Annotated in this window: 104 protein-coding genes and 1 tRNA gene (1 of these 105 running past the window's edge); 41 read left to right on the top strand and 64 right to left on the bottom strand. The window is 32.6% G+C overall.

Annotated features, from left to right (window positions below):
• The 4 genes in view from hemE to hemA are tightly spaced (at most 51 nt apart) and all read right to left on the bottom strand, a layout consistent with a single transcriptional unit that may run on beyond the window.
• A protein-coding gene (hemE, locus tag ABWO08_RS02490) for a uroporphyrinogen decarboxylase (protein WP_353083470.1) crosses the window boundary here: on the bottom strand, nucleotides 1-6 show its beginning. Its footprint begins 1,020 nt before the window's first position; 6 of the gene's 1,026 nt are visible here — the first part of the coding sequence; the start codon lies at nucleotides 4-6; its stop codon lies beyond the left edge, outside the window.
• Between the two features lie 43 nt (nucleotides 7-49).
• Nucleotides 50-715 (bottom strand): uroporphyrinogen-III synthase, encoded by a 666-nt coding sequence (locus tag ABWO08_RS02485; protein ID WP_353083469.1) that lies wholly within the window; start codon nucleotides 713-715, stop codon nucleotides 50-52.
• Nucleotides 716-753: 38 nt separating this feature from the next.
• Nucleotides 754-1,680 (bottom strand): hydroxymethylbilane synthase, encoded by a 927-nt coding sequence (hemC, locus tag ABWO08_RS02480; RefSeq protein WP_353083468.1) that lies wholly within the window; start codon nucleotides 1,678-1,680, stop codon nucleotides 754-756.
• A 51-nt stretch (nucleotides 1,681-1,731) separates the two neighbouring features.
• Complete coding sequence (gene hemA / locus ABWO08_RS02475) at nucleotides 1,732-2,991, bottom strand: glutamyl-tRNA reductase (RefSeq protein WP_353083467.1); 1,260 nt, start codon at nucleotides 2,989-2,991, stop codon at nucleotides 1,732-1,734.
• Between the two features lie 223 nt (nucleotides 2,992-3,214).
• Here hemA and ABWO08_RS02470 point away from each other — a divergent pair, with 223 nt between their 5' ends.
• From ABWO08_RS02470 to ABWO08_RS02450, 5 genes are all read left to right on the top strand, one after another.
• Nucleotides 3,215-4,087: a helix-turn-helix transcriptional regulator gene (locus tag ABWO08_RS02470; protein ID WP_353083466.1), complete on the top strand. Its 873-nt coding sequence runs from the start codon at nucleotides 3,215-3,217 to the stop codon at nucleotides 4,085-4,087.
• Nucleotides 4,088-4,099: 12 nt separating this feature from the next.
• Nucleotides 4,100-5,113, top strand: a complete 1,014-nt coding sequence (gene hemH, locus ABWO08_RS02465) for a ferrochelatase (RefSeq protein WP_353083465.1) — start codon at nucleotides 4,100-4,102, stop codon at nucleotides 5,111-5,113.
• A 4-nt stretch (nucleotides 5,114-5,117) separates the two neighbouring features.
• A complete protein-coding gene (locus ABWO08_RS02460; RefSeq protein WP_353083533.1) occupies nucleotides 5,118-5,669 on the top strand; it encodes a CopD family protein in 552 nt (183 codons plus the stop codon).
• 62 nt (nucleotides 5,670-5,731) lie between these two features.
• A complete protein-coding gene (locus tag ABWO08_RS02455; protein ID WP_353083532.1) occupies nucleotides 5,732-7,141 on the top strand; it encodes a sensor histidine kinase in 1,410 nt (469 codons plus the stop codon).
• A 9-nt stretch (nucleotides 7,142-7,150) separates the two neighbouring features.
• Nucleotides 7,151-7,933: an enoyl-CoA hydratase/isomerase family protein gene (locus tag ABWO08_RS02450; protein ID WP_353083464.1), complete on the top strand. Its 783-nt coding sequence runs from the start codon at nucleotides 7,151-7,153 to the stop codon at nucleotides 7,931-7,933.
• Between the two features lie 8 nt (nucleotides 7,934-7,941).
• On the opposite strand, the gene ABWO08_RS02445 is transcribed toward ABWO08_RS02450, so the two are convergent.
• From ABWO08_RS02445 to ABWO08_RS02435, 3 genes are read right to left on the bottom strand one after another with little or no spacing between them, the layout of a single operon-like run.
• Complete coding sequence (locus tag ABWO08_RS02445) at nucleotides 7,942-8,586, bottom strand: HD domain-containing protein (protein ID WP_353083463.1); 645 nt, start codon at nucleotides 8,584-8,586, stop codon at nucleotides 7,942-7,944.
• A gap of 52 nt (nucleotides 8,587-8,638) precedes the next feature.
• The gene (locus ABWO08_RS02440) at nucleotides 8,639-9,619 is read right to left on the bottom strand and encodes an acyl-ACP desaturase (RefSeq protein WP_353083462.1); all 981 of its coding nucleotides are present in this window, start codon (nucleotides 9,617-9,619) and stop codon (nucleotides 8,639-8,641) included.
• 39 nt (nucleotides 9,620-9,658) lie between these two features.
• Nucleotides 9,659-10,390 (bottom strand): lysophospholipid acyltransferase family protein, encoded by a 732-nt coding sequence (locus ABWO08_RS02435; RefSeq protein ID WP_353083461.1) that lies wholly within the window; start codon nucleotides 10,388-10,390, stop codon nucleotides 9,659-9,661.
• A gap of 136 nt (nucleotides 10,391-10,526) precedes the next feature.
• On the opposite strand from ABWO08_RS02435, the gene recA reads away from it, so the two are divergent.
• Together recA and ABWO08_RS02425 are read left to right on the top strand one after the other, a co-directional pair.
• The gene (recA, locus tag ABWO08_RS02430) at nucleotides 10,527-11,531 is read left to right on the top strand and encodes a recombinase RecA (RefSeq protein ID WP_353083460.1); all 1,005 of its coding nucleotides are present in this window, start codon (nucleotides 10,527-10,529) and stop codon (nucleotides 11,529-11,531) included.
• 84 nt (nucleotides 11,532-11,615) lie between these two features.
• Nucleotides 11,616-12,026 (top strand): hypothetical protein, encoded by a 411-nt coding sequence (locus ABWO08_RS02425; RefSeq protein WP_353083459.1) that lies wholly within the window; start codon nucleotides 11,616-11,618, stop codon nucleotides 12,024-12,026.
• A 44-nt stretch (nucleotides 12,027-12,070) separates the two neighbouring features.
• Here the strand turns inward: ABWO08_RS02425 and ABWO08_RS02420 are convergent, their stop codons facing one another.
• The gene (locus ABWO08_RS02420; protein ID WP_353083458.1) at nucleotides 12,071-12,808 is read right to left on the bottom strand and encodes a lysophospholipid acyltransferase family protein; all 738 of its coding nucleotides are present in this window, start codon (nucleotides 12,806-12,808) and stop codon (nucleotides 12,071-12,073) included.
• Nucleotides 12,809-12,878: 70 nt separating this feature from the next.
• Between ABWO08_RS02420 and trpS the strand changes: the two genes are divergently transcribed.
• The gene (gene trpS / locus ABWO08_RS02415) at nucleotides 12,879-13,856 is read left to right on the top strand and encodes a tryptophan--tRNA ligase (protein ID WP_353083457.1); all 978 of its coding nucleotides are present in this window, start codon (nucleotides 12,879-12,881) and stop codon (nucleotides 13,854-13,856) included.
• Nucleotides 13,857-13,859: 3 nt separating this feature from the next.
• Here trpS and dprA read toward each other — a convergent pair whose 3' ends face one another.
• The gene (dprA, locus tag ABWO08_RS02410) at nucleotides 13,860-14,963 is read right to left on the bottom strand and encodes a DNA-processing protein DprA (RefSeq protein ID WP_353083456.1); all 1,104 of its coding nucleotides are present in this window, start codon (nucleotides 14,961-14,963) and stop codon (nucleotides 13,860-13,862) included.
• Between the two features lie 104 nt (nucleotides 14,964-15,067).
• Here dprA and ABWO08_RS02405 point away from each other — a divergent pair, with 104 nt between their 5' ends.
• Both ABWO08_RS02405 and ABWO08_RS02400 read left to right on the top strand, forming a co-directional pair.
• Complete coding sequence (locus ABWO08_RS02405; protein ID WP_353083455.1) at nucleotides 15,068-16,009, top strand: HU domain-containing protein; 942 nt, start codon at nucleotides 15,068-15,070, stop codon at nucleotides 16,007-16,009.
• Nucleotides 16,010-16,086: 77 nt separating this feature from the next.
• Complete coding sequence (locus ABWO08_RS02400) at nucleotides 16,087-16,596, top strand: acyl-CoA thioesterase (protein WP_353083454.1); 510 nt, start codon at nucleotides 16,087-16,089, stop codon at nucleotides 16,594-16,596.
• A 54-nt stretch (nucleotides 16,597-16,650) separates the two neighbouring features.
• Here the strand turns inward: ABWO08_RS02400 and ABWO08_RS02395 are convergent, their stop codons facing one another.
• From ABWO08_RS02395 to porW, 16 genes are all read right to left on the bottom strand, one after another.
• A complete protein-coding gene (locus ABWO08_RS02395; RefSeq protein ID WP_353083453.1) occupies nucleotides 16,651-17,904 on the bottom strand; it encodes a murein hydrolase activator EnvC family protein in 1,254 nt (417 codons plus the stop codon).
• Between the two features lie 5 nt (nucleotides 17,905-17,909).
• Nucleotides 17,910-18,683, bottom strand: a complete 774-nt coding sequence (gene lolB1 / locus ABWO08_RS02390) for a lipoprotein insertase outer membrane protein LolB1 (RefSeq protein ID WP_353083452.1) — start codon at nucleotides 18,681-18,683, stop codon at nucleotides 17,910-17,912.
• Between the two features lie 4 nt (nucleotides 18,684-18,687).
• Entirely contained in the window at nucleotides 18,688-20,049 is a 1,362-nt protein-coding gene (locus tag ABWO08_RS02385; RefSeq protein WP_353083451.1) for a tetratricopeptide repeat protein, read from the bottom strand.
• Entirely contained in the window at nucleotides 20,050-21,060 is a 1,011-nt protein-coding gene (locus ABWO08_RS02380) for a sugar phosphate nucleotidyltransferase (RefSeq protein WP_353083450.1), read from the bottom strand.
• 52 nt (nucleotides 21,061-21,112) lie between these two features.
• On the bottom strand, nucleotides 21,113-21,547 hold the full coding sequence (dut, locus tag ABWO08_RS02375) for a dUTP diphosphatase (protein ID WP_298395731.1): 435 nt from the start codon (nucleotides 21,545-21,547) through the stop codon (nucleotides 21,113-21,115).
• Nucleotides 21,547-23,034 carry a lipopolysaccharide biosynthesis protein gene (locus ABWO08_RS02370; protein WP_353083449.1) on the bottom strand — a complete coding sequence of 496 codons (1,488 nt, stop codon included), beginning with the start codon at nucleotides 23,032-23,034 and terminating at the stop codon, nucleotides 21,547-21,549. Before ABWO08_RS02370 ends, dut begins: the two co-directional genes overlap by 1 nt.
• A gap of 102 nt (nucleotides 23,035-23,136) precedes the next feature.
• The gene (gene atpG / locus ABWO08_RS02365) at nucleotides 23,137-23,997 is read right to left on the bottom strand and encodes an ATP synthase F1 subunit gamma (RefSeq protein WP_353083448.1); all 861 of its coding nucleotides are present in this window, start codon (nucleotides 23,995-23,997) and stop codon (nucleotides 23,137-23,139) included.
• Between the two features lie 70 nt (nucleotides 23,998-24,067).
• A complete protein-coding gene (gene atpA / locus ABWO08_RS02360; RefSeq protein ID WP_353083447.1) occupies nucleotides 24,068-25,645 on the bottom strand; it encodes a F0F1 ATP synthase subunit alpha in 1,578 nt (525 codons plus the stop codon).
• Between the two features lie 23 nt (nucleotides 25,646-25,668).
• Nucleotides 25,669-26,202 carry an ATP synthase F1 subunit delta gene (gene atpH / locus ABWO08_RS02355; protein WP_353083531.1) on the bottom strand — a complete coding sequence of 178 codons (534 nt, stop codon included), beginning with the start codon at nucleotides 26,200-26,202 and terminating at the stop codon, nucleotides 25,669-25,671.
• Nucleotides 26,202-26,702: a F0F1 ATP synthase subunit B gene (locus tag ABWO08_RS02350; RefSeq protein ID WP_353083446.1), complete on the bottom strand. Its 501-nt coding sequence runs from the start codon at nucleotides 26,700-26,702 to the stop codon at nucleotides 26,202-26,204. Before ABWO08_RS02350 ends, atpH begins: the two co-directional genes overlap by 1 nt.
• A gap of 78 nt (nucleotides 26,703-26,780) precedes the next feature.
• Nucleotides 26,781-26,972 carry an ATP synthase F0 subunit C gene (gene atpE, locus ABWO08_RS02345; RefSeq protein ID WP_108369812.1) on the bottom strand — a complete coding sequence of 64 codons (192 nt, stop codon included), beginning with the start codon at nucleotides 26,970-26,972 and terminating at the stop codon, nucleotides 26,781-26,783.
• A 35-nt stretch (nucleotides 26,973-27,007) separates the two neighbouring features.
• Nucleotides 27,008-28,165, bottom strand: a complete 1,158-nt coding sequence (gene atpB / locus ABWO08_RS02340) for a F0F1 ATP synthase subunit A (protein WP_353083445.1) — start codon at nucleotides 28,163-28,165, stop codon at nucleotides 27,008-27,010.
• 115 nt (nucleotides 28,166-28,280) lie between these two features.
• Nucleotides 28,281-28,490, bottom strand: a complete 210-nt coding sequence (locus ABWO08_RS02335) for a hypothetical protein (protein ID WP_353083444.1) — start codon at nucleotides 28,488-28,490, stop codon at nucleotides 28,281-28,283.
• Between the two features lie 175 nt (nucleotides 28,491-28,665).
• Nucleotides 28,666-28,908, bottom strand: coding sequence for an AtpZ/AtpI family protein (locus tag ABWO08_RS02330; protein WP_353083443.1), 243 nt, complete (start codon nucleotides 28,906-28,908; stop codon nucleotides 28,666-28,668).
• Nucleotides 28,877-29,281 carry a bactofilin family protein gene (locus ABWO08_RS02325; RefSeq protein ID WP_353083442.1) on the bottom strand — a complete coding sequence of 135 codons (405 nt, stop codon included), beginning with the start codon at nucleotides 29,279-29,281 and terminating at the stop codon, nucleotides 28,877-28,879. The genes ABWO08_RS02330 and ABWO08_RS02325 overlap by 32 nt, the downstream gene beginning before the upstream one ends.
• 3 nt (nucleotides 29,282-29,284) lie before the next feature.
• Complete coding sequence (gene porW / locus ABWO08_RS02320) at nucleotides 29,285-32,110, bottom strand: type IX secretion system periplasmic lipoprotein PorW/SprE (protein ID WP_353083441.1); 2,826 nt, start codon at nucleotides 32,108-32,110, stop codon at nucleotides 29,285-29,287.
• 200 nt (nucleotides 32,111-32,310) lie between these two features.
• Between porW and ABWO08_RS02315 the strand changes: the two genes are divergently transcribed.
• Nucleotides 32,311-33,363: a 2Fe-2S iron-sulfur cluster-binding protein gene (locus tag ABWO08_RS02315; protein ID WP_353083440.1), complete on the top strand. Its 1,053-nt coding sequence runs from the start codon at nucleotides 32,311-32,313 to the stop codon at nucleotides 33,361-33,363.
• Here the strand turns inward: ABWO08_RS02315 and ABWO08_RS02310 are convergent.
• Together ABWO08_RS02310 and ABWO08_RS02305 are read right to left on the bottom strand one after the other, a co-directional pair.
• Nucleotides 33,360-34,397, bottom strand: a complete 1,038-nt coding sequence (locus tag ABWO08_RS02310) for a glycosyltransferase family 9 protein (protein WP_353083439.1) — start codon at nucleotides 34,395-34,397, stop codon at nucleotides 33,360-33,362. The genes ABWO08_RS02315 and ABWO08_RS02310 overlap by 4 nt on opposite strands.
• 5 nt (nucleotides 34,398-34,402) lie before the next feature.
• Nucleotides 34,403-35,008, bottom strand: a complete 606-nt coding sequence (locus ABWO08_RS02305) for a DUF4254 domain-containing protein (RefSeq protein WP_353083438.1) — start codon at nucleotides 35,006-35,008, stop codon at nucleotides 34,403-34,405.
• A gap of 100 nt (nucleotides 35,009-35,108) precedes the next feature.
• Between ABWO08_RS02305 and upp the strand changes: the two genes are divergently transcribed.
• Nucleotides 35,109-35,762 (top strand): uracil phosphoribosyltransferase, encoded by a 654-nt coding sequence (upp, locus tag ABWO08_RS02300; protein WP_353083437.1) that lies wholly within the window; start codon nucleotides 35,109-35,111, stop codon nucleotides 35,760-35,762.
• Here upp and ABWO08_RS02295 read toward each other — a convergent pair.
• The gene (locus ABWO08_RS02295) at nucleotides 35,757-36,686 is read right to left on the bottom strand and encodes a DUF6427 family protein (protein ID WP_353083436.1); all 930 of its coding nucleotides are present in this window, start codon (nucleotides 36,684-36,686) and stop codon (nucleotides 35,757-35,759) included. The genes upp and ABWO08_RS02295 overlap by 6 nt on opposite strands.
• Before the next feature lie 73 nt (nucleotides 36,687-36,759).
• Here ABWO08_RS02295 and ABWO08_RS02290 point away from each other — a divergent pair, with 73 nt between their 5' ends.
• Nucleotides 36,760-36,990, top strand: coding sequence for a DUF6341 family protein (locus tag ABWO08_RS02290; RefSeq protein WP_353083435.1), 231 nt, complete (start codon nucleotides 36,760-36,762; stop codon nucleotides 36,988-36,990).
• Here ABWO08_RS02290 and purD read toward each other — a convergent pair.
• The gene (gene purD / locus ABWO08_RS02285; protein WP_353083434.1) at nucleotides 36,982-38,256 is read right to left on the bottom strand and encodes a phosphoribosylamine--glycine ligase; all 1,275 of its coding nucleotides are present in this window, start codon (nucleotides 38,254-38,256) and stop codon (nucleotides 36,982-36,984) included. The genes ABWO08_RS02290 and purD overlap by 9 nt on opposite strands.
• 117 nt (nucleotides 38,257-38,373) lie before the next feature.
• Between purD and ABWO08_RS02280 the strand changes: the two genes are divergently transcribed.
• Nucleotides 38,374-39,711 (top strand): T9SS type A sorting domain-containing protein, encoded by a 1,338-nt coding sequence (locus ABWO08_RS02280; RefSeq protein WP_353083433.1) that lies wholly within the window; start codon nucleotides 38,374-38,376, stop codon nucleotides 39,709-39,711.
• A 194-nt stretch (nucleotides 39,712-39,905) separates the two neighbouring features.
• On the opposite strand, the gene ABWO08_RS02275 is transcribed toward ABWO08_RS02280, so the two are convergent.
• The 3 genes from ABWO08_RS02275 to ABWO08_RS02265 are packed head-to-tail and all read right to left on the bottom strand — an operon-like array spanning nucleotide 39,906 to nucleotide 43,561.
• Nucleotides 39,906-41,258, bottom strand: a complete 1,353-nt coding sequence (locus ABWO08_RS02275) for an undecaprenyl-phosphate glucose phosphotransferase (protein WP_353083432.1) — start codon at nucleotides 41,256-41,258, stop codon at nucleotides 39,906-39,908.
• On the bottom strand, nucleotides 41,259-42,242 hold the full coding sequence (locus tag ABWO08_RS02270) for a UDP-glucuronic acid decarboxylase family protein (RefSeq protein WP_353083431.1): 984 nt from the start codon (nucleotides 42,240-42,242) through the stop codon (nucleotides 41,259-41,261).
• A 2-nt stretch (nucleotides 42,243-42,244) separates the two neighbouring features.
• Nucleotides 42,245-43,561: an O-antigen ligase family protein gene (locus ABWO08_RS02265; RefSeq protein WP_353083430.1), complete on the bottom strand. Its 1,317-nt coding sequence runs from the start codon at nucleotides 43,559-43,561 to the stop codon at nucleotides 42,245-42,247.
• A 189-nt stretch (nucleotides 43,562-43,750) separates the two neighbouring features.
• Here ABWO08_RS02265 and gmd point away from each other — a divergent pair, with 189 nt between their 5' ends.
• Both gmd and ABWO08_RS02255 read left to right on the top strand, forming a co-directional pair.
• The gene (gmd, locus tag ABWO08_RS02260; protein WP_353083429.1) at nucleotides 43,751-44,806 is read left to right on the top strand and encodes a GDP-mannose 4,6-dehydratase; all 1,056 of its coding nucleotides are present in this window, start codon (nucleotides 43,751-43,753) and stop codon (nucleotides 44,804-44,806) included.
• Nucleotide 44,807: 1 nt separating this feature from the next.
• Nucleotides 44,808-45,851 (top strand): GDP-L-fucose synthase family protein, encoded by a 1,044-nt coding sequence (locus ABWO08_RS02255; RefSeq protein WP_353083428.1) that lies wholly within the window; start codon nucleotides 44,808-44,810, stop codon nucleotides 45,849-45,851.
• Between the two features lie 11 nt (nucleotides 45,852-45,862).
• On the opposite strand, the gene ABWO08_RS02250 is transcribed toward ABWO08_RS02255, so the two are convergent.
• The 15 genes from ABWO08_RS02250 to ABWO08_RS02180 all read right to left on the bottom strand — a co-directional run bounded on the left by ABWO08_RS02250 (nucleotide 45,863) and on the right by ABWO08_RS02180 (nucleotide 62,526).
• Nucleotides 45,863-47,062 carry a WcaI family glycosyltransferase gene (locus ABWO08_RS02250; protein WP_353083427.1) on the bottom strand — a complete coding sequence of 400 codons (1,200 nt, stop codon included), beginning with the start codon at nucleotides 47,060-47,062 and terminating at the stop codon, nucleotides 45,863-45,865.
• 12 nt (nucleotides 47,063-47,074) lie between these two features.
• Nucleotides 47,075-47,605: a WcaF family extracellular polysaccharide biosynthesis acetyltransferase gene (locus ABWO08_RS02245; RefSeq protein ID WP_353083426.1), complete on the bottom strand. Its 531-nt coding sequence runs from the start codon at nucleotides 47,603-47,605 to the stop codon at nucleotides 47,075-47,077.
• A complete protein-coding gene (locus ABWO08_RS02240; RefSeq protein WP_353083425.1) occupies nucleotides 47,593-48,684 on the bottom strand; it encodes a glycosyltransferase family 4 protein in 1,092 nt (363 codons plus the stop codon). Before ABWO08_RS02240 ends, ABWO08_RS02245 begins: the two co-directional genes overlap by 13 nt.
• Nucleotides 48,685-48,704: 20 nt before the next feature.
• Complete coding sequence (locus ABWO08_RS02235; protein ID WP_353083530.1) at nucleotides 48,705-49,652, bottom strand: O-antigen ligase family protein; 948 nt, start codon at nucleotides 49,650-49,652, stop codon at nucleotides 48,705-48,707.
• 244 nt (nucleotides 49,653-49,896) lie between these two features.
• On the bottom strand, nucleotides 49,897-51,159 hold the full coding sequence (locus ABWO08_RS02230) for an O-antigen polymerase (protein ID WP_353083424.1): 1,263 nt from the start codon (nucleotides 51,157-51,159) through the stop codon (nucleotides 49,897-49,899).
• A gap of 7 nt (nucleotides 51,160-51,166) precedes the next feature.
• Nucleotides 51,167-52,390, bottom strand: coding sequence for an oligosaccharide flippase family protein (locus ABWO08_RS02225; RefSeq protein ID WP_353083423.1), 1,224 nt, complete (start codon nucleotides 52,388-52,390; stop codon nucleotides 51,167-51,169).
• A gap of 62 nt (nucleotides 52,391-52,452) precedes the next feature.
• The gene (locus tag ABWO08_RS02220) at nucleotides 52,453-54,591 is read right to left on the bottom strand and encodes an OstA-like protein (RefSeq protein WP_502902942.1); all 2,139 of its coding nucleotides are present in this window, start codon (nucleotides 54,589-54,591) and stop codon (nucleotides 52,453-52,455) included.
• Between the two features lie 28 nt (nucleotides 54,592-54,619).
• A complete protein-coding gene (gene rfbD / locus ABWO08_RS02215) occupies nucleotides 54,620-55,471 on the bottom strand; it encodes a dTDP-4-dehydrorhamnose reductase (protein WP_353083421.1) in 852 nt (283 codons plus the stop codon).
• Nucleotides 55,465-56,016 carry a dTDP-4-dehydrorhamnose 3,5-epimerase gene (gene rfbC, locus ABWO08_RS02210; protein WP_353083420.1) on the bottom strand — a complete coding sequence of 184 codons (552 nt, stop codon included), beginning with the start codon at nucleotides 56,014-56,016 and terminating at the stop codon, nucleotides 55,465-55,467. Before rfbC ends, rfbD begins: the two co-directional genes overlap by 7 nt.
• A 15-nt stretch (nucleotides 56,017-56,031) precedes the next feature.
• On the bottom strand, nucleotides 56,032-56,895 hold the full coding sequence (rfbA, locus tag ABWO08_RS02205) for a glucose-1-phosphate thymidylyltransferase RfbA (RefSeq protein ID WP_353083419.1): 864 nt from the start codon (nucleotides 56,893-56,895) through the stop codon (nucleotides 56,032-56,034).
• The gene (locus ABWO08_RS02200) at nucleotides 56,895-57,905 is read right to left on the bottom strand and encodes a hypothetical protein (RefSeq protein WP_353083418.1); all 1,011 of its coding nucleotides are present in this window, start codon (nucleotides 57,903-57,905) and stop codon (nucleotides 56,895-56,897) included. The genes rfbA and ABWO08_RS02200 overlap by 1 nt, the downstream gene beginning before the upstream one ends.
• 7 nt (nucleotides 57,906-57,912) lie before the next feature.
• Nucleotides 57,913-59,601 (bottom strand): DUF6909 family protein, encoded by a 1,689-nt coding sequence (locus ABWO08_RS02195; RefSeq protein WP_353083417.1) that lies wholly within the window; start codon nucleotides 59,599-59,601, stop codon nucleotides 57,913-57,915.
• A 42-nt stretch (nucleotides 59,602-59,643) separates the two neighbouring features.
• Complete coding sequence (locus ABWO08_RS02190; RefSeq protein WP_353083416.1) at nucleotides 59,644-60,522, bottom strand: carboxypeptidase-like regulatory domain-containing protein; 879 nt, start codon at nucleotides 60,520-60,522, stop codon at nucleotides 59,644-59,646.
• Nucleotides 60,523-60,529: 7 nt separating this feature from the next.
• Nucleotides 60,530-62,017: a GH3 auxin-responsive promoter family protein gene (locus ABWO08_RS02185; RefSeq protein WP_353083415.1), complete on the bottom strand. Its 1,488-nt coding sequence runs from the start codon at nucleotides 62,015-62,017 to the stop codon at nucleotides 60,530-60,532.
• Entirely contained in the window at nucleotides 62,017-62,526 is a 510-nt protein-coding gene (locus tag ABWO08_RS02180) for a peptidase (RefSeq protein ID WP_353083414.1), read from the bottom strand. Before ABWO08_RS02180 ends, ABWO08_RS02185 begins: the two co-directional genes overlap by 1 nt.
• 138 nt (nucleotides 62,527-62,664) lie before the next feature.
• Here ABWO08_RS02180 and ABWO08_RS02175 point away from each other — a divergent pair, with 138 nt between their 5' ends.
• Nucleotides 62,665-62,862 carry a Sec-independent protein translocase subunit TatA/TatB gene (locus tag ABWO08_RS02175; RefSeq protein ID WP_353083413.1) on the top strand — a complete coding sequence of 66 codons (198 nt, stop codon included), beginning with the start codon at nucleotides 62,665-62,667 and terminating at the stop codon, nucleotides 62,860-62,862.
• Nucleotides 62,863-62,943: 81 nt separating this feature from the next.
• Here the strand turns inward: ABWO08_RS02175 and ABWO08_RS02170 are convergent, their stop codons facing one another.
• From ABWO08_RS02170 to rpiB, 3 genes are read right to left on the bottom strand one after another with little or no spacing between them, the layout of a single operon-like run.
• Nucleotides 62,944-65,070, bottom strand: coding sequence for a Tex family protein (locus tag ABWO08_RS02170; protein WP_353083412.1), 2,127 nt, complete (start codon nucleotides 65,068-65,070; stop codon nucleotides 62,944-62,946).
• Nucleotides 65,071-65,081: 11 nt separating this feature from the next.
• Entirely contained in the window at nucleotides 65,082-65,996 is a 915-nt protein-coding gene (locus ABWO08_RS02165) for a cation diffusion facilitator family transporter (protein WP_353083411.1), read from the bottom strand.
• The gene (gene rpiB, locus ABWO08_RS02160) at nucleotides 65,997-66,428 is read right to left on the bottom strand and encodes a ribose 5-phosphate isomerase B (RefSeq protein ID WP_353083410.1); all 432 of its coding nucleotides are present in this window, start codon (nucleotides 66,426-66,428) and stop codon (nucleotides 65,997-65,999) included.
• Between the two features lie 711 nt (nucleotides 66,429-67,139).
• Between rpiB and rnr the strand changes: the two genes are divergently transcribed.
• The 3 genes from rnr (at nucleotide 67,140) to ABWO08_RS02145 (ending at nucleotide 70,757) form a co-directional block, all read left to right on the top strand.
• Entirely contained in the window at nucleotides 67,140-69,320 is a 2,181-nt protein-coding gene (rnr, locus tag ABWO08_RS02155) for a ribonuclease R (protein ID WP_353083409.1), read from the top strand.
• Between the two features lie 23 nt (nucleotides 69,321-69,343).
• Nucleotides 69,344-70,009, top strand: a complete 666-nt coding sequence (locus ABWO08_RS02150) for a head GIN domain-containing protein (RefSeq protein ID WP_353083408.1) — start codon at nucleotides 69,344-69,346, stop codon at nucleotides 70,007-70,009.
• 61 nt (nucleotides 70,010-70,070) lie between these two features.
• Nucleotides 70,071-70,757 carry a LysE family translocator gene (locus tag ABWO08_RS02145; RefSeq protein ID WP_353083407.1) on the top strand — a complete coding sequence of 229 codons (687 nt, stop codon included), beginning with the start codon at nucleotides 70,071-70,073 and terminating at the stop codon, nucleotides 70,755-70,757.
• Between the two features lie 211 nt (nucleotides 70,758-70,968).
• Here the strand turns inward: ABWO08_RS02145 and ABWO08_RS02140 are convergent.
• Both ABWO08_RS02140 and folB read right to left on the bottom strand, forming a co-directional pair.
• Nucleotides 70,969-71,039: transfer RNA gene (locus ABWO08_RS02140), tRNA-Cys, on the bottom strand.
• An 83-nt stretch (nucleotides 71,040-71,122) separates the two neighbouring features.
• Nucleotides 71,123-71,482, bottom strand: a complete 360-nt coding sequence (gene folB / locus ABWO08_RS02135; protein WP_353083406.1) for a dihydroneopterin aldolase — start codon at nucleotides 71,480-71,482, stop codon at nucleotides 71,123-71,125.
• Between the two features lie 103 nt (nucleotides 71,483-71,585).
• Here folB and ABWO08_RS02130 point away from each other — a divergent pair, with 103 nt between their 5' ends.
• Nucleotides 71,586-73,271 (top strand): glutamine--tRNA ligase/YqeY domain fusion protein, encoded by a 1,686-nt coding sequence (locus ABWO08_RS02130; protein ID WP_353083405.1) that lies wholly within the window; start codon nucleotides 71,586-71,588, stop codon nucleotides 73,269-73,271.
• Between the two features lie 30 nt (nucleotides 73,272-73,301).
• On the opposite strand, the gene gltX is transcribed toward ABWO08_RS02130, so the two are convergent.
• Entirely contained in the window at nucleotides 73,302-74,810 is a 1,509-nt protein-coding gene (gene gltX / locus ABWO08_RS02125) for a glutamate--tRNA ligase (protein WP_353083404.1), read from the bottom strand.
• 179 nt (nucleotides 74,811-74,989) lie between these two features.
• Between gltX and ABWO08_RS02120 the strand changes: the two genes are divergently transcribed.
• The 5 genes from ABWO08_RS02120 (at nucleotide 74,990) to ABWO08_RS02100 (ending at nucleotide 82,469) form a co-directional block, all read left to right on the top strand.
• Entirely contained in the window at nucleotides 74,990-78,376 is a 3,387-nt protein-coding gene (locus tag ABWO08_RS02120; RefSeq protein WP_353083403.1) for a DUF4175 family protein, read from the top strand.
• Nucleotides 78,373-78,792 carry an rRNA maturation RNase YbeY gene (gene ybeY / locus ABWO08_RS02115; RefSeq protein ID WP_353083402.1) on the top strand — a complete coding sequence of 140 codons (420 nt, stop codon included), beginning with the start codon at nucleotides 78,373-78,375 and terminating at the stop codon, nucleotides 78,790-78,792. Before ABWO08_RS02120 ends, ybeY begins: the two co-directional genes overlap by 4 nt.
• Nucleotides 78,793-78,899: 107 nt before the next feature.
• A complete protein-coding gene (gene mnmG, locus ABWO08_RS02110) occupies nucleotides 78,900-80,768 on the top strand; it encodes a tRNA uridine-5-carboxymethylaminomethyl(34) synthesis enzyme MnmG (protein WP_353083401.1) in 1,869 nt (622 codons plus the stop codon).
• Nucleotides 80,769-80,819: 51 nt separating this feature from the next.
• The gene (locus ABWO08_RS02105) at nucleotides 80,820-81,671 is read left to right on the top strand and encodes a class I SAM-dependent methyltransferase (RefSeq protein WP_353083400.1); all 852 of its coding nucleotides are present in this window, start codon (nucleotides 80,820-80,822) and stop codon (nucleotides 81,669-81,671) included.
• Between the two features lie 234 nt (nucleotides 81,672-81,905).
• Complete coding sequence (locus tag ABWO08_RS02100; protein ID WP_353083399.1) at nucleotides 81,906-82,469, top strand: OmpH/Skp family outer membrane protein; 564 nt, start codon at nucleotides 81,906-81,908, stop codon at nucleotides 82,467-82,469.
• Nucleotides 82,470-82,540: 71 nt separating this feature from the next.
• On the opposite strand, the gene ABWO08_RS02095 is transcribed toward ABWO08_RS02100, so the two are convergent.
• Both ABWO08_RS02095 and ABWO08_RS02090 read right to left on the bottom strand, forming a co-directional pair.
• Entirely contained in the window at nucleotides 82,541-82,924 is a 384-nt protein-coding gene (locus ABWO08_RS02095; RefSeq protein ID WP_353083398.1) for a DoxX family protein, read from the bottom strand.
• A 4-nt stretch (nucleotides 82,925-82,928) separates the two neighbouring features.
• Complete coding sequence (locus tag ABWO08_RS02090) at nucleotides 82,929-84,077, bottom strand: DNA polymerase III subunit (protein ID WP_353083397.1); 1,149 nt, start codon at nucleotides 84,075-84,077, stop codon at nucleotides 82,929-82,931.
• Nucleotides 84,078-84,201: 124 nt separating this feature from the next.
• Between ABWO08_RS02090 and ABWO08_RS02085 the strand changes: the two genes are divergently transcribed.
• The 4 genes from ABWO08_RS02085 to ABWO08_RS02070 all read left to right on the top strand — a co-directional run bounded on the left by ABWO08_RS02085 (nucleotide 84,202) and on the right by ABWO08_RS02070 (nucleotide 89,259).
• Entirely contained in the window at nucleotides 84,202-85,389 is a 1,188-nt protein-coding gene (locus tag ABWO08_RS02085) for a phosphoglycerate kinase (RefSeq protein WP_353083396.1), read from the top strand.
• A gap of 101 nt (nucleotides 85,390-85,490) precedes the next feature.
• Nucleotides 85,491-87,776, top strand: coding sequence for a LysM peptidoglycan-binding domain-containing protein (locus ABWO08_RS02080; RefSeq protein ID WP_353083395.1), 2,286 nt, complete (start codon nucleotides 85,491-85,493; stop codon nucleotides 87,774-87,776).
• Nucleotides 87,777-87,815: 39 nt separating this feature from the next.
• A complete protein-coding gene (locus tag ABWO08_RS02075; RefSeq protein WP_353083394.1) occupies nucleotides 87,816-88,799 on the top strand; it encodes a DUF4837 family protein in 984 nt (327 codons plus the stop codon).
• A gap of 7 nt (nucleotides 88,800-88,806) precedes the next feature.
• Entirely contained in the window at nucleotides 88,807-89,259 is a 453-nt protein-coding gene (locus ABWO08_RS02070) for a GNAT family N-acetyltransferase (protein WP_353083393.1), read from the top strand.
• On the opposite strand, the gene ABWO08_RS02065 is transcribed toward ABWO08_RS02070, so the two are convergent.
• From ABWO08_RS02065 to ABWO08_RS02035, 7 genes are all read right to left on the bottom strand, one after another.
• A complete protein-coding gene (locus ABWO08_RS02065; RefSeq protein WP_353083392.1) occupies nucleotides 89,260-90,075 on the bottom strand; it encodes an OmpA family protein in 816 nt (271 codons plus the stop codon).
• Entirely contained in the window at nucleotides 90,075-91,709 is a 1,635-nt protein-coding gene (locus ABWO08_RS02060) for a S41 family peptidase (protein ID WP_353083391.1), read from the bottom strand. Before ABWO08_RS02060 ends, ABWO08_RS02065 begins: the two co-directional genes overlap by 1 nt.
• A gap of 35 nt (nucleotides 91,710-91,744) precedes the next feature.
• The gene (rnpA, locus tag ABWO08_RS02055; RefSeq protein WP_353083529.1) at nucleotides 91,745-92,125 is read right to left on the bottom strand and encodes a ribonuclease P protein component; all 381 of its coding nucleotides are present in this window, start codon (nucleotides 92,123-92,125) and stop codon (nucleotides 91,745-91,747) included.
• A gap of 5 nt (nucleotides 92,126-92,130) precedes the next feature.
• Complete coding sequence (locus tag ABWO08_RS02050; RefSeq protein ID WP_353083390.1) at nucleotides 92,131-92,544, bottom strand: hypothetical protein; 414 nt, start codon at nucleotides 92,542-92,544, stop codon at nucleotides 92,131-92,133.
• 76 nt (nucleotides 92,545-92,620) lie between these two features.
• Entirely contained in the window at nucleotides 92,621-94,495 is a 1,875-nt protein-coding gene (locus ABWO08_RS02045) for a M1 family metallopeptidase (protein ID WP_353083389.1), read from the bottom strand.
• Nucleotides 94,496-94,541: 46 nt separating this feature from the next.
• A complete protein-coding gene (locus ABWO08_RS02040) occupies nucleotides 94,542-96,131 on the bottom strand; it encodes a S8 family peptidase (RefSeq protein WP_353083388.1) in 1,590 nt (529 codons plus the stop codon).
• 69 nt (nucleotides 96,132-96,200) lie between these two features.
• Nucleotides 96,201-97,061 carry an MBL fold metallo-hydrolase gene (locus ABWO08_RS02035; RefSeq protein WP_353083387.1) on the bottom strand — a complete coding sequence of 287 codons (861 nt, stop codon included), beginning with the start codon at nucleotides 97,059-97,061 and terminating at the stop codon, nucleotides 96,201-96,203.
• A 207-nt stretch (nucleotides 97,062-97,268) separates the two neighbouring features.
• On the opposite strand from ABWO08_RS02035, the gene ABWO08_RS02030 reads away from it, so the two are divergent.
• Genes ABWO08_RS02030 through sufD form a run of 4 tightly spaced genes read left to right on the top strand, consistent with a single transcriptional unit; the run spans nucleotide 97,269 to nucleotide 101,140 of the window.
• Complete coding sequence (locus tag ABWO08_RS02030) at nucleotides 97,269-97,598, top strand: HesB/IscA family protein (protein ID WP_353083386.1); 330 nt, start codon at nucleotides 97,269-97,271, stop codon at nucleotides 97,596-97,598.
• 8 nt (nucleotides 97,599-97,606) lie between these two features.
• Nucleotides 97,607-99,055 carry a Fe-S cluster assembly protein SufB gene (gene sufB, locus ABWO08_RS02025; protein WP_353083385.1) on the top strand — a complete coding sequence of 483 codons (1,449 nt, stop codon included), beginning with the start codon at nucleotides 97,607-97,609 and terminating at the stop codon, nucleotides 99,053-99,055.
• A 17-nt stretch (nucleotides 99,056-99,072) separates the two neighbouring features.
• A complete protein-coding gene (gene sufC / locus ABWO08_RS02020; protein ID WP_353083384.1) occupies nucleotides 99,073-99,822 on the top strand; it encodes a Fe-S cluster assembly ATPase SufC in 750 nt (249 codons plus the stop codon).
• Between the two features lies 1 nt (nucleotide 99,823).
• The gene (sufD, locus tag ABWO08_RS02015; protein WP_353083383.1) at nucleotides 99,824-101,140 is read left to right on the top strand and encodes a Fe-S cluster assembly protein SufD; all 1,317 of its coding nucleotides are present in this window, start codon (nucleotides 99,824-99,826) and stop codon (nucleotides 101,138-101,140) included.
• Here the strand turns inward: sufD and ABWO08_RS02010 are convergent, their stop codons facing one another.
• Complete coding sequence (locus ABWO08_RS02010; RefSeq protein ID WP_353083382.1) at nucleotides 101,141-102,478, bottom strand: serine hydrolase domain-containing protein; 1,338 nt, start codon at nucleotides 102,476-102,478, stop codon at nucleotides 101,141-101,143.
• Nucleotides 102,479-102,609: 131 nt separating this feature from the next.
• On the opposite strand from ABWO08_RS02010, the gene ABWO08_RS02005 reads away from it, so the two are divergent.
• From ABWO08_RS02005 to ABWO08_RS01980, 6 genes are all read left to right on the top strand, one after another.
• The gene (locus tag ABWO08_RS02005) at nucleotides 102,610-103,824 is read left to right on the top strand and encodes an aminotransferase class V-fold PLP-dependent enzyme (protein WP_353083381.1); all 1,215 of its coding nucleotides are present in this window, start codon (nucleotides 102,610-102,612) and stop codon (nucleotides 103,822-103,824) included.
• A 9-nt stretch (nucleotides 103,825-103,833) separates the two neighbouring features.
• The gene (locus ABWO08_RS02000; RefSeq protein WP_353083380.1) at nucleotides 103,834-104,268 is read left to right on the top strand and encodes a hypothetical protein; all 435 of its coding nucleotides are present in this window, start codon (nucleotides 103,834-103,836) and stop codon (nucleotides 104,266-104,268) included.
• Nucleotides 104,269-104,685: a SufE family protein gene (locus ABWO08_RS01995; RefSeq protein WP_353083379.1), complete on the top strand. Its 417-nt coding sequence runs from the start codon at nucleotides 104,269-104,271 to the stop codon at nucleotides 104,683-104,685. It abuts the gene before it with no gap.
• Nucleotides 104,686-104,726: 41 nt separating this feature from the next.
• Complete coding sequence (locus ABWO08_RS01990; protein ID WP_353083378.1) at nucleotides 104,727-105,050, top strand: SUF system Fe-S cluster assembly protein; 324 nt, start codon at nucleotides 104,727-104,729, stop codon at nucleotides 105,048-105,050.
• A 4-nt stretch (nucleotides 105,051-105,054) separates the two neighbouring features.
• Nucleotides 105,055-105,558 carry a DUF2480 family protein gene (locus ABWO08_RS01985; RefSeq protein ID WP_353083377.1) on the top strand — a complete coding sequence of 168 codons (504 nt, stop codon included), beginning with the start codon at nucleotides 105,055-105,057 and terminating at the stop codon, nucleotides 105,556-105,558.
• 275 nt (nucleotides 105,559-105,833) lie between these two features.
• Nucleotides 105,834-106,739 (top strand): DUF3078 domain-containing protein, encoded by a 906-nt coding sequence (locus ABWO08_RS01980; protein ID WP_353083376.1) that lies wholly within the window; start codon nucleotides 105,834-105,836, stop codon nucleotides 106,737-106,739.
• A gap of 45 nt (nucleotides 106,740-106,784) precedes the next feature.
• Here ABWO08_RS01980 and hflX read toward each other — a convergent pair whose 3' ends face one another.
• Nucleotides 106,785-108,011, bottom strand: coding sequence for a GTPase HflX (gene hflX, locus ABWO08_RS01975; protein WP_353083375.1), 1,227 nt, complete (start codon nucleotides 108,009-108,011; stop codon nucleotides 106,785-106,787).
• A 190-nt stretch (nucleotides 108,012-108,201) separates the two neighbouring features.
• Here hflX and ABWO08_RS01970 point away from each other — a divergent pair.
• A partial coding sequence (locus tag ABWO08_RS01970; RefSeq protein WP_353083374.1) for a fibronectin type III domain-containing protein occupies nucleotides 108,202-115,343 on the top strand: 7,142 nt, incomplete at its 3' end.

Raw genomic sequence — 115,343 nt, 5'->3', positions numbered from 1 at the left:
TAACATTGTTTATAATTTATAGTTTTAAGTTGCATCAACTCAAACTGTTTTAATAATATTCTATAACTTGTGTAATCACACTTTCAACCGAAGGTTTTTCTGCGATGATTATGTTTTTTGCTTTTTTATTTTCTAATGCTTCTGCGGTGGTTTCGCCAATACAGAAACAGGTTTCGTCTTTTATCGAATTCAATTTGAAATAACTATCCACTCCCGATGGGCTGAAAAATAGAATACCATCTTTTTTTGAAGTCATTTTCTTTGAAGTAATATTGGTTTCATAAACCTCAATTTCGTTGAATGTGATTCCGTTTTCATTTAAGGTATTTGGTAATACATCGCGACGTAAATTTCCACATAAGAAAGTAAACGAATCGGTAGCATAAACTAAAGAAATGATCTCAGCCAAATCCGAAGCATAGCCGGTATAGGCAACTACATCAAATCCGTTTTCGGTAAGCAATTCCTTGGTTTTCATACCAACAGAAAATACACTTTTCCCTTTTAATTCGTCGCATTTTGGGTGTTGTAAAATACTTTGAACCGCATTTTGACTCGTGAAAATAAGATTTTCATTCACTTTTGAAAGTTCAAAATTTTTAATTTTAGTTTCTATAAAATCTTCCTCCAATACCGAAATGCCTGCATCTGACAAAAGTTGCCTTTGTATAGGTTGGAGTTTTTTAGTAGATACTATGTTTATTTGTTTTGACATTTTTTGTTCCTAATGGATGGAAAATTTACCCTATTAATTTATTTTTTTAATTGCTGTTTTATTTCTTCCATTAATTGGGCGCCACCATTGTTAAGAATTTCTTGTGCGGCATGAAAACCTAATTTCTTCCATTCTGAAATAGCAACTACTTTTTCAATTTCTAATTTTTGTTTGCCATCAATAGATAACAATTCTCCTATAAAATGGATGGTGTCTTCTTTTTCATCATACTTTGCAAGGGCAGCAATTGGCGCGGTGCATCCGCCTTCCAATGTCTTTAGAAATTGTCTTTCGATATAAGTACAAATTTCAGTTTCTATATGATTTAATTGTGATAAAGCGTCCAATGTGAATTCGTCATTTGCCATTGCAACCACCACCATAGCACCTTGAGCTGGAGCTGGAGTCATCCAATCTAAACTGATGTGGTTCTCTGGTTTTAAATTAATTCGCTCCAATCCTGCTGCTGCAAAAACGGCGCCGTCCCAATCATTATCATGCAACTTTTGCAATCTGGTATTTACATTTCCGCGTAAATCTACCAAAGAGTGATTTGGATATTTATTCCACCATTGCGCTTTGCGACGCAAACTTCCTGTGGCAATTGTAGCTTCCGATTCTAAAAAACTAGTGTTGCCTTTATGTACTAAAATATCTAAATAATTGGCTCTTTCTAAAACCGCTGCTTGAACAATTCCTTCTGGTAAAGCGGTAGGCACGTCTTTCATAGAATGCACCGCAATATCTACTTGGCCATTTATCATGGCAATGTCTAAAGTTTTAGTAAAAATTCCGGTAATTCCTAGTTCATAAAGAGGCTTGTCTAAAAGGATGTCGCCTTGCGATTTTACGGCAATAATTTCGGTTTGATACCCTAAATCGTTCAATTGTTTTTGAACGGTGTGTGCTTGCCAAAGTGCTAATTCACTGTCTCTGGTGCCAATTCTAATAGTTTTTTTAGACATTTTATGCTTTTTGGAATCCTATAAAAGGCTTCAGATTGGGGTTTGATAGAACTAAAAAAAATCTTTTTCTTGTTCTAATTGAAATACTTTTTCTATCCATTCAATACCTTCCTCCATTGATTCGCCTTCTTTTAAATGATTTACAAAATGGTTAGTTATTTTTTGGATAATTCTATTGCTTATTAATTCGGCTTGATCTTCATCAAAATTAGATAATTTTTTTCTTTGAAAATTTAACTCTCCGTCTTTAATAGAATTGAACTTTTCTTTAAGCGCATGAATTGTAGGTGCAAATTTTCGGTTTTTATTCCAAGCCAAAAACTCGTCTTGAATTTCAGCTATTATTGCTTCGGCAGCCGGAATGTGTAATTTTCTTTTTTCTAAAGTTTCGTCTGTAATTTGAGATAAATGATCCAGGTGAATTAAGGTAACTCCAGGAACCTCGTTTACATTTTCATTTACATTTTTTGGGATAGACAAATCTAAAATAAGAAGTGGTTTTTTTAAACTCAGGATGGTTTTATCAATGGTAGGATTTTGAGCGCTCGTTGCCACCACAATCACATCCGATTTTTGAATTTCTAGCTGTAAATCAGCGTAATCTTTTACAATTACATTTAGTTTTTGAGCTAATTTTTCTGCTTTATCTTTAGTTCTGTTGATTAGTGTAATTTGCTCGTGTTTGGTATGTTTAACCAAATTTTCGCAGGTATTTCTTCCGATTTTCCCGGTTCCAAAAAGCAAAATATTTTTATTTGAAATGTCTTCAACATTTTTAAAAATATATTGAACAGAGGCAAAAGATACTGATGTCGCTCCCGAAGAAATCTCGGTTTCAGTTTTAATTTTTTTACTTGCTTGAATTACGGCATTCACTAACCGCTCCATAAAAGCATTAGCTAGATTCTTGGATTTACTTTCGGTGAAAGCCATTTTTAATTGGCTAATAATTTCAAAATCACCAAGAATCTGACTGTCTAAACCTGTTCCAACGCGAAACATATGATTGATAGCTTCTTGTTTTTTGTATACGAAGGCTACTTGTTGAAATTCTTCAACAGTCCCTTGACTATTTTCGCAAAGTAATTTGATTAATTGAAATGGATGTTGGGCAAAACCATAAATTTCAGTTCTGTTACATGTAGATGTTACAATTAAAGTTTCGATGCCTTCTTTTTTGGCTTGATCTAATAAATTGATTTTGGCCTGAGCATCTAAACTAAATTTTCCGCGCATTTCAGCATCTGCTTTCTTATAGCTCAATCCAACAGCGTAAAAAGTAGTTGCCTTTAATGTATTATTGTTCTTCATATTGACCGATTACGAAAAGTACACAAATTTATACTTAAGAAAATTTAAAAAATAACGCTAGAAGTACTTTTTGTGTCGCTGTGAGAAAAATAGATCATCTTAGTATTTTTTGGGTTATTTTATATAATTTTGCCTTTATTCATCTATTTATTTATATTACTTATTTTGTAAAAATATTAATATAATTTTAAGAATTGTTTAGATTAAACAAAAAAATGTCGCTATGAGTTCAACAGAAGAAATTAAAATTGAAAATGATTTTATTTTGCTACGATTTCAAAATGAAAGCGCTGAAAACTATCAAGTTACGCGTCATGTAAATCAGGGGCTTATCCAATTTCATTTTGGAATAAAAGGAAAAGCAAAGTTTATTTTTAACATGGGCGGCTATACTTTAGACTTAAAAGAAGAAAAGGCGCTTTTATTTTACAATCCTCAAAAAGAATTGCCACTAAATTTGGAAATTGCACCAAACACATGGGTAATTTCGGTACTTGTTTCAATTCAAAAATTTCATTCGCTTTTTACAAATGAATCTGGAAATATTCCTTTTTTAAGTGAAGAAAATAAAGATCGGAAATACTACACCGAAAGCGACATAAGCCCTTCTATGGCAATTGTGTTAAGTCAGTTATTTCATTACAATTTAAACCCTGCCATAAAAAACTTATATTACAAAGGGAAAGGATATGAGCTATTGAGTTTGTATTTTAATCGATCGGAAGATCCTGATGCTGAACAATGCCCATTTTTAATTGATGAAGAAAATGTTTTGAAAATTAAAAAAGCCAAAGAAATCATTATTACTAATATGGCTGAACCTCCAGGTTTAGAGGAATTAGCTGATCAAGTTGGATTAAGTTTGAAGAAACTAAAAATGGGTTTCAAACAAATTTATGGAGATACCGTTTACGGTTTCCTTTTGGATTATAAAATGGATTATGCGCTCCAATTATTAGACAGTGGTTCCTATAATGTAAATGAAGTAGGCCTAAAAATTGGATACAGCACCGGAAGTCATTTTATTGCTGCCTTCAAGAAAAAATTTGCCACTACCCCAAAAAAATATCTAATGTCATTAAATAATATAAAATAATTACCTCAACACATGAAAGGAGTATTACTTGTAAATCTAGGTTCGCCAGAAAGCCCAACTGCTAAGGATGTAAAACCGTATTTAGATGAGTTTTTAATGGATAAATACGTTATTGACGTTCCGTTTTTATTGCGTGCTTTATTGGTTCGCGGAATAATTTTACAAACAAGGCCAAAAAAATCGGCGGCAGCCTATGCTAGAATTTGGTGGGAAGAAGGGTCGCCTTTAGTGGTGATTTCGAAACGAATGCACAAAAAAGTTCAAGAAAAAAGTTCAATTCCGGTGGCATTGGCCATGCGTTATGGAACGATGACTATTGAAAAAGGCTTGCAAGAATTAAGAGAAAAAGGAGTTACAGAAGTGCTACTTTTGGCTTTATACCCGCAATATGCGATGGCATCAACAACTACTATTTGGGAGTTGGCAGATGAATTAGTTCGTACTAAATTTCCAGAGATGAAACTTACCAAAGTTCCAGCTTTTTATAACAAACCCGATTATATTCAGGCACTTGCCAATTCTATAAAAAAACATTTAGACACTTTTGAATACGATCATTTGTTGTTTTCATATCACGGAATTCCGAAGCGGCATATTCGCAAAACAGATGTAACCAAATCACATTGTGCTATTGATGGTTCGTGTTGTAATACGCCTTCGCCAGCACACGAATTTTGCTACCGTCACCAATGTTATGAAACAACAAAACAGGTTGTGAAATTACTAGGCATTCCAGAGGGAAAATACAGCCAAACTTTTCAATCGCGCTTAGCGGGAGATAAATGGTTAACACCTTACACGGATGTGGAAGTGAATAAAATGCCTGAAAAAGGAATTAAGAAATTAGCCGTGGTAACTCCAGCATTTGTGTCGGATTGTTTAGAAACTTTGGAAGAAATTGCAATGGAAGCCAACGAACAATTTTTACATCATGGTGGGGAAGAATTTATGGCAATTCCATGCATGAATGACGGTGACGAATGGTGTGGAGTTGTTGCGAATTGGATTAAGGAATGGTCTAATTAAAGTAATTATGTTATACGATTATCTAAAATCCCTTCACCTCATCTTTGTTGTAACCTGGTTTGCAGGGTTGTTTTACATTGTTCGCTTGTTTGTTTATCAAATAGAAGCCAACGCAAAACCATCCCCTGAAAAGGAAATTTTGCTACAGCAATACAAAATAATGACCTACCGCCTTTGGTATATCATTACTTGGCCAAGTGCCATTTTAGCTAGTATTTTTGCGTTTTGGATGTTGTTTTTTACCCCCCTAGGAAACGCTTGGTTACACATGCCTTGGATGCATGTTAAATTAGGTTTTGTGTTTCTGTTGTATTTATACCATTGGAAATGCCACTTAATTTACAAGCAATTACAAAACGATCAATTTAATTACAGCTCCAATTACATGCGCCTTTGGAATGAGGGCGCCACAATTATTTTATTTGCAGTAGTTTTTTTAGTAATTTTAAAAAATGCTTTTAATTGGATTTATGGCGTAATCGGAATTGTATTATTTTCACTTTTGATTATGTTTGGATTTAAATTTTATAAAAGAATCCGAGAAAAAAATAACTAGACAAAATGTTAAACGGCTTTAAAATGTCAATGCTTTCCCTTCGAATTAGGATTTTCCTATCGATGATTGTATTGATCTTAATTGCCGCCTCGTTAATGGCTTTGATTTCGGTGATTCAGTTTAAAAATGAAGCGCGAAGATACCACCAAGAGCGTTTAGACCGAAAAGAAGATGCTGTAAAAGAAAACATCAATTACATTCTATCTACAACCACCTATCCGCTTACAGAGCGAAATCTACCTTATATATTTAAAGATAAAATTCATGAATTATCAGATATTCATAATGTAGAAATTAACATTTATAGCTTAAGCGGAAATTTATTAAAAACCTCAAAAGCATCCTTTTCGGTAGATAATGTAGCGCCGCCAATACCTAAATACGTAACCAAATTAGTGCAGTCATCCATTGAAAAGCGCTATGTGGATATTAAAATTGTAGATGGCGTTAAAATTCGTTCTTCTTACAGTCAAATTAAAGATGATAAGTTTAAACCGCTCGGTATTTTAAACCTGCCTTATGTAGAAGACGATAGTTTTTACGAAAGTGAAATTCAGGATTTCTTGGTTCGATTGAGTCAGGTTTATTTTATAATGCTGCTCATAGCTTTTGCTTTGGCGTATTTTCTTTCGAGTTATATTACCAAATCGTTGAAGACCATTTCTGAAAAAATCAACCAAACTAGTTTGGAGCAAAAAAATGAAAAGATTGTCATCGAAGCCAACAGCCGTGAGATCAATTCCTTGATTAACGCCTATAATCGAATGGTGGATAAACTAGAAGAAAGTGCTACCATGCTTGCGCAAAGTGAGCGTGAGCAAGCTTGGCGCGAAATGGCAAAACAAGTGGCGCATGAAATTAAAAATCCGCTAACTCCAATGCGATTGACGGTTCAAAGTTTCCAACGAAAGTTTGATCCCGAAGATCCAAATTTACAGCAAAAATTAAGTGATTATTCCAAAACTTTAATTCAGCAAATTGACACTATGAGTTCGGTAGCATCGGCCTTTTCTAACTTTGCTTCGATGCCTGCGCAACAAAATGAAACACTAAATGTGGTGGAAGTTGTCGAGTTTTCTTTAGAAATATTTAATGAAGAAGCGCTTCACTTTGAAAGTGAAGAAAAAGAAATTATTACTGTTATGGATCGTACGCATTTAGTGCGAATAATTACGAACTTAGTTAAAAATGCCATCCAAGCCATTCCAGAAAATCAAGAAGAAAAATCGATTATCGTAGCGGTAACACGTGAAGAAAACTGGGTAAATATTACGGTAAAAGACAATGGAATTGGCATTGAACCAAGTTTTATTGAACATATATTTGAACCTAAATTCACAACCAAAAACAGTGGAATGGGACTTGGTTTAGGAATCATCAAAAACATTATTGAAAATTACAAAGGAACAATTACATTTGAAACCCAATTAGGAGAAGGAACTACATTTACGGTTTCGTTACCTATCTTATAAAATTAAATTATGAATTTCGAAAACATTCTTATTGCCTCTGAAAACGGAATTGGACAAATAACAATTAATCGTCCGTCAAAACTTAACGCCCTAAATGTTGCTACCATAAAGGAGTTACATGATGGATTGGAAAGCTTAAATAATAACCCCGAAATCAAAGTTATAATTATTACTGGCGAAGGTGAAAAAGCGTTTGTAGCTGGTGCCGATATTTCGGAATTTGCACATTTCACGGTAGACCAAGGAGCGCAATTAGCGCAACAAGGACAAGAATTGTTATTTGATTTTATTGAAAATTTAAATACTCCGGTTATCGCAGCCGTTAATGGTTTTGCACTTGGTGGCGGATTAGAACTAGCTATGGCTTGCCATATTCGAATTGCTTCTGATAATGCCAAAATGGGTTTGCCCGAAGTTTCTCTTGGAGTTATTCCGGGTTATGGCGGAACGCAAAGATTACCGCAACTAGTTGGTAAAGGTCGCGCTATGGAAATGATAATGACTGCAGGAATGGTAACTGCAGAGGAAGCCTACAGAACTGGTTTGGTAAATCACGTGGTGCCCCAAGCAGAACTTTTAGATTTTACTAAATCTTTGGCACAACGCATTATGAAAAATTCACCAGTTGCTATTGGTAAAGCTATTGAATCGGTAAATGCTAATTTCGCCGATGGAGTTAATGGATTTGATTCGGAAATAAAAAACTTTGGGAAATGCTTTGGAACCGGAGATTTTAAAGAAGGAACCACTGCCTTTTTAGAAAAAAGAAAAGCCGATTTCAAAGGGAATTAATCTTATTTTTATTTTTCACCATCCCATTCCGAATAAAATTGAGACAAGAAACTTTCCATGAAAAGATGTCTTTGTAATGCAATTTTTTTTCCGGTTTCGGTGTTCATTTTGTCTTTTAACAACAATAATTTTTCATAAAAATGATTGAGCGTTGGTGCTTCACTTTTTTTATATTCCTCTTTGTTCATGTGCAAATTTGGAGCTACATCGGGCAAATATAAAGGTCGGTTTTTATAGCCGCCGTAGTTAAAAGTTCGAGCAATTCCGATAGCGCCAAGAGCATCCAATCGATCGGCATCTTGAACTATATCTAATTCTTTAGACGAAAATTTCTTTTCGAAATTTCCGCCTTTAAAAGAAATGTTTTCAATTATTGCAATCACATGCGAAATGACTACATCTGAAGCATTCTGAGATTCTAAAAACGATCTTGCCATTTTGGGTCCAATAGTCTCGTCGCCATTATGAAATTTACTATCGGCGATATCGTGAAGTAAAGCGCCAAGTTTCACAATTTCTAAATCACATTCTTCTGCATTAGCAATTAAAAGCGCATTTTTATAAACTCGTTCTACATGAAACCAATCGTGACCGGCTTCAGCATTTTGAAGTTTTTGTTTTACAAAAAGAATGGTGTTATCTATAAGTGACATAGGCTTGGGGAATAAAAAATCCTTTCTTTATAGAAAGGATTGATTAGATTATTTATGCGGGTTGAACCCATTTAAAAACATAATTTTCTTCAGGAAGCACAATTCTTTCAGAAATTTTAGCCATTCTAGCTGGCAATTTCATTAGATAATCTCTTGCTTTTTCAGCTTCATCAGTAAGATTTGATATCTTATCAATTTGCCATTTATCAATTAATTTTTGCATGATATCTACATAATCATTGGCGGTGTAAACTCCAAGTTTTTGAGCAGAGTCAGAAAACTGATTGAACGCAGTGCTTATAGATTGTCCTGATTCTCTTAAGAAATGAGCTGGCATAGTGATTTTTTGTTTCATCATGAATTGAAAAGCCAACATCATTTCGCTTGGATCAACTTTAAAAATTTGATTTACAAATTCGCTGTAAGCATGGTGATGGCGCATTTCATCTCCTGCAATTATTTTACACGCTTTTGAAAGTTTGTTGTCACCATATTGTTTAGCGATTTGAGAAACTCTATTGTGAGATACATAAGTTGCTAATTCTTGAAAGCTTGTGTATACAAAATTCTTGTATGGATCTCTTCCGGTTCCAATTTCAAAGCCATCCTTAATCAAATGATGTGTTGTAATTTCTACTTCACGCATATTAACTCTTCCTGATAAATACAGGTATTTATTAAGCAGATCTCCATGGCGGTTTTCTTCACCGGTCCATTGGCGAACCCACTTTGACCAACCGTTATTTTCAAGATTATTTACTCCTTCAACTTCCATTAACCAAGATTCGTAGGTAGGTAGTGCTTCTTCGGTGATGGTATCTCCAACCATAGCTACCCAAAAATCATAAGGTAAATCTTTTGCAATTTCTTGTAACTCTTTTACCTCTTCAAAGAAGGTATCGCTTTGCGAATTAGGTAAAAAATCAGAAGGTTGCCAAATGGTTTCCACTGGAATTAAATATTGTTCTATGAAAGAATCTACATTTTTTTCTAAAAATTGCATTACTTCCAGTCGGATATTGGTTAATGACATGTATGTTAAATTAAATTAATATTAGATTTAGGGGGAATATTATTTTATTGATTTTACAATAGTTTCTTCGGTTTTACTGGCAATTTCTTCAAATGCAAAATCTTTAACTGAGATTGGATTATGAATTATAAATTCTAATTTATTTCCTAATCCCATTGGAAAAACACCAAATTTAACCATTTTCCATGAATTATTAATAGAAATTGGAACAACATAGGCCGAAGGGGCATATTTGCAAAGAATCTTAATCCCGCTTAGAGCAAATTCTTTCGGTTTTCCGGTTTTACTTCGGGTGCCTTCCGGGAAAATAACTGCCGAACGGTTATTGGTTTCGATATATTCTGAAAGGCCTTTTATTAATGGAATTGCTTGCTTTGGGTCTTTTCTATCAATTAAAATTGAGCCGCCGTGGCGTAAATTATAAGATACACTTGGAATGCCTTTTCCTAATTCTTTTTTACTGACAAACTTAGCGTGAAACTTTCTTAAAAACCAAATTATTCCAATAATATCATACAAGCTTTGGTGGTTTGCCACAAAAATAATGGGGGCATTTTCAGGAATTAATTCTCTATTTTTAAAAGTATAAGTAGTGCCAAGAATATTCGTACATCTTACCAAGAAAAAGTTTAAATAATCGACACTTTTTTTATGGGTTTGGTAACCAAAAACATTTAAACATATCCATTGAATGGGATGAAAAATAACCAAACATAATCCGAAGCAAAAATAATATACAACAGATAATGGATAGGAAAGCAATTTTTCCATAATCAAAAAAATTAATTTTGCTAAAGTATGAAATAAAATTTGGTTAAAATTGTTTAAAAATCATTTTGATAAACTTCTTTTGCTTCGAAAAATTATATATTTTTACGAAAAATAGGAGCAATTAAATTATATAGAAATGAGTTCAGAAAAAGAAGCCAAATTAAAAGCATTACAACTTACATTAGATAAATTAGACAAAACCTACGGAAAAGGAACCGTAATGAAAATGGGAGATAAGGCCGTTGAAGAAGTAGAAACTATTTCTTCAGGATCGTTAGGTTTGGATTTAGCTTTGGGTGTAAATGGGTATCCTAAAGGAAGAATTATTGAAATATATGGGCCAGAATCTTCTGGTAAAACTACCTTAACGCTACATGCAATTGCCGAGGCTCAAAAAGCTGGAGGAATTGCTGCTTTTATTGATGCAGAGCATGCATTTGATAGAAATTATGCAGAAAAATTGGGTGTAGATATTGAAAATTTAATTATTTCACAACCAGATAATGGGGAACAAGCACTAGAAATTGCTGAGAATTTAATTCGTTCTGGGGCAATTGATATTGTTGTAATTGACTCGGTTGCTGCCTTAACTCCAAAAAGTGAAATTGAAGGAGAAATGGGAGATTCTAAAATGGGATTACATGCTCGTTTAATGTCGCAAGCCCTAAGAAAATTAACTGGAACAATCAGTAAAACACACTGTACCGTATTTTTCATCAACCAATTAAGAGAAAAAATCGGAGTAATGTTTGGAAACCCAGAAACAACAACGGGTGGAAATGCATTGAAATTTTATGCTTCGGTTCGTTTAGATATTCGTCGTTCTTCACAAATTAAAGATGGAGACAATGTAATTGGAAATCGTACCAAAGTAAAAGTGGTAAAAAACAAAGTGGCGCCACCATTTAAAACTGCCGAATTTGACATCATGTACGGCGAAGGCGTTTCTAAAACCGGAGAGATTTTAGATTTAGCTGTAGAATTTGAAATAATTAAAAAAGCCGGTTCATGGTTTAGCTATGGCGACACAAAACTAGGCCAAGGTAGAGATGCCGTTAAAGTTTTAATTAAAGACAACCCTGAATTAGCAGAGGAATTAGAACAAAAAATTAAAGAACTTATAAAAGAAAATAATGCTTAATAATTAATCACGCTTTTGGCGTGATTTTTTTTATTTTAAATACAACTTTTATTAATTTTGATATCAAATAAAAAATAATTTATTATGAAACCCATTTATTTAATTCTAGCGATTGGTTTTTTAACCATTTCCTGCGATTCAAGGTATGATGGCCCAACAGATGAATTAGAAACTTTGCCTGTAAGCCAAGTGGAAATGCCGATAAAATTTGCAAAAGACAGTATAACTGAAATTCCGGTGCACTATATTCGTCCTTCTGTTTGTCATTTCTTTTATGATTTTTATTATGTGAGAAATAACTTTACAAGAACTGTTGCAATTATTGCATTAAAACAAAACTCAGGTTCTAATTGTCCTCCAAGTCAACTAGATTACACCGCAAACATAAGATTTAAACCGGCCAGTTTAGGTACTTATCATTTTAAATTTTGGACTGGCACCAATGCGCAAGGAGTAGATCAATTTGAAGAATATGATGCTGTTGTTGATCATTAATATTAATACTCTAATAAAAAAGAGCGCCTCGATAGCGCTCTTTTTTATGGATTATATTTATTTAACTGATTCAAAATAATTGATCTCGCCTTGTCTTTTAATTCCTTTTTATTATCCAAATTCAGTCCTTTGGTTTCAATAGAATTATGAACCATGGTTCGCAACAAACCAGGAGAACCGCTTAAAAAAGTATACGATAATCTTTTTTTATTATCTGCAAATGTCATGGGTACAATAGGAATTTGATGTTCTATGGCTAATCGAAAAGCGCCGTCTTTAAATTCATCTAATACTACCGATTCATCTGGAACGCCGCCTTCTGGAAAAATACAAATACTTAACCCTTGATTGAGTCTTTTTTGTGCCCGATCATATACCGCAAATCGGCTTTTTGAATTGTTTCTGTCTACCAATATACAGGTTCTTTTGTAGAAAAATCCAAACAAAGGTATGGCAGCCAGTTCTTTTTTTCCTACAAAAACAAATGGATTTCTTTCAATAGCCAACATCAACATAATATCAATCATAGAAGTATGATTAGCAATAATCATGTAGCTTTTTCTTTTTTCAATTTCTTGCTCTCGGTCTATTTTATATTGAAATCCCATAGCAAATAGAATTCCTTTTGCCCAAATTCTAGCCAATACAAAGAAATAGCCGTACCATTCTTCTCTTAATATAGAAATTATCAAAAATGGAAATAATAACACAATAAAAAAGGCAATCACAATGTAAAACCAAATGCGCCAAAGTGTCCAAAAAATGATTTTTATTAATCTCATAAGGTCAAAATTAAGGAAATGTAGGAGATTTTTATTACAAAGGTTTAACTTTGCATAAATTATTTTTAGAATGGCGAATATACTTACTGGTGTTCAAAGCACAGGAACCCCGCATTTAGGAAACCTTTTGGGAGCAATTATCCCAGCGATTGCATTGTCTAAAAAACCAGAAAATCAATCGTTTCTTTTTATTGCCGATTTACATTCAATTACGCAAATAAAAGACGGCGAAACCTTGTTAAGCAATACCTATAGTACTGCTGCTGCTTGGTTAGCCTGCGGACTTGATGTAAATAAAGTGATTTTTTATCGCCAATCTGATGTGCCTCAAACTGCTGAATTATCATGGTATTTGAGTTGTTTTTTTCCTTATCAAAGATTGACTTTGGCCCATTCTTTTAAAGACAAAGCAGACCGATTAGAGGATGTAAATGCAGGTTTATTTACCTATCCTATGCTAATGGCTGCGGATATATTATTATATGATGCCAATTTTGTACCGGTTGGTAAAGATCAAATGCAACACATAGAAATTACTCGAGATGTTGCGTCGCGTTTTAACCACCAAATGGGAGAAACTTTTGTAATTCCGGAAGGAACCGTACAAGAAGAAACCATGTACATTCCGGGTACAGATGGCCAAAAAATGAGTAAATCTCGTGGCAACATCATCGATATTTTCCTAGATGATAAAGCACTTCGCAAACAAATTATGGGTATTGAAAGTGATAGTACACCGCTAGAAGATCCAAAAAATCCTGATACGTGCAATGTTTTTGCTTTGTATAAATTATTGGCTACGGAGGCAGAAATTAGTGTCATGAGACAAAATTATCTTGGTGGAAATTATGGTTATGGCCATGCTAAACAAGCTCTTTTTGAACTTATTTGCGAGAAATTTAAAGCTGAAAGAGAAAAATACAATTACTACATTTCGAATCGCGCTGAGCTAGATGCCATCTTAAAAACAGGAGCTGAAAAAGCAGGAACTATAGCCGATTCAGTACTTAAAAGAGTAAGAGTAAAATTAGGTTTTTCAGGTAGCTAATATTTAAATTGCTTCAAATAATTTTCCGGGCAAAGGGCGAATCACACCTTTTAATTCCATGTTGACTAAAACAGAAGATGTTTTAAAAACAGGATAATCACACTCCAACGCAATTTGATCTATTTCTGTTTTTCCTTGTGCAAGGAGGTAATCGTATATTTTTTGTTCGATTTCAGTTAACGAAACAAATAATTGCTTTTGGATACTTTGCTTTTCTTGTTTATGAATTTCCCAATTCAAAATATAAATAAGATCGGCAGCAGAAGTCAATAAATGCGCCCGCTGGGTTTTAATTAAATTATTACATCCTTGGCTAAATTTATCCGAAGTTCTTCCAGGAACTGCAAAAACATCTCTGTTATAATAATTGGCAAGAAGAGCTGTAATTAACGAACCTCCTTTTTCGGCACTTTCAATCACAATTGTGGCCTCAGAAATACCGGCTACAATTCGATTTCGTTTTACAAAATTCTCTTTTTCTGGACTGGAAGTGCTCCAAAATTCAGTTAAAAATCCGCCATTATGTTCCATTTTAGAAACATACTTTTTGTGTGATTTTGGATATATTTGATTGAGTCCATGGGCTAACACCGCAACCGTTTGCAAGTTGTTTTCAAGTGCAGCTTGATGTGCTACAATGTCCACGCCATAGGCAAAACCACTCACAATAATTGGGTTTAAAGGAGCTAAATCTTGAATTAATTTTTTGCAAAAATCAATTCCGTGAGCAGAAACCTGTCGGGTGCCCACAATGCTAATTATTTTTTTATTATTCCAATTAATAGCTCCTGCTGAAAACAACAAAACAGGTCCGTCAATGCAGTATTTTAATCGATCAGGGTAGTTTTCCTCTAGATACGAACAACAACTAATATTGTTATTTTTTATATAATCCATTTCGCTTTTTGCTAAAGCGAACACCGAAGCATCTTTAAAATTTTGAAGGAATCCCTTTCCAACTCCATCAATGTTTTTTAGAAAATTCGTTTTTGCTTGAAATACTTTTTCGGCTGAACCACAATGGGCAATTAATTTTTTAGCTATAATGTCGCCAACTCCTTCAATTTTTAATAAAGCTAATAGGTGAAACAATTCGTTGTCGGTCATGATTATTGAGTATCTATCTTAAAAATACGAATTAAATTTAAAATTGTTAACAAAATATATTGATAATATTTTGTCTTTTCCATTAAATAATTAATTTTGTGTTTATGAAGATGGATTTATACATATCGCAATTACTATATCGTTACCAATGTGTTACCGTTCCTGGATTTGGTGCTTTCTTAACCGAAATCCAATCGGCTCACTTAAATGAGTCGTCGCATTCTTTTTATCCGCCAAAAAAATTGGTTTCTTTTAATTCGTATTTAAAAAATAATGACGGATTATTAGCTAATCACCTGGCGCAATCTGAAAAGATTAGTTATGATGCTGCGGTATCAATAATTGAAAATCAAGTGGTAAATTGGAAATCTAAACTTCAAGAATTAGAAACCATTACGCTTAAAAATATTGGAGAGTTTTCTCTAAACACCGAAAAAAGCCTTGTTTTTACTCCATTCGATTCAGTAAATTATTTAACTGAATCTTTCGGTTTAACTACTTATGTTTCTCCTGCTATTAAAAGAGAAGTGTTGCAACAAGTAGCCAATTTAAAAGAAGATACTGAAGTAGTTCAACTTGTTCCTGAAGCGCGTTCCAATCCGTTCTTGAAATATGCTGCTATTTTTGTAATTAGCGCAGGCTTACTTGGTGCTGGTGGGGTATTAGGAAATAACTACTACCAACAAAAAATTCAAGAAGAAACTTTAGCAGTACAAACTAAAGTTCAGAAGCAAGTAGAGCAAAAAATTCAAGAGGCTACTTTTGTAATTTCCAACCCTATTCCGGCTGTAACTTTAACAGTGAATAATGCTAAAACACCTTATCACATTGTGGCGGGTGCATTTCTTAGCGAAGAAAATGCCGATAAAATGTATGATGAGCTTATTCATTTAGGTTATCCTGCAAAAAGAATTCAAAAAAACCAACACGGATTATATCCAGTTATTTATAAAAGTTATGCTTCTTATTCGGAAGCGCAAACTGAAATGCAGCGAATTAAAAAATCACACAACCCAGAAGCTTGGGTGCTGATTGAAGAACTTTAATAAAATCCCGATTTCTCGGGATTTTTTGTTTTTATATTAGTTTGTTTAAAATAAATACCTTTGAAAAAAATTTAATTATGACTCCAAAGCACCCTATAGATTCCTTAACCATACTTACCGATATGGTATTGCCAGGCGAAACCAATCCTTTAAACAACCTTTTTGGAGGAGAATTATTGGCTCGAATGGACCGCGCTGCAAGTATTGCTGCCCGAAGACATTCTAGAAGAATTGTAGTGACTGCTTCGGTAAATCATGTTGCTTTTAACCGCACCATTCCTTTAGGAAGTGTTGTAACTATAGAAGCTAAGGTTTCTCGCGCATTTACATCCTCTATGGAGATCTTTTTGGATGTATGGATAGAAGATAGAGAATCGGGAAATAAAATGAAGGCTAACGAAGCTATTTACACTTTTGTAGCTGTTGATGAATCGGGGAACCCAGTTTCGGTGCCGCCATTAGATCCACAAACAGATGAAGAAAAATCGCGCTTTGATGCCGCCTTGAGAAGAAAACAATTGAGCTTGGTTCTTGCCGGAAAAATGAGTCCGCACGATGCCACCGAATTGAAAGCGTTGTTTATGTAAATAAAAAAGGTCCAAAAAGTAAAACTCTTTGGACCTTTTTAATTGATTTCTATTTTATCGTTTCAACCAATTCATTGGATTTACGAATGAAGCATTTTGTGAAATGGTAAACTTTAAAACTGTTTTGCCTTCGGCATTAGTCCTAATTTTTCCAATACTTTGTTTAGCAGAAACTTTATCTCCTGCACTTACATTTACAGAGCTTAGGTTTTGGTATACTGTAAAGAAATCCCCGTGCTGCACACACACTAATTTGGTTAATGGAGAGGTAATAATCACTTTAGTCACTTCACCGCCAAAAACGGCGCGGGCACTAGATCCTGCTTCTGTAGTAATTTCAACTCCACTATTATGGATTGTCAAAGATTTATAAACAGGGTGTGGCTGATCGCCAAAACCTAAAGTGATTGCTCCTTTTTCTACTGGCCAATTCAAACTTCCTTTGTTGGCTTTAAAGTTATTGGATATCAATTGCCCTTCTGGCGTAAGCATAATCTTGGTTGACTCTTCTATCTTTTTAGTCTCTGCAGCAGTAGTCGTTTTAGGATTGGCTTTTACTTTTGCGGCAGCAGCTTTTTTATTGGCTTCAGCAATTGCATCACGAATCATTTTTTGAATTTGTGCATCAATTTTTCTTGATTCTTGTTGCTTTTTCTTGATTTCGGCAATGATTTGCTTTTTATCTTTCTTCAAACTATTTGCAATTTTTTCTTGCTCTTGTTTTTCTTTTACAAGATCTTGACGCTGTTTTTCTTGCTCTGCTAATAGTTTTTCTTTTTCGGTTTTTTGACCACTTAATTTTGCATTATGATCGGCCAATTGAACTGATTTATCTTTAATTTCATTCCCTTGCATTTTTCTATAGCTAGAATATTGCTTCATATATTGCAATCTTTTATAAGCTTGTAAAAAGTTTTCAGAAGACAATAAAAACATCGCGCGACTTTGCTGAGAACGGCTTTTATACGATTTTACAATCATCTCGGCATAATCTTCTTTAAGAACAACCAAGTCTTTTTTTAACTTATTAATTTCAACTTGATTAATATACATGTTGTTGCTTAGCAACTTAGCTTGTTTCTCGGTGGTGGAGATTAATTTTTGTTTTAATCCAATTTTTTCTTTTTGAATTTGTAAAAGTTTGGTTACCGATTTTTCTTTGCCTCGCACCTCTTGCAGCATGCGCTCTTTTTCTTGAATTTCTTGTTGAATTTTAATTTTTCTTTGTTCTAACTCTTCTTGCGTAAGTTGGCTCCAAGCCATTGTAGATAAGAAGACTAAAAATAATGTTGCTAATTTTTTTTGCATAACTATTAGATCTTTTCTATAAAAATTCTTTCATATCCTTCGGGTACATTGTAAGGAAAAGAAAGTTCTTCGTTAAAGGAAATGTTCTTGTATTCGATATTGATGTTGGTTTTACTCTCTTTTTGTCGGGCATCAATTGCCAAAGATAATGGTAAAATCATTGAGTCGTATCGTTTATAATCAGGATATTCAATTTGTAAAGTTCGGTTTTTCAAAGATTGGTTAATTTCTTGTTTTTTTACCAAATAATTATCGCTTTCAAAATAAAAAGATTTGTTGGTATAGCTATCCGTATTGGATTCTAACTTGTATAATTTTTCTATAATTGACGCAGCATATTTTCCGGCATGTAAATCATCAATCGTTTTTCCTAAAAACATATTTTGTAACTTTTGATAATCTAAATCAGTGCCTATCCATCTGCTTAACAATGAGTAATCTCCCTCAAAATATTTATTCCCAATCTTATCATAATACTGAACTGAACTTGGTGTAATCAAAGCTTTTGCCATAGTAATTCCAAGAACTCGGACGCTGATTAAAATCTTTTCGTTCTTTTTTATTTTAATCTCGGCTTGTACATTTTGCGCTTGTTTTTCATCTTCATATCGAGCACTTGCCTTTATATACAATGTAGAAAAATCAATTTTATTGTTATCGTAGCTTGTAATAATTTTTTCGGCAGATAAAGTAGAGCTTGCTTGCCCTTCTGCCAGAACCGCTTTGGTTTTGCAGGATGCCAATACAAGCAATAGCACAAGGGCTAAGTAATTTTTCATTTTTTTATTTGTGTTGTAATTTTTGTTTTTCAATTAAAGAATTGGCTTTTACAAAATATGTGTCTTTCTTTTTAAAATCTCCCAATCCGTTGTAGGCTTCACCAAGTTGAAGATTGAAATTGATTTCCAAATTTGGATCATCAATAATAAAATCAATCCCCGACTCTAAACTTGCAATTGCTTTTTTGTAATTTTTCAATTGATTATTGGCCAATCCGTTATAATAATACAATTGAGGCTGCGACGGAAACAATTGCATTTGCTCTTCTGAAGCGGTTTCTAAAACATCAAATTGAAAGTTTTCAGTATAGGCTTGCATCAATAGCAATAGGGTTTCCATATCGTCATTGGTAGCTTTTATATGCATTTCATAATAGTGAATTGCTCTTGACCAATCTTTTTTAGATTGATAAAATTTACCTATTTCTTTGGCAACTTTTACTTCTTTATCCTTGCTAAAATAACCAATAGCATGATCTAAATCTTTATCAAACTGGGGATTATTTTTGGTGAATATTAAAAATTCATTCAATATTCGGTGTTTTAGTTTGTTGTCAATCTTTTCACTTGCCAATACAATATTCATAGCATTAACGGCTTTTACACCGTCGTTATTGTTCAAATGAAATTTAAATAAACTCACTTGCGCCCAATCGGAAGTTGGAATTTCTTTTTCTAATTTTTGCGCAACTTCTAATGCTTTATCTTCTTGATTGCTTTTAGAATAAAGAAAAATCAAAGAAATGTAATTGGATTCCTCTTTTGGAAATTGTTTGATTTTACTAATCAAATTGGCTTTTTCTGCGCCTTGGTATTTGGCATCTTGCAAAATTTGCGCTTTATACAATTCTCGTTTATCAGATTTTCCGACCGTTTCATTAAGTTCGTTAATCAAATCGAGTGCTTTGTCAAATTGCTGTGTATTCATATACAATGAAACCAAATCTTCTCTATAATCTGCTTTAAATTCGACTAATTTTTGAACAATATTTATAGCCTGATTGTAATCGTGGGTATCATAACATACATCATACATGCCCACCCATGCCCAACGGTTTTTTGGATCTATTTTTGTTGCTTTTTCAAAATTATCATAGGCCTCATTATATTTTTTTTGAGACAAATAATTTTTTCCTAATTCAAAATAAACGACACCATTTTCTGGCTGAAGCGTCTGGCACTTTTCTAATGATTCGATCGCTTTATCGTAGTTTTCCATTCCTTTCTGCTTCAACGATTCGAAAAAAGAATCTTCAAATTTGTTTTCTGCCAATGCCAAGGTGTCCTTTGGCTCTTCTTGAGCAAAAAGATAAATAGGCGCAAAAAACAACGCGATTAGAAAACTATATAAAGCTATTTTTTTCATTTATTCTAATACTGAATAATCTCCAATACTGATACTTGTAAATTTACCATCAAAGCTTGCATGATTTCCAATCATCGCATTATCTAAATGGGCATTTTTAATATTTGAATGCGTTTGAATCAAGCTATTTTTAATGGTACTATCGCTTACATGACATCCGTCTCCTAACGATACATTAGGGCCAATAGTTGCATTTGTTAATACCACATTTTTTCCGATATAACACGGCGCAATTATAGTAGAATTGTTTTGTAATACATCATAATCAATCAAATGAATTCCGTCGTTATGAAGAAAATTCAACATTCTATTGTTGGTGTCTACTGTAACATCTTTGTTTCCGCAATCCATCCATTCGTCTACTTTTCCTGGAACAAATTTCATGCCTTTTGCCATCATCTGTTTAATACCATCATTAATTTGGTATTCCCCGCCGTGAACAATGTTGTTGTCCAACACTAATTGCAATTCATTTTTTAAAACAGCAACATCTTTAAAATAGTAAATTCCGATAACGGCAAGGTCTGATACAAATTCTTTTGGCTTTTCAACCAATTCGATAATTTCATTATTTTCATTCAAATTAATTACCCCGAAAGCTTCCGGCTGATCCACTTGTTTTACCCAAATAACGCTGTCGGCAGTTTTATCTAAATCAAAGTCGGCACGAATTAAAGTATCGGCATAAGCGATAACCGCAGGGCCACTCAAAGATTCTTTAGCACACATTATGGCATGACCGGTTCCTAAAGCTTCATTTTGATAATAAATAGTTCCTTTAGCTCCCAATTTTTGAGCAATTGCCAATAACTCTTCTTCTACTTTTGCACCAAAACTTTCGTGGATAATAAAGGCTACTTCATCAATATCTTGATTTAATACCCCAGCAATATCTTCTACCAATCGGTGCACAATTGGTTTCCCAGCTATTGGAATTAATGGTTTCGGAATGGTTAATGTGTGTGGTCTTAATCTAGATCCACGACCTGCCATTGGTACTATTATTTTCATTTTATAGTCATTGCGAGGGACGAAACAATCGCGTCCTCAAATTAATTTAACTTTATTTTACTCCCGTGCTACCAAAACCGCCTTCACCTCTAGAGGTTTCTGACAATTCTTGAACTTCAATCCATTCGGCTCTTTCGTGTTTGGCAATGATTAACTGTGCAATGCGCTCGCCATTTTCAATCACAAAATCCTCATTAGATAAATTTACTAAAATTACTCCAATTTCACCACGATAATCGGCATCAACTGTTCCTGGAGAATTTAATACTGTGATTCCTTTTTTGGCTGCCAATCCGCTTCTTGGGCGAACTTGTGCTTCATAACCAATTGGAAGTTCAATAAAAAGTCCGGTTTTTACAATGGTTCTTTCTAACGATTTAAGCGTAATTGGTTCTGAAATATTCGCACGCAAATCCATTCCTGCCGATGCGATGGTCTCGTAATTTGGCAATTCATGTTGCGATTTATTGATAATTTTAATAGTCATTATTTAGTTTTTCTTTTAATGATTCTTAATAAAGTTTCTTTTTCGCTGTAATAAATGAAATATAAAAACACGAAAAGGATTCCGATTTTAATAAAATAATTTTCTCTTATGTACGGAATGTAAAACGAAATGGCTGAGAACAAAATGCTCATAACTAAATAGCCAAAAATGCGAATTCGATCGTAAGGAATTGGGTATTTATTTCTGCCTAAATAATAAGACAAGGCCATCATGCTTCCATAAGCAGCAATAGTTGCAATTGCTGAGCCATAATAACCGCCAAAAGGTCCTTTTAAAGGAATTAAAAGATAATTTAGGGCCAAAGTCACGGCGGCGCCAACTAATGAGATATAAGCACCGATTTTTGTTTTATTTGTCAATTTATACCAAACGGATAAATTGGTGTAAATACCTAAAAAGAAATTAGCAAAAACAATTAGCGGAACTACTTTCATTGCCGACCAATAGGTTTCGTTGTCTAATAAAATGATTTTTAATAAATCGGCAAAAACTATTACGCTTAAGGAAATAAACGAACCAAATATCACGAAATATTTAGTTATGGTTGCATAAGTTTGTGGTGCGTTTTCATTACTTGCATGGCTAAAGAAAAAGGGTTCTATTCCAAGTGAGTAGGCAGTTCTAAATAATACCATAAATAATCCCAACTTATAACAAGCAGAATAAGCTCCAACTTCTGATTTAGCTATATTGGGTGGTAATAATTTTCCTAAAAGGATTTTATCAAAATGTTCGTTTATGGCAAATGCTATTCCGGCAATTAAAATTGGAAGTCCATATTGCATCATGCGCTTCCATAATTCGGGGTCTATTTTCCAATTTATTTTGAAGTAATCGGGAGATAAAACAACAAATGTGGATAAGCTAGAAATTAAGTTTGCCAAAAATATATAACCTACTTGAAAGTCTTCTACATAAATGGAAGCAAAAATGCCGTTTGGATCTGAGGCTGCACTATTTGGCAAAGCCAATAAAAAGAAGAAATTCAAACCTAAATTAATAACCACATTTCCAATTTTAATAGCAGCATAACGCATTGGTCTTTGGTTCGCTCTTAACTTTGAAAACGGAATCACAACTAAGGCATCTAATACCAAAATCCAAATAGAATAGGTGATGTATTGCACCTCAACATTGGCATAATTAGCTAATGTGTTTCTAAATAATAAGGCTACAATTAGAAAAGATAAAGAGCTCCAAAAAATTGAAATGGTTGAAGTGGCAATTACTTTTTTCTTGTCGTCTTCCGAATTATAAAAACGGAAAAAAGCAGTTTCTAATCCATAAGATAATATCACATTAAAAAATACCATCCAGGATAATACCGTAGTCAAATCGGCATAGTCTGCTTTATTTGGAAGTACGTTGGTGTAAAGTCGTACCAAAAAGAAGCTAAGCATTCTTGGCAACACCATGGCCAAACCATAAATTGCAGTTTGTTTGAATAAGTTTTTATATAAACTCAAGGTAATTATCTTTAATGATAAACAAAAATAGTTATAATATCGATGTAATAAAAAAAGAGCCAACAAATGTTGACTCTTTTATGATTTTATTAATACTTAAAATTATCCTTTTAAAGCTTCAGCTCCACCAACAATCTCTAAGATTTCGTTAGTAATTGCAGCTTGACGTGCTTTATTGTATGTTAATTTTAATTGATCTCTTAATTCGGTTGCGTTGTCTGTTGCTTTATGCATTGCTGTCATACGAGCTCCGTGTTCTGAAGCAAAGGAATCGCGAATTGCTTTATACAATTGTGTTTTTAACGACTTAGGAATTAAAGTTAAAACGATTTCTTCTTTAGATGGTTCGAAAAGGTAATCTCCAGCAGCAACAGCTGTTTCTGAAGCAACAGGTGCTAAAGGTAAAAATTGCTCAGTTTGAACTATTTGAGTAGCAGCATTTTTAAATTGATTGTAAACTATTTCAATTTTATCGTATTCGCCAGAAGTAAACATTTCTGTTAACTCATTAGCAATTTCCGCTACAGCATCAAAAGTAAGATTGTCGTAAATTGAATTATGACTAGCAATAACGGTGTTTGTTTTTTTCAATACATCACCACCTTTTTTTCCGATAGAAAAAACATCAACTTTTTTTCCAGCGTAGGAATCAGCAATAGCTTTTGTTTGCTTAATAACATTGGTGTTAAATGCACCACATAAACCTCTATTAGAAGTTACTGCAACAACTAACACTTTATTTATTTCGCGTTGAGCGGTAAAATCACCACCAACTTCGCCGTCCATAGTAGCGCTTAAACTTTGTAATAATTCCGTTAATTTTTCGGCATAAGGGCGCATAGCTGTAATTGCATCTTGTGCTTTTTTCAGTTTTGCCGCAGAAACCATTTTCATTGCAGAAGTAATCTGCATCGTAGATGAAACGGATGTAATTCTATTACGGATTTCCTTTAAGTTTGCCATTTTATTTGGTATTGGGTTTGGGGTTCTGGGTACTAGGACTAAAACCTAAAACCAAGGACCTTGAGCCTAATTAATTATATTTTGCAGAGATTTCTGAAGCTGCTTTTTCAATAACATCAGTAATGTTATCGTCTAATTTTCCAGCTTTTAATGCATCTAATGTATCTCTATGTGTATTATTTAAATATTCTAAGAAATCTTTTTCAAATTCTTTTACTTTATTTACTGGAACATTTCTCAATAAATTTTTAGAACCTGCATAGATAATTGCAACTTGATCTTCTACTGTATAAGGAGAGTTCAAACCTTGTTTTAAGATTTCAACGTTACGTTTTCCTTTTTCAATTACGTTTAAAGTAACTGAATCCAAATCAGAACCAAATTTAGCAAACGCTTCCAATTCACGGAATTGAGCTTGGTCTAATTTTAAAGTACCTGCTACTTTTTTCATTGATTTAATTTGTGCATTACCTCCCACACGAGATACCGAAATACCTACGTTAATTGCAGGACGAACTCCAGAGTTGAATAAATCTCCATCTAAGAAAATTTGTCCGTCAGTAATCGAAATTACGTTAGTTGGGATATATGCAGAAACGTCTCCTGCTTGTGTTTCAATAATTGGTAAAGCCGTTAATGAACCTCCACCTTTTACGATACTTTTTAAAGTATCTGGTAAATCATTCATGTTTTTAGCAATATCATCGTCAGCAATTACTTTACATGCTCTTTCTAATAAACGAGAGTGTAAGTAAAATACGTCACCAGGATAAGCCTCACGACCTGGAGGTCTTCTTAATAAAAGAGATACCTCACGGTAAGCAACTGCTTGTTTAGATAAATCATCATAAACAATTAATGCAGGACGCCCTGAATCACGGAAATATTCTCCAATTGCAGCTCCTGCCATTGGTGCATATACTTGCATTGGTGCTGGATCTGATGCGTTAGCTGCTACAATTACTGTGTAAGCCATTGCTCCTTTTTCTTCCAACATTTTAGCAATTCCAGCTACAGTTGAAGCTTTTTGTCCAATTGCAACATAGATACAAAATACTGGTTTTCCAGCATCGTAAAATTCTTTTTGATTTAAGATGGTGTCAATACAAACGGTAGATTTACCTGTTTGACGGTCACCAATTACCAACTCCCTTTGTCCACGACCTACAGGAATCATAGCGTCTACCGCTTTAATACCTGTTTGTAATGGCTCGGTTACTGGCTGACGGAAGATAACTCCAGGAGCTTTTCTTTCTAAAGGCATGTCAAACAACTCACCTCCGATAGGTCCTTTACCGTCAATTGGCTCTCCAAGTGTATTTACAACACGACCAACAATTTGTTCTCCAACTTTTAAAGAAGCAATACGTTGTGTTCTTTTTACTGTAGATCCTTCACGGATTCCAGTAGATGGTCCTAAAAGTACCACCCCAACGTTGTCTTCTTCTAAGTTCAATACGATTGCTTCCAATCCGTTTTCGAATTGTACTAACTCACCATATTGAGCATTTGATAAACCGTAAACACGAGCGATACCATCACCCACTTGAAGTACAGTTCCTACTTCTTCTAAACTTGCACCTGATTCAAAACCAGATAATTGTTTTTTTAATATTGCTGTAATTTCAGCTGGTTTAATTTCTGCCATTTTGATATATCTTTAATGGAATTTTAATTGCTAAACTCTCTTTTTAATTCACTTAATTTACTTGCTACTGAAGCATTGTATTGTTGATCTCCAACTCTTAAAATAAATCCCCCAATAATTTCTGGATCTACAATGTTGTGGATGGTAATTTTCTTATTCGAAAACTCGGCAATTTTTGCCAATACTTTAGTTTCTAACTCTGGAGTAATTGGAAGCGCAGTAGTTACTTTAGCTACTTCAATTCCTTTACTTTCATCGTATAATCTATTGTATTGAATTGCAATATCTTCTAAGATTTCGTGTCTTTTATTTTCATGTAACAAATCAAATAAGCTATTTGTTTCTGCTTGAACATTAGAAAATATTTCAGACAATGCCGATTTCTTATATTCTATTTTAATAATAGGACTCGTTAGAAAATGTCTTAACTCTGAACTTTCAGTTACTGCCTTAACGATTGAATTCATGTCGCTATTAACAGCATCTGCTTTTCCAGAAGATTGAGCAATTTCTAATATTGCTTTGGCGTATCTAATCGCTGCTCTAGACATAATGATTAGTTTAATTTAGCGTCACCCAACATTTTCTCAACTAATTTTGTTTGAGAATCTTTGTTAGATAATTCGTCTCTTAATACTTTTTCAGCAATTTCTAGTGACAATGAAGAAACTTGATTTTTCAAATCTGCCATTGCTGCATTTTTTTCGCTTTCGATTGATGCTTTTGCTTGTGCAATCATTTTTTCACCTGCAGCTTGCGCTTCGGTTTTAGCGTCGTTAATCATTTTATCTTTGATTTCACGAGCTTCTTTCATTAAAGCATCACGCTCTGCTCTTGCATCAGCTAATAATTTCTCATTATCTGATTTAAGGTTTTGCATTTCTTTTTTAGCGCTTTCAGCCGATTGTAAAGCATTTTTTATACCTTCTTCTCTTTCATTTACAGCATCTAAAATTGGTTTCCAAGCAAATTTTTTCAATAAGAAAATTAATGCAATGAATAATGCTGTTTGTAAGATAAACAAGCCTAATGAAATATGTCCAAATAATTCTTCCATTATATATGTATTTAAATTTTTTTAATTTTAAAAATAACAAAAGTTGCAACCAACCGTTACAACTTTTGTTGTAAAAATTTACGATGCAAAAATTGCAGCGAAACCAATACCTTCAATAAGTGCAGCAGCAATAAGCATCGCTGTTTGGATTTTTCCAGTAGCTTCTGGTTGACGAGCGATAGCATCCATTGCAGAACCACCGATTCTACCAATACCAATACCTGCTCCAATAACTACTAATCCTGCTCCAATAATTCTAGGAATTTCCATAAAAATATGTATTAAAAATTAAACATTCAAAACTATTAATGATGCGCCTCTTCGTGGTGGTGCTCTTCTGAAGCAGAACCAAAATATAAAGCGGCCAACATTGTAAAGATATACGCTTGTAATAACGCAACCAATACTTCTAATAATGTTAAAACAAATGAAAGCAAGAAAGCCAACGGACTTCCAACGATACTATTTGCTTTGTACATTAATGCAATTAAACTCATTAATACCACGTGCCCTGCCAACATATTTGCATACAAACGAATCATTAATGAAAACGGTTTAATGATCGTTCCTAACAATTCAATTGGCGCCAATATAAACTTCATTGGAACTGGAACTCCTGGCATCCAGAAGATGTGTTTCCAATAATCTTTCTTAGCGGTAAAGGTAGTAATAAGGTAGGTTAAAAGAGCTAAAGCTCCAGTAATCGCTAAATTTCCTGTAATATTTACTCCTAGTGGTGTTAATCCAAAAATATTTGAAAACCAAATGAAGAAAAATATCGTTAATAAGAAACTCATGTATTTTTTGTAGTGCTTTTCTCCAATATTTGGAATAGCAATTTCGTCTCTGATATATAAAATAATAGGCTCAAAAAATCTTCCTGCTCCTTTAGCAATAGAACCATTCTTTTTGTATGATTTACCTAACCCAGCGAATAATAAAAACATTAATACGCTAACCACAATTATCATAAAAAGACTTTTTGTAATTGATAAGTCAATTGGTTTTTCGTTTTCAATATGACCTTCAGCGTTTTCTTTTAATGTTCCTTGAGCGTCTGTTTTGTAGATTTTACCATCATGGTGGCTGATTTTGTAGTAATTTCCTCCATCTTCTGCAGGTGCATCATGTTCTTCATGACCAAATTTAGAAGAAGAAAATATATGAAAACCGTTATCCCATAGAATAACTGGTAATGGGAATCCAACGCTATGTTCTGCATTTTTCCCGTATGAAAAAATATGAAAATCGTGAGAATCTAATAAGTGATGCTGAATAAACTCTTTTCTTTCTTCATCTTTAGCTTCGTCTTCAGACAATACTTTTTTTTCAGGGGTAGCTGCTACTGCTTCTACCTTATGATTTACTGGTGCATTTTCGCTGTGATTCGCATTACTATATAAAGGAAAAAATGCTAATAAAGCGGCAAATAAGAACTGAAGTGGTTTGTTTAAAAACAACATATTTGATAATTTCTTTAATTTATTTTCTCAAATTTGGTGCAAAAGTACAATTTTAATTAATATTAAAAAGTATAACTTTTATTTTTTTTGAGAAAAGTGGGTGTGTTTTTCTGTTTTATTGCTTTTTGTTTAACATTCTAATAGTTACAACTGTTTCTATTGTTAAAAACTCAGCAAATATTAAAAAGAAATTTGATTTTTCTGGTGTGATTAATTCGTTTGTTTCTTGTAAAATTGGATGTAATAAAATATATGCTACTCCCATTTTTATACTTGTTACTAATAAAAAGGTTTGCCCAACGCTGTCGATGTTTTTTTTCTTCATTTTTATCAGAATTAATAATATAATTACAGAACAAGTGAAAAAAAACAAGAACAATAATGGGGTTGGATACCTAAAATTAGAAGTAATTATAGAATTATATTTAAAATGGATAAACAATTCATGAAAAAGAAAAGTAATAATTACAAGAAAAACAGCTTCAAATAAAGGCTGGAATTTACTTCTCTTCATTGTTGTCTAATTTATTGATTTCCTTTAATTGTCGATTTAAATTATAAAATGCTAGTGCTACTCCAATTAAGGTAAAGAGTTTTACAAATAAATTTTTGGGATTAGGGTAGTTTTGATCTAGCCAAGTGCCAAGTTTCGAAAATAAAAAAATTACTACCCCCATTTGAATGGGAATATTAATTAATGCCAACCATTTATTAGGCTTTTTTTTCGGTGACTGAAGATTCATTTAGTTGGTTGGATTTAGAATTTGGTTTCATTATGCAACTCGCACTAAAGTCGGCGCCAGGTTCAACAGAAAGTTTTCCGCAAACCACTTCACCTTGCACACTCGATTTTAATTTAACATTTAATAATTCGGCAACTTGTATTTTACCTTTGTATTTCCCTTCAATATCGCAATTTTTACATTGCACATCTCCGGCTAGGCTTCCTGCTGGACCAATAACCAATTTGCCTTTAGATTCGAAATTTCCTATTAAATGTCCGTCTAATCTAAAATCTGCTGGAGAAACAATATCTCCTTTAATTATAGTTCCTTCTACAATTCTGTTGGTTTTACCCAATAAATCGGTATAAGATTTCGTCTTTTTATCAAACATAATTTATGGTTTTTTAGGGAACCCTGGATTAGCTGATTTCGGATTTGCGCTGTTTAAATTATTATCTGACGGATCGATATCATTTTGAGGCGCATCCATATTTTGTTTTGATTTAATGGCTTGTTTCTGGCTGTTATTAGGGTTTTGACCTGGTTGATTTTCTTTTTCAACTGCTGGTTTTTTATATGCAATTTTTTCTTCAGGAAGAGCAATATTTCTTTGAATAAGAACAATTGGTTTGTTAATCCAATCACCTGAGGTATATTCATCAATATTCTTTTTCACCTGAACTACTTTATAATTTTCACTCGATATTATAATGGCTAGGTCGGCTATTTTATAATCTTTATATTCTTTCAATACATGGGCAATTCCTGTAGCACTTTCAACAGATTTAATTCCGTGAATTACAAAGAAATTACTTTCTAATGTATAAATATCCGATGAAACCGTTAGTTTTTCTATGGTTCTTTCTTTGGCAAATTTTGTGATTTTATCTAAAAGATCTTTGCTGCTTTTAGCAGTTAAATCGTCTACTTTAAATAATATATTCCAAGAAGTTGGGGTTTCCGAATTAAAAGAAAACGATTCTAAATATGGAATTTTTGTTGCAATATAAACCTCAGTATTTTTACCTTCTTCACTATTTGGATAAGAAAGAGCTACATAATTTAGCGCTTTTTTAAACTCAGCAACTCCTTTTAGTTTTCCAACTACATTGGCTTTCAATAATTCAAATTTAGGCAGCATTTCTTCTCCCGTAAATTGTTCAATAGCTTGTTCTAACTTTGGTAATATTTCTCTGTATTTTTCTTTTTCATAATCTCTGAAATATTCATTGTAAGCTACTTCTGGCGTGGAGCTTAATGAATTTACGCCTCCAGGATTGCTTAATATTTGTGCATAACGAGAATCTGGAAATTGAGAAATTATTTTTGACTTCATTGCCATTGCTTTCTCCGTATCAATAATCTCATAAATTTTATAAAGATTATACATTGATGGTAATACCAAACGCTCTTCTGGCTTGTTGTCTAAAATTTTTTCAAGTTTATCTGCAGCTCTTTTATACTCTTTAAATTTTTCTTTATAAATCACTCCCAACTGGTAGTAAGCAAAATTTCTTTCTTTAGCAATACTATCCAAAACCTTCGAAGAGGAAGGAATTTGTTTGGTATAAAAATTTACTGTATATTTTTCGTTTACTTCTTTTGTTGCGTTTTCAGTGTCTGCTTCAGCGTCATTATTTTCATCAGAAACTGAATCGTCTTTTAAAGATTCTTTTGATAATCTCCAATTAAATACATGGGCTCTATCTCCCCATTTTTTCTTAAATTCTTGGATTCCAAAAGCGACAGTTGATGGATTATAAAAATAAAAAGTGCTTCCAGATCCTTGATTAATATTAACTGGGGCAATTGGCTTGGTTGCAGCCGTTTTTGCAGCCGATCCGTTTTCGGCTCCCGACGCTTCTTTTTCTTTAGAATCTTTAGATTTAGCATCTAAAGCTGCAGCAATTTTTGCATCTTCTTTTTTAAGGGATTCAATATATTCATTAAAATATTTTTCTTTACCTTCTTTAGATAATGTAGCTATTTTTAGAATGCTGTCTTTTCGTTGTGCAATGCCTTCGTACTTAATTACATCTTCTAGATTTTCTCTTTTCTTGGTAATCAATTTAAATTCTCTCGATTTAGAATTTAATACTGTCAATGTACTGTCAAAATATTTCCCAGCTACTACATATTTGGCTTTATTGAAATAAATATCCGCAAGATTTCTATAATTAGAAGCAACTAAATACGAGTCTTTAGTTTTCTTTTTTAATGATGTATTATAATACCCTATAGCTTCTTTAGTTTTATTTTGTGAATCATAAAACAAAGCCATTTGGTGGTTTAAGACATCTAAAAATGGTCTGTTTTCTCTATCTTTTAGCAAATGATTAAATTTTTCTAAGAAAGCTATTGTATCTCCCTTTTTAAAATCAAATTGACCCGCTTGATGTGCATGAGCTTGAATCACATATTGTCTTGCGGCCTTGCGCTTCATATCAATAACCTCCTGAAATTTTGCATAAGCACTGTCTTTGTGACCTAAACGCTCATAAATTTGTGCTTCAATAAAAAGGTATCGCGCTACTTCTTCTTTAGATTTAGTAAACTCCGTCGCTATTTTTAATTTTGCTAAAGCATTTTTATTTTCATCCAAATTTAAATACGCTTGCGCTAAAGCGGCATTGGCATCGGCAAAAATTTGATCTTTAAATTTTATCTCGCTTAGTAATTTTTTTAGATTGATTACCGCAGCCGCATCATTATCCATGCGCATGTTGGTTTTTTCTCTCCAAATTTTAACCTCCTGAATTTTACTACTAGTTGGGTACTTGTACAACACGTAATTGAATGCTTCGAGAGCTGGGACAAATCGTTGATCGTAATATCTTGTTTTCCCTAAAAGTAAATGTGCTTCGTCCATTTGCGGATTTTTTTCTGATCCGCCAATATTCATAGAATGCTTTTGAATTGCTTTGACTGCTTTTGTTTCTGCTATTTCAAAATTTTGATTTTTGGCCTGGCCTTGCGCCATTTGCTCTTGCGAAACCTGCATGCGTTCTACCGGAAGAATCGCCCAAAAATTGTCATTATATTGAGATTTCAATTCTAAAATCCCTTTTTCTATTGCCAAATTACCATTATAAAGTACATTATCTTTTGTTGTTAATGCATGGTAATTTCTTGAAACAAAGGTGTTTTTTTTTGTAGAACAAGCAACAAAAATTAATGCTGCTGCGGTAAGAAAAGTATATTTTAAAGTAATCGTTTTCAAATTCAAATCGTTTAATAACTAACTAATAAAAGTTAGTTTTAGTATAACTAACTGGTAAAAGTAAGCTTCTTTTTGATACTTTAAAAAAATATGCCGGATTTTCTTCTAAATTCTATGGAATGAATCCATATAAAATAATAAAAAGTACCTCCTATTTGAAAATACTTGCTATTTCTTACCTTTGCAAAAAATAAAACTCAATGGCATCTTTTTATAAGTTACAAATCAAAGAAATTAAGCGAGAAACACCTAGCGCAGTTTCTGTGGTTTTTAATGTTCCAACCGAATTACAATCTGCGTATCAATTTATCGCAGGTCAATATATTAATTTGAAATTAACGCTTGACGGAAAAGAAATTCGTCGTGCTTATTCCATTTGTTCTTCGCCTAATAGTGGTGAATTACGCATTGCAATTAAGGCAGTAAAAAATGGTCTTTTTTCAAAATTTGCTAACGAAAATCTTGGCGTTGGAGATCTTCTAGAGGTGGGTCTGCCAGAAGGTAAATTTACTTTTGAGCCTCATTTTGAAAAACAAAAAAACTACGCAGCTCTAGTTGCTGGAAGCGGAATTACACCTGTAATGTCAATCCTACAATCGGTTTTAGAAAACGAGCCTAAAAGTTCTTTTGTTTTACTTTATGGAAATAAAACTCCCGAAGAAACTATTTTTCACCAACAATTACACGATTTACAACTAAAATATGTTGGTCGTTTATTTGTGCATTATACTTTCAGTCAGGCCAAAGTTGAAAACGAACTTTTTGGAAGAATAGACAAGTCGAATATTAACTTTGTTTTTGATAACAAACACAAAGAAAAAGATTTTGATAAGTTCTATTTATGTGGTCCTGAAGATATGATCAACTTGGCAACTGCCGTTTTAAAAGAACACAATGTTGCTGATAAAAACATCAAATTTGAATTGTTTACCGCATCAGGAACTGAAAATACTGAAGCAAGTTCTCACGAAGGGCATACTAAAATCACGGTTTTGGTAGACGACGAAGAAACGACTTTTGAAATGAGTCAGAAGCAAACCATTTTAGATGCTGCTTTAAAACAAGGCATTGACGCTCCTTATTCTTGCCAAGGCGGAATTTGCAGCAGCTGTTTAGCTCGCGTTTCTAAAGGTACTGCAGAGATGAAAAAGAATTCTATTTTGAGTGATAAAGAAGTGGCCGATGGCCTTATTCTAACTTGTCAAGCACATCCAACTTCGAGTGAATTAACGGTAGATTTTGATGATGTTTAATTAAGTTGTGACAGAATTCTGTCAACTATTTTTTCTGGCGAAATTGTTCGCATAGCATCTTCATAACCATCAACTTTTTTATTCCCATAAACCGAAGTCGGCAATAATGGATAGTGCACTCTATCGGAGACCAAACAATTTTCTTCCGGTTGGTTATACGGTGCAAAGCCAGCATAAGGATGCGTAGCGCCCCATAAAGTAATGGTTTTTACTCCAAATAATGCTGCCAAATGTGCATTTCCAGAATCCATAGAAAGCATTACATCTAGATTTGAAATGAGATGTAACTCATCGGTAAACGAAAACTTTTTTGAAAAATTAAAAACATTATCTGAGCCATTTACTAGCTTTTCTAATTGAGCGAAATCTTCTTCGCCACCAAACAATAAAATCTTATTTTGTTTATTTTCGGAAAGTGCTGCGATCACTTTTTCCATTAAATCAATTGGATAGCTTTTTCCGCTATAATGCGCAAATGGCGCAATTCCAATCCATTTTTCATTTTTTTCGCCCAAAATGGAACATGCTTTTTCGGGAATCGGTTCTTTTTCTAATAAATAAGGCATGTCCAAATTAACCGAATAACCCAATTCCTTGAGTGTGTCCAAGTGCCTTTGGATCATTGTTTTTAGAGGTCGGAAATCTTTATTAGTTAAGCTAGTGAGTGCTTTTTTTTCGGCTCTGCCTTTATCGGTTGCGGCTACTTTTTTGCCAGAAAGTGCAAATAATTGGCGCACCACTTGAGATCGAAGTACGTTGTGAAAATCGGCAATTTGGGTTACCCCAAGCGCTTTTAAAACGGAGTACAACTTGATGATTCCTAAAACTCCTTTATGCTCGTTGTGGGTATGAACCGAGAAAAAATTTATATTCGGAATATTTTCAAAAATCGATTTGAATAACGGCCTTGAAACAACGGTAATTTTTAAGTCGGGATACTGCTGTGACAAAGCTAAAATAACAGGAACTGTCATAGCAACATCTCCCATTGCAGAGAGTCTGATAATGGCAATATGCTGAGCGTTATTTGACAAATAAATTATTTTTTATTCTGATATAAAACTGGATTCAAATCGTCATCGTTGTACATTTTCATCTGTTTGTACACTTTCATAAATTTATCTCCGTTTTCAATATCTAATAATAAATCATCAATTGCAGTAGATAAATCGGTTCGTTGCTCTAAAAGTACATTTAGTTTTTCTTGACATTTATCTCTATGTTCTTGCGAAGCTTCTGCACGAGTAACTTCTTCGTTCATGTGATAAATTTTTAAAGCTAAAATAGACAATCTATCAATGGTCCAAGCCGGACTTTCTGAGTTGATTTTGGCGGAAGCCTTAACGGCAACATGAGCATATTTTTGAAGGAAATAACTGTCAATATATTCCACCATGTCGGTGCGTTCTTGATTAGAAGCGTCAATTTTTCTTTTTAAAGTTAATGCCGCAACCGGATCAATATTTGGATCTCTAATGATGTCTTCGTAATGCCATTGCACGGTATCAATCCAGTTTTTAAAATACAACAAATGCTCAATTTTATCACTTGGATAAGGGTTGTTTATAGGTTGATCTACACTGTCGTGAACGTGGTAATCCTTAATACTTTGTTCAAATATGGAATAGGCAAATTTTGAAAACATCACTATATTATTTTAATTATTTCATACAATTTAACAAAAAGGTCTCGAGTGCAAAGATAGTTTTTATACTTTTACATAAACCTACTTAATTATCACTTTTATGCAAATTCATACTATTTCTAAAAACAACAGTATTCTTAATCATTTTTTAGCAGAAATTAGGGCTGTAGAAATCCAAAAAGACAGCATGCGTTTTAGGAAAAACATGGAGCGCATTGGTGAAATAATGGCATATGAAATTAGTAAGGAATTGCACTATCAAGAAATTGCCGTTACTACTCCGCTTGGTGTAAAACAAACTGCAGCAATTGCGGACAAAGTGGTTTTATGTTCTATCCTTAGAGCGGGATTGGCTTTGCATTCGGGATTTACAAATTTCTTTGATCATGCCGAAAACGGATTTGTTTCAGCTTACAGACACCATCCAAATAACGATGATTTCTTTGACATATTAATAGAATATAAGGCAATGCCTTCATTGGAAAACAAAACGCTAATCCTAATTGATCCGATGCTTGCCACGGGACAATCTATTGTTGCGGTGTTAAATAAATTAAACCTAATACAAAACCTCAAAGAAATTCATATTGCAGTTGTCATTGCCGCGCCCGAAGGAATTGCTTATTTAGAAAAAAATACTCCAAGCAATTGCCATCTTTGGGTAGCCTCGTTAGATGAAAAACTAAATGAAAAAAACTACATTATTCCAGGACTTGGAGATGCTGGTGATTTGGCTTTTGGAGATAAACTATAGTTGCGAAAAGAAGCAATAAAACCCCGAAGCAATAGAAATTAATAATATTAATTCCTGTTGAAATTTACTCTGAAAATTTTCTACTGTGCTCGTTGCAATTATTGCCATTGGCAAGAAAGAAAACGCCAAAATTTCATTGCTTTTATTAGCTGAAATTAAAAAAACAAGGATGCTTAATATTGTTCCAAAAAGTGCTTTTTTATAGGATGCTTGAAGATTTAATGGCTTATTTGGAATTGAAAAAACAAATGGAAAAACAAAAAATGCCAAGAATACTGCAAAAATAGAAAAAGCTATGTTTTGAGTTTGACTTGTAAAATAATCGATCTTAAAACTCACTTCTCCTGAATGAAGAAAATTAGTTACCACCGATTTTTCGAATAATAGGTCATAAAACAGAATTACCACCACAAATCCGAAAAGAGCTACAAAGGGAATTAACCAATTTCTATAATCTCGTGAAGCATTAAATATTATGGAAATGTATACTAGAACTATGAAAATTATAGCCCAATAATGAAACAAACTTGCTACGAAGATCCATAAAGAGGCATCAAATATTTTTTCTTTTGTGAATTTTAATGTTTGCAAAGAAATTAATCTTCTCATGGATAACAAAACAAAGAAATTTGCTAAAAGCAAATTGATACTGCTGAATATCTTCGGGAAGAAAAGTAAGAAAAGGAAAAAAAACAATATTGTATAGGAGCTCCCTTTGGATAAAGCATTTTTTTTAACAATAAAATTAGAAAGAAATAATGACCCGAAAACAAGTACTAAAGCAGCCGATTTTTTTATAATATCGCCCCAAGTATTTATTCCTGTCGGATTGTGAAATTGATATACAAAAAACAGGATGATAGTTAAAATTCCTATCAAAGAATAATTAATTGGAGTAGATTTTTTAAAAATGCTTGTTATCATGAGTATATTTTATACTTTTGCGATTGTAAATATAACACTACATCCAATACAAAAACAAATAAAACTTAATTAGATGAAAGCATTTTTTGAAGCAATACAATCTCTTTTTGTAGATTTTTTATTCAAACCTTTAGATTGGTTACGCGCATTAGAATTAGACAATTGGTGGTTAGCAAATATTGTTAGCTGGACTTTAATGGCGGTTTGCATGAAATATATTATCTACTGGTGCAAACAATTAACCATTCACCAAAAAAACAACGAAGAAAACCAAGATACTACGGCGCACTCTTTCTTAAAGTAAGTCGAATCCAATATCTTTTCTACAATACATCTTATCAAAATGTAGTTTTTCTATGTTTTGATAAGATTTTTTTATGGCCTCTTGGAAATTATCTCCAAATGAAGTTATTGCTATCACTCTACCGCCGTTAGTAACAACTTTGTTGTTTTCTAATTTAGTTCCGGCGTGAAATACAATCGAATCTTGGATTTTTTCTAATCCTGTAATTTCAAATCCTTTATCATAATCTTCAGGATATCCTCCAGATACAACCATAATTGTAGTGGCACTTCTTTCATCGATTTCTAATGAAACTTGATCTAAGGTTTGATTTGCCACTGCTTGAAATAACTCAACTAAATCGGATTTCAATCTCGGAATTACTACTTCAGTCTCGGGATCTCCCATTCGAACATTATATTCAATTACAATTGGTTCACCTTTTACATTGATTAATCCAATAAAAACAAAGCCTTTGTATTCAATATTATCTTTTTGTAATCCTGCAATAGTAGGTTTTACAATTCGGGTTTCAATTTTTTCTAACAAGACAGCATCTGCAAAGGGCACTGGAGAAACAGCTCCCATTCCACCCGTATTTAATCCGGTGTCGCCTTCGCCTATTCTTTTATAATCTTTTGCAGTAGGTAGAATTTTATAGTTTTTACCATCTGTTAACACAAAACAACTCAATTCAATTCCGTCAAGAAATTCTTCAATCACAACTTTAGAACTTGCACTACCAAATTTTTGATGCAGCAACATGTTGCGCAATTCGGTTTTGGCCTCTTCTAAATCTTGAATTATTAAAACGCCTTTTCCTGCAGCTAATCCATCTGCTTTTAACACAAATGGCGGTTGCAGTGTTTCTAAAAAGTCACATCCTTTTTCTACAGTTTCTTTGGTAAAACTTGCGTAAGCTGCTGTTGGAATATTATTTTTTACAAGGAATTCTTTAGCAAATTCTTTACTCCCTTCTAATTGCGCTCCTACTTTAGAAGGTCCAATAACAGGAATGTGATTTAGTGCAGCATCTGATTTGAAAAAATCATAAATTCCTAATACTAATGGATCTTCTGGGCCGACTACAACCAAATCAATTTTTTCTTGAATAGCGAATGTTTTTATGGCTTCAAAATCTGTAATGTTTAATGCTACATTTTTAGCAATAGAAGCTGTTCCGGCATTTCCTGGGGCTACAAAAAGTTTGGAGCATTTAGGACTTTGTAACATTTTCCATGCTAAAGCGTGTTCTCTTCCGCCAGAACCAAGTAGTAAAATTGTCATTGTGTTGTGCTATGAGTTGTGGTGCAAAAATAGTTTGTTTTAAATAGAATTTTAAATTTTTCTTATGATTGTTTATTTTTTTATATATTTTTGTGCTAAATCATTAAATTTTAATATATGAAAAAATCATTACTTACTTTATCTTTATTAATTTCAGCTATAACTTTTGCTCAAAGTTGGACTTCTCAAGCTACAGGATTTAACAATCCTTCTAGAGGAATAGACGAAATTCATATTGTTGATGCTAACACTATTTGGGCAAAAGCTTTTGATGGTGTTGATACAACAGTTAACATTCAAGAATTTACAAAAACTACTGACGGTGGTGCTACTTGGACACCTGGAGTAATTGATATAGGAAATAATATGTTAGAAATTAACAGTATTTGCCCAGTAAGTGCAACGACGGCATGGCTTAGTGCATTAATACCTGCGGATGGTAATGGAGTAATATATAAAACAACTGATGGAGGAGCTACCTGGAATCAACAAAATGATTCAGCATTTCAAACAACTGGTTCATCATTTATTAATGGAGTTCATTTTTTTAATTCAAATAATGGTGTGGCTTATGGAGACCCAGTTGGTGGTGAGTATGAAATATATTTAACTTCTGACGGTGGTGAAACATGGACTCCAGTTTCGCCAGCTAACATCCCAAATCCAGCTTCCGGAGAATACGGTTACAATGGCACCCCTATTGCTGCCGGTACCTCTTTTTGGTTTACAACTAATAAAGGTAAATTATATAGGACTACAGACATGGGAGTAACGTGGGTTAAATATAACACCCCAATTACTGATTTTGGCTCTGCTGCTATTAATGGAAAGGTAATTTTTAGTGATAATAATAATGGACTTCTTTTATCTACAACCAATGGTTCTGCAACAAGTCCTACTTATAGAATATACAGAACTACAGATGGTGGTGCAACATGGTCTGCTGCCGTCACTTACACTGGATATAGATTAATGACTTACATACCAGGAACAACAACTATTGTTGCAACCGGTGCGGGAACAACATCTGGAGGAACTGGATCTGCAATTAGTACTGACAATGGTGTAACCTGGACTACTATAGATACTGGAATGCAGCGTCTAACACCGGCTTTTTTAAACGCCAGTACAGGATGGTGTGGTGGATTTAATGCTGATCCATTTACAGATGGAATTTTTAAATTTGAACCATTATTGAGTAATCAAGATTTTATCACTAATAATACTTCGTTTAAAGTTTTGCCTAACCCAGCTAATAATGTAGTTTCTATTTTCTCAGATATAGATAATTCGTTTTCATTAAAAGTAGTAGATCTAACCGGTAAAACAATTCTTGATAAAGAATTAAATGGTATAGAAAACACAATGGATGTGACTGCCTTGAGTTCAGGAATTTATTTCTTTAAATTTGCTTCAGAAACAAAATCGGAAACCGTAAAAATTATTAAAAATTAATTTTGTAAAAAGGGCTAACGATGTTAGTCCTTTTTTTTGCAATTTATTGCTATAATTTTTCTTTGAAAATTATTATAATTTAGTCTATTTAACACTATAATTAATAATTGAATGGTAACTAAAACTATATTTACAAAAATTGATTTAATATGACTTTAGTTCTGTAAGTAGTCTGTTTTTCTTAAATTATATTATTAATAGGCCTTTTCTTCGCCTTTAATTGTATTGAATACAGTTAATATTACTATTTTAATATCAAGAAATAATGTCCAATTTTCTAAATAATAAATATCATATTTAACCCTATTTATGATGTCTTTTTCTGTTTCAACTTCACCTCTATAACCATTCGTTTGGGCCAATCCAGTAATTCCTGGTTTTATAAAGTGGCGCACCATAAATTTATCTATTTTTTTAGCATACATTTCTGTATGGCTTACCATATGTGGTCTGGGTCCTACAACCGACATGTCTCCTAAAAAAACATTGAAAAACTGAGGCAATTCATCAATACTTGTTTTTCTTATGAATTTTCCAATTTTTGTAATCCTAGGATCGTTTTTTGAAACCTGTTCTAAATCAGCTATATCATTTATTGTCATCGATCTGAATTTAAAACAATCGAATTCATGATAATTCAAACCATTTCTCTTTTGTTTAAAAAATACTGGCCCTTTGGATTCTGATTTAATAAAAATGGCTAAAATTGGAATTAACCAAGAAAGAATTCCAATAATAATTAATATAGAAAAAAGAATGTCGAAGATTCTTTTAATAATTTTATTTGCAGTTTCCTCTAAAGGAATGTTCCTCAGGGAAAAAATAGGAATATAACCGTAGTAATCTAACTTAAGATTTCTCGCTGTAATTTCTTTTTCGTCTGGTAAAAATTTTAATGTCTTTAAATTGTTATCAGCAAAATCAATGAAATTATTTACATCGGTAATAGATAAATCTGCCAATGCGCAATAAACCTCATCTATTTTATTTTCAACAACAAACTGGAAACACTCCTGAATTTTTTCTTTTTTATTAGATTGTAAATCAAATAATTTTACATGCTTGTATCCATAATTTGGATTTTCATTAAAAAATTCAACGAGGTGAGCAGTATGTTTTTCTTCTCCAACTATTACAACTCTTCTAAAATTCCCTCCATATACTACCCTAAATTTTCTTAGAAAATAATAAATAAATAATTTTTCAAAGGCTATTAATCCCGTTGCAATAGAAACAAATTTAATGATCAAAGAAGGGTCTGAAAACTTAAGAAAGTAACCAATATATGCAAAATTAACTACAATAAATGTGGCATATTGTTTTCCTATTTTTTCAAGAATTTCTGAAGACTTTGTAAAACGATAAACTTCATAAAAACCTACATTCCAAGAGATTACTATCCAAGAAAATGAAATAAAGAAATGGTAATAGATTCCGTTAAAAATATCTATTAAAAGACTATTTGCTAAGAAATTAATTATCATTAAATCCAGCAAATAAGAAAATGGTCTAATATATATGGAAAACCTTCCGGTATGTCTTTGCACTTAAAAAATGTATTTTGAAAAATCTTTATGCTCCTCTTTTAATAATTCTTCAGTAGATAACGATTTGAAATATTCGTAGGTAATTTTCATTCCTTCTTGTCTAGAAACTTTGGCTTCCCAGCCTAATATTTCTTTGGCTTTGGTAATATCTGGTTGACGCTGTAGCGGATCATTTATTGGAAGTGGATGATAGACTACCTTTTGATTGGTTCCTGTAAGTTTAATTATTTCTTCTGCAAAATCTTTTATTGTTATTTCATCTGGATTTCCAATGTTAACTGGTAATACATAATCTGAATGAAGTAATCTAAAAATTCCTTCCACTTGATCATCTACATAACAAAAAGAGCGGGTTTGCATTCCGTCGCCAAAAATTGTTAGGTCTTCACCTCGCAACGCTTGTCCAATAAAAGCCGGAATTACACGGCCATCATTAAGTCGCATTCGTGGGCCATAAGTATTAAAAATCCTTACAATTCTTGTTTCTACTCCATGAAAAGTATTATAAGCCATAGTTATAGATTCTTGAAATCGTTTGGCCTCATCATAAACGCCTCTTGGGCCTATGGTATTTACATTGCCGTAATATTCTTCTGTTTGTGGATGAATTAATGGATCTCCATAAACTTCGGAAGTGGAAGCAATAAGTATTCTTGCTTTTTTAACTCGGGCTAAACCTAATAAATTGTGTGTTCCTAGTGATCCAACTTTAAGGGTTTGAATCGGAATTTTTAAATAATCAATTGGGCTGGCTGGTGAAGCAAAATGTAGAATATAATCTAATTTACCAGGTACATGAACAAACTTTGTGATATCATGGTGATAAAATTCAAAGTTTTCTAGTTTGAATAAATGGGCAATATTTTTTAAATCTCCGGTTATAAGATTATCCATTCCGATAACAAAATAACCTTCTTTAATAAAACGATCACAAAGATGAGAGCCAAGAAATCCTGCTGCGCCCGTAATTAATATTCTTTTCATGTTTAATTGATTTTATCTCTTTGTAAATTCGAATAATTTGAATTAAACAAACAATATAGAATAATAAAAAACACAATTCCTCTTTGTCTGCAAAAAAATGATTCAGACAAAAATAACATTATCATTGTGATTGCAAAAGCAATATGAAGAAAATCTTTTTGTTTAATTGCGTTTAATAAATTAACCAAAAGCATTATAATCAATATTAATAGCCCGAAAATTCCTAACTCTGCAAGGGTTTGTATGTATTGATTGTGAAAATTATATTCGCCATACTCCAAATTCAAATTGTGCTCTTTAGCTTTTTCTCTAATTTTATCTTGCGAGGCTTCTAAACCTAATCCTGATATAAAAGTTGGGTTTTCTTGTTGTATTTCTTTATATATCCTTAATTGATATACTCTTAATGCAGCGCCAGGGAAAAAATCAGTTTGTTGAAATTTTTGATTTTCCCATGCCTCTTGTACGCTAATATTATGAATGGAGCTTGGAAGTGCAGAATTAATCATAGAAGGAATATTATCTACAAATGCGGTTTCAAATTCAAGATAAAAACGCTCTTTTACTTCTTTAACAAAGAATATTGATAATACTAAAAACAAAGAAACAGCCGAAATTGTGAGTGCCTTTGTGCCTTTGGAAATTTCTGCATTAAAAGCATAAAACCAAATAATAATAACAAAATCAATAGTAATAATACTTTTTGAAGAAAGTAAAAAAACAAATGTGGACAATACTACTAATGCTATTTTTTCAATTGAATTTCTAATTTTCAACTGAACAAAATAAAATAATGCAAACGAAGCAAAAACCGACATATAAATAGATCCTGGGTCTTCTGGTACAAGATATTTATAAAAGAAAAGCTCTCTATTGTGTGTATGATAATAATTAATTGATGCCAATATTAAATACGTTGCGGCATAAACTAACATACCAAAACTATACATTCTAATAATCCAGTTTTGAATATCTTTTGAAATTTTAGGAATAACTATAAAAACTGCTGTGATGACTAAAAACGATAAAGATTTTTGAACGCCCGATAATGTGGAATCAAAATTATTAGTCCATATTAAAGATAAAGACAAGATGATAAAGTACAAAATAGGAAAAAATAATGTCTTTTCGTTATTTATAATTTGTTTATTATTTAATACAATTCCAAATACTACAAACCCAATTGTGGCAATACTTACAAAAATATTGTTAAGTGGTAAAGCGACTAAAATTAGGGTAATAAGAGCCCCAAAAGAGTTTTGGGAATTAAGGATGATGTTTTTGGGAAAACTTGAAATTATTCTATTAAAGATGCCCATTTACAATGTTTTAAATATTTACAAAAATATACTTATTGTTGTAAATAACATCAAAATTTATAAAATGTTTTGGATTCAATTTATGTAAATATACTTAACCGAAAAACCATAAAATAATATTTGTTTCAATTGGCTGGGCTAACAATTAATTAAAAAAATCTATATTTGTGACTTGAAATTTGAAAAAAAATGAAAACAGCTTTAATAACTGGAATTAACGGACAAGACGGTTCGTATCTAGCAGAATTATTATTAGAAAAAGGTTATTTTGTTCACGGAATAATAAGAAGAAGCTCTACTTTTAATACCGAGCGTATAGAGCATTTATATATTGAATCTTTAATTAAAGACCTTCATTTAAAGCAACGTATTAAACTTCATTATGGTGATATGACCGATTCAACTAATTTGATTCGGTTAATTCAACAAATAAAACCAGATGAAATTTATAATCTTGCTGCTCAATCTCATGTGAAAGTATCGTTTGAATTGCCAGAATATACAGCTGAAACAGATGGAATTGGAACTTTAAGACTATTGGAAGCAATAAGAATATGTGGATTAGAACAAAAAACCAAAATATATCAAGCCTCAACCTCTGAGCTTTATGGGAAAGTTCAAGAAATCCCACAAACTGAAACAACTCCTTTTTATCCAAGAAGCCCTTATGGTGTAGCTAAAATTTATGCTTTTTGGATTACAAAAAACTACAGAGAATCTTATAATATTTTTGCGGTAAATGGAATTCTATTTAATCATGAATCTGAAAGAAGAGGAGAAACCTTTGTTACAAGAAAAATTACCTTAGCTGTAGCAAGAATTAAACAAGGTTTACAAGAAAAATTATATCTAGGAAACCTAAACTCATTAAGAGATTGGGGTTATGCAAAAGATTATGTAGAATGTATGTGGCTAATGCTACAACAAGAAAATCCTGAAGATTATGTAATTGCTACAGGGGAACAACATTCTGTTAGAGAATTTTGTGAATTAGCTTTTAAAGAGGCTGGAATTAAAATCGTTTGGCAAGGTGAAAATGAAAATGAAAGAGGTGTTTGTAAAGAAACAGGCGCTGTTTTAATTGAAGTTGATCCTAATTATTACAGACCTTCTGAAGTGGAAACTTTACTTGGAGATCCAACAAAAGCAAAAACTCAGTTAGGTTGGAATCCTACTAGAACTTCATTTGAAGAACTTGTAAAAATCATGGTTTCACATGATATGGAATATGTAAAAAGAAGATAAGTTGGAAAAAGCATCTAAAATATTTGTTGCCGGTCATAATGGATTGGTTGGAAGTGCGCTAGTTAAAAACCTTATTCAAAAAGGGTATACAAATATTGTCACTAGAACGCGACAAGAACTTGATCTTACAAATACTTCAGATGTAACCACATTTTTTGCTGCAGAAAAACCAGATTATGTTTTTTTAGCAGCGGCAAAAGTTGGAGGAATAATTGCAAATAATACCTATCGTGCCGATTTTATTTATGAAAATCTAATGATTCAGAATAATATAATTCATCAGAGTTATATTAATGGAGTGAAAAAACTTTTGTTTTTAGGAAGTACCTGCATTTATCCAAAAAATTGTCCTCAACCCATGAAAGAGGAATATCTATTAACTGACGAATTGGAATATACCAACGAGCCTTATGCCATTGCAAAAATTGCTGGGATAAAGATGTGTGAAAGTTATAATATTCAATACAAAACCAATTTTATTTCGGTAATGCCCACTAATTTATATGGGCCAAATGATAATTTTGATTTAGAAAAATCGCATGTATTACCTGCCTTATTGAGAAAAGTTCATTTAGCCAAATTACTTTCAGAAAATAATATTGAAGCGCTTTTGTTAGACTTAAAAGTAAATACATTAGACGAAGCAAACTTGCTATTGAATCAATACAAAATAGCTAAAGACAAAGTTGAAATATGGGGAAGTGGCGCGCCCATGAGAGAGTTTTTATGGTCGGAAGATATGGCCGATGCTTGTGTTTTTATAATGGAAAATCGAGATTTTAAAGATTGCTACTCAAACCCTGATACAATAAAAAACACCCACATTAACATAGGGACTGGAATAGATATTTCTATTAAAGATTTAGCTTATCTAATAAAAGAAATTGTTGGTTACGACGGTGATTTTGTTTTTAATACAGAAAAACCTGACGGAACGTTAAAAAAACTTACCGATTGCGGTAAGCTTAATAATTTGGGCTGGAAACATAAAATAGACCTAGCTGAGGGTATTAAAAAAATGTATCTGTGGTACTTGGACAAATAATTAAAAAATTATTAATTTAAATTTTCATTTTCAAAATTAGTTAATATTGTCTCCAGTGAAAAATTATCTATAATAAATTTTCTTGCATTATTTCCAATTTCTATAGATTTCTCGGGAGATTTAATTAAATAATCTATTTTTTTTATTATTTGGCTAAGTTTATTTTCTGAATAAAAATAAAATCCACCATTAGAAATTTCGAAATTATATTTAACCTCAGACTCTTCATGGCCTGTTACAAATGATGGTCTACCGCTAGCCATCATCCCTAATATTTTTGATGGCATTACAGAGTCAATAACAGCAGTTTTTTGAAAAAGAATATGTAAATCAGCATTGCACAAGAAATCGTTTAATTCTGAATAACGGACTGGCGGTAAATAAGTACAATTCGATAAATTTTTAATTTTTTTAACTACTTCCTCTCTTTTGGCTCCTTCGCCAATTAGATAAACATGGACTTTATTATTTTCTTTACAAGCTTTTACAAAATCTATAAAAAAATCCCAGTCTTGCTTTGCTCCTATATTTCCGGAATATAAAATATTAAATTTATTTATGTCAAAGTTTTTATTTGGTATTGCTGTTTCGGGATTAATTTTTGAATAATCTATCCAATTTGGAAAATAACTAGTTGATGAGTTTGTTTTTGTCTTCAGTTTTTTCAACATTCCATAACTTATTGTGCTAACAGAATCAGCTCTATTTAATAAAAGTCTTTCTAGTTTAAGAATAAATTTGGCTAATAATCCTTTCTTTTTTGATATTCCTGTTTCAAAAGCTGCATCAAATTCGAAATCTTGTACATGAACCAATAGTTTTCCGCCTTTAAATAATTTAACCAGTATTCCTAAAAAAATTGAAATTGTAAAGGGCATAACTACAATTACAACATCATTTTTTTTAATTTTAAAAACATTTACTATTGAGCCTAATAAAAAATGGCACATCTGAAAAATCCTTTTTAAAAAAGTAGGGTTTTTAGGTGTATATTGTTTAAAGCGAAAAACCTCAACGTTGTTGATAGTTTCTCTGTAAAATTTTGGTTTATCTTTATACTCGAAATAAATTTCCCATTGCGGGTAATATGGCATTGCAGTAATAACTTTTACATTGTGAGTTTTTGCCAAAAACTCTGCCATTCCTGAAGAATATAATCCAATTCCGCTGTCTTCAGGATAATAGTTATTACTTATTATTGTAATGTTCATAAATCAATTTCTTTAACTATTCTTTTTCGCTGGATTTCCTTTGTAAATACCTTTTTCTAATATGTCTTTAAAAACAATTGATCTCGCCCCAATAACTACTTCGTGTGTGATTGTTACGCCTGGGGCAATAAAAACATCCGTAGCTATCCAGCAAGAATTGCCAATAACAATTGGTTTTTGAAAAATATTAAAACTGATTGAACTATAATCATGAGAGCCTGTACATAGGTAACTTTTTTGAGACACTATGGAATTGGAGCCAATTTTAATATCACCTAAATTATACAAAACAACATCATCGCCAATCCAAGAATAATCGCCAATTTCTAATTTCCAAGGATAGGTTATTTGACTAGATGGTCTTAGAATTACTTTTTTTCCAATTTTTGCACCAAACAACCTTAATAAAAATCTTCTCCACCCATACATTATTTGTGGAGAAGGTTTGTATAAAAGAAAATATGTTGTTCTCCAAAGTTGAACAATTAGTCCGTTTTTACCTCTAAAGTTTTCCGGAAGATTAAATTGATCTAGTTGATACATTGTAGTAAAATTTTATTTGCATTATCAATAAATTTTTCTGTAGAAAACAAGTCTTTAGCATAACCATAATTATAAAGACCCTTTATTTTTATTTCAGCCACATTATTTGATAGATATTCAATTGTTGAAATCAAATCTTTTAGATCATTCTTCTCACAAAAAAAAGCATTGTCGCTAGTGCAAATATCTTCAATTCCCGCGTGTTTAGTTGTAATAATTAAATTTCCAGTTGCCATTGCTTCAATAATACTAATAGGTTGACCTTCCATTCTGTAAAAAGTTGGTAGACAAAAAACATTACCCCAAAGTAAAAAGTCTTTTTTTGCTTTTCCATTAACTACTCCAACATATTCAATCCCATATTTACCAAAATAATTACTTAAATCATTGTTTGAAACTGTATTTCCGGCAACCTTAATTTTAATTTTTATACCATTTTCATGTAATTTTTTTATCGCTTCTAATAATACATTTATTCCTTTTTCTTCTATTAAATTACTCAAAAATATAATTCTAATTTCACTATAATCTTTTGAATTTAACAATTCTTTTTCTGTCAATCTTAATTCTGATTCATAAAAATTTGGTAACTCAAATATTTTTGAAGATTTGATGAATTCGGAAAAATTGTCTCTTAACCTTTTTGAAAGCACAATTCCGTAGTCCATTTTTGATACAAAAAAATAAAAAGCTTTCCTTTTTAGTCCATATAATTGATTATATTCATTCAATAAGTGGCCTCCATGCAAATGGAAGACAATCTTTTTTTTAAATAATTTTGAAAATATAATAAACGGTGCATACTTAATAACGCCAAAAAAAGATTGTCCAATTGTTATATAAATTATATTAGAAAATAGAACTTTATATAGGTATAAATAAGTTTTTAAAAAATAAAATTTATGAATTGTAATAGCTCCATGCACTGCTGGAATATTGCTGGAATATTCAGAATTTATAATATCAACTTCCCATTCCTTTGACATTTTTAATCCATCGGATATTACTTTATTTGCCAAACTTACCCCTGAAATTGGAGGTGGAAATGAGCCAATTATAAGAATTCTATTTTTTTTCATAAAAATACATTTACCTATAATTAAGAAGATAATTTGTTGAAAAATGGTTTTATTTCTTTGATTTCTTTACTAAATATTATTAAACTAATTATTAAGCTGAAAAATATTATTCCATTTTGTCTTTGCAGATAGCTTTCGGTAATAAATAAAATATAAAAATATATTAACGAAGCTACTCCAAAATAATTTTTATTGTAATTCAAATTAATGGTTAAATAAAAAATTGCAGTTAAAAAGATTAAAAATCCAACAAATCCAACAGTAAGAATAATTTGCAAATATTGATTATGAGCATTATAATTTTCTTTTATGAGGCTAAAATTTTTGTTCTCATAATATTGTTTATTTAATTCTTTTTGAACGCTACCAGCACCAAAGCCAATAAATTTAGATTCTAAAGTAAGCTTTAAACTATTTTCTATGATTAATTCTCTTATTGCAGTAGATGAGTTATTTTGTTTTTCAGAATCTGTTAATTCTAAAAATCTGTTTTTTAATTCTGGAATTGTAAAAATAAGTATAATCGATGTGAAAATAATAAATAATATTTTTAACACATTTTTTTTATTTAAAATAAAATAATAAATCAAAATTAAAAAAAAGGCAATAATTGATCCTTTTCTGGATAGCAAAATCAATCCTAACAAAATAATAATAAATGAAAAAGAAGAAATATAAATATTGCTTTTATTGTTATAAATGATTAATAAAAGCCCTATACAATAGTATGATGAAATATAAATAGGATGGTCGTTAAATCCATAAAATTCATTAGTAATATAAGAATATCCATAATTTAGACTGTTGTTTCCAAACAAGCAATCCAACTTATATAAATAAAACAAAATGAAAATTGAATAGATAACAAGGCAAAATATAAATGCTGTTTTAAATTTAGAGAAAAATAATTCTGTATTATTTGTGCCAATTAATGAAAATGAAAATGGCAAAATAATTAATGGTAACATTCTAACTATTAATAATACTCCTTGATTCAAGTCACTTGTATAAAACAACGAAAGTAAATACATAAAGAATAATACTAAAAGCGGAAGGGCCTTTTTAATTACCGCAGTAAAATTACTTTTTCTATATAAAATAATACTAGTTAAAAACAAAATTAAGACTAAATATGGCTTTACTCTATTTGGAACAAAAACAAACACACCAAAGAGGTACCCTAATTTATTTAAAATAAAATTAAACAAGTTTTTAACTTTTTCCATTAATTTTTATTTTAGAAAGAAATAAAATAAATGCGGAATAATATATATATCTAATAGACGATCTCAAATTATATTCAAAAGAAAATAAAATAAATAAACATAGTAGAATAATTATTATTGCTGGTGCAAAATATCTTTTTGCAATGATAGCTGTTTTTATATAAAAATCACAGAATGAAAAATAATAGCCTAAAAAAATATAATAAAAAAAGCTAAAAACTGGAAATTTAGCCATTTCTCCAATTGCTGTAAAAGGAGCATAAATGTTTATTCGTAATTTTTGCGAAAACAAATACCAATTTGTTAAACTTCCGGGTAATGGATTGATACAGGTTAATAAATTACTAATGTTTTCCTGATAAAGTTTTATAGTTTCCGAGGTTGCAACAAATCCAAAAATAAAAGTGTAGTATATATTAAACAAGGTGTTGTGAAAAATAACATCTGGCTTACTCAATATAATATTTAAATATGGAACTAGTCCATGGGTATTTGACTCTAATCTTAATGCTATATTATAACCAAAAAAGAAAATAATTATTGGAATCCAAACAAAAAAATATTTAATTTTTGTCCTTTTGTCTTTTATCATAAATGAATAGGAAAATATGAATGTTATTAAATTAACTGTTGCCATTCTACTTCCTAATCCTATACCTATCAAAAGAACAATAGTAATTGTAAAAAATGAAATAATTTTGTTCTTATTAAATGAAATTGCCGCTAATATTGACAAAACGATTAACAATACAGTGTAAATAGATTTTAAAACAGAGCTTTTATGAGGAATGTAATTTATTCTATAAAAAAAATCTGATTTATAATCAATCGCAACTAAAATTATGCATGTATATAATAAAAAAATCATTGCATTTTTTAAAAATACATAATTAAAGGGTGCTTTTTTAATGTTAATTATTTCTATTTTTTGGGAACTTAGCCTTAAATATTTTAATTTCCTAATACTAAATATAAAAACACCTATTAAGAAAAGTGTCATCATTCTAAAAAAAACATTTAATTGTGCAGGGAAATTCTTATTGTTAAATGTATCCAAATTGTACATATCAAATTTTTGATCTTTAGGATAGTATCTATATAAAATATTTAATATTATCACTGCTGAAAAAAACAAAATATACATATCAACAGGTGAAATAATAGAAACAATTCTTTTATAATAAAAGAATTTTAATATTACTAAACTTATTAATATATAAATAAATGAGTAAAAATATTCTATTTCCATTTTTTTCCTAAATCAACTTATATTTTAAACAATAATAAAGTCGTATTAAAAGTAAAATTAAATCTGCTAATACTCTAACTATTATAATATTTATTAAATTTAAATTATTTGTTGCTTTTAAAATAATAATAAATAAAACAAATAAAAATGCGGTAATAATTAAAGACCTGTTATATTCTTTAAAATATCCATTAGCCACCATAATACAATTTCCTAAAATAATTGTGGAGCTTACAATTGGGATTAATGGCAATACAATTGGTAAAATAAAATTATATTTAATCATAGTATTTCCTCCGAAAATTGAAATTATTTTTTCAGAAAAAATGTACGTTGATATAGCCATTAAAAGACTAAAAAAAAATGAATATATTAATATTTTTTTAATGTAAGATTTATTAATTCCTCTAACAAACTTTGGATAAATTGCTTGTTGCAAAACTTCAAATGGAATAATAAAAACAAATACAATTTTTATAGCTATATCAAACCCTGCAACATTCCCTTTTGAATAGAAATACCCTATTATAAACAATGTGCCCATATTAAATATAAAGGTTGAAACTTTGCCAATAAAAAATAGATATCCCTCTTTCAAATATTTAATTAATGTTAATTTTGAAATTTTAATAAATTCAAATTGAATTTCTTTCTTCATTTTCAAAAACCCTAATAATCCCCACACGGCATTTGTAAAAACTAAAAAAACTATATATAAATTAATATCATTACTTTTTTTAATAAAAAATATGGTCAGTAATATCAATAACAATTTTGTTGTAAAAGTTAAAATTGTTACGGATTTCATTTTTTCAATTCCTTGAAAAAACCATATTGGCATTAGTACTTCTCCTAAGCCTAAAATAAGCATTAATGATATAAGATTTAAATAATTATTTATTTGAAGATTAAAAGATAATGGTATCAACAATATGAAACATAGCAGAAATAATAGACTTTTAATATAATAAATGGAAGTAATTACTTCATTAAGTCTTTTAGGGTTGTTTTTGTTCTCAACTATATATTTAGCGGCATATAAATCAAATCCAAAATTTATTAGCATAATAAAATATTGAACGATGGAATCAACCCAAGTCAATGTACCATATCCGTTTTCACCTAAAACACGAATTAAATAACCAACTAAAATATATTTTGATCCAATATTTAAAATTTTTATTATTCCAATATTTAAAAAATTTAAAAAAGGATTAATTTTTAAATCCATAGCGTTTTTCAAATTAATTTTTCTGTAAAGTTTAACATAAACTATATTTGCAATTAGTTATTTTATTCTTTTTCATTTCCATTAAAAAGTCCTCCATCATACTCTTTACCTAACATTGTTCTCCAATCCCATAAGACTTGATTTATTCTAACTATTTTTTTGCATTTTGGATGAGTTTTACTAAAATTATTAATTGAATTAGCGTCTATTGGAATTTTTATTTTATTATTTTGGATCAACATTTCTATACCATTTCTGTCAATAACAATTCTATTGTTATATAACTCGAAAATCTCTTCATAAGTTAAATATTCTTTTTTGGGCAACTCTATTTCAAATAAATCTTCATTTCCAGTAAATAACTTTCCATTATATTTTTTACCGGGCATAGTTTTAACATCCCAAAGTAGCCTGTCTATATTTATTTCTTTTTTATACTTCGGATGTTTCTTTTTATAATTATCAAATGAATATTCGTCTTCTGGAAATCCAAACTTAAAATTTCTTACAAGAAGTCTTGTGCCATTTTTATCTACTACTATATAATTATTATATTTTTTAAAAAATTCTTCATAAAAATTATCACCACTTATATGGTCTTCCAATTTGTTTTTTTCTGCAGCTTGACCAAGTTGTTCTAATTCAAATTTTTTATTGCTTTCTAAAACAATTTTCTTGTGGAATTCTTCTTCGTCTGGAGGATATATTTCTTCTTTATTTTTTATTCGTTCGTCACCGCGCCATACAAAACCTTTCAGTCTACGGGCATTTTCAAGCAGCTCTTTTTCAGGATAGATGTCGCCATCAACAGAATCAAAAAAAGTAATTGTATCCACTTTACTTTTATCATCCATAGTCATATTAATGCGGCTACTTACATTTTTATTAATCCCAATTAATTCATTTTTATCATTTCGCATAAAATAAACTACCTCGGTATTTTTCACCACATCGGCTTCGTAGAGTTTGTTTTCTTTAAATTTTCCGTAAAGATTTAGCCCTTTAATTTGGTTGAAGCCGGTCCCTAATGTATCTTTTGAAATAATAAAAGTGTTTTTTAAAATTTTTAAAGAATCCAGTTTTTCTGTTTGATTGTTTCCAACTAAATGCATAATATCTCCAGTCATTTGACTTTCAAAATTCCAAAGGATTGGTTTTCCAATAAGTTTTGTAAGTGCGACTTTTTGGTCGGAATGAATTGAATCACATTTTCCGCTAAGGTCCGTTTTAAAAAAGCGAACATTATTAAATCCTGTGACTTTTCTTTCACCTGTTTTGCCTGTAACGATTATTTTTTTAGCATGAATAAACATGGAATCTTTTTCTATTAAATACCTAATAGAAGCGTGTTTGGTAATGTATAAGGAATCTTTGTTTTTATAAACCTCACCATAATGGCCTTTAATTATGGCTTTATTTATCGAGTCGGTGATTTTTACATTGTTAGTTCCAGAGGCAAATTCTCTCTTGCGGTCATAGTATAAACTATCCCCTTCAATTAGTCGTTCCTTATATTTTATGTAGGATTTCCTTTTAAAATTTCCAATGTTTTTCTTGCTATTATAATACCCGTTTTCGGTATAAATAAAATTGTCTTTCCCGGTTATGGTTGAAGGGCCTTTTAAATAAGAATCGCCTTGTGAAGTAAAATAATCAAGGTGGTTGGACTTAATGGTATATTCTGGATTAGTAAGCACAACCGAAGTTAAAAACTGGTATTTTTTTTCTTTAATATAATACCTTCCCGACTTGCTTTTTAAAGTGTTCTTTTTATTTATAATTGTGGCGTTGGAATTGAAATAGGCCTCCTGAATATTTCTGTCTAAATAAATAGTATCCGTTGTCATTGTAGATTCTGGAGAGGTCATTAATACATTTCCAGATGCAAATGCCTTTTTTACGTTCCCGTTATATTCGGCATATTTACTGTTTAAATATAAGGTGTCTCCTTGAACCATTTGCACCTCACCAAATGCCTTGATGTAGTTTTCATTTTGAAAAAAGTAAGCCTTATTACAGGTCAGTACTACTCCGTCATGTCTTACTCTTACATTTCCGGTTAACAATAAAGCATCAGGAACTTCGTTTTGATTAATATCAGAAAAGTCAGAATTTTCCACAATAATTTTGCTTGTTTTTTGAGCAAAACAAATTGTGAAATTTATTAAAAGAAATAGAATTAAAATTAACTTTTTCTTCAAGAGTTTGGAGTTTATTTTCTTAATTAAATTATTTTGTTTTTTTCAAGCTTTCATCCCAACAATCTATAATAACGCAGAAAACCAATTTTATTTTAGTTTTATCTAAAACGCTTTGTGTTGGCCTTTTGGCTGGTGTAGGATAACTTGAAGTTGGTATTGGTGTTATATCAATTTTAATGTTGTTAATTTCAAATATTTTCTTTGCAAAATCATACCAAGAACAATGCCCTTCATTGGAGAAATTGTAGATTCCAAAGTTGGAAGTTAGAAATTGGAAATTGGAAGAAACTATCTTTATTAATGCTTCTGCTAAATCAACAGCATTTGTAGGTGTTCCTATTTGGTCGTTTACCACAGATAAGCTATCTCTTTCGGAGGACAGCCGCAACATCGTTTTCATAAAATTATTTCCAAATTGCGAATAAACCCATGAAGTTCTGATAATAAAATGCTGCTTTAATATTTTTTGGATGGCTTTTTCTCCGTCTAATTTAGTTTGTCCGTAAACACTTGTTGGATTTGGATTGTCCGTCTCGGTGTATGGTTTGGTTTGGTTGCCATCAAAAATAAAATCGGTAGAAATATGAATCAATACCACCTCATGTTCTTTGCAAGTTTCAGCAAGATTTGTTGGACCGATTACATTGATTAAATGAGCTTTTTGTGTTTCGCTTTCGGCTTTGTCTACTGCGGTATATGCCGCAGTATTGATACAAAAGTTTGGTTTGTATTTGATAAAGGTTTCACGGCAATTTTCTTTATTTGTAATATCTAACTCGGAAGAATCACAAAAAACAAAATTTATTTCGGGGTAATTTCCAGAAATAAATTCTATTGCTTGACCAAGTTGTCCGTTTGCTCCAGTTACTAATACTACCATACTTTTTTAGCATTTTCTAAAGTAGGAAGATTTTGGTCTTTTTCTGAAATTAGCACATCAGCAATTGGAAATTGCCAATCAACATTGAGTATTGGATCGTTATAAATTATTCCACCTTCACTTTCTTTATTATAAAAATTATCGCACTTATAAAAAAAAGTTGCTGTTTCACTTAACACCAAAAAAGCATGTGCGAAACCTCTCGGAATAAAAAATTGGGTTTGGTTTTCGCCTGAAAGCAATACCGAAACATATTGCCCGTATGTGGAAGAATTTGGACGTATGTCGACCGCAACATCTAATACCTCGCCTTGAAGTACGCGAACTAATTTTGCTTGCGCATGTTCTCCGGTTTGGTAATGCAATCCTCGTAATACTCCTTTGCTTGAAAAAGACTGATTGTCTTGAACAAAAGTTACTTTTTTGCCAATTCCATTTTGAAAACTGTTTTCGTTAAAACTTTCCATGAAATAACCTCTTGAATCTTGGATTATTTTTGGCTCAATAATAAAGTTCCCCTCTAGTTTGGTAGATATAAAATTCATTCAGTTATTGTAATATTATTCGTTTGAAATATCCATTAATTGATTCCCATAGCCGCTTTTTAATAAGGACTCAGCCAATGCTTTTAATTGTGTTTTGTCAATAAAGCCCATTCTAAACGCTGCTTCTTCAATGGATCCAATTTTTAAACCCTGTCGCTCTTCTATGACTTGAACAAATTGAGCGGCTTGCATTAAGGAATTGAACGTGCCCGTGTCAAACCAAGCTGTTCCTCTATCTAAAATACTCACTTTTAATTTTCCTCTTCGTAAATATTCTTTATTTACATCCGTAATTTCTATCTCACCTCGATGACTTGGTTTAATATTTGAGGCTATTTCTACCACATCATTGTCATAAAAATAGATACCTGGAACGGCATAATTTGATTTTGGAACCTTAGGTTTTTCTTCAATAGAAATAACATTTCCTTGTTTGTCAAAATCTACTACGCCATAACGCTCTGGGTCATGAACATGGTAGGCATAAATTATGCCACCATCAGGATCGTTATTAGCTTGAAGTAAATCAGCCAAACCAGTTCCATAAAATATATTATCTCCTAAAACTAAGGCAACCTTGTCGTTGCCAATAAAATTTTTACCAATAATAAAAGCTTCGGCTAAACCATTTGGATGCTCTTGTACTTCATATTCAAATCGGCAGCCATACTTTTTTCCGTCTTCAAGCAATGATTTAAATAGAGGTAAATCATGTGGAGTAGAAATAATCAATATTTCTTTTATTCCCGACCATATTAAAGTTGCCAACGGATAATAAATCATTGGCTTATTATAAATAGGCATTAATTGCTTGCTGACAGCTATGGTTAACGGATGTAATCTGGTGCCAGATCCACCTGCTAAAATAATTCCTTTCATTAGTTTTGCTTTAATTTTTGTAAATGGCTTTTATAAAATACATTAAAAGCATTAATAAATATGAATAAAACCAAAAATAATATTGGTAGTATCAATTTCATTTTACCATTAATGCCTTTATTGTTCTTAATATTTATAACAATACTCGTTTCTTTAATAAATGAATCTATTTTAACTAATTCTATTTTTTGATTAGCAATTTCATTAATTAATTTATTTTTTAAATCAAATAATCCGTTTATTTGATTGTTTTCATTATTATAAACCAAATTAGAACTTCTTTCATTTTTGCCCATGTTTTTAGAGATTTGACTAATTAATGAGTCTAATTGCATTATTTCTTGTTCATTCTTCTCAATTTTATTTGCAATACTTGCTTTTGAAATTTCATTAATTTTCGATAAATATTTATCTTTATTTAACCAAATTAACAAGGGTTTAATCACATTGTTTTCTGATATCTCCCCTTTTGTTTCAATAAGTATAGAATGATTTGAATAGTTTTTGCTGGTTAATTTATCTTTAATAACTTTATTAATATCTGAACTTTCAGATAATAGTTTTACTAATTCAAAATTTTGAGTGGTTTGGGCATTTGCTAAAGGAACGGCTGAATTATTTACAAAATTGTATATGTCAACTATAGGCTCAACCTTTAATTTTGAAATAGATTGAAAGTTATTTATTCCGATTCCTTTAAAAAATTCTCCATCTTCTTCTTCTAGTTTAGAATTAAAGAGGTCTAATTTAGAATATAAGTAATCCGTACCGTCGTTATTTGGAATAACAATTATTTCACTTTTATAGCTTTTATTAGAAATATCAATTAAAATTCCTAATCCAATTCCTAAAATTATTAAACCAATTATTTTTATACCATTTTGTTTAATAAATAAAATTCCTTTAAAAAAATTTAAAAATATACTGCTAAAAAAATTATTAATTTTTTTAATTAAAACGCCTAAATCAATTTCCTCGGCATTACTATTTTGTTCGCTTTTATTACTCATGGTTAATTTATTTTATGTTAAAGATTTGTTCTAATATTTTAATTGTTATTAAATAAGTTGGCTTCACTCCGGTAGTTCCTAATCCGCCAGAAGCTAGCGTGCTTCCGGTTTCTAATGGATTATCCGAAGCATAATACGCATACCTTACTTTTACATTTTCATTAATGCTCTTTCTAATTTTGGAGGCGCTTTGAATCGCTTTTTGATAATAAGATCCTTCCATTTCTAGTCCGATTGCGCCCCAAGTAGATTCATGGAAAAACTTCAATAAATCTTTATTTTGTAATGAAGTGCCTAACACAGTAACCATTGGTCCTGCAAAAACAGGTATTCCGTTTCCTTCTAACATTTTAGCGGTAAGCTCATTTTCAAAAGAATAATTATCGGCTGTGCCTTCGTTAATATGGGCATTCGGAATCATAATATCTCCTTTTCCTCCTTGAAGAATTCCTGCTTTTCCCATTATTGAAACTGATTCCACATTTACAAAATGTGTGTTTTGACCTTTTTTATAAGGCTTCAATAATTCATCGATGGTTTCATAAGCTTGCTCTCCAAAAGCATAATCCATTACAATAATAACAGGGTTTTCACCTTTTATTTGTGCTTTAGGAAAACTCGATTTGGCCCAATCAATTTTGGAAGTGTCAAAAATTTGAACATCAATATTTGTTCCTGATTGATCTGGCAATGAAATCATTCCGTGTTGTAACGCAAAAGCTTCCACTTTATTTCGTAACTCTTTATTTCCCGATGCACTTAAATCTTCATAAATATCATACTCAGATTTGCCTTTGTATTTTGACCCTAAAACCGGATTTGCAAAAATTGAATTCATAACCGAGTGCATGTTTGCACTAATAATATGAATTGGGCGCTCTAATAAATTATTTTGAATTAAAGTTTCCTTGATGTTGGTTGCCCAAATCTCACCGTGAATGTGGTGCCCAAGTCGTTCGCGTAATAACGGACTAAAAGTTATCGTTCGTTTATTATTGTCAATTGTTTCTTCTATTGCTAGTTTTCCTAACCAATAAATTACATGTAAAAAACGGTCTGGTTTTTCAGTAGATCCAAACGCATCATAAATTTCTAAAACCTCCGAAAAGCTTCTTCCCAATACATTTGAAGTATGTGAAATCGCTTTTTCTTTTTCGGTTTGAGTAAGTTTTTTTGTTTGTAAAGCGGCTTGTTCTAATTTTAACCAATCACGCGTCACTTCATTGCTTTCGTCTAATAAAACGCGGTCTCTGATTTTATGTGATTCAATAAAAATGAAGGTCAAATGCGTTAAAATATCATAAATGTCTGATCGCCCGCGGGTGATTTCAACATTCATTTGTTCTTCATCTATTCTGTAGCAATTTCTTTTTCTCTTTGGTGGAACTATTGCTTTAAAATGGGATTTCGAATAGCCTTCGTCAGAAGTTAAGTTGATGTATCGGCATTCTTCAATTCCTATTGGAAGCCTTTCAATTACATATAACAACCCGTTAAGTTCTACTTTTTCTTCGGCAATGCTGCCGTATATTTCTGGTCTTAATTCTAATAATGCTTCACGTAAAGTTTCTCCCGAAACACCCATTGGTTTATAAAAACCTCTGTTAAATAAGTGCCTCATGGTAATGTACAATCGTTCGATAGCTGCCGACGATTCTTGCGCCCTAGAACGCGAAATGTTTTTAATTTCTATCATTAAATTTTGTTTACTAACCTGCAAAGATAGGTATTTAAAAGTTTAATTGGTTAAAATTAGGTTAATTGACGGCTCGTATACCATTCGTTTTACAGGCAATTTAGCATAGTCATACTGAATTTCTTTATTCCATTTTCCACCCGAAAAGGTATACATAATCTCTCTTTCCTCTAAACTATATAAAACCATTGGCGCATAAGAGGTCTTCACAGAAGTTACATTGGTATTATAGTTTGTTGCAGTAGTTTCCGATTTGTTTCTCTCTATAATTAGTTTTTCATAGCCAACAAAAAGGCCATTTTTAGGCATTCGTAGGTTGTATTCCGATAAATTAAAAAGGTTTTTTACCACTCCTTTCGGAACCGAAACCAAAAAATCTTTGGTTAGCAATTCGTCTCCTGGAAAGCCATTTTCGTTCACGCTAAAAAAATGGATTTTAAACAGGGCGCCTTCTATTTTACTGTCGGTTTCAACCGTAACTTGCTTAATGAATTTGGTTTTTTGATATTTTGCTGAATAGGGAAAATATTTCACGTCTATTCTTGGACCGTTATCAAATGCTTGATAAATGGAGTTTTTGCTTTTACCGATTTCAATTATTTTGGTTTCTTTCTTTTTTAAAATAACTACATCATCAAGTTGGTAGGATTTAGGCGATAATTTCACTTCCTGAGCCATCGCTGCTTTTACGGTTTTCTTTTCAAATCCCAATGCCGAGAAAATCAAATTTTTGTTTGAACTGGCGTTGATGCTGAATTCACCATCCTCTTCGGTGCTGGCGCCACTATTTTCATTTTCTACCCAAATGTTCGCATACGGAATTGGTTTCCCGGTAATGCTGTCTTTAACGACGCCTTTTATTTGGGCGGAAGCACAAAAACTTAGTAAAAGCAAAACAATCCAAAGTCTTTTTTTTTGCATCTTTTTGCTATTCTCTATTTAATAAATCGGCAATTTTTCGGTCATTAGATAATCGTGGTAATTTATTTTGTCCGCCTAATTTCCCTATGGATTTCATGTATTCTTGAAATCCGTTTTTGGATACTTTGGTGATTTTTACTGTTTGTAATACTTTGCCAACAATTAAATCATCGTAATACACATTCTGCTTGCGCATAGCGGAGTCAATGGCTAATGCAAATTTGTCTAAATTTTTGGGTTCTTTTTCAAATTCTATAAACCATTCGTGGAAAGGCAAACCGGTTTCGGGAGCAATTTGTGGTGCCACCGTAAATTCATTTACTCGAATTTCAGAATCGTTCATGGCTTCTTGCAAGGCATGTTCGACTTCTTTACCAATAACGTGCTCGCCAAAAGCTGAAATATAGTGCTTAATTCTACCAGAAACTATAACGCGATAGGGTTTCAAACTAGTAAATTGCACCGTGTCGCCAATGTTATAGGCCCAAAGACCAGCATTGGTAGAAATTATTAAAACATAATTCACATGTAATTCTACTTCTCCAATAGTATACCTTTTAGGATTTGGAGTAAAAAACTCTTCCGATTTTACAAATTCATAGAAAATTCCAGAATTTAAAAGCAACAACATTCCTTTATCTTTTTGGGAATCTTGGTAGGCAAAAAATCCTTCTGAAGCCGGAAACAATTCTATTGAATCTACTTTTCGGCCAATTAGATTTTCAAATTTGGCACGATACGGTTCATAATTTACGCCGCCATAGATAAATAAATTAAAGTTTTTAAAAAGGTCTCCTACTGGCTTCACTCCTTTTTGTCGCAGTTTTTCAAAATACATTTGCACCCACGACGGAATCCCCGAGATCACTGCCATATCTTCATTAATGGTTTCGGCTACAATGGCGTCCACCTTGGTTTCCCAATCTTCAATGCAATTGGTTTCCCAACTTGGTAAGCGATTTTTTTGCAAATAGTTGGGAACAAAATGAGCTACAATTCCGGAAAGTCTGCCGAGTTGGATGCCGTTTTTTTCTTCTAAAATGGGACTTCCTTGCAGGAAAATCATTTTGCCGTTGACAAAATCGGCTTTACCGGTTTCGTGAATATAATTTAAAATGGCGTTTCGAGCGGCTTCGATATGAAACGGCATCGATTCTTTAGTTAACGGAATGTATTTTGCGCCCGAAGTGGTTCCGGAAGTTTTAGCAAAATAAATTGGTTTTCCTTTCCACAGCACATTTTCCTCTCCTTGCACCACGCGATCTACATAGGGTTTTAAATCTTCGTAATCCCTAATAGGAACTTGCTTTGCAAAATCTTGTGGGGTTTTTATTTGTGAAAATTGATGGTCTTTTCCAAACTGCGTATTTTTCGCTTGACGGATCAAATCTTCAAAAACTTTTTGCTGAGCAGCAACAGGATTGCTGGCCCATTTTTGGGTTTTATTATGGATTATCTTAGCAAATAATTGTGCGGCAAAGGATTTTATAGACATTATTTAGGCTTCTTTTTGGAAGATTTTTCTTTTTCTTTATCCGCCTTTTCTTGGTCGGAAACTTCTTTTCTTAGTTTTAATTCCGATTCGGTTGCGGTTAATTGTAAGTCGGGTAAAGTATCAACAGATAATGCCAATATAGAGTCTTTATTAACTTTGGCGTATTGTAAATTTCCGTTCAATACTTTTTGAATGGATTGTAAATAAAGTTCGTTTTTCTTGATTGCAAATTCCAACGAATCCGATTTTAGCGCTAACTCGGTAGCGTCTTTTTTAAGTTTGGTAGAAGTATATCCAGGAATATATTCCCGCAAAGGGGTAAAAGCAATAATAAAAGTGGTGATGAAAATAATCAAAATGGCACCTATTGAGGCCACAATAAAAACGTTCATTAAAGTAAGTTTTAACGAAAATAGTTCTTCAAATGTGTCTTCGTTTAAAACTACTAATCTATTTTTAGCAAATAGCTGTTTTTTTAATAACTGTTTTTTCAAGCGTTTTTCAGACATCTTATTAGAATATATTACAAATATAGAAATTAGTTCGGTACCAAACTTGTGTTTTTACCTATCTTTAATGCTAAATACTTGTGGAGCTAAACAATTATTTTCTACATTTGCGTCACATAACTTTTAACAAAGAACATTATGAACTTTTTAACCATATTTTTAGGTGAATTTGGACCGATGCAAATATTATTAGTGTTAGCTGTGGTAGTGCTGCTTTTTGGTGGTAAAAAAATTCCAGAATTAATGAAAGGATTGGGAACAGGAATTAAAGAATTTAAAAACGCAAGTAAAGACGATTCTACTCCTGCAAAAAAAGAAGAAGATACTAAAGAATAAGTTTATCTTTAAATTTAAAATCCCAAATTCCATTTCCTTCGACAAGCTCAGGAAGACAATGGAATTTGGGATTTTTTTTGTTTACAAAATCATCGTCAACTGAATTCGCTTTCGGTCTTCGTCTACCTCAACGACTTTTACTTGAACATGTTGGTGGAGTTTTACCACTTCATTCACGTCAGAAACAAAGCCCGCTTTAAGTTGTGAAATATGAACCAAGCCGCTTTCCTTAACTCCAATATCTACAAAGCATCCAAAGGCAGTAATATTATTTACAATTCCAGGTAAAATCATACCCGAATGAACGTCTTTTATCGTTTTTACATTCGGATCAAATTCGAACACTTTTGCTGATTTTCTTGGATCCAATCCTGGTTTAACCAACTCTTTTAGAATGTCTTTTATTCCTAAAATTCCGATGGTTTCGTTGGTGTATTTTTCGGGTTGAATAGCGTCTATTTTTTCTTTATTTGCGATAAGCTCGTTTATCGAAATTTTTAAGTCCTTCGCCATTTTTTCCACAACTGGATAAGCTTCTGGGTGCACTGCCGAATTGTCCAACGGATTTTTTCCATCTTTAATTCGAATAAATGCCGCGGCTTGTTGGTAGGCTTTGTCGCCTAATCGTGGTACTTTTTTAAGTTGTTTTCGGTCTTCAAAAGGCCCGTTTTCTGATCGAAAATTTATAATGTTTTCGGCCGTTTTTTCTCCTATTCCACTTACATAACTCAACAACGATTTGCTTGCCGTATTGATATTAATTCCCACCGAGTTTACACAACGAATAACGGTATTGTCTAATTCTTCTTTTAATTTTGTTTGATCTACATCGTGTTGGTATTGACCAACACCTATCGATTTGGCATCTATTTTTACTAATTCGGCCAAAGGATCTGAGAGCCTTCTTCCGATAGAAACTGAACCACGAACGGTTACATCATAATTAGGAAATTCATCTCTCGCAATTTTACTAGCCGAATAAACAGACGCTCCAGCTTCGGAAACCACAAAAACCTGAACTGGCTTATCGAAAGCGATTTTCTTGATGAAAAATTCGGTTTCTCTTGATGCCGTTCCGTTTCCAATTGAAATTGCTTCAATATTGTAGGCATTTACCATCGACTTTATCTTTTTCATCGCCATTGCTGTTTCATTTTGCGGCTGGTGCGGGTAGATGGTTTCGTTGTATAATAAATCGCCTTTTTCGTCGAGGCAAACTATTTTGCAGCCGCTTCTAAAACCTGGATCAATGGCTAAAATTCGTTTTTCGCCTAAAGGTGGAGCGAGTAATAACTGACCTAAATTTCCTGCAAAAACATCGATGGCTTTGGCATCGGCATTTGCTTTTGCTTCTTGCAAAACTTCATTTGAAATAGCCGGATGCAAGAGTCTTTTATAACTGTCTTCGATAGCAAGTTGCACGTGCGAAATAGCCGGACTGTTGCTGTTTTTTATTATTAATTCATCAATTAAATCGTAGGTTTCGTCTAGATCGGTTTCGATTTTAATTTTTACATATCCTTCATTTTCGGCACGAAGCATTGCCAGCAATCTATGGGAAGGTGCTTTGGTTAAAGGTTCTGCCCATTCAAAATACTGAGAGAATTTTTGGGCAGCCTCTTCTTCCAATTTCTTTTTTATTACTTTCGATTCGATTATTGCTTTTCTAGTATACAATCGGCGCAGACTTTGACGCACGGCGATAGTTTCGTTGATCCATTCGGCAACAATATCTCTAGCGCCTTGAAGTGCTTCTTCTTCGTTTTTAATATTCTTATTGATATATTGCGTAGACAAGAAATCTACATCGTCATTTTTTTGAGCTAAAATTAATTTTGCTAACGGCTCCAATCCGTTTTCTCGAGCAACATCGGCGCGGGTTTTTTTCTTCTTTTTATAGGGCAAATACAAGTCTTCAATTTCTTGTAAATCGAAGCTTTTTTCAATTTTTGATTTTAATTCGGGTGAAAGTTGCCCTTGCTCTTCAATGGTTTTTAGAATGCTATCTTTTCTTTTTACAATTTCATCGTATTGCTTGGAAAGCTTTGAAATTTGTTCAATTACCACCTCATCTAAATTTCCGGTTTGGTCTTTTCTGTATCGAGAAATGAAAGGAATCGTACAGTCTTCGGATAATAATTTTAAAGTGGCTTCTATGTTTTTAGGCACCGTGTTTACTTGTGCCTGGATGAATTGTATGTTGGTCATTTTCCAATTATTTAATCCTGAACAATAATTTCTTTAGGGTCTTCTTTTTTATATTCAGGCTGAATGGTAACATGATTTATATTGAATTTTTCATATAAAACGTTCTCTATTTTATGAAGTAATTCATCAAATTCACTTATTTTAATATCGTGAGCACAATCTAAATGCGCTTCAAGGTGCAATTCTTCTTCATTAAGATACCAAACGTGAACATGATGTAAATTTCCTGCTCCAGGAATTTTATTTACTTCTTCAACAATCTCTAATAAATTTATAGCATCTGGAGTGAACAACATTAACATTTTTGTGGAAGTTTTTAATAAATCGTATCCAACATAAATTAAATAGAATCCAATTAATATTGTTAAAACACCATCAACCCAATACCAACCAAAAAATTTCATCAACAATCCGCCAACAAGGACTGCCACGGAGGCCATCATATCGGTTAATAAATGCAAGTAAGCCGATTTCATATTGATGTTGTGTTCGGCGTCTTTTTGTAATAATAAAACCGATGTGCCATTTACCACAATTCCCAATATCGATAACCAAATAACAATACTTGATTCTATAGGTTGGGGATTAAAAAAACGGTTTGCTGCACCATAAATCAATATAAAAGCAACTATTATTAATGTTGATGCATTTATGAACGCCGCAATTAATTCGGCTCTTTTATATCCAAAAGTATGGTCTTCATTTGCTTTTTTATGGGAAAGTTTGTGTGCAATTAAACTAAACCCTAAAGATAAAACATCCGAAAAATTATGGAGTGCATCCGATAATAAGGCTAAACTCCCAGAGGCAATTCCACCAATAATTTGAGAAACTGTAATAAATAAATTCAGTAAAATTGAATAAACTAAGTTTTTACCTTGAACTACGTGTTTGTGGGAATGGTTATGAGAATTTGATTCTTCCATTTAGTTACATGCTATTTTATCAACGCGGTTGGCGTGTCTTCCTCCTTCAAATTCGGTATTTATAAAAGTATTTACTATTTCAACAGCTTGGGGAATTGAAGTAAATCGCGCCGGAATACTTACCACATTAGCATTGTTGTGTTGGCGCGCCAGCGCCGAAATTTCTTTGGTCCAACATAAGGCGGCACGAATTCCTTTGTGTTTATTAGCGGTCATAGCTATTCCGTTTCCAGAACCGCAAATTACAATTCCTAAGTCGGCTTTACCAGATTCAACATCTAATGCTACAGGATGCGCAAAATCGGGATAATCAACACTGCCTTCAGTATCGGTTCCGTAATTAATAACTTCATGTCCACTAGAAGTTAAAAATTCAACAATTGCTTTTTTATAATCTGGTCCTGCGTGATCGTTACCGATAGAAATTTTCATATTGTTAATGTATTAATTATGGTAACAAATTTAGTTAAACTTATTCTTATATCTATTTGAATTTAAAAAAATTACGAGATATAGTATTTGTATAAAATATTTAAAATAGTTGCATTTTTTATATTATAAATGTTAAAATTTTATAATGTTAATAGTGATTTATAATTGATTGATAATCAGGCTTATTTAAATTAACTTACCTTGTTGATAACTTTGAATAGAAAATTAGAAGTTTTTATAGGTTGTAAATAAATTATTTGTAATCAAAAATTAGATTGACAAAATCAAAATTAGTTTGCTCTTTTTTTATAAAAGTTATCACTATAAAAAAGTAGTTTTTCAACCGAAATTTACAATTAAAGTTATTTACAAAAATTTAGTTTTTTTACTTGTTAACATCTGTTTATTGTTTTTTGAATTCTGTTTAAAATTAGCGTTTTATATCTTTAAAAAGGTGTTGATAAATAGAAATAACTAAATCTAACTTAATAATCAAGTTTTAAAATTTAAAGTTATTATACAAATTAACACTACATAATAAGCATCATAAATTAAATTTAAATTTTAAAAATATTTTGTTGTTTTTAATAGATGTTGAAAACTATAAGAATTTAAAAATAAATTTTAAAAGTTATATTTTCGATAAATCTAATCTGTATTCTCTGTTTTCAATTTTCTTCTTCGTAATTTTAAACCTTATTTAAGAAGAACATGAGTAAATTCCCAAAAAAGTTTGGAAAAAAAGAGAAGACTTTCTCTGAAAAGATTTTAAAAATACTTTCACAAAATGCTAATAAGCCTTTTAATTACAAGCAAATTTGTGCGGTATTAGAATTAAATGATACTAAAAGTAGAAATGAAATTATAAAAGATTTAAAAATTCTTGCTGCGCAAAAAGTAATTATAGAAACTGAGCCCGGTAAGTATTTAGTTAAAGCGATAAGTCAAGATTATTATGAAGGTAAAATTGACATGACTTCTAGAAGAACGGCTTATTTTATTTGTGAAGAATTAGAAGATGATGTTTTTATTCCTACAAATAATTTAAATCATGCTTTAGATAAAGATAAAGTAAAGGTTTATATTTATAATAGAAGAAAAGGAAGAAAACCAGAAGGTGAAGTAATTGAAATAATAGAAAGAGCTAAAACAGAATTTGTTGGAGTTATTGATATTCAAAAAAACTTTGCTTTTGTATCAACTGCTAACGCTAAAATGTATACCGATATTTTTATTTCTAAAGAGAAATATAATGGTGCCGAACAAGGTGATGTAGTATTAGTTAAAATAGAAGATTGGCCTAAAAAAGCAGATTCCCCTTTTGGAACAGTAATAAAAGTATTAGGAAAACCTGGAGAACACAACACTGAAATTCATGCTATTCTTGCAGAATATGGATTACCTTATGATTTTCCTGTGGAAGTAGAAGTTTTTGCACAAAAATTAGATACTTCAATTCGTCCAGAAGAAATTGCAAAGCGAAGAGATATGCGCGATACTTTAACTTTTACTATTGATCCAAAAGATGCAAAAGATTTTGATGATGCCTTATCATTTAAAAAATTAGAAAACGGAAACTTTGAAATCGGAATTCACATTGCAGATGTTTCTAATTATTTACAAGAAGGAACAATTTTAGATGATGAAGCGTATCATAGAGGAACATCTGTTTATTTGGTTGATCGAGTGGTACCAATGCTTCCCGAAGTTTTATCAAATTTTGCTTGTTCATTAAGACCGAATGAAGAAAAATATACCTTTTCAGCTATTTTTGAAATAGATCATAAAGCAACGGTACTAAATCAATGGTTTGGAAGAACCGTAATTAATTCCGATCAACGCTTTGCTTATGAAGAAGCTCAAGTAATTATTGAAACAAAATCTTCAACTATTCCAGCTGAAATTTCATTAACAGGAAAAGAATACAATGCATCTGATGAAATAACTCAAGCCACTTTAAAATTAGATGAATTAGCAAAAATTCTTAGAAGAAATAGAATGAATAATGGAGCTATTTCTTTTGATAAAGTAGAAGTAAAATTCAATTTAGATACAAACGGTGAACCTGAAGGAGTTTATTTTAAAGTTTCTAAAGATGCCAATCATTTAATTGAAGAATTTATGCTTTTAGCTAATAGAAAAGTAGCTGAATATATAGGAAAACAAAAGAAAACCTTTGTTTATAGAATTCATGATGAACCTAATGAAGATAAGTTATTTGCAATGCAAGCTTTGATTTCAAAATTTGGTTACAAAATGAATTTAAGAGATAAGAAAGATATTTCTAAATCGTTAAACCAATTAATGGCTGATGTAAACGGTAAGAAAGAGCAAAATTTGATAGATACTTTAGCGATTCGAACGATGAGTAAAGCGAAATATTCGACTGAAAATATAGGTCATTATGGATTAGCTTTTGATTATTACAGTCATTTTACCTCGCCAATTCGTCGTTATCCTGATGTAATGGTTCACCGATTGTTACAATATTATTTAGACGGAGGAAAAAGTATTAATGCAGAGGAATTTGAAGAAAAATGCGAACATTCTAGTAATATGGAAAGTTTAGCTACCAATGCAGAAAGAGATTCTATAAAATACATGCAAATTAAATACATGCAAGATCATAAAGATAAAGAGTTTTTAGGTGTTATTTCTGGTGTGACAGAATGGGGAATTTATGTAGAAATTGTAGAGAATAAATGCGAAGGAATGTGTAGAATTCGAGAGATAAAAGACGATTATTACACTTTTGATGAGAAACAATATGCTTTAGTCGGGCAAATTTCTAAGGCATTATTACAATTAGGTGATGAAGTTTACGTTAAAGTAAAAAATGCCGATTTAGTTAAAAAACAATTGGATTTTACATTTATAAGAAAACAAGAATAAAGTAATTAGTTAAATAATAATTTATGAAGAAGTTAATTTATAGTTTATTATTAATCAGCACATTATGTTTTTCACAAACTGAAAAAGAAGTTGGTGATTTTAATAAAGTAACCACTTTTGATCAAATAGATGTTCGATTAATTCCAGGAGATGTAAATAAAGTTGTATTAACTGGAAACGGCTCTGATGAAGTAGAAATAGTGAATAAAAATGGCGAATTAAAAATAAGAATGCCTTTTTCTAAATTATTAGATGGAGATAATATTTCTGCTACAGTTTATTTTAAAAAAATTGATGCAGTAGAGGCTAATGAAGGATCTCGAATTTCTAGTGAAAAAGAAATTACAAACACTTCATTTGATATTAAAGCAAAAGAAGGAGCTGAAATTCACCTCAATCTACAAGTAGAAAAATTAATTGTGCGAGTTGCAAATGGATCTAAAATAGAATTAGAAGGAATTGCTTCCAATCAAGATGTTTTAGTAAATTCTGGAGGCGATTTTCTTGCAGAAAAATTACACACTAATCTCACAGATATTACTGTAAATGCGGGAGGTAATGCTAATGTTTTTGCAACCGAATTAGTTACTGCAAAAGTAAGAGCTGGTGGAACTATTACTATTTATGGAAAACCTAAACAAATAAATAAAAAGATTGTTGCTGGAGGTAGTATTGAAGAAGTAAAATAACTAATATTTTTACTTTTTAAATTTAAAATGGTATTTTGCGACTTAATATGTTAAAAAAAATATGCTAAACGATATTATTTCTGCTATTCCACTTGGCTTTTTCCTTAGTTTTATGATAGGACCTGTTTTCTTTGTCTTATTGGAAACTAGTGTGGTTAAAGGGTTTAAAGCAGCAATTATTTTTGATTTAGGAGTAGTTTTAGCAGATATTATATTTATCTTAATTGCTTATTTTAGTAGTTATAGATTAATTCAAAGTATAAAAGACGATCCGGCATTATTTATTTTTGGAGGTTTAGTAATGCTTACTTACGGTATTATTTCTTTTGTTAAAAATAGAAATGAATCTAAGAAAGAATTCGACGAAGAAGTTCAAAAAGAGTTAGAAAAAAACAATTACCTCTCTTTATTTATTAAAGGTTTTTTCTTAAATTTTATAAACATTGGTGTTCTTGGTTTTTGGTTAGCAATTTTAATTACAATTGGTCCTCAGTTGGAATTAAAAGCTTCTAGAATGCTTACTTTTTTTACTACTTTAATAGTTACTTATTTTATAACAGATATTTTTAAAATACTATTAGCGAAGCAATTACAAAATAAATTAAATTCTAAAAATATATTATTAATAAAAAAATTTATTAGCCTCATATTAATAATTTCTGGCTTGTTTTTACTTTCACAAGGCTTGTTTCCAAAAGAAAAGAAAATAGTAAATAGCGCTATTAAACACTTAGAAAAGCAGAAGTAATTTATTCTTTAAAGAAATTGCTTCGGAATGACAAGTTTATGGGTATTGTTCTATTCAATTTTAGTTTTACTATTTAATAATATTTATTTTTAATAGAGATTCCTACGGAATGACAAGTTTATGTAGCATCGTTCGGATTCGAAACTAACTTTACTTAATTTTTTTAAAATTTAAATAAAAAAAACCTCCAAGTTTCCTTGAAGGTTTTTAGAGGCATCGTCCGGATTCGAACCGGAGTAGGAGCTTTTGCAGAGCCCAGCCTAGCCGCTCGGCCACGACGCCAATTTTTATTGGATTGCAAATATATAAAAAAGTTTAAAGTTTAAAGTTTAAAGTTCAAAAACTTTTGCTTTACTTAATTTTCTCTAAGTTCTATATTCTTCCATTTCAATTGTCACTGCTTCAACATCCCCACCAATAGGCGGATTTAGTTTAGAAACACTAAGACTAATCCTAGAAACAGACGCGATTTCTTTAAAAATTCTTGTTATTATTCTATTTACCACATGTTCTAATAACTTAGAACGAATAGCCATTTCTTCTACCACAATTCGATTTAATAAAACATAATCTACCGTATCATTAAGATCGTCAGATACAGCCGATTTTCGTAAATCGGTTTTAATTTCGAGGTCCACTCTATAATCTGATCCAATTTTTGCCTCTTCTTCCAAGCATCCATGAAACGAATAGGTGCGTATGTTTTGTAATTTAATTGTTCCCATAATCAATATTTTCTTCAAAAAATTAAATAAAAGATATCTATTAGCTATTTGTCTAGTATCTATATGTCTAATTTTTTATCTTTGCTAAAATTACAAAATTATTATGTCTACAGAAGAAAAAGCCTTAAATTTTATTGAACAGATAATTGAAGAAGATTTAAAAAATGGTTTGTCTCAGCAAAAATTACGTTTTCGTTTTCCACCTGAGCCAAATGGTTATTTACATGTAGGTCACGCAAGTGCAATTTGTTTAAATTTTGGTTTAGGAATTGATTATAATTCACCTGTAAATTTAAGATTTGACGACACCAATCCTGCTAAAGAAGAGCAAGAGTATGTTGATGCAATAAAAAGAGATGTAGAATGGCTTGGTTTTAAATGGGATAAAGAATGTTATGCTTCCGATTATTTTCAGGAGTTATATAATTGGGCAATTGAGTTTATTAAAACAGGTAAAGCCTATGTTGACAGTCAATCTTCTGAAGAGATGGCTAAACAAAAAGGAACACCAACTTCACCAGGAACCGATTCTCCTTTTAGAAACCGATCTGTAGCAGAAAATTTAGATTTATTTGAACGCATGAAAAATGGTGAATTCGAAGAAGGAACCCATATTTTACGTGCAAAAATAGATATGAAACATACCAATATGTTGATGCGAGATCCTATTATGTATCGTATTTTACATAAACACCACCACCGCACAGGAGATAAATGGTGTGTGTATCCAATGTATGATTGGGCACACGGAGAAAGCGATTATTTAGAACAAATATCCCACTCTTTTTGCACCTTAGAATTTTTACCCCACCGAGAATTATACGATTGGTTTTTAGATCAAATTATAGATTCGACTAAGGTGCGCCCTAAGCAAAGAGAATTTGCCAGAAGAAATTTATCCCACACCGTTGTTAGTAAACGTAAATTATTACAACTAGTTGAAGAAAAACATGTTACAGGCTGGGATGATCCAAGAATGAGTACTATTTCTGGAATGAGAAGAAGAGGCTACACACCCGCTTCCATTCGAAATTTTGCAAAAACTATTGGAATTGCAAAACGAACTAACTTAATAGATGTTTCTTTATTAGAGTTTTGTGTTCGTGAAGATTTAAATAAAATTGCGCCTCGTGTAATGTCGGTTTTAAATCCAGTGAAATTAGTTATTACTAATTATCCAGAAGGAAATGAAGAGTGGTTGGAGGCAGAAAACAATCCAGAAGAAGAGGTTTTAACATTCAGAAAAGTGCCTTTTTCTAAAGAATTATATATTGAAAGAGAAGATTTTCAAGAAGAAGCAAACAAGAAATTTTTCCGATTAACTTTAGGTACTGAAGTGCGTTTAAAAAATGCTTACATCATTAAAGGGGAAAGTGTTGTGAAAGATGCAAACGGAAACATTACCGAAATCCATTGTACTTACGATGTTGATTCTCGAAGCGGAAGCGGAACAGAAGCAAGCCAAAGAAAAGTAAAAGGAACTATTCATTGGGTGTCAATTACTCATGCGGTACCTGCAGAAGTTCGTATTTATGATCGTTTATTTTCTCACGAAAGTCCAGACGGAAATAAAGAAATAGACTTTAAAGAATTCATTAATCCAAATTCTTTAGAGGTGATCACCGGATATGTTGAGCCTAGCTTAAAAACTTCTAATAATTTAGATCATTTTCAATTTCAGCGATTAGGATATTATTGCGTAGATAAAGAATCTACTGCTGAAAAATTGGTTTTTAATAAAACAGTTGGTTTGAGAGATACTTGGGCTAAGGTGGAAAGTAAAGAATAAAAAAAAGAGGCTGTTAGGCCTCTTTTTAATTTATATATTTTTGATTGCGGATTCTAACCTTCTTATGGTTTCTTCTTTTCCAATCATTTCAGCAATATCAAAAAGGTGAGGCCCTTTTAAGGCTCCAACTAAACTCAATCGGAAAGGCTGCATTACTTTCCCTATTCCAATTTCATTTTTAGTCATCCAATCTTTTATAATGGTTTCCATATTTTCGGAAGAGAAATCACCAATATTTTCAATAACAGAAATTAATTGTTGCATTAAAGACGGAGTTTCTTCTTTCCAATTTTTTACTGCTTTTTCATCATACGATGGTGGAGCTTCAAAGAAATAATCGGATAATTCCCAAAAATCAGTAACAAAATCAGCACGTTCTTTTATTAAAGAAACAATTTTAATTAAATCAAGAGAAGTAGAAATTCCTTTTTCATTCAAAACAGAAGCAAAAGCTTTTGCTAAACTTTCGTTAGATTGTTCTTGCAAATAATGGTGGTTAAACCATTTGTTTTTTTCGGGATCAAATTTAGCTCCCGCTTTATGAACTCGGTTTAAATCAAATTTTTCACACAATTCTTCTAAGGTAAAAATCTCTTGATCGGTTCCATCGTTCCACCCTAAAAGGGCTAAGAAATTCACAACAGCTTCTGGAAAAAATCCGTTTTCCCTGTATCCCATCGATTTTGTCATGCTTGAAGCATCGTTCCATTCCAAAGGAAACACAGGAAATCCCATTTTATCACCATCGCGTTTAGATAATTTTCCGTTTCCGATAGGTTTTAAAATTAAAGGCAAGTGAGCAAATTGAGGCGCTTCCCAACCAAATGCTTTATATAATAAACTATGTAATGGCATCGATGGCAACCATTCTTCCCCACGAATTACATGCGAAGTTTCCATTAAATGGTCGTCCACAATATTTGCTAAATGGTAAGTAGGCATTCCATCCGATTTGAATAAAACTTTATCATCCAATAAATTAGTTTCAAATTTTATATCGCCACGAATAATATCTTGTAAATGCAATGTTTCGTTTACTGGAGTTTTAAATCGAATAACATAATCTGCACCCGAAGCAATTCTTTGGTTAGTTTCCTCTTCAGAAATCACTAAAGAAGTATCCAATTTTTCACGGTTATGCCAATTATAAATAAAGGTTTTACCTTCTGCTTCGTGTTGTTTTCTATGAGCATCTAAAGCCTCTGGAGTATCGAAAGCATAATATGCCCAACCCGAATTTATCAACTGATCAGCATATTGCTTGTATAACTGTTTTCTTTCAGATTGACGGTAAGGCCCAAATTTTTCATTTATTCCAATCGTTTCACTAGGCGCAATTCCTAGCCAATTTAAAGCTTCTAAAATATATTCTTCTGCCCCAGGAACAAATCGATTCTGATCGGTATCTTCAATTCGAAGATAAAAAACACCGTTATTTTTTTTGGCAAATAAATAATTAAATAGAGCGGTTCTTACTCCGCCAATATGTAAAGGACCTGTTGGACTTGGCGCAAAACGCACACGAACTTGTTTAGACATTTTTTAATATAATAATTAATTCATTTTTGCTCTGAGCTTGTCGAAGAGTGCTGCAAAGATAATCAGAAGTTGGAAGTTAAATAAGGGTATATTTCAAAATATCCGTTTTAGAAACAATTAACTTTTATTCTAGATAGAAATTACTACTTTTATCGGTTATAAATAAGGCATAATTTAATTTGGAAAACAGTAACAACATTTACCTTAAACTAGAACAGTTTATAAAGAAATATTACACTAACGAATTGTTGCGTGGAAGTATTTTTTTTATTGGAATCGGCTTACTTTATTTTCTTATTACCCTAAGTATTGAGTACTTTTTTTGGCTCAAGCCAAATTCGAGAACGCTTTTGTTTTGGACATTTATAGCCGTTGAACTTTTTTTGTTACTCCGATTTATCTTATTTCCAATTTCAAAATTATTTAAGCTTCAAAACGGAATTAATTATGATGATGCTTCTAAGATTATTGGGAATCATTTTAGTGAAGTAGGGGATAAACTAACTAATTTTTTACAGCTTTCTCAAGATTCCAACACCTCTGAATTGTTGTTGGCTTCTATTGATCAAAAGGCCAAAACGCTGCAACCCATTCCGTTTGTAAAAGCAATAAATTTTAGCAAAAACAAAAAATACGCTCCAATTGCATTAATTCCATTGTTGTTTTTTGCCTTTTTCTACATTACAGGATACAGTAATTTTATTTCTCAAAGTTTTAATCGTGTGGTGCATTATAAACAACAGTTTTTACCACCTGCTCCATTTGAATTTCAAGTTTTAAATGTAAATTTACAAACAGAACAAAACCAAGATTTTGTTTTAAAAGTAAAAACTGTTGGTAAAGTTGTTCCAGAAAATACGATGATTTTTATTGGCGAGGAAAGTTATTTTATGGAAACGACCAAGCCTGGGGAATTTCAATTTGTGATAGCAAAACCAAAAGCTAATTTAGAGTTTCACCTAGAAGCCAATGCGGTTGTTTCAAATGATTATGAGCTGAATGTAGTAACCGTTCCTACGATTGCTAATTTTGAAATGGTTTTAAATTTTCCATCGTATTTAAATAAAAAAGCAGAAGTAATTAAAGGCACCGGGAACGCCGTTGTTCCAGAGGGAACCAAAGTTACTTGGAGAATGAACACGGTGGCCACTCAAAAAGTGGAATGGCAAAATGAAGCTGCAAAATATTCTTTCTCTAAAAACGAAAATCAATTTTCGCTATCAAAAAGCATTATTCAAAACATAAATTATCAAATAGTAACCTCAAATACTAAAATTCAGAACTATGAAAAGCTTAACTATCAAATTTCCGTTGTAAAAGATCAGTTTCCTGCTATTTCAGTTGGAAATGCGCCTGATAGTTTAAAGATTGATAAAAGTTTTTTATTAGGACAAGTTTCGGACGATTACGGACTTTCTAAGCTTCAGGTGGTTTATTATCCCAAAGATAAGCCTACAATCGTTAAAAAAGCAACTATTGCGGTTAAGCGCGATGTTTACGACCAATTTGTTTTTGCTTTCCCTAGCAACCTTCCGGTTGAAGAAGGAGTTTCTTATGAGTATTATTTCGAGATTTTTGATAATGATGCATTTCATAATTATAAAAGCACTAAATCTGCCGTTTTTTCAAATAGAATCGCTACTCAATCAGAAAAAGAAGATCAATTATTGCAACAGCAAAATGACAATATCAACTCGATGGAGAAGTCTTTAAAAACCCAAGACAAGCAACTTAACGAGATGGAAAAGTTGCAAAAAATGGGAAAGGAAAAAGATAATTTAGAGTTTAAAGAACAACAAAAAGTAGAAGATTTTCTAAATAAGCAAAAGCAGCAAGATGAGTTGATGAAAAATTTTGCTGAAAAAATGAAAGAAAATCTAGATAAAGTTAAAACCGAAAAGAAAGACGAGGTTAAAGAACTTTTAAAAGACCGTTTAGAAAAGGTTGAAAAGGATCTAGAAAAAAACAACAAGTTATTAGAAGAGCTTCAAAAATTGAATGAAAAACTTCAAAAAGAAGAGCTATTTGAAAAAATGGATAAGCTGAAACAACAAAGTAAAAATCAAACCAAAAGTTTGCAGCAACTAGTTGAGCTTACCAAAAAATATTACGTTGAAAAGAAAGCAGAGCAAATTGCCGATAAGTTAGATAAGCTATCAGAAAAGCAAGATAAATTGGCCGCAGATGATCAAGAAAATAGTGCAGAGAAGCAAAATGAAATTAATAAGGAATTCGATAAAATTCAAGAAGAATTAAAAGAACTTGAAAAAGACAACAAAGAGTTAAAAACTCCGGTTGATCTTCCTAATACTGACGACAAAGAAAAAAGCATTGATGAAGATTTGAAAAAAGCTACTGATCAATTGCAGAAAAAATCAAAAGAAGGTGCTAAGCCAAAACAAAAAAGTGCTTCCAAGAAAATGAAGCAAATGAGTCAAGACATGCAATCGAGCATGGAAATGGGTGAGCTGGAACAAATGGAGGAGGATGTAGCTATGTTGCGGCAAATATTAGATAATTTATTGGCCTATTCATTTTCACAGGAATCGGTTATGGGACAATTTAAAGGGTTAAAAAGAGGCTCGCCCTCGTTTAATAAAAACCTGAAAATTCAGCAAGATTTAAAACAAGAGTTCAAGCATGTTGACGATAGTTTGTTTGCCCTTTCTTTACGAAATCCAAAACTGTCAGAGGGCGTTACCGCCGAAGTTGGAAATGTGCAATACAATATAGAAAAATCTTTAGAAACTTTGGCTGAAGCCGATGTTTTTAAAGGCGTTTCCTATCAACAGTTTGCGATTAGCGCTTCAAATAAACTTGCTGACATGCTCGCCTCTTTATTAAACAACATGCAAATGTCTATGCAAATGTCGGGCTCAGGAAAAGGAAAAGGGAAGCCGTCACCAGGGAAAGGGCCTGGAGGCGAATCGCAGTTGCCTGACATAATTAAAAAACAAGGTGATTTAGAAAAGAAAATGAAAGACGGAATGAAACCTGGTGACAAACCGGGAAATAAACCGGGACAAAAGCCCGGCGAAAAACCAGGCGAAGGCAAAGAAGGCGGTAAAGACGGAAAAGGGAAGCAAGGAAAAGAGGGTAAATCAGGTTCCGGTAGTTCTGGACAAGGAGATTCTGATGGTGAAAACGGTCAAGATGGCGAAGGGGATGCTAAAGCAATCATGGAAATTTATAAAGAGCAACAGGAGTTAAGAGAATCTTTACAAAAAGAATTAGAAAAGCAAGGTGTTGGAAATCAGGGTAAAAGCGCACTTGAACAGATGAAACAGATTGAAAAACAGCTACTTAATAAAGGATTTAACAACGAAGTACTTCAAAAAATATTAAATGTTAAGTACGAATTGTTAAAACTTGAAAAGGCAGTACAACAACAAGGAGAAGAAAAGAAACGTCAATCGGAAACCTCTAAAAAAGATTTCACGAATACTGCCCCAGCGTTGCCGGCGCGTTTACAAGAATATATAAATAGTGTAGAAATTTTAAATAGACAAACCTTACCTTTGCGGTCAAATTATAACCAGAAGGTTCAAGAATATTTTAATAAATGATAAGTTTTAATTACGAAAATGAATTTGAATTAAGTAACGAAGAGCAGTTGTCCAATTGGATTTCTAGTGTTATTGTTTCTGAAGACAAGAAAGAGGGCGAGATCAATTATATTTTCTGTGACGACGAATACTTACTTGGCCTGAACGAACAATATTTAAATCACGACACGCTAACAGATATCATTTCTTTTGATTATTCAGTTGGAAAAGAATTGCACGGAGATATATTCATTTCTACGGAGCGTGTTCTTGAGAACGCTGCTGAATTTAAGGTTACATTTGAAGAAGAATTAAAAAGAGTTATGGTTCATGGAGTGCTTCATTATTGCGGATACAAAGACAAATCCGACGAAGATGAGAAATTAATGCGGTCTAAAGAAGATGAAAAAATCCAAATGTTTCACGTGGAACATTAACCGATTTAATTAAAAATTTATTACAACTAATTACAATGTTCCACATGGAACAATTATAAAACAGAGTGTTATTTACGGCTAAATACTAGTTCTAATTTAAAAAATTTATGTTTAACACATACGATGTTATTGTAGTAGGAGCAGGTCACGCAGGTTGTGAGGCAGCGGCAGCGGCAGCCAACTTAGGGTCTAAAACCTTATTGGTTACTATGAGTTTGCAAAATATTGCCCAAATGTCTTGTAATCCTGCAATGGGAGGAATTGCTAAAGGGCAAATTGTGAGAGAAATTGACGCGCTGGGCGGTTACTCCGGAATTGTTTCTGATAAGACTGCTATTCAGTTTAAAATGCTAAATAAATCTAAAGGCCCTGCAATGTGGTCGCCTAGAGTACAATCGGATAGAATGCGTTTTTCGGAAGAATGGCGTATGATGTTGGAAAACACACCAAATCTTGATTTCTACCAAGAAATGGCCTCCGGATTAGTAATTAATAACGGAAAAATTGAAGGAATTAAAACTTCTCTTGGTATAACTATTAAAGCGAAAACTGTCGTTTTAACCAACGGAACCTTTTTAAATGGATTAATTCATATTGGTGATAAACAGTTTGGCGGAGGAAGAGCCGGCGAAAGTGCTGCCTACGGAATCACCGAGGATTTGGTTAAAGTTGGTTTTGAAGCTGGAAGAATGAAAACCGGTACGCCACCCCGTGTTGATGGACGTTCTTTAGATTATTCTAAAATGAATGAAGAACCCGGAGATGTGCGACCAGATAAATTTTCGTATTCTGATGAAACCAAACCATTGGTGCATCAAAGGCTTTGTCATATGACGTATACTTCGTTAAATGTACATGATATTTTACGTGAAGGATTCGATCGTTCGCCTATGTTTAATGGTCGTATTAAATCACTTGGACCACGTTATTGCCCATCTATTGAAGATAAAATTAACCGATTTGCTGATAAAGAAAGACACCAATTATTCATCGAACCAGAAGGGTGGAATACCTGTGAGGTTTATGTAAATGGTTTTTCTACTTCGTTACCTGAAGACATTCAATTTAAAGCACTACGATCGGTTGTTGGGTTTGAAAATGTGAAGTTTTTCCGTCCAGGATACGCTATTGAATATGACTATTTTCCGCCAACACAATTGAAACACACCTTAGAAACTAAATTGGTTGAAGGATTGTATTTTGCTGGTCAAATTAACGGAACTACAGGGTATGAAGAAGCGGCCTCACAAGGTCTTATGGCTGGTATAAATGCTGCATTGAAAGTGCAGGATAAAGATCCTATGATTTTAAAGCGTGATGAGGCATATATTGGTGTTTTAATTGATGATTTAATCACTAAAGGAACAGAAGAGCCTTACAGAATGTTTACTTCTCGTGCCGAATACAGAACGCTTTTAAGACAAGATAATGCAGATGCAAGGCTTACACCAAAGAGTTTTGAAATTGGATTGGCTTCCGAAAAAAGAATGCGTAGAATGGAAGAAAAATTTGCCGCAAGTGACGCAATGGTTTCTTTCTTCAAAGAAACGAGTATTACTGTAGCTGAAACAAATCCTATTTTAGAACAAAAGGGAAGTGCGCCTATTGTGCAATCGGATAAGATGTTTAAAGTGTTTTCAAGACCACAAATTGACTTAGAAGATTTTCTTAAATTTGAGAAAGTAGCCCAATATGTAGCCGATCATAATTTAGATCGAGAGGTTTTAGAACAAGCAGAAATACAAGTTAAATATTCTGGTTATATTGAAAAAGAAAGAAATAACGCTGATAAATTAACCCGACTTGAGGACATGAAAATCCCGGTAGATTTTGATTATAACAAAATTAAATCGATGTCTATTGAAGCCAAACAAAAGTTAAGTAAGATAAGACCAATCACTATTTCGCAAGCCTCTAGAATAAGCGGCGTATCGCCAAGCGACATTTCGGTATTATTAATTCACATGGGAAGATAAATTGTTCCACGTGAAACTACTTTGTAAACACCTATTAATAAAGAGAATTTAATGAATATTACCAACGCCAAACATTTTTTAAACGTAAAAGATTATTCGGTTTCGCAAGAAACTTTTGAGTTGTTACATGATGAAGAGTTCGATATGTTAATTACGCATCCACAACCTTCTTTAGAAAAACTTCCAAGTTATTATGAAAGCGTTGACTACATTTCACATACAGATGGAAACAAATCTATGATTGAAAAAATGTATCAATTTGTTAAATCAATAGCTTTAAAAAACAAATTAAAACTAATAAATTCTGAATCTAAAAAAGGTAAAATTTTAGACATTGGAGCTGGAGTTGGTGACTTTTTATCAGTTGCAAAAAAAGACGGGTGGGAAGTTATTGGAATAGAACCTAGCGAAAAAGCAAAAACAATCGCCAAGAGTAAAGGCGTTCCATTTGTAGAAAATCTATCAGAATTAGAAAACAATTCTTTTGATATTATCACCATGTGGCACGTTTTAGAACACGTTCCCGATTTAGATAATCAAATTAAAGAATTGAAACGATTGATAAAACCAACCGGAACTTTAATCATCGCAGTACCTAATTTTAATTCATTCGATGCAAAACATTATGGAAATTTTTGGGCTGCCTATGATGTTCCAATTCACTTATGGCACTTTTCTAAAACTGCAATAAAAAAATTATTTGCTAAAGAAAATTTAAATTTAGTAAAAGTGCTTCCGATGAAATTTGATAGTTTTTATGTGAGTTTATTATCAGAAAAATATAAAACCGGAAAAATGAATTTTATTAAAGCATTTTTCATCGGAATAAAATCAAACTGGTACGGAAGTCGCAAAATGGAATATTCTTCCCATATTTATTTGATAAAAACAGCTAAAAACTAAAATTAAAAACAGATTTCAATTAAAATCAACTAAGCCATATATTTTCATAACGAAAAGACAAATCGCTCTTAAATCGCTTTATTTAAAGTCAATTTTAATAGATAATAATTATTTAGTAAATATAAGCAATAGTAAATTCCTATACTTTAAAATTAAGTTCATTTTGAAAACTTTTAAATTTTTACTATTTTATTTTTATACTTTTGGCAAATAGAAAAAACAAACATATTTATAATGAAAAAAGTTATTTTAGGAATTGCAATTTTATTTGCAATGGGATCTTGTCAAAAATCGGTGGATGCTAAAGATTTTAAAACGGCATATGTTGACACTAATAAATTATTAGAAGAATCTACAGAAGCAAAAGATATAAAAGCAAAATACGAATCAATTGCTGACGAAAAAGGATCAAGATTAAAAGTTGAAGTAGAAAAACTGGAAGCTGAAAAAAATGCTTTTCAAGTAAATGCTCAAAAAAATGGTCAGGCTTGGGCGCAACAAAAATACTCAGAGTTACAACAAAGAGAACAACAACTTCAATATACTCAACAAGCATTAGCACAACAAATTCAAGGACAACATGGTGTTGAGATGGATTCAGTTGTAGTGAAGTATAAAAAAATCTTTAAAGATTACGGAAAAGAAAAATGCTACGACTATGTTTTTGGAACAGGAGAAGCGGCAACTGTTTTGTATGCAAAAGATCAATATGATATTACCAAGGAATTGATCAAATTGGTTAATGATAAATACACTTCAGAAGCTAAAAAAGAAGAAAAGCCTGCTGCAAAAAAGTAATTATCCTAATGTAAATAAAAAATCCAAGCTTAATCGGCTTGGATTTTTTATTTACATAATATTTAAATGAATTAGCTTAATAAAAATACTCCCAATACAGCGGGAACAAAATAGATGGCTATTGTTTTTGCGCCTTCATAATCTTTTGCTAAACGTTGTCCAATAAGCATCATTAATAAGCTTATACAGGAAAAAACTGCGCCATAATACCCAAACTCTCTACCGCCATTTATATAAAGCTGAATACAACCAATTACCGAAAAAACAGCCGCAATTAGCTCCACTACCAGTAATATGCCTGTTGCATAAGGAACGAAATTTTTCAATATTGTTTTTTCAAAATGAGGAATCATCCAAGACATTGCTTCTTTCCAGTGAAAGATTTTTTCGTGACACGATATAATAAAAGTAATTGCTAAAAAAAGTAATATCAATAAGGAAGCCGTGTTGTTCATAGTATTATTTTTTATGAATTAGTCGAGTAAGTTTAATTGATAAATCGGTTAAAATTAGTTTGGCATTTCCGTTTCGTTGAATATGATAAGAAGCATCTGAAAGCTCTTTAAATATCTCCGAAATGTTATTTCCGTTTACAAAGGGTGCAAAATTTTCTAATTTAAATTTTTCTACTGTAGGCTCCATATAAACCAGAGAATCTGCTTGATAATTTAGCAATAAAGCTTGACGAAACATATCGATACAATAGTTTAAAAATTTCTTTTGCGCTTCTCTTCCTAAACCAGCAATTTGTTCGCTCCAAGAAATTAATTCCTGAATTGCAGCTGCATTTCCTTTGGCTTTAAATGCTGCACGAACCCAGTCTACAAACCATTTTTCAAATGGCAAGTCTTCATTATCTTCTTTTAAAATATGTAAAGCTTTGTTATAATTTCCTTGTGCTTGATGCGCAATTTTAAAGGCCTCTTTTTCATCGATATTTTCTCTAGAAACCAAGGCTTCTGTAATTACACTTTCGGGTAACCCATTAAAATGCAACACTTGACAACGCGAACGAATGGTTTGAATAATGTCTTCTTCGTTTTCTGAAATCAAAATAAAAACAGTCTTATCTGTTGGCTCTTCAAGTAGTTTTAATAATTTATTGGATGCAGCGATATTCATTTTATCTGCCATCCAAATAATCATAATTTTATAACTTCCCTCAAGTGATTTTAACGCCAGCGATTTCAAAATTTCTGCAGCATCATCTACACGAATTTCACCTTGCTTATTTTGTACGCCAAGCATTTTGTACCAATCAAACAAACCTCCGTAGGGATTTTCTGCAATAAACTGTCTCCAATCTTGAATGAAATCAATGCTTTTTGGTTTCGATTTTACATCTTCGGTAGAAACGGTAGGATAAATAAAATGCAAATCGGGATGACCTAAATGATTGAATTTTAAGTTACAGGCTTCATTTTCACCGGCATTATCTGAACCTGTATTTTGGCAAACAATATATTGTGCATAGGCAATTGCCATGGCCAAAGTTCCAGTTCCTTCAGGCCCAATAAAAAGCTGCGCGTGCGGAATTCTGCCTTGACTTGCACTGCGAATCAAGTGGTTTTTTATGTGTTCGTGACCTAAAATTTCTGAAAAAAGCATAAGCAAAGATACTATAAAATGCACTAAATAAAAATCCAATCCAATTAAAACCCCAATCAATTCCCGCTAAAAAAACAAAATGCCTATATTTGCAAAACATAACTATTTAAACAAATTCTTCCTTATGAAAACGCTTCATGACTTTAATTTTAATTCCAAAAAAGCAATAATTCGTGTAGATTTCAATGTTCCTTTAGATGAAAATTTCAAGGTAACCGATGCCAATCGTATTGAAGCTGCAAAGCCAACAATTGATAAAATTATTGCAGATGGCGGAAGCGTTATTTTAATGTCGCACTTAGGCAGACCAAAAGGGAAAGAAGAAAAATATTCATTAAAACATATCGTTTCAAAAGTTTCTGAAGTATTGAATGTACCCGTACTTTTTGCATCAGATTGCCGAGGGGAAGTTGCCCAAAATGCAGCGTTTAGTTTACAACCGGGCCAAGTATTATTGTTAGAAAACCTTCGTTTTTATGCCGAAGAAGAAGCGGGAGATGTTGCTTTTGCCAAAGAATTAGCGTCTTTAGGAGACATTTATGTAAATGATGCTTTTGGAACTGCTCACAGAGCCCATGCGTCTACTACAATTATTGCGCAATTTTTTCCAAACAGCAAGTGCTTCGGAATGTTATTAGCGAAAGAAATAGACAGTTTAAATAGAGTGTTAAACAACTCAGTGAAGCCAGTAACGGCTGTTCTTGGAGGCTCTAAAGTTTCTTCTAAAATTACCGTAATTGAAAACATTTTAGATAAAGTAGACCACATGATTATTGGTGGAGGAATGACCTTTACTTTCATCAAAGCATTGGGCGGAAAAATTGGAAATTCTATTTGTGAAGACGATAAATTGGATTTGGCAATTGAAATTTTGCATAAAGCGAAAGAAAAAAATGTGCATATTCATATTCCTGTTGATGTGGTTGCCGCAAATGCCTTTTCAAATGATGCTCAAACACAAATTGTGGATGTTAGAGAAATTCCAGACGGATGGCAAGGATTGGACGCTGGCCCAAAATCATTAGAGAATTTTAGAAAGGTAATCATGGATTCTAAAACGATACTTTGGAATGGTCCTCTAGGTGTATTTGAAATGGAAAATTTTGCAAATGGAACAATCACGCTTGGAAATTTCATTGCAGAATCTACCGCAAATGGCGCCTTTTCTTTAGTTGGTGGAGGAGATTCGGTTGCGGCTGTGAAGCAATTTAATTTAGAAGAAAAAATGAGCTATGTTTCTACTGGTGGTGGTGCAATGCTAGAAATGTTAGAAGGCAGAATATTACCTGGAATCCAAGCCATTTTAGATTAAACGAATTACTTTAACAATAATTAAACAGTTTAATTCGTTATATATCAATAAGTTTGCAATTAATCAATATTAATCCCAAATCAATATTGAAAAAAACAACCATGAATATTAAACAAAACATCACCGTTCTTTTACTACTTATTTCGACTGCTTTTTATGCTCAAGATAGTTTTAAATCGAAAGATTCAATTGTAAAAAAGCAGATTAAAATATCGTATTTAGATTCTATAAAATCCACTTTTGTTTCTGATGAAATTGCAACCTGTATTGACAGTTTGTGGACGAAAGAACTTACTTCTTTGGATCTTTATGACGAAATGATTTCTGACATTAAAAATGTGGATGTAGATCAGAAAGTTGACTTTGAACTTCCAACAGAATTATTAAAAGAAAGATTAAAAAAATTAGACGAAAAATCCCCTTTTAATATTGAATACAACATTGGTTTAGAAAATGTAATTAAGTCATTTTTAAAGAACAGAAGAAAATCCTTTGAAAGATTATTAGGTGTTTCTCAATTTTACTTTCCACTTTTTGAAGAGGAATTAGCTAAAAATAACATTCCATTAGAAATAAAATATTTGGCTGTAGTTGAGTCTGCTTTAAACCCAAGAGCCGTTTCTAGAGTTGGAGCAACCGGGCTTTGGCAATTTATGTACCAAACCGGAAAACAATACGGATTGAATATTGATTCGTATGTAGATGAAAGAAGTGAACCTTTAAAAGCTAGTCAAGCTGCTTCGGTTTACATGAATAACATGTATAAAATTTTTGGTGATTGGGACTTAGTATTGGCGGCTTATAATTCGGGGCCAGGAAATGTTGCCAAGGCAATTAGAAGATCTGGAGGGCAACAAAATTATTGGAATATTCGAAAAAATCTTCCAAAAGAAACCCAAGGATATTTACCTGCGTTTCTAGCAACCATGTATATTTTTGAATACCATAAAGAACACGGGATTGTCCCAAACAAAGCCGTTGCTAAATTTTTTGCAACCGATACAGTTGCCATAAAAAATCACATGACCTTCAAACAAATTTCAAATTTATTGGATGTTCCTGTGTCTCAAATTCAGTTTTTTAATCCATCGTTTAAGAGAAATGAAATTCCGCATATAACCGGACAAACCAATTTCCTTAGATTGCCTAAAGATAAAATTGCCATTTTCACTTCTAATGAAGATAAGATTTATGCTTATGTTCAACACGAGCAAAATAAAAGAGAACGCCCTTATGAAAGTATTGCCGTTAGTAAACCTAAAGACACTACAAATACAATTTCGGACGCGCCTAATGATATAGCTTATAAAACAAAATATCATAAAGTACATCGTGGCGAAAGCTTAACTGAAATAGCAGAACAGTATAATGTTTCGGTGGCGGATTTAAAAAAATGGAATTACCTAAAACACAATAAAGCTCCAAGAGGTAGAACCTTAAAAATTAGATTGAGTGAATCAATTGCAACTAATGATGCAAAAGGATCGGATGCTAGTTCAAAAACCCCGGCAGTTGCATCTGTTGAGCCTAAAACAGAAAAAGAACCTAAGCTAGAAAAAGTAGTTTCTATTAAAGAGGTAACTAAAATTCATAAAGTAATAAAAGGGGATAATTTAACCGAAATTGCTAATAAATATGGCGTTACTCTTGCAGACATTAAAAAGTGGAACCAATTAAAAGACAACAATATTGCGCTTGGCGAATCCATTAAAATTATCAAATCTGAAAAAGTAACAACTTGGGTTAAAAAAGAAACGAAACAACCTACAGTTGAACACAAAGATGCAATTGTAGAAATTGATCCTAAAACAATTAAAACAGAGAGTAATGATGTTGAAAAAAGCAATGTAAATTATTATGTAGTTGCAAAAGGCGACTATTTATTTTCTATTGCAAAAAAACACAACATTAGTGTGGCTAAATTAAAAGAATGGAATGCAATTATTGACAATAATGTTAAGGTAGGAACACAATTAATTATTTCTGAAGCGGAAACGAAATTAGAGGAATCAAAACCAAAAACAGAATTCAAAAACATTGAGCACATTGTAGAAAAAGGAGAATATTTAGGCACTATTGCTAGAAAATATAAAGCCTCAATTAATGATTTATTGGAATGGAATTCCATATCGGACAGCAATATTAAACTTGGAGATAAATTAATTGTTGGCAAAGAAGAAGTAATTAGCTCCTCCGCTAAATCTGCTCTAGCATCAAATAATAAAGACAACAACTCAAAAGAGATTTTATACCAAGTAAGAAAAGGAGACACCCTTTTAAAAATTACTCAAAAATTTCCTGGAGTTACCATTTCAGACATTAAGAAATGGAACAATATTAAAGGCGAAAGCTTAAAACCAGGTATGAAATTAAAAATAAACGGATAATACAAAAATCTTCTATAAATTTGGGCTTTAATTCGATATATGATTAAAGTCCATTTTTTATTTTTATTTCTAGCAACGCTTTTTATTTCTTGTAAAAACAGAGAAGTAAAACCAGTTAATGCATTATCTGCATCTGTTAACGAGGTTTCGGTTCTTATTGATGATCAATTATGGAATGGCGAAGTGGGCGACAGCATTAGAAATAAATTTGCTTCCCCGGTAATTGGCCTTCCTCAAGAAGAACCCGTTTTTACTTTGAAGCAATATCCCGTAAAATTACTGGAGGGTTTTATGACCAATAGCAGAAATATTATTGTTGTCAAAAAAGAATCTAAAAGTCAATTCCGAATAGAAAATAATGAATATACCAATCCTCAAGTTGTAGTTCATATTTCTGGTTCCTCTGTTTTACAAATATTAGACACCATTCAGAGCAACGATTCTTTGATAATTAAAAGGATTAAAGATTCTGAAATTAGTGTTTTTCAAGAAAAAATTAAGCGCGATTCTTTGTTGGATATTTCCAAAATTAAAAAGAAATTCAACATCCAACTTAATGTTCCAAATAAGTATAAATTAGTTGCAAGCGGAAGAAAATTTATTTGGTTAAAAAAGGAAATCACCAGCGGAAATTTAAGCTTGATTTTTTACCAAATTCCGTTTAGCAGCATTAAAGACAATTCATCAGCCGTAAAACGAATTACTAAAATTAGAGATTCCATAGGGAGAATATATATCCACGGCGCCGTTCCAAGAACTAGAATGGTAACAGAAACCGCTTTTTCTCCGTTTCTTTCGAAAACAAAAATATTTAACAAACCCACTTTTGAAACCAAAGGCAATTGGGAATTGCTAAATGATTTCATGAATGGGCCATTTGTAAATTATGCCATTTTAGACCAATCAAACGATAGAATATTAGTAATTGAAGGATTTTGTTATGCACCATCCAAACAAAAGAGAGATTTAATGTTTGAATTGGAGTCTATTATTAAATCGGTTCAGTTTTTAAAAAAGAAATAAAAAGCAAATGCAGGAATCAATAAAATGGAAAATAAAGCGATTTAACGAGCTTTCTCTTCAAGAACTATATTCTGTGTTAAAACTCCGCTCACACGTCTTTGTGGTGGAGCAAAATTGCGTTTATCAGGATATTGATGGAAAAGACGAAAAGGCAATTCATTTATTTGGTGAATTTGAAAACCAAATTGTGGCTTGTGCGCGCTTATTTAATTCGGGGGATTATTTTGAAAATGCTTCCATCGGAAGAGTTGTTGTGCATCCAGATGTTCGAAATAAAAAATGGGGTCATGAATTAATGCAAAACGCCATTGCCGGAATTAAAACGTATTACAACCAAGAAAAAATTACGATTTCGGCGCAGTTATATCTTAAAAACTTTTATGAAAGTCACGGTTTTGTTCAAACCAGCGAAATGTATTTAGAAGATGATATTCCGCATATCGAAATGAAACGCGGATAATTAGATTTTGGTGATTACCAATTCCACGCGTCTATCGTATTCGGGTTCTTTTCCAAGTGGCACTTTATTGCCATAACCTTTGTAGGTCATTCGGTTTTTTGGAACCCTTCTATAGGCCAAATATTTATAAACAGAAAGCGCTCTATTTACTGATAATTGCCTTTTTTTGGTGTCTTTATCAATGGCGTCTTTTTGATTTAATGGCGTACAACACACATGACCTTGTATTTCAAATTCTATGTTTTTATAGCGCAAGGTTAATAGCGCAACACGATCTAATTCGGCCATAGCCCTTTCCAACAATTTACTGCTTCCTTTTTCAAATAGTATATTTTCTAAATAAATATGATCTCCAACAACATGGTCTTTTTTCAGCATGTTATAAAAACCAGGAAGCACTAATTTTGGCAGCTCTTTCAAATTTAAAACCACATCTACCCTTCTATTTTTAGAGCGTTTTTCGGGAAGATTATCAAGTACATCATCATCAATTAATATCTTTCCTTTTCCCTCAATGGTTACAATAATTTTACTCTTTACACCATTTTCTGTAAGTGCATTTACAATAGTTGTGGCTCTATTTGTAGACAGTTTAAAATTATAATCATCTTTTCCAATGTCATCCGTATAGCCAAAAATTTCAACAGATTCAATTCGTGTAGAATCGGTGTTTTTAATGAAATCTACGACCTCTTTAGTTTGTTTTTCGTCAAGCGAAAATTTGTCGAATTCAAAATATACCGACTTCACAGCCTCTTCTTGTCCGTAGGCAAGTCCGAGGATGAAAAAGGGAATATATTTTAAAAACTTAATCATTATTGTAGTATTTTATTGTACTCAACTGGGTTTGCCAATAAAGAAGTTGCTCTAGCAATTTCAACATTATTTTTCAAGTAATATTGATAAAGACCTTCTTTGTATTGGTATCTTTTTATGATTTCTTCAAGAATTAATTTCTTGATTTCTTTTTGATTTTTATCTAATAATGCTTCCTCGCTTTTTTGTAAAGCCGCCATTAATTGATCGTATTGTAGCTGAATGGAATCGTCTATTTTTTCCTTTTTAGCTTTTTCCAAAGTTGTTTTCAAAGCCAATTCGGTTTCGGTGTCAAAACCAATTTTTTCTTTTTTCAAGAACGCTTTAAAATCAGCAAAGTCGGCGTCGGTGAAATTCGGAATAGTTGTTCCTAAATTCGGATTTTTGTAATAATAATGCGTTACATAGTTAAAGATAGCATCGTTTTTTTGCAATACCTCAGCAATCGTGCTTGTTTTGGTTTCGGCAAGTTCAACATCAGGCTGAATTCCTCCACCGTCATAAACCGTTCTTCCCTTTTTAGTTTTAAAGGCGTTGTATTTTGAAGCATCAGTTCGCACGGCTTTTCCATCAGCATCTTTATGCCAATAATCCAATGCTTGAATACATCTTCCGGCAGGAGTGTAATAACGCGAAATAGTAACTTTTACCTGAGTTCCATAAGTCATATCAATTGGTCGTTGCACCAATCCTTTTCCAAAACTACGACTTCCTAATACCACTGCTCGATCTAAATCTTGTAGGGCTCCTGAAACAATTTCTGAGGCCGAAGCACTTTTTCCATTTACAATTACTACAAGCGGAATTTCCAAATCAATTGGCTCGTTAGTCGTTTTATAGGTGATGTTGTATTTGGTATTTTTTGATTTTGTAGTTACAATTATTTCGCCTTTTGGGACAAATAAATTACACACATTTACAGCCTCATTCAATAAACCTCCCGGATTTCCTCTTAGGTCTAATATGATTCTTTCGGCACCCTCGTCTTTAAGTTTTTTTAAAGCTTCTTTCGTTTCTTGAGTGGTTTTTCTGTTGAAAGCTGTTAACGCAATATAACCTGTTTTTTCATCTATTTTAGCAAAGAAAGGCACCGCTTTTATTTCTACTTCATCCAATACAATTTGTGCCGAAAGCGTTTTTCCTTGACGGATGTATTTAACTTCTACTTTAGTGTTTTTTGCCCCTTTTAGTAATTGAGAAGCATCGTCTTTAAAATCGGATAAGAGTACATCGCCAATTTGAAAAATAGCATCTCCAGCTTTTAATCCGGCTTTATCTGCCGGAAACCCTTTGTAAGGCTCTTTTATGATTAACTTATCTTCTTTTCTGGTAATCATAGCGCCAATTCCAGTATATTCTCCGGTGTTGTTGATTTTAAATTTTACAACATCTTGTTCGTTAAAATAGTTGGTATATGGATCTAATTCGGCAAGCATACTTTTAATTGCTTTATCCATTAGTTCCGCCGGATTTACCTCATCAACATAGTTTTGATTTACGGTTTTAAAAAGCGTGGTAAAGATTTCGATTTGCTTGGCTATTTCAAAAAAATCATCTTTAAAACTCACCCCAACAAATAAAAAACCTGAAGCTAAAATCGGAATAAGATATCTTTTTTTAAAATTGGAATACATGATAATTTTTTTTCTAGCTTTCTTAAAAACTATGTTTATGAATTTTTTTCAGCAACCCAATTTTTAAATAATTGAATTGTTTTTTCTTCAATTTCCTGATAAGTTAAAAGCTCATTTGTTTGATAAAAAAACATAAAAGCATAGGGTTTGTCTGTGTTTTCGTGCAATAAATGCTTGTTTAATCTATAACATTCACGCAAAACGCGTTTTAAATAATTTCTATCGGAAGCATTTTTAAAATATTTTTTAGAAACCGAAACTCCAAATAATACTTTCTCCTTAGCCCCTTCGGATGGTGCATAAACCAATCGCAATGGAAATTTAGATACTGATTTTCCATTTGAAAAAAGCAAGTCAATTGTCTTTCTGCTTTTTAATTTCTCTGATTTAGAATAAGTAAAATCTTTATTTTCGATCAAAATTATTTTGTGTTGTAAATGTTATAAACCATTTTCAAATCGTTGTAATTGATGTAAAACTGCATCCGGTTGTCTTCTTTTTTTCGGGTTACGATAAGTATAACGCATTTTTCACCTTCATTATCGGTGCAATTAAAGCCCAATGTATCATCATTTTCATTAGAAATTTTTTCTAAATATGCATCAATTTTATACAATTGCAATTCTTTTGAATTTACAATAAATCGATCCTTATTTCCGTCAAGTGTAATTATAACATCTGCTTTTTTAAAATCAGACCAATTGCTCCAAGCGCCTTTTTCGTTTTTATCCATAACGCTCATGCTGCTGGTTTTAAAACGATATACCTGTGCCGCAGTTTTTTGAAAACCAAAGCAGATAAAAGCAAAAAGTAATAAATATCTTAAAGATTTCATGATGAAAATATAATTGGATGTAAAACTACAAATTCTATTCTAAAAATAAAGCGTTCCCTAAAGAACGCTTTATGAATTATTTTATTTCATAACTATTATTCTCCAGCTTCACATCGGCCATAAGACCGCTTGGATCAATAGTTATTTTTTTTATTTTTTTGGAGTTTGTTGGTAACCAGAATGAATAATTTGGATTTCCCCAAGCCCAATCGTTCAAAATAGTTCGTTTCATAGAAGGAATTTGATTTTCTTTTATGAAACTCATCATGCGCAAAGGAATGTAAAAAGCTTCTTTAGTTCCATCCATATATTCAACCAATAAATCTATAGGCATTGGTATTCTTCCGATTCGTTCTAAAGATATTTTTATTATTGCAGTATCTTCTGAAACTTCTTTAATTCCGTAATCAATCGTGTTTAGCGTTTTGGTCCAATCGGTTAAATACCAATCTAAATTCGCTTCCGAAACTCTTTCTGCTGTTCGTTTTATATCGTTGGGAGTTGGGTGTTTAAACTTAAAATCGGCATAATAACGCTTCAAAGTTTTCATTAAATTTTCTTCCCCGATAAGGTATTGTAATTGGGCTAAAAACACTTCCCCTTTGCTATAAGACGCAATGCTATAACTTCTATTTTCATCATATCGATCACCATGTGTTGTAAGCGGATGTTCCTTCCCTGAATTTGCCAAATTGATATAACTTTTTATAGCTCCTGCAAATGGGTTAGCCGTTTTTGTAGCGGCCAATTCATTCAAACCTAAATCCTCAATAAAAGAGGTAAACCCTTCATCCATCCAGGGGTGTTTACTTTCATTGGATGCCAAAATATGTTGAAACCACGAGTGTCCCATTTCATGTGCAATGACACCAACCAATCCTTCAAATGTGCCTTCCCCTAAAATCAAGGTACACATTGCGTATTCCATTCCGCCATCTCCCCCCTGAATTACAGAGTATTGATCATAAGGATATTTACCAACAATTTTATTATAATATTCCATCAACTGCACAGTTTTTGGCTGTGCCTGTTTCCAGTTTTCAATAATTTTCGGATTGTTTTTATAGATAAAATGTAGCGTCGTTCCAAAGTTGGTAGGCACCACATCATGAAGATAATTTTTATCAGCAGCCCATGTAAAATCGTGCACATTAGGAGCAATAAAATGCCAAGTTAAAGTCTTTTGCTTTTTAGGAACGGTTACTACAACATTTTTATCTTGGTAATTAAATCCAACTTCGTTGCCATTTTGTAAATAGCCCGTTCCGCCAAGAAGGTAGTTTTTTTCAATGTTAATTTTTACGTCAAAATTTCCCCAAACGCCATGGAATTCTCTAGCGATATAAGGATCGGCATGCCATCCTTCAAAGTCAAATTCGGCCATTTTTGGATACCATTGCGCCATAGAAAGTTCCACACCTTCTTTGTTATTTCTGCCCGATCTTCGAATTTGAACCGGAACTTGACCTTCAAAATCTAAAGTAAAAGTGGTTGATTTTCCAGGAAGGATAGGTTTAGCAAGTGTAACTTCAAGGATTGTTTCTACTTCTTTTGCTTCGGCAGAAATGCCATCTTGCTTAAAATTTGAAACATGTAAATAACCAATTTCATTAGGTTGTAATTTGGCAATTCTACTTTCTTTTATTTCTTTATCGCCTACCTTGGTTTTAGTAACCATACGGCCATCTGGATCTTTTATTGCTTGTAATCTTTTGTCCATTTCGCTTCCTGGTTGAAAGGCATTATTGAACAAGTGATAAAAAACGCGATGCAAAGTATCCGAAGAATTATTGGTGTAAACTAATTCTTGTTTGCCTTTGTATTGATAGGTTTTTACATCCATGGAAACTTCCATTTTGTAATCAACATGTTGTTGCCAGTAGCCGTTACTTTGAGCGAATAATCCGGAGGTTGTTATTCCGAAAAAAAGAAATAATATAATTTTTTTCATGTTATTTAATGAAAAAAGGAAGGCGTTAACCTTCCTTTAAATTGAATTAGTTTTTAAGTTTTTTAACCTTTATTTTTTTAGATAATAATTCTGCCATTTGTAAAGCATTGTAGGCATTTACAATTTTTCCAGAAACACAAGCATTTGAAAATGGAATTTCTTTTTTAGTTTCATCTACAACTACTGTTTCAGAAATAGGCGTTCCAGAATCCATTAAAATATGTTTTACTTGTGAAGCATTTAATTGTGGGTAATATGAACGGATTAATGCCGCAACACCTGCCGCATTTGGCGATGCCATAGAAGTTCCTTGTTCGAATTTATATTCATTATTTGGAACGGTTGCATAAATTTCAACTCCAGGAGCAAATACATCTACATTTTTTGCACCATAGTTAGAAAAATCTGCTACAATTTCTTTTCCAAATTTATTGTTTAATGCCCCAATCGTAATTAAATTATCACTAATTTCTTTTCCGTTAGCTTCATCAGTTGGGAAATTTGGTTCTGCATCTACATCCTTAGAATCATTACCTGCAGCATGAACAATTAATACATCTTTGCTAGCAGCATATTTTATAGCATCCCAAACCCATTCTTTGTGTGGAGAGTAATCTTTTCCAAAACTTCCATTGATTACTTTAGCGCCATTATCTACTGCATAACGAATAGCTAAAGCAATGTCTTTATCGTACTCATCACCATTTGGAACCGCGCGAACTGCCATGATTGTAACATTATTTGCAACTACACCATCGCCGCCAATTCCGTTTCCACGATCTTGAGCAATGATTCCCGCAACGTGTGTTCCATGAAGTGCATCTTTTACATCTGGACCTTTTACATTTCCATTTCCGTAATGTGTATTTTTCATATCTTCAGGATTGTCACCTACTTTTCTACCATTAAATTCTACATTTAAATTGTAATTTAATTGGTCGTAAACATAATCTACATACGAATTGATTTCTTCTTGAAATCCTTCACCAGCTTGAGAAGCAATGTTCGTCATGATCATTTTGCTTCTTAATAAACTAGCTTCAGTAGTGACAATGCTTTTAACTTCTTCAATAGTATATTTATCTTTTTTCAAATAGACCTGAATTTCTTTATTTGCTTTAGAAATCATGTCTACTTGTTTCTTTTGTGGAGCTAATTCAGCTAATTTTTTTTCTAATTCAGCTTTTGCAGCTTTATAAATTTCTGATCCATCATCGCCTTTCTTCACTATTCGGGTAAGCTCTAAATTTTCGTTAGTTGCTTCACCAAGAAAGTTCCATCCGTGCACATCATCTACAAATCCGTTTTTGTCGTCGTCAATATTGTTTCCTGGAATTTCTTTAGAATTTGTCCAAATTTTTCCTTTTAAATCTTCGTGATCAATATCCAATCCCGAATCAATTACTCCAACAATAATTTTTGTAGCTTTTTTGTTTTTTAATAATTCCGAATACACTTTATCAACGCTCATTCCAGGGATAGAGTCTTTCTTTAAGTCGAGGTGACTCCAGCGTTGTTTTTGAATTTCGGTTAACTCTGATTTTTTTGCAACAAATGTGCTTTTTTCTTGTGCCGTTGCCACTGAAACAGCTAAAATTGCTATTGCAGAGAAATAAAATGGATTAAATAGTTTCATGTTGTTTGATTAATTTGATAATTGCGATAAAAATATTGTCTTTTACTAAAATTTCCGAAAGGATTAACACTAAATTAAGATGTCTTCACAAGTAAATATTTCTTTTACACGGACTCCTTTTTCGGTTTTTTCTACGGTTATGATTTCGTTGTGTGCGTCGTGTTCCAAAAATAAATAATGGTTTTTTTCTGCAGCATCCAATAAAAATTTAGATTTTTCGGGCATGGTTAGCAACGGTCTTGTGTCGTAACCCATAACATAAGGAATTGGCACATGGCCCGCTGTTGGCAACAAATCGGCAGGGAAACAAATCGTTTTTCCTTGGTATTGAATGTAGGGCACCATCATTTTTTCGGTGTGTCCATCAACTAAATAAATTCCGAAACCTAATTCTGATTTTTCAATAAAGTCGCTTCCTGATTTTGTAATAAAATTAAGATGCCCGCTTTCTTGCATCGGGATGATATTTTCGACTAAAAACGATGCTTTTTCTCTTGGATTTGGTTTCGTTGCCCATTCCCAATGGTCTTCATTAGTCCAGTATTTTGCATTTTTAAAAGCTACTTCGTAACCAGTTTTGTCTTTGTTCCAATTTACACTTCCACCACAGTGGTCAAAATGCAAATGCGTCATAAAAACATCGGTTATATCGTCACGATGAAAGCCATATTTTGCCAAAGATTTATCTAAGGAATGCGATCCCCATAGTGAATAATACCCAAAAAACTTCTCCGATTGCTTGTTGCCCATTCCCGTATCTATTAGAATTAAACGGTTTCCATCTTCAATTAGCAAGCACCTTGCGGCAATATCAATAAGATTATTTTCATCTGCAGGATTGGTTTTATTCCAAATTGTTTTGGGCACCACACCAAACATTGCGCCGCCATCTAGCTTAAAATTTCCGGCTTCAATAGGGTAAAGTTTCATTTTTTATTGAATTTTAAGTGTGCAATTTAGAAATAAGTTCGCTTAATTTGAAGTAATAATCGATTTTTTCTATAGAAATATTCGTTATAAAAATGTTATAGGTTGTGGAAAAAAAGGATAATTGTAGTAACTTTGCCCTTTATTTAGACAAAATCAAAATAAGCAAGATGATTATGTTGCTTAAAGTGAAATAAAAACAACAATGTTATGATAAAAGTTTCAGATACTGCAAGTAAAAGAATTTTTTCAATGATGCAGGAAGACGGATTTGATCCAGCCAAAGATTTTGTTCGTGTTGGCGTAAAAAGCGGCGGCTGCTCTGGGCTATCTTATGAATTAAAATTTGACAAAGAAACACACGAAAACGACAAAGTTTTTGAAGATAACCAAGTAAAAATTGTGGTTGAAAAAAAATCATTTTTGTATCTAGCCGGAACAATTTTAGAATTTTCAGGTGGATTAAACGGAAAAGGTTTTGTGTTTAATAATCCGAACGCGAGCAGAACTTGTGGTTGCGGGGAGTCTTTCTCACTTTAGAAAAAAATATGTCAAAATATACCGAAGAAGACTTAAAAGTCGAATTAGAAAATAAAGAATACGAATATGGATTCTACACCGAATTGGATTCGGAGACCTTCCCTATTGGATTAAACGAAGATATTGTTCGTGCAATTTCTAAAAAGAAAGAAGAACCTCAATGGATGACCGATTGGCGTATTGAAGCTTTTCGCGCTTGGGAGCAAATGACTGAGCCAGAGTGGGCAAATGTGCATTATGAAAAACCAAATTTTCAGGCCATTTCTTACTATTCGGCACCTAAAAAAGCAGATCCTAATAAAACCCTTGATGATGTAGATCCGGAGCTTTTAGCGATGTACAAAAAGCTAGGAATTTCGCTTGATGAACAAAAGAAAATGAACAATATCGCGATGGATATTGTTGTAGATTCGGTTTCGGTAGCTACCACTTTCAAGAAAACTTTAGCCGAAAAAGGAATTATTTTTATGAGTATTTCTGAGGCAATTAGAGAATATCCTGAGTTGGTTCAAAAATATTTAGGAACGGTTGTTCCGCAAAAAGATAACTATTATGCTGCCTTAAACTCGGCTGTTTTTTCTGACGGGAGCTTTTGTTATATCCCAAAAGGCGTAAGATGCCCAATGGAATTATCTACTTATTTCCGAATCAATCAAGCAGGAACTGGGCAATTTGAAAGAACCCTTTTAGTTGCCGACGAAGGAAGTTATGTTTCGTATCTAGAAGGATGTACGGCGCCAAGTAGGGATGAAAACCAACTGCATGCAGCGGTCGTTGAATTGATCGCGTTAGATGATGCTGAAATTAAATATTCAACTGTTCAAAACTGGTATCCAGGAAACAAAGAAGGAAAAGGTGGTGTTTATAATTTTGTTACCAAAAGAGGGCTTTGTGAAAAAAACGCGAAGATTTCTTGGACGCAAGTTGAAACCGGTTCAGCCGTAACATGGAAATATCCTTCATGTGTGCTGAAAGGCGATAATTCAATTGGCGAATTTTACTCGATTGCAGTGACTAATAATCACCAGCAAGCTGACACCGGAACCAAGATGATCCACTTGGGTAAAAACACTAGATCAACTATTATTTCTAAAGGAATTTCTGCCGGAAAATCACAAAATAGTTACAGAGGTTTGGTTCGAATTAGTGCCAATGCTGAAAACGCGCGTAATTTTTCTCAATGTGATTCGCTATTGATGGGCAACAATTGTGGAGCACATACTTTTCCATATATCGAAAGTAAAAATGCTTCCGCAAAAATTGAACACGAGGCAACCACTTCAAAAATTGGAGAAGACCAAGTTTTTTATTGCAATCAACGCGGAATTCCAACGGAGAAAGCCATTGCATTAATTGTAAACGGATTTAGTAAAGAAGTATTGAATAAATTACCAATGGAATTTGCTGTAGAAGCACAAAAATTATTAGAAATTTCATTAGAGGGGTCTGTAGGTTAAACAAAAATTAAAAACAAATGTTAAGTATAAAAAATTTACACGCTTCGGTAGAAGATAAAGAAATATTAAAAGGGATTAACCTTCAAATTAATGCAGGAGAAGTACATGCTATTATGGGACCAAATGGTTCCGGAAAAAGCACGCTTTCTTCTATTATTGCTGGGAATGAAAACTACGAAGTTTCAGAAGGAACCCTGCTTTTAGACGGAGAAGACATCTCCGAATTAGCCCCTGAAGAAAGAGCGCATAAAGGAATTTTCTTATCGTTTCAATATCCTGTGGAGATCCCAGGAGTTTCGGTGACTAATTTCATTAAAACAGCTATCAACGAAAAGCGCAAGGCAAATAAACAAGAAGAAATGCCGGCAAATGAAATGCTAAAAATGATTCGTGAGAAATCGGAATTGTTAGAAATGGATCGTAAGTTTTTATCTCGTTCTTTAAACGAAGGTTTTTCGGGAGGAGAGAAGAAGCGAAATGAGATTTTTCAAATGGCTATGTTAGAGCCCAAAATTGCCATTCTTGATGAAACCGATTCAGGTCTAGATATTGACGCACTTCGAATTGTTGCAAATGGTGTAAATAAATTAAAAAATGAAAACAACGCAGTACTAGTAATTACTCACTACCAACGCTTGTTAGATTATATTATTCCTGATTTTGTTCATGTATTAATGGATGGAAAAATCGTAAAATCGGGTGGAAAAGAATTGGCCTACGAACTTGAGGAAAAAGGATACGATTGGATTAAAAACGAGTTGGTATAAAATGGATTTGAAAGAAAAATTAGTATCCTCATTCATGGCTTTTGAAGAACAAATTGATGTTCATTCAACGCTTCACGATACCCGTACGGCAGCAATAAAAAACTTTGAAAATAAAGGATTTCCAACAAAAAAAGAGGAGGCTTGGAAGTATACCTCGCTGAATTCGATTTTAAAAAATGACTATTCTGTATTTCCAAAAAACGAAAATTCTATTGAATTTGCGGATGTAAAAAAATATTTTCTACATGAAATAGACACTTTCAAAGTGATTTTTGTTGACGGAAAATTTTCTTCTTTTTTATCTTCTACAACTCATGATGGTTTGGATGTTTGCTTAATGTCATCGGCTTTAACCAAGCCAAAATACAAGATGGTTATTGACGAATATTTTAATAAAATAGCCAACAAAGAAGAATCGTTAACCTCTTTAAATACTGCTTTCGCAAACGAAGGAGCTTATATACACATTCCAAAAAGCAAGGTAGTTGAAAAACCTATTGAGATCATTTATTTCTCCACAGGTGTTGAAGCTGCTTTAATGTTACAGCCTAGAAATTTGGTTGTGGTTGGCGAAAATGCGCATGTTCAAATTATTGAAAGACACCAAAGTTTAAACGAAAATCCGGTGCTAACGAATTCGGTAACCGAAATTTTTGCTCAAAAACGCGCCATTGTAGATTATTACAAAATTCAGAATGATTTGCAATCTGCTAACTTGGTTGACAATACGTATATATCTCAAAAACAAGAAAGTAGAGTTTCAGTTCATACCTTTTCATTTGGAGGAAATATCACTCGAAACAACCTAAACTTCTATCATTTTGGAGAGCGAATAGATTCTACTTTAAAAGGAATTACCATTCTTGGCGATAAGCAACATGTAGACCATTTTACTTTGGTAAATCATGCAACACCGAATTGCGAAAGCCACCAAAACTATAAAACCATTTTAGCTGATAGCTCGACAGGTGTTTTTAACGGTAAAATATTTGTAGAAAAAGAAGCCCAAAAAACAGATGCTTTTCAGCAAAACAATAACATTTTAATTGGAGATAAAGCTACAATCAATGCCAAGCCACAACTAGAAATTTTTGCTGATGATGTAAAATGTTCGCACGGTTGTACCATTGGGCAATTAGACGAAAGCGCTATGTTTTACATGCAACAACGCGGAATTCCGAAGAAAGAGGCTAAGGCATTATTGATGTATGCGTTTTCTAATGAAGCTATTGAAAGCATCAAAATACCGGAATTGAAGCAACGAATTACTAAAATTATCGCGACAAAATTAGGCGTTAATTTAGGTTTCGATTTGTAGTTATTTTATACTTTTCACTACCATACTTAAAAACCCGTTGAAGTCAAATTTTTCGCTTAATCCAAGGTGAACAATTACTAAATCTTTGCTTGGGAATATAGCAACCATTTGTCCTTGATAACCGCTGGCATAGTACATTTCTCTTGGCACATCTGGGAAATATCCTCCAGAGTTTAACCAAAATTGAGCACCATATCTTCCGTTAGAAGTATTGGTAGGTGTAGCTACATATTTGGCCCAACTTTCGTCAAATACTTGCTCGCCATTCCAGTTTCCTTTATGAAGGTATAACAAGCCTAGTTTTGCCCAATCTCTTGTAGTTGCCCAACCATAAGAAGAACCAACAAAATTTCCTGCCATATCGGTTTCAATTACTGCCGAATGCATGCCTATTTTATCTAATAATGCGCTATACCAAAAATCTAAATATTCTTGATGGGTTTTGAATTGATTTCTGATAATTCCGCTTAATAAATTGGTTGTTCCTGAAGAGTAATTCCAATGAGAATTTGGAGCAAAAGGAGCCGGTTTTTCCAACTGAACTCTTGACATATCTTCTGCTTTAAATAGCATTTTGGTAGCATCACAAATCTTATCGTATTTTTCTTCCCACTCTAATCCAGAGTTCATGTGAAGCAAATCATTTACAGTGATTTTAGCACGATTATCATTTTTCCATTCAGTAATTGCTGCAGGTTTATTAATGTCTATTTTACCTTGTTTTTGCAATATTCCAAATAGCGTTCCGGTGATACTTTTGGTCATCGACCAACCTAATAATCTTGAGTTTTTATTGAAATTTGTATCGTATTTTTCAGCAATAATTTTGTCTTTATATATTACAAGAATGGCACGAGTACGTTTAGCTTTTTCACCCTTTTTATCAAATGAATTTGCTACGGCTGCATTTAATTTTTTGTAATCAATATTAGAAAAAACGGTGTCTTTAGGTTCATTATCGCCATAAGGAAAGGGCAAGTTGATTTTGGTTTTTGATCTTTTTGGAACTTCGTAAGGCTTGCTGGTGTCAAAATCATCGTTTATTAAGGTTGCCCCCAATCCTTCTCTATAAATTGCTTTACGCTCCATGATCCCGTACACACTAGAAGTAGCAAATTTGCCCGCTTCATTTATAGCATTTGTGGCTAATTTTACTAACGGAATATCATTATCTCCTTGCTCAATTACTTGCAACGGACGGTTGTCTAAAAAATGACCTGACGCCGAGCTTTTCGCAGAAAAACCAGATATTAAGTTTAATTTAGGATAGGTTGTTATTCCAAAATAAATTAAAAAAACAAGTACGGCAAGAGCAAAATAGTTAAGAAATTTCTTCATTTTTGATGTTGATTTGGACTGCAATTTAGGAAATAAAGTTTCAATAAATAATTGAAATAATAATTAACAACTCTTTGCTGAAATAATCTGCAATTTTATTACTTTTGTATTTAGAAAAATTCTAAATAACAATGTTGGATATACAAAAAATACGCGCTGATTTCCCCATTCTTTCTCAGAAGGTAAATGGAAGACCGCTCGTATATTTCGATAACGGAGCCACTTCGCAAAAACCAAAAGTCGTTATTGATGCGATTTCCAAATATTACGAAGAATACAATGCAAATATTCACCGTGGAGTGCACACTTTAAGCCAATTAGCAACTGATGCGTATGAGGTTTCTAGAAAAAAAATCCAAGATCATATTAATGCAAAATTTTCTCATGAAGTAATATTTACTTCGGGAACCACCCATGCCATTAATATGGTTGCTAGCGGAATTTCAACTATGATTAAAGCTGGTGATGAGGTATTGGTTTCGGCATTAGAGCACCACAGCAATATTGTTCCTTGGCAAATGTTGTGCGAACGAACAGGCGCTTTTTTGAAAGTAATTCCGATGAATGAAAAGGGAGAATTAGTCCTTTCAGAATACGATAAATTACTATCTGATAAAACTAAAATAGTTGCAGTAAATCATATTTCCAATGCTTTGGGAACAATAAACCCAATTCAATATCTAATTGAAAAAGCGCACCAATATGGCGCTGCAATACTAATCGACGGAGCTCAAGCAACACCTCATTTAAAACCAGATGTTCAGGCACTAGATTGTGATTTTTATGTTTTTTCTGGCCATAAAATCTGTGGCCCAACTGGAGTTGGTATTCTTTATGGAAAAGAAGAGTGGCTAAATAAATTACAACCTTTTCAAGGAGGTGGTGAAATGATTGCAACCGTATCTTTTGAGAAAACAACCTATGCTGAATTACCTCATAAATTAGAGGCTGGTACGCCAAATATTGAAGGCGGAATTGTCCTTGGAACAGCAATAGATTACCTAAATGAAATTGGCTTTGAAAACATTGCTACCTATGAGCAGGAATTGTTAGATTATGCCACTTCAAAATTAATACAAATAGAAGGATTAAAAATTTATGGAACGGCAACAAATAAAACATCTGTTATCTCTTTTAATGTTGCAAAAATTCATCCGTATGACATTGGTACGATTATAGACAAATTAGGAATTGCGGTTCGAACAGGTCACCACTGTGCCCAACCCATCATGGATTATTATTCAATTCCAGGTACGATAAGAGCCAGCTTTGCTTTTTACAATACCAAGGAAGAAATAGATATATTTGTAGACGCCCTGATTAAAGCAGTAAGTATGTTATCTTAAAAAAACAGTATGAAAACAATTGCACTATTATTTCTTTCACTTTTTATGGCAAAAGGGTGTTCTCAAGATGAGAAAAAAGACCTTGCTAATGCCGAGATTATTTATACTGCAAATACTAGAGGGTATTATCAAAAAGTAACCATTCATAACCAAGAAATTACAATTTCTAAAGACCGTAATGAAGAAGGAGCTGGAACAACAACTAAGATTTCTGAAGCAAATTGGAACGAGCTAGTACTTCTATTTAATAAATTAGATTTAGAAAAATTGAGTAGCTACGAAGGGCCAACACAAAAGCGATTTTATGATGGCGCAGCAATTGCCAATATGAAAGTATCTTATAAAGAAAAGGAATACCAAACCAACGATTTTGATCATGGAACACCACCGTTAGAAATTGAATATTTTGTAAAAAAATTACTTTTATTAGCAATACACGAATAAATGTCAATACAAGAAATACAAGCCGAAATAATTGATGAATTTTCAATGTTTGATGATTGGATGCAACGCTATGAATTCATCATTGATTTAGGAAAATCGTTACCACTAATTGAGGAACAATATAAAACAGAAGACAATATCATTCAAGGATGTCAGTCTAAAGTTTGGGTGCATGGCGAATTGGCTGACGATAAAATAGTATTTACTGCTGATAGTGATGCCATTTTAACTAAAGGAATTATTGCTATCTTGATTCGTGTTTTTTCAAACCAAAATCCAGCTGACATTTTAGATGCGAACACCGATTTTATTGACGAAATAGGACTAAAAGAACATTTGTCGCCAACCCGCGCCAATGGATTAGTTTCTATGATTAAACAAATAAAAATGTATGCCTTAGCCTACAGTCAAAAATAAATTACAAATAACTAAATACAATTGCCCCGAGCAAATCGATTATGGAAGAATACAAGGACGAAATTAATTTAGGAGAATCAGTTGTAAAAGTTTTAAAAAGCATTTACGATCCAGAAATTCCAGTAGATATTTATGAATTGGGATTGATTTATGATGTGATGATTAATGAAGAAAATGAGGTAAAAGTATTAATGACTTTAACTTCGCCTAATTGCCCTGTAGCTGAAACATTACCTCGTGAAGTTGAAGAAAAAGTAACCAAAATAGACGCTATTAAATCGTGTGAAGTTGAAATAACTTTTGATCCACCATGGAGTAAAGATTTAATGAGTGAAGAAGCTAAACTAGAATTAGGAATGCTTTAAATAAATGGAAGAAATAATTAATAAAGTAGCCAATTCTTCGCTTCAAGTTTTTGATTTGGAAGATTATTATGTTGCTGGTATTCGAACCCAGTTGGACATTTCGCAATGGCTTTATGAAGGATTTCTATTAAAAGAAAAAGACTTTCGTGAAGCATTGAAAAACCATGATTGGTCTCAATATAAAAACCATTTTGTTTCTATTCATTGTTCATCAGATGCCATTTTACCTGCATGGGCTAGCATATTAGTTACAACCTATTTATCTCCAATTGCCAAAAAAGTTGTTCTTGGAACTACAATTGATATGGAAACTTATTTGTATCAAGAAGTGCTTTCTAAAATTGATTATTCTGTATATAAAGACAAACCCGTAATCTTAAAAGGGTGTTCAAATAAGCCTGTACCCGAAACGGCTTATGTCATGGCAATGCAACAATTACAACCTATTGCTAAAAGCATTATGTACGGCGAAGCCTGTTCTGCAGTCCCGCTTTATAAAGCAAGATAATTCCTACAAATCTATTTTTTGGATTGGTATATTAACGAGTATTTATGCCATTTGTAGAATATTTTATTTTACCATTTATGTATAATTATTTACTCTATACTTTTTTCACACATATTTTTCATTTGCAAACATTTAATTACTAGAAAGTTAATGTTTTATTTTTTTATTATTACTTATAAGAATTATTTAATAAGTGTGTTTTTCTAAGTAAGCATCAATTTTTTCTCCCTGTCTTGTTTAATTAACTTTATTAATTAATTATAAACAACAACAAGATGAAAAAAATTATTCTCACATTAAGTTTGCTTTTAACCGTTTCCTTTATGTCTGCGCAAAACGCAGAAAAAGAAAATTTAAAGCAAAACGAAGCTGCTGCGGCAAGAAAAACAGTTGAATTACCAAATGGTTGGAAAAAATTTGGACAAATTAGCTTTTTGTTTAATCAATCAGCTTTTAATAATGCTTGGATGGCAGGTGGGACTTCAAGTATAGCGGGAAACATAGGTTTAAACTATGATTTTAATTACAAAAAAGGATTAATCGTTTGGGACAATAAACTTATTGCAGCTTACGGTTTAGCCAAATTAAAAGGCGCCGAACGAAATACTAAAACCGATGATAGATTGGAATGGAATTCACTTTTTGGGAAACAAGCTTCAGGATATTGGTATTATTCTGCATTTTTAAATTTTAAAACTCAAATGGATAGTGGATTTGACTCAACAGGAATGAATAGAATTTCCCAATTATTTTCTCCAGCTTATTTGCAACTTGGGCCAGGGATGTTATGGAAAAAAAGTGATAATTTAAAAGTAAATTTTGCACCTGCCACTTCAAGATTAATTATTGTAGATAGACAGTTTACAGAGTTTGGCACATCATTTGGTGTAGAGAAGGGAAAGACACTTCGATATGAATTTGGCGCCAGTATTTCGGGGTACTATAAATTGAATTTAATTGAAAATGTATCCATGGAAAACATTCTAAATTTATATTCAAATTATTTAGATAAGCCAGAAAATATTGATGTTGATTATCAAATGAATCTAGTTATGAAAGTAAATAAATTCATGTCGGCAAATCTTTCTTTTCAAGCAATTTATGATGATAATGCAAACCCTATTAAATCAGAAATCCAAATTAGAGAAGTATTTGGTTTAGGAGTGAATTATAGTTTCTAAAAAAAATGATCTAAATAAAAAGACCTATTATATAATAGGTCTTTTTTATTCTTTATCCTCAAGCGCATCTTTAAAGTCGGGATATAAAAACTTATTATAAGGAAATCTAGTAATATGAATTTCTCTCACCGCTTCATAAACGATTTCTCTAAATTGCTCAAAATTTTCTTTTTCAGTTGCTGAAATAAACAAGGCTTTCTTTTTACCTACATTATTCAACCAGGTCGCTTTCCATTCATCAAGTGTATAATGTTTGGTAGTTTTTTCAGTAATTAAATCATCTTCATCAATGGTAAGATGTTTGTACGCATCTATTTTATTAAACACCATAATGATTGGTTTATTATCACTTTTAATGTCTAATAATATTTGATTCACAGATTCTATATGGTCTTCAAAATCGGGATGTGAAATATCAACAACATGAAGTAATAAATCGGCTTCACGCACTTCATCCAAAGTGCTTTTAAATGACTCAATTAATTGAGTTGGAAGTTTTCTAATAAAACCTACTGTGTCGGAAAGTAAAAAAGGCATATTTTTAATTACAACTTTTCTAACCGTTGTATCAAGAGTTGCAAAAAGTTTGTTTTCTACAAACACATCACTTTTTCCAACGGCATTCATTAAAGTTGATTTTCCAACATTGGTGTAACCTACAAGCGCAACACGAACCATAGCTCCGCGATTGCTTCTTTGAACCGACATTTGTCTGTCTATAGTTTTAATTTTATCCTTTAATAATGAAATTCTATCCCTTACAATTCGGCGGTCGGTTTCAATTTCGGTTTCTCCAGGTCCACGCATTCCAATGCCTCCTTTTTGTCGTTCAAGGTGTGTCCACAATCCAGATAAACGAGGTAGTAAATAGATACATTGTGCTAATTCTACTTGGGTTCTTGCATAAGAAGTTTCGGCTCTTTGAGCAAAAATATCTAAGATGAGGTTGGTTCGATCTAATATTTTACAATCAATTATTTTCGATATGTTTTTTTGTTGAGAGGGGGTAAGTTCATCATCAAAAATAATAGTTGAGACATCATTTAATTTAACGAAGTGGTGAATTTCTTCAATTTTACCGGTACCTAAAAAAGTTTTTGGGTTTGGTTTATCCATTTTTTGCCAAAATCTTTTTATCACTTCGCCCCCCGCAGTAAAAGTCAGGAACTCCAGTTCATCTAAATATTCTACAAGCTTTTCTTCGCTTTGATTTTGAGTAACAATTCCTACAATTATTGTTTTTTCAAAATTTATTTTTTCTTTTTCTAACATTACAATTTATCTGCAGCAAAATTAAGGAAATGTTATGGGTTTTATGAAAAATATTATAGTATAAATGAGATTGCTTTACTTTAATTTTACAATAATTTCAAAATAAATTACTTTTTGTAGTAATTTTTTTATATTTGGAGATTAAACAAAAGAACATTTCTTAAAATAAAATTAAAATTAATAAATAATAATGAAAAAAATTACCTTTTTACTATTCGCTTTATTGATTTCCTTTGTTGGATATTCTCAATTTCCAACACCAGGAACAGAAGGTTTTGAAAGCACAACAGGACCAGATGTGCCAATTGCTACATCGCTTTCATCTCCTTGGTCGCTTGGAACTGGAGCTGCCGGAAATCAATGGGCAGTTTTTGATGTTGCACCTGCAGGCGCAGCTCAAGTGCGATGGGATAGAAATACTACAGTCGCAAATGTTTATGCAGGCACTCAAGCCGCATTTATAAATAGAAGGCAACTTGGAGCAGCTGGACTTGTTTCTGAAGACTACTTAGCAACCCCAAGAATAACGGTTCCTGCAAGTGGTCAATTAACATTTTGGACAAGAAAAGGATTTAACGCCAATGGTACAGGAGCAGCCGCTACTGCAGATGTTAATTATTTAATTAAAGTAAACACCAATACAACTGCTGGATCACAAACAACTCCAGCAAATTATACCGCAACTTTACAAACATGGAATAATGCCAATCCATTAGTGGCAACTTTCAATATATATGAATTAAAAACTGTTGATCTTTCAGCTTATGCTGGTCAACAGGTTTATCTTGCTTTTGTTAAAGTGTTTACTCAACCAACTACTGCTTTGAGCGGGAATAGTTGGTATGTTGACGATGTTAAAATCGTTCAACAATGTATTCCTCCTGTTGCCGCTTCATTATCTGCAACAGGTATTACTACTACTTCTGCTAATTTATCTTGGGGAGCAACTACAGCTAGCTCATGGGAGATTGAAGTTACATCGGGAGCGCCTACTGGAGTTGGAACAATTTATAACGGGGCTTTACCTTATGTTGCTACAGGATTAACGCCTGCAACTACTTATAATTATTATGTTAGATCAAAGTGTACGGATAGTGATAGTGTATGGGTTGGACCTTTCCCATTTATTACTTTAACTCCCGGTTTAACATGTCCTACAGCAATAATTATCCCACCCACCTTACCCTATACCACTACAGATACTACTGCAAATTATAGTGACACTACAGATGCTACTCAGCCAGCGGCTTGTGCAGGTGCTGGAACTAATTATATGGCAGGTAATGATGTTTTTTACACCTATACTGCAGCTACCACAGGAGCAATTAGTATTACAATGACTCCAGGTTCAGCAACTGCAACTAACTCTGGAATTTTTGTATACCAAGGATGTGGTAATGTTGGGGTTACTTGTTTAGCCGGTGTAGCCAATGCAACTAGCGGTATAAGAACTATTCCAAGTTTGAACGTTACAGCTGGACAAACTTATATTATTGTTCTTTCTTCAAGTGCTGCTAATCAAACTTATCCATACTCGTTATTAATTCAGCAATTAAATTGTCCTCCTCCTACAACTTTGTCGGTTAGTGGAATTACTCCTACAGGAGCTAATCTAAGTTGGACTAATCCAACTTCTACCAACTACACATCTTGGCAATATATAATTCAGCCTGCAGGATCTGCAATACCAACAGTTGCTGGTACTACAACAAATTCAAGTACTAACAATCCAGTCACAGGTTTAACCTCAGATACTGCGTATCAATATTGGGTTAGAGCAGATTGCGGAGATGGAACTTTCAGTCCTTGGACAGGGCCATTCCCATTTACAACAGCAGTTGCAGATCCAGTTTGTGGAGGGCTTTTTGTTGATGCTGGAGGTCAAGCAGGAAATTATCCAAACAACTCTAATATAACTTATCCTATTTGTCCTACAAATGCAGGAGATCAAGTAACCGTAACATTTACAGCATTTAACACGCAGTTAAATACCGATTTATTAAAAGTATACAATGGGAATGGAACAACAGGGGCATTATTAGGTACATATTCAGGAACAACTATTCCTGGGCCAATAACCTCTTCAACTCCAGATGGATGTTTAACTTTTGTATTTACTTCAAATGTAACTACACAAGCCGCTGGATGGGTTGCAAATGTGACTTGTTCACCAGCGCCACCTTGTCAAAAACCAATATTAGTTACTACACCAGCTGTATTGTTTAATTCCGTTCAGCTTGCTTGGACACAACCAATAAACCCTGATGGTTCTTCTGTAACTGCATGGGAATATATTGTTGTGCCATGTGGTACAGCAGCTCCTAATGCTACAACAGCTGGAACATCTATAACAACTAATCCTTTTACGGTTACAGGATTATCACCTTTAACCTGTTATGATTTTTATATTAGATCCATTTGTGCAACTAATAGTGAATGGGTTGGGCCTACAACCGCAAATACTCCTATTGGACCGCCTATTTGTGGAGGAAATTTTGCAGACCCACAAGGTATTGCAAACAACTATTTAAATAGTGTAGTAAATGCAACTACCCCTATTTGTCCTACGGGAGCGCCAGGACAACAAGTAACTGTAAGTTTTGTATCATTTAATACTGAACCAACAAATGATGTTTTAAGAGTGTATAGTGGAAGCGGAACAGGAGGCCCTTTATTAGGGACTTATTCTGGAACAACACTTCCACCATCAATTACTTCTGCTGCGTTAAACGGATGTTTAACTTTTGTGTTTAATTCTAATGCAACTATTACATCAGCAGGATGGTTAGCAAATGTTACTTGTGCACCAGCACCACCATGTCAAAAACCAATATTATTAAATGCTCCTTCAGCTAATGTATTATATAATTCTGTAAAATTAGCCTGGACACAACCTTTAAATCCAAACTCAACTTTGGCAACTTCATGGGAAGTAATTGCTTTACCATGTGGGTCTCCGGCCCCTACAGCAACTTCAACAGGGGTAATAACTGGAGGACCAACCAATTTTGTTGTTACTGGATTAATGCCATTAACTTGTTATGATTTTTATGTTAGAGCGGTATGTGATCCAACAACAACAAGTTCATGGACTGGACCAACTACTGCAACTACTCCTATTGCACCACCTATTTGTGGAGGGAACTTTGTAGATCCAGGAGGATTAGCAGGTGCTTATGCAAATAATGTTACAGCCACAACTGGAACAACTATAATTCAACCAGTTACACCTGGGGATTATGTAACAGTTACCTTTATCTCTTTTAATACAGAATTAAATAATGATGTATTAAAAGTGTATAGCGGTAATGGAACAGGAGGTATTTTATTAGGCACATATTCAGGAACAACAATTCCTCCAGCAATAACCTCTGCCTCACCAGACGGCTATTTAACTTTTGTGTTTACTTCCAACGGCACCACAACTGCAGCTGGTTGGCTTGCAAATGTAACTTGTGCACCTGCACCTGCGTGTCAAAAACCTGTTGTATTAACAGCTCCTTCAGCAACTGTTTTATATAATTCGGTACAATTAGATTGGATTCAGCCAGCAAACATTGATACTACTGTGGCAAATGCATGGGAAGTTATTGCATTGCCATGTGGATCTCCAGTGCCTACTGCAACTGCAACTGGTGTAATAGCCGCAGGTACTAATCCATTTGTTGTTACTGGATTAACTCCATTAACTTGTTATGATTTTTATGTGAGAGCATTATGTTCTCCTACAAGTTCAAGTATATGGGCAGGACCTGTAACGGCAACCACCCCAATTGCTCCGCCTATTTGTGGAGGAAACTTTGTAGATCCAGGGGGATTAACAGGTAACTATGCAAATAATACTACCGCTGCCACAGCAGGAGCAACCACTACAATTTGCCCTACAAATCCTGGCGATCAAGTTACCGTTACATTTACTGCTTTTAACACGGAATTAAACAATGACTTATTAAAAGTTTATAGCGGAACAGGAACTACAGGAACTTTATTAGCAACCTATTCAGGGTCAACAATACCACCAGCAGTTACCTCTGCTTCGCCTGATGGATGTTTAACATTTGTATTTACTTCAAATGGAACAACACCGGGAGCAGGATGGCTTGCAAATGTAACATGTGCGCCAGCTCCAGCATGTCAAAAACCAGTTGTAATTACAGCGCCATCCATTCAAAGTACAACCGTAACATTGAATTGGATTCAACCTGCAAACCCAAATACTACTGTACCTTCAGCATGGCAAGTTATTGCTTTACCTTGTGGTTCGCCAGCACCATCTGCAACTGTAACTACGGGTGTAATTTCTGCTGGGACTAATCCATTTACAGTTACCGGATTAACACTATCAACCTGTTATGATTTTTATGTAAGAGCCGCATGTGATGCAACAACTTTTAGTTCATGGTCTGGACCAAATACTTTCACTACAACACCATGTGATAATGCATGTAATTATACCTTTACTGTATCTGATACTTTTGGCGACGGATGGAATGGGAATACCATGAGTATTATTCAAAATGGAGTAACAATAGCAACACTTACAGGACCAACAGATGCTCAAAACGCAACACCAATACCCGTTTCTGTAACATTATGTCCAGGAACATTCCAATTATTTTGGAATGCTGGAGGAGGCTTTCCTTTAGAGGTTGGAGTTAAAATAACAAGTTTTTTAGGGGATGTAATATTTACTCACACTCCTGGAACTAATTTACAAAACACGTTATTATTTAGTGACACTACAATATGTACTCCTCCAACCTGTCCTAGACCAACTGCAATTTCAGCTGGCTCTACATCAAATACAACTGCTGCTGTAGGTTGGACCGAAAATGGAACTGCTACTCAATGGGAGATAATTTATTTACCCCAAGGTTCACCTGCACCAGGGCCAGGCTCAACGGGAACTATTGTAAATACAAACCCAGCTACTATTACAGGATTAGCATTTGGTACTTTTTATGATGTATATGTAAGAGCTATATGTTCTTCAACTGATATAAGTTTATGGAGCTCAGGAACTGCATTATATATAAACCCTCCATTGCCAAGTTGTGCGGGAGTTACTTTGAACTTAACCACTACTAGTCCTGGGGTATTAGACGTTTGTCCAGATGATAATTGTGTTAATTTAACAGCTAGTTATACTGATTCAAAAGACACAACTTCTTATAGTGTTTTCTCAACAACCTATGCTCCACCATTCCCTTTTACTGGAGGAACGCAAGTATCTGTAAATACTGATGATGTTTGGTCGGGAGATTTAACAATACCATTTAAATTCTGTTTTTACGGGGTGCCTTATACATCCTTAAATATAGGATCAAATGGAGTGGTATCTTTTAATAGCTATCCAGCAGGTCCAACTTGTCCATGGGCATTTACTGCTCAAATACCGGACACGAATTTTCCAATATTAAATGCAATTTATGCTCCTTATCAAGATATTAATCCAGGAGTTACAACCCCGCCAGCGCAACCAAATATTAATTATCAAGTTTTAGGATTAGCTCCTTGTAGAGTTTTTGTAATTAATTTTTCTAATGTTGCTCAATTTAGTTGCGGAGTAAATGTTGGATTACAAAGTAGTCAATTGGTATTATATGAAACATCTAATGCTATTGATATTTATATTAAAGATAGAACATCTTGTACAACATGGAATTCAGGAAGTGGAGTTATTGGAATTCAAAATGCAACAGGTACTAATGCCGTAGTTCCTCCTGGAAGAAATACCGGAACATGGCCTGCAACTAATGAGGCTTGGAGATTTTTACCAACTGGGAACTCAAATGTTACTTTCCAATGGCTACAAGACGGAGCGCCTTTAACTTCTAATTTAAGCACAACTGTTTGTGTAACAAATGACACTAATTTAACGGCAAAAGCTACCTATACAGCTTGTGACGGAACATTTGTAGTAAAAGAAGAAAATGTATTATTAAACTTAATAACACCAGTTACTCCTACTTTTGCTCCTGTGGCGCCACTATGTCAAGGGGATACTGCGCCACTACTTCCAAATACATCAACTAATACTACTGGAATTACTGGGGTTTGGTCTCCTGCAACTATAAACACTTCAGTAGCTGGAAATTCAACTTATACATTTACACCAAATGCTGGTCAATGTGCTGTGCCAACAACTTTAAATGTAACAGTAAATAGTAGTGTAACAACATTATTTAATACACCAGCGCCAATATGTTTTGGTTCTACAGCACCAAATTTGCCAACATCTTCAATAAACACTCCTGCAGCCATAACCGGTTCGTGGACACCAAATATTGTCAGTAATACCGCTACTGGAACCTATACATTTAACCCAGATCCTGGTCAATGTGCTACCCCCTCAACTGTTCAAGTTACAGTTAATTATTGTGCTCCCGGAACGTTTGCAAGTGCCGTTTGGTTAACTAATTGTGCTACTTCAAACTTCTTTAATACAGATGGTTCAGGAGCCAATTTAATTGGACCAGCTTCAAATGTTTTCTCAAATACAAATTTTGGCACATATGTTCAAAACTCCAATAATCTTATCTTAAGAGGAGCAGAGATTAAAACATTTAAAACACCATCTTCAAATTTCTGTAGCGCTCGATTAAATTATAGAGTTTATCCTGCAACTACTACTCCTGGCGCATTCCAAGTTATGGATTTGCCTTTATTTGACAATTGTTCTGGTGGAACTTTCCCAACAGGAGGGCCTTGTAATACTGGTGATCAAAAATGGCAAAGAGTCGTTCCTAATGGCACAACAAACCCTTATTCACCAGTTGACTTAACAGCATACCCTCCGGGAAATTATGTATTACAAGTTTACTATGATTTAACAGGAAGTGATACTACTGCAACAGGATGTGAACAAAACTATGTAGTTGATAATAGTGGAGCTTATTATACAGCAACATTTACAATTCAAGCACAGCCTAGTTATGCAAGCGCCAATCCTTCAACATGTGGAGGTGTAAATGGATCAATTACTATATCTGGGATGTTGCCAAGTACATCATATGGAGTTACCTATTTACAAGGGTCAACAACAGTTGGTCCAGTAAGTTTAACTTCAAATTCCTCAGGACAAATTATTATTGGGGGATTAAACGCAGGTACTTATTCAAATTTTGCTGTTGAATTAAATAGTTGTGTATATACATATACCACTCCTATTATATTAGTACAACCAAGTATCCCAACCGTAACTGTTAATAGTCCAACTGTTTGTGGAGTAAATGCAACAGTTACAGCTACTCCAGGAGCAGCGGGAACTTACACTTATGTTTGGACTGTGCCGTCTGGAGCCACTAACCCTGGCAATGTGAATACTTTTGT

It is taken from the genome of Flavobacterium sp. (assembly GCF_040383245.1).
GTDB lineage: Bacteria > Bacteroidota > Bacteroidia > Flavobacteriales > Flavobacteriaceae > Flavobacterium.
The sequence above is the reverse complement of the archived record's forward strand: the minus strand, read 5'-3'. Positions and strand labels throughout refer to the sequence as shown.

Excerpts from the sequence above, each read along its gene's own strand:
- ABWO08_RS02245 (WP_353083426.1), bottom strand. The coding sequence starts at position 47,605 with ATGTATCAACTAGATCAATTTAATCTTCCGGAAAACTTTAGAGGTAAA.
- ABWO08_RS02420 (WP_353083458.1), bottom strand. The coding sequence starts at position 12,808 with ATGAGATTAATAAAAATCATTTTTTGGACACTTTGGCGCATTTGGTTT.
- recA (WP_353083460.1), top strand. The coding sequence starts at position 10,527 with ATGAGTTCAGAAAAAGAAGCCAAATTAAAAGCATTACAACTTACATTA.
- ABWO08_RS02030 (WP_353083386.1), top strand. The coding sequence starts at position 97,269 with ATGATAAAAGTTTCAGATACTGCAAGTAAAAGAATTTTTTCAATGATG.
- ABWO08_RS02435 (WP_353083461.1), bottom strand. The coding sequence starts at position 10,390 with ATGGAAAAATTGCTTTCCTATCCATTATCTGTTGTATATTATTTTTGC.
- ABWO08_RS02315 (WP_353083440.1), top strand. The coding sequence starts at position 32,311 with ATGGCATCTTTTTATAAGTTACAAATCAAAGAAATTAAGCGAGAAACA.
- ABWO08_RS02070 (WP_353083393.1), top strand. The coding sequence starts at position 88,807 with ATGCAGGAATCAATAAAATGGAAAATAAAGCGATTTAACGAGCTTTCT.
- dprA (WP_353083456.1), bottom strand. The coding sequence starts at position 14,963 with ATGACCGACAACGAATTGTTTCACCTATTAGCTTTATTAAAAATTGAA.
- ABWO08_RS02385 (WP_353083451.1), bottom strand. The coding sequence starts at position 20,049 with ATGAAAAAAATAGCTTTATATAGTTTTCTAATCGCGTTGTTTTTTGCG.
- gltX (WP_353083404.1), bottom strand. The coding sequence starts at position 74,810 with ATGTCTAAACAAGTTCGTGTGCGTTTTGCGCCAAGTCCAACAGGTCCT.
- atpG (WP_353083448.1), bottom strand. The coding sequence starts at position 23,997 with ATGGCAAACTTAAAGGAAATCCGTAATAGAATTACATCCGTTTCATCT.
- ABWO08_RS02105 (WP_353083400.1), top strand. The coding sequence starts at position 80,820 with ATGAATATTACCAACGCCAAACATTTTTTAAACGTAAAAGATTATTCG.
- ABWO08_RS02190 (WP_353083416.1), bottom strand. The coding sequence starts at position 60,522 with ATGCAAAAAAAAAGACTTTGGATTGTTTTGCTTTTACTAAGTTTTTGT.
- atpA (WP_353083447.1), bottom strand. The coding sequence starts at position 25,645 with ATGGCAGAAATTAAACCAGCTGAAATTACAGCAATATTAAAAAAACAA.
- ABWO08_RS02005 (WP_353083381.1), top strand. The coding sequence starts at position 102,610 with ATGTTGGATATACAAAAAATACGCGCTGATTTCCCCATTCTTTCTCAG.
- ABWO08_RS02045 (WP_353083389.1), bottom strand. The coding sequence starts at position 94,495 with ATGAAAAAAATTATATTATTTCTTTTTTTCGGAATAACAACCTCCGGA.
- ABWO08_RS02035 (WP_353083387.1), bottom strand. The coding sequence starts at position 97,061 with ATGAAACTTTACCCTATTGAAGCCGGAAATTTTAAGCTAGATGGCGGC.
- ybeY (WP_353083402.1), top strand. The coding sequence starts at position 78,373 with ATGATAAGTTTTAATTACGAAAATGAATTTGAATTAAGTAACGAAGAG.
- ABWO08_RS02065 (WP_353083392.1), bottom strand. The coding sequence starts at position 90,075 with ATGATTAAGTTTTTAAAATATATTCCCTTTTTCATCCTCGGACTTGCC.
- ABWO08_RS02270 (WP_353083431.1), bottom strand. The coding sequence starts at position 42,242 with ATGAAAAGAATATTAATTACGGGCGCAGCAGGATTTCTTGGCTCTCAT.
- ABWO08_RS02090 (WP_353083397.1), bottom strand. The coding sequence starts at position 84,077 with ATGCTTTTTTCAGAAATTTTAGGTCACGAACACATAAAAAACCACTTG.
- ABWO08_RS02060 (WP_353083391.1), bottom strand. The coding sequence starts at position 91,709 with ATGTATTCCAATTTTAAAAAAAGATATCTTATTCCGATTTTAGCTTCA.
- hemC (WP_353083468.1), bottom strand. The coding sequence starts at position 1,680 with ATGTCTAAAAAAACTATTAGAATTGGCACCAGAGACAGTGAATTAGCA.
- ABWO08_RS02295 (WP_353083436.1), bottom strand. The coding sequence starts at position 36,686 with ATGATAACAAGCATTTTTAAAAAATCTACTCCAATTAATTATTCTTTG.
- ABWO08_RS01995 (WP_353083379.1), top strand. The coding sequence starts at position 104,269 with ATGTCAATACAAGAAATACAAGCCGAAATAATTGATGAATTTTCAATG.
- ABWO08_RS02250 (WP_353083427.1), bottom strand. The coding sequence starts at position 47,062 with ATGAACATTACAATAATAAGTAATAACTATTATCCTGAAGACAGCGGA.
- ABWO08_RS01980 (WP_353083376.1), top strand. The coding sequence starts at position 105,834 with ATGAAAAAAATTATTCTCACATTAAGTTTGCTTTTAACCGTTTCCTTT.
- gmd (WP_353083429.1), top strand. The coding sequence starts at position 43,751 with ATGAAAACAGCTTTAATAACTGGAATTAACGGACAAGACGGTTCGTAT.
- ABWO08_RS02195 (WP_353083417.1), bottom strand. The coding sequence starts at position 59,601 with ATGATAGAAATTAAAAACATTTCGCGTTCTAGGGCGCAAGAATCGTCG.
- sufB (WP_353083385.1), top strand. The coding sequence starts at position 97,607 with ATGTCAAAATATACCGAAGAAGACTTAAAAGTCGAATTAGAAAATAAA.
- ABWO08_RS02010 (WP_353083382.1), bottom strand. The coding sequence starts at position 102,478 with ATGAAGAAATTTCTTAACTATTTTGCTCTTGCCGTACTTGTTTTTTTA.
- ABWO08_RS02325 (WP_353083442.1), bottom strand. The coding sequence starts at position 29,281 with ATGTTTGATAAAAAGACGAAATCTTATACCGATTTATTGGGTAAAACC.
- hemH (WP_353083465.1), top strand. The coding sequence starts at position 4,100 with ATGAAAGGAGTATTACTTGTAAATCTAGGTTCGCCAGAAAGCCCAACT.
- ABWO08_RS02000 (WP_353083380.1), top strand. The coding sequence starts at position 103,834 with ATGAAAACAATTGCACTATTATTTCTTTCACTTTTTATGGCAAAAGGG.
- ABWO08_RS02305 (WP_353083438.1), bottom strand. The coding sequence starts at position 35,008 with ATGTTTTCAAAATTTGCCTATTCCATATTTGAACAAAGTATTAAGGAT.
- atpB (WP_353083445.1), bottom strand. The coding sequence starts at position 28,165 with ATGTTGTTTTTAAACAAACCACTTCAGTTCTTATTTGCCGCTTTATTA.
- ABWO08_RS02380 (WP_353083450.1), bottom strand. The coding sequence starts at position 21,060 with ATGAAAATAATAGTACCAATGGCAGGTCGTGGATCTAGATTAAGACCA.
- ABWO08_RS02100 (WP_353083399.1), top strand. The coding sequence starts at position 81,906 with ATGAAAAAAGTTATTTTAGGAATTGCAATTTTATTTGCAATGGGATCT.
- ABWO08_RS02330 (WP_353083443.1), bottom strand. The coding sequence starts at position 28,908 with ATGAATCTTCAGTCACCGAAAAAAAAGCCTAATAAATGGTTGGCATTA.
- ABWO08_RS02085 (WP_353083396.1), top strand. The coding sequence starts at position 84,202 with ATGAAAACGCTTCATGACTTTAATTTTAATTCCAAAAAAGCAATAATT.
- ABWO08_RS02450 (WP_353083464.1), top strand. The coding sequence starts at position 7,151 with ATGAATTTCGAAAACATTCTTATTGCCTCTGAAAACGGAATTGGACAA.
- ABWO08_RS02445 (WP_353083463.1), bottom strand. The coding sequence starts at position 8,586 with ATGTCACTTATAGATAACACCATTCTTTTTGTAAAACAAAAACTTCAA.
- upp (WP_353083437.1), top strand. The coding sequence starts at position 35,109 with ATGCAAATTCATACTATTTCTAAAAACAACAGTATTCTTAATCATTTT.
- ABWO08_RS02290 (WP_353083435.1), top strand. The coding sequence starts at position 36,760 with ATGAAAGCATTTTTTGAAGCAATACAATCTCTTTTTGTAGATTTTTTA.
- sufD (WP_353083383.1), top strand. The coding sequence starts at position 99,824 with ATGGATTTGAAAGAAAAATTAGTATCCTCATTCATGGCTTTTGAAGAA.
- ABWO08_RS02455 (WP_353083532.1), top strand. The coding sequence starts at position 5,732 with ATGATTGTATTGATCTTAATTGCCGCCTCGTTAATGGCTTTGATTTCG.
- hflX (WP_353083375.1), bottom strand. The coding sequence starts at position 108,011 with ATGTTAGAAAAAGAAAAAATAAATTTTGAAAAAACAATAATTGTAGGA.
- ABWO08_RS02180 (WP_353083414.1), bottom strand. The coding sequence starts at position 62,526 with ATGTCTGAAAAACGCTTGAAAAAACAGTTATTAAAAAAACAGCTATTT.
- ABWO08_RS02350 (WP_353083446.1), bottom strand. The coding sequence starts at position 26,702 with ATGGAAGAATTATTTGGACATATTTCATTAGGCTTGTTTATCTTACAA.
- ABWO08_RS02080 (WP_353083395.1), top strand. The coding sequence starts at position 85,491 with ATGAATATTAAACAAAACATCACCGTTCTTTTACTACTTATTTCGACT.
- ABWO08_RS02150 (WP_353083408.1), top strand. The coding sequence starts at position 69,344 with ATGAAGAAGTTAATTTATAGTTTATTATTAATCAGCACATTATGTTTT.
- folB (WP_353083406.1), bottom strand. The coding sequence starts at position 71,482 with ATGGGAACAATTAAATTACAAAACATACGCACCTATTCGTTTCATGGA.
- atpE (WP_108369812.1), bottom strand. The coding sequence starts at position 26,972 with ATGGAAATTCCTAGAATTATTGGAGCAGGATTAGTAGTTATTGGAGCA.
- ABWO08_RS02400 (WP_353083454.1), top strand. The coding sequence starts at position 16,087 with ATGACTCCAAAGCACCCTATAGATTCCTTAACCATACTTACCGATATG.
- ABWO08_RS02240 (WP_353083425.1), bottom strand. The coding sequence starts at position 48,684 with ATGAAAAAAAATAGAATTCTTATAATTGGCTCATTTCCACCTCCAATT.
- ABWO08_RS02335 (WP_353083444.1), bottom strand. The coding sequence starts at position 28,490 with ATGAAGAAAAAAAACATCGACAGCGTTGGGCAAACCTTTTTATTAGTA.
- ABWO08_RS02165 (WP_353083411.1), bottom strand. The coding sequence starts at position 65,996 with ATGGAAGAATCAAATTCTCATAACCATTCCCACAAACACGTAGTTCAA.
- ABWO08_RS02170 (WP_353083412.1), bottom strand. The coding sequence starts at position 65,070 with ATGACCAACATACAATTCATCCAGGCACAAGTAAACACGGTGCCTAAA.
- ABWO08_RS02185 (WP_353083415.1), bottom strand. The coding sequence starts at position 62,017 with ATGTCTATAAAATCCTTTGCCGCACAATTATTTGCTAAGATAATCCAT.
- ABWO08_RS02425 (WP_353083459.1), top strand. The coding sequence starts at position 11,616 with ATGAAACCCATTTATTTAATTCTAGCGATTGGTTTTTTAACCATTTCC.
- ABWO08_RS02075 (WP_353083394.1), top strand. The coding sequence starts at position 87,816 with ATGATTAAAGTCCATTTTTTATTTTTATTTCTAGCAACGCTTTTTATT.
- ABWO08_RS02230 (WP_353083424.1), bottom strand. The coding sequence starts at position 51,159 with ATGGAAATAGAATATTTTTACTCATTTATTTATATATTAATAAGTTTA.
- ABWO08_RS02050 (WP_353083390.1), bottom strand. The coding sequence starts at position 92,544 with ATGAAATCTTTAAGATATTTATTACTTTTTGCTTTTATCTGCTTTGGT.
- ABWO08_RS01990 (WP_353083378.1), top strand. The coding sequence starts at position 104,727 with ATGGAAGAATACAAGGACGAAATTAATTTAGGAGAATCAGTTGTAAAA.
- ABWO08_RS02395 (WP_353083453.1), bottom strand. The coding sequence starts at position 17,904 with ATGCAAAAAAAATTAGCAACATTATTTTTAGTCTTCTTATCTACAATG.
- ABWO08_RS02200 (WP_353083418.1), bottom strand. The coding sequence starts at position 57,905 with ATGAGTAATAAAAGCGAACAAAATAGTAATGCCGAGGAAATTGATTTA.
- ABWO08_RS02440 (WP_353083462.1), bottom strand. The coding sequence starts at position 9,619 with ATGTCATTAACCAATATCCGACTGGAAGTAATGCAATTTTTAGAAAAA.
- rfbC (WP_353083420.1), bottom strand. The coding sequence starts at position 56,016 with ATGAATTTTATATCTACCAAACTAGAGGGGAACTTTATTATTGAGCCA.
- trpS (WP_353083457.1), top strand. The coding sequence starts at position 12,879 with ATGGCGAATATACTTACTGGTGTTCAAAGCACAGGAACCCCGCATTTA.
- rfbA (WP_353083419.1), bottom strand. The coding sequence starts at position 56,895 with ATGAAAGGAATTATTTTAGCAGGTGGATCTGGCACCAGATTACATCCG.
- ABWO08_RS02265 (WP_353083430.1), bottom strand. The coding sequence starts at position 43,561 with ATGGGCATCTTTAATAGAATAATTTCAAGTTTTCCCAAAAACATCATC.
- lolB1 (WP_353083452.1), bottom strand. The coding sequence starts at position 18,683 with ATGAAAAATTACTTAGCCCTTGTGCTATTGCTTGTATTGGCATCCTGC.
- ABWO08_RS01985 (WP_353083377.1), top strand. The coding sequence starts at position 105,055 with ATGGAAGAAATAATTAATAAAGTAGCCAATTCTTCGCTTCAAGTTTTT.
- ABWO08_RS02405 (WP_353083455.1), top strand. The coding sequence starts at position 15,068 with ATGAAGATGGATTTATACATATCGCAATTACTATATCGTTACCAATGT.
- ABWO08_RS02145 (WP_353083407.1), top strand. The coding sequence starts at position 70,071 with ATGCTAAACGATATTATTTCTGCTATTCCACTTGGCTTTTTCCTTAGT.
- mnmG (WP_353083401.1), top strand. The coding sequence starts at position 78,900 with ATGTTTAACACATACGATGTTATTGTAGTAGGAGCAGGTCACGCAGGT.
- ABWO08_RS02235 (WP_353083530.1), bottom strand. The coding sequence starts at position 49,652 with ATGTTACCATTAATTATTTTGCCATTTTCATTTTCATTAATTGGCACA.
- ABWO08_RS02225 (WP_353083423.1), bottom strand. The coding sequence starts at position 52,390 with ATGGATTTAAAAATTAATCCTTTTTTAAATTTTTTAAATATTGGAATA.
- ABWO08_RS02130 (WP_353083405.1), top strand. The coding sequence starts at position 71,586 with ATGTCTACAGAAGAAAAAGCCTTAAATTTTATTGAACAGATAATTGAA.
- sufC (WP_353083384.1), top strand. The coding sequence starts at position 99,073 with ATGTTAAGTATAAAAAATTTACACGCTTCGGTAGAAGATAAAGAAATA.
- rnr (WP_353083409.1), top strand. The coding sequence starts at position 67,140 with ATGAGTAAATTCCCAAAAAAGTTTGGAAAAAAAGAGAAGACTTTCTCT.
- ABWO08_RS02175 (WP_353083413.1), top strand. The coding sequence starts at position 62,665 with ATGAACTTTTTAACCATATTTTTAGGTGAATTTGGACCGATGCAAATA.
- hemA (WP_353083467.1), bottom strand. The coding sequence starts at position 2,991 with ATGAAGAACAATAATACATTAAAGGCAACTACTTTTTACGCTGTTGGA.
- rpiB (WP_353083410.1), bottom strand. The coding sequence starts at position 66,428 with ATGAAAATTTCTATCGGTAACGATCACGCAGGACCAGATTATAAAAAA.
- ABWO08_RS02280 (WP_353083433.1), top strand. The coding sequence starts at position 38,374 with ATGAAAAAATCATTACTTACTTTATCTTTATTAATTTCAGCTATAACT.
- ABWO08_RS02040 (WP_353083388.1), bottom strand. The coding sequence starts at position 96,131 with ATGAAACTATTTAATCCATTTTATTTCTCTGCAATAGCAATTTTAGCT.
- ABWO08_RS02095 (WP_353083398.1), bottom strand. The coding sequence starts at position 82,924 with ATGAACAACACGGCTTCCTTATTGATATTACTTTTTTTAGCAATTACT.
- rfbD (WP_353083421.1), bottom strand. The coding sequence starts at position 55,471 with ATGGTAGTATTAGTAACTGGAGCAAACGGACAACTTGGTCAAGCAATA.
- dut (WP_298395731.1), bottom strand. The coding sequence starts at position 21,547 with ATGACTATTAAAATTATCAATAAATCGCAACATGAATTGCCAAATTAC.
- purD (WP_353083434.1), bottom strand. The coding sequence starts at position 38,256 with ATGACAATTTTACTACTTGGTTCTGGCGGAAGAGAACACGCTTTAGCA.
- ABWO08_RS02485 (WP_353083469.1), bottom strand. The coding sequence starts at position 715 with ATGTCAAAACAAATAAACATAGTATCTACTAAAAAACTCCAACCTATA.
- ABWO08_RS02470 (WP_353083466.1), top strand. The coding sequence starts at position 3,215 with ATGAGTTCAACAGAAGAAATTAAAATTGAAAATGATTTTATTTTGCTA.